This is a genomic window from Pseudomonas sp. R84 (assembly GCF_009834515.1).
Taxonomy (GTDB): Bacteria; Pseudomonadota; Gammaproteobacteria; order Pseudomonadales; family Pseudomonadaceae; genus Aquipseudomonas.
In genome coordinates this window covers 5,019,246-5,134,588 of record NZ_CP019426.1, presented here as the reverse complement: position 1 = coordinate 5,134,588, position 115,343 = coordinate 5,019,246, and the positions used below count along the sequence as shown (strand labels likewise).

General features: G+C 58.9%; 86 protein-coding genes and 1 tRNA gene (2 of these 87 cut by a window edge). 42 read left to right on the top strand and 45 right to left on the bottom strand.

Annotated features, from left to right (window positions below; all coding sequences use genetic code 11):
* The 7 genes from PspR84_RS22685 to PspR84_RS22655 form a co-directional block, all read right to left on the bottom strand.
* Nucleotides 1-1,185, bottom strand: the 5' portion of a protein-coding gene (locus PspR84_RS22685; protein WP_093430526.1) for an MFS transporter. 135 nt of this gene lie to the left of the window's left edge; the window shows 1,185 of its 1,320 coding nt (coding positions 1-1,185); its start codon is at nt 1,183-1,185; its stop codon lies beyond the left edge, outside the window.
* A gap of 386 nt (nt 1,186-1,571) precedes the next feature.
* The gene (locus PspR84_RS22680) at nt 1,572-2,900 is read right to left on the bottom strand and encodes a sigma-54 dependent transcriptional regulator (RefSeq protein WP_160059207.1); all 1,329 of its coding nucleotides are present in this window, start codon (nt 2,898-2,900) and stop codon (nt 1,572-1,574) included.
* A complete protein-coding gene (locus tag PspR84_RS22675) occupies nt 2,900-4,660 on the bottom strand; it encodes an ATP-binding protein (RefSeq protein WP_160060133.1) in 1,761 nt (586 codons plus the stop codon). The genes PspR84_RS22680 and PspR84_RS22675 overlap by 1 nt, the downstream gene beginning before the upstream one ends.
* A 109-nt stretch (nt 4,661-4,769) precedes the next feature.
* A complete protein-coding gene (locus tag PspR84_RS22670; RefSeq protein ID WP_238785161.1) occupies nt 4,770-7,472 on the bottom strand; it encodes an RHS repeat-associated core domain-containing protein in 2,703 nt (900 codons plus the stop codon).
* Between the two features lie 51 nt (nt 7,473-7,523).
* Nucleotides 7,524-10,256: an RHS repeat-associated core domain-containing protein gene (locus tag PspR84_RS22665; protein WP_160059206.1), complete on the bottom strand. Its 2,733-nt coding sequence runs from the start codon at nt 10,254-10,256 to the stop codon at nt 7,524-7,526.
* Complete coding sequence (locus tag PspR84_RS22660) at nt 10,253-14,773, bottom strand: SpvB/TcaC N-terminal domain-containing protein (RefSeq protein ID WP_160059205.1); 4,521 nt, start codon at nt 14,771-14,773, stop codon at nt 10,253-10,255. The genes PspR84_RS22665 and PspR84_RS22660 overlap by 4 nt, the downstream gene beginning before the upstream one ends.
* Nucleotides 14,774-14,977: 204 nt before the next feature.
* Complete coding sequence (locus PspR84_RS22655; protein WP_007916251.1) at nt 14,978-16,501, bottom strand: fumarate hydratase; 1,524 nt, start codon at nt 16,499-16,501, stop codon at nt 14,978-14,980.
* A gap of 634 nt (nt 16,502-17,135) precedes the next feature.
* Here PspR84_RS22655 and PspR84_RS22650 point away from each other — a divergent pair.
* The 3 genes from PspR84_RS22650 to PspR84_RS22640 are packed head-to-tail and all read left to right on the top strand — an operon-like array spanning nt 17,136 to nt 19,948.
* The gene (locus PspR84_RS22650; RefSeq protein ID WP_160059204.1) at nt 17,136-18,242 is read left to right on the top strand and encodes a GGDEF domain-containing protein; all 1,107 of its coding nucleotides are present in this window, start codon (nt 17,136-17,138) and stop codon (nt 18,240-18,242) included.
* Entirely contained in the window at nt 18,235-19,170 is a 936-nt protein-coding gene (locus tag PspR84_RS22645; RefSeq protein WP_160059203.1) for an iron-sulfur-binding ferredoxin reductase, read from the top strand. Before PspR84_RS22650 ends, PspR84_RS22645 begins: the two co-directional genes overlap by 8 nt.
* A 28-nt stretch (nt 19,171-19,198) precedes the next feature.
* Nucleotides 19,199-19,948: an enoyl-CoA hydratase-related protein gene (locus PspR84_RS22640; RefSeq protein ID WP_160059202.1), complete on the top strand. Its 750-nt coding sequence runs from the start codon at nt 19,199-19,201 to the stop codon at nt 19,946-19,948.
* A 165-nt stretch (nt 19,949-20,113) separates the two neighbouring features.
* Here PspR84_RS22640 and pyk read toward each other — a convergent pair whose 3' ends face one another.
* Nucleotides 20,114-21,565: a pyruvate kinase gene (gene pyk, locus PspR84_RS22635; RefSeq protein ID WP_122589649.1), complete on the bottom strand. Its 1,452-nt coding sequence runs from the start codon at nt 21,563-21,565 to the stop codon at nt 20,114-20,116.
* 172 nt (nt 21,566-21,737) lie between these two features.
* On the opposite strand from pyk, the gene PspR84_RS22630 reads away from it, so the two are divergent.
* The 6 genes from PspR84_RS22630 (at nt 21,738) to PspR84_RS22605 (ending at nt 39,026) form a co-directional block, all read left to right on the top strand.
* Nucleotides 21,738-22,124, top strand: coding sequence for a tetratricopeptide repeat protein (locus PspR84_RS22630; protein ID WP_160059201.1), 387 nt, complete (start codon nt 21,738-21,740; stop codon nt 22,122-22,124).
* A 231-nt stretch (nt 22,125-22,355) separates the two neighbouring features.
* Entirely contained in the window at nt 22,356-22,715 is a 360-nt protein-coding gene (locus PspR84_RS22625; protein ID WP_160060131.1) for a PilZ domain-containing protein, read from the top strand.
* A 583-nt stretch (nt 22,716-23,298) separates the two neighbouring features.
* On the top strand, nt 23,299-26,433 hold the full coding sequence (locus PspR84_RS22620; protein WP_160059200.1) for a hypothetical protein: 3,135 nt from the start codon (nt 23,299-23,301) through the stop codon (nt 26,431-26,433).
* A gap of 148 nt (nt 26,434-26,581) precedes the next feature.
* Nucleotides 26,582-30,217, top strand: a complete 3,636-nt coding sequence (locus PspR84_RS22615) for a Tc toxin subunit A (RefSeq protein WP_160059199.1) — start codon at nt 26,582-26,584, stop codon at nt 30,215-30,217.
* A gap of 30 nt (nt 30,218-30,247) precedes the next feature.
* Entirely contained in the window at nt 30,248-34,345 is a 4,098-nt protein-coding gene (locus PspR84_RS22610) for a neuraminidase-like domain-containing protein (RefSeq protein ID WP_160059198.1), read from the top strand.
* The gene (locus tag PspR84_RS22605) at nt 34,338-39,026 is read left to right on the top strand and encodes an Ig-like domain-containing protein (protein WP_160059197.1); all 4,689 of its coding nucleotides are present in this window, start codon (nt 34,338-34,340) and stop codon (nt 39,024-39,026) included. Before PspR84_RS22610 ends, PspR84_RS22605 begins: the two co-directional genes overlap by 8 nt.
* 52 nt (nt 39,027-39,078) lie before the next feature.
* On the opposite strand, the gene PspR84_RS22600 is transcribed toward PspR84_RS22605, so the two are convergent.
* From PspR84_RS22600 to PspR84_RS22575, 6 genes are read right to left on the bottom strand one after another with little or no spacing between them, the layout of a single operon-like run.
* The gene (locus tag PspR84_RS22600; RefSeq protein WP_160059196.1) at nt 39,079-40,410 is read right to left on the bottom strand and encodes a DUF58 domain-containing protein; all 1,332 of its coding nucleotides are present in this window, start codon (nt 40,408-40,410) and stop codon (nt 39,079-39,081) included.
* Nucleotides 40,411-40,468: 58 nt separating this feature from the next.
* Entirely contained in the window at nt 40,469-41,470 is a 1,002-nt protein-coding gene (locus tag PspR84_RS22595; protein WP_160059195.1) for a MoxR family ATPase, read from the bottom strand.
* The gene (locus tag PspR84_RS22590; protein WP_174244525.1) at nt 41,467-42,615 is read right to left on the bottom strand and encodes a DUF4350 domain-containing protein; all 1,149 of its coding nucleotides are present in this window, start codon (nt 42,613-42,615) and stop codon (nt 41,467-41,469) included. Before PspR84_RS22590 ends, PspR84_RS22595 begins: the two co-directional genes overlap by 4 nt.
* Before the next feature lie 11 nt (nt 42,616-42,626).
* Nucleotides 42,627-44,174: a DUF4129 domain-containing protein gene (locus PspR84_RS22585; protein WP_160059193.1), complete on the bottom strand. Its 1,548-nt coding sequence runs from the start codon at nt 44,172-44,174 to the stop codon at nt 42,627-42,629.
* Nucleotides 44,161-45,138, bottom strand: a complete 978-nt coding sequence (locus PspR84_RS22580; protein WP_160059192.1) for a stage II sporulation protein M — start codon at nt 45,136-45,138, stop codon at nt 44,161-44,163. The genes PspR84_RS22585 and PspR84_RS22580 overlap by 14 nt, the downstream gene beginning before the upstream one ends.
* Nucleotides 45,135-45,860 (bottom strand): RDD family protein, encoded by a 726-nt coding sequence (locus tag PspR84_RS22575; protein WP_160059191.1) that lies wholly within the window; start codon nt 45,858-45,860, stop codon nt 45,135-45,137. Before PspR84_RS22575 ends, PspR84_RS22580 begins: the two co-directional genes overlap by 4 nt.
* A gap of 181 nt (nt 45,861-46,041) precedes the next feature.
* Between PspR84_RS22575 and sbcB the strand changes: the two genes are divergently transcribed.
* Nucleotides 46,042-47,472 (top strand): exodeoxyribonuclease I, encoded by a 1,431-nt coding sequence (sbcB, locus tag PspR84_RS22570; RefSeq protein WP_160059190.1) that lies wholly within the window; start codon nt 46,042-46,044, stop codon nt 47,470-47,472.
* 97 nt (nt 47,473-47,569) lie between these two features.
* On the opposite strand, the gene mvaT is transcribed toward sbcB, so the two are convergent.
* A complete protein-coding gene (mvaT, locus tag PspR84_RS22565; protein WP_008058684.1) occupies nt 47,570-47,947 on the bottom strand; it encodes a histone-like nucleoid-structuring protein MvaT in 378 nt (125 codons plus the stop codon).
* Between the two features lie 335 nt (nt 47,948-48,282).
* On the opposite strand from mvaT, the gene purU reads away from it, so the two are divergent.
* Nucleotides 48,283-49,131, top strand: a complete 849-nt coding sequence (purU, locus tag PspR84_RS22560) for a formyltetrahydrofolate deformylase (protein ID WP_011335666.1) — start codon at nt 48,283-48,285, stop codon at nt 49,129-49,131.
* An 84-nt stretch (nt 49,132-49,215) separates the two neighbouring features.
* The gene (locus PspR84_RS22555; RefSeq protein ID WP_034153438.1) at nt 49,216-49,395 is read left to right on the top strand and encodes a hypothetical protein; all 180 of its coding nucleotides are present in this window, start codon (nt 49,216-49,218) and stop codon (nt 49,393-49,395) included.
* On the opposite strand, the gene PspR84_RS22550 is transcribed toward PspR84_RS22555, so the two are convergent.
* The 4 genes from PspR84_RS22550 to PspR84_RS22535 form a co-directional block, all read right to left on the bottom strand.
* Nucleotides 49,379-50,377, bottom strand: a complete 999-nt coding sequence (locus tag PspR84_RS22550) for a lysylphosphatidylglycerol synthase transmembrane domain-containing protein (protein WP_160059189.1) — start codon at nt 50,375-50,377, stop codon at nt 49,379-49,381. The genes PspR84_RS22555 and PspR84_RS22550 overlap by 17 nt on opposite strands.
* On the bottom strand, nt 50,374-51,150 hold the full coding sequence (locus PspR84_RS22545) for a DUF2334 domain-containing protein (protein ID WP_160059188.1): 777 nt from the start codon (nt 51,148-51,150) through the stop codon (nt 50,374-50,376). The genes PspR84_RS22550 and PspR84_RS22545 overlap by 4 nt, the downstream gene beginning before the upstream one ends.
* Entirely contained in the window at nt 51,143-52,264 is a 1,122-nt protein-coding gene (locus PspR84_RS22540; protein WP_238785159.1) for a glycosyltransferase family 1 protein, read from the bottom strand. Before PspR84_RS22540 ends, PspR84_RS22545 begins: the two co-directional genes overlap by 8 nt.
* 249 nt (nt 52,265-52,513) lie before the next feature.
* A complete protein-coding gene (locus tag PspR84_RS22535; RefSeq protein WP_160059186.1) occupies nt 52,514-54,403 on the bottom strand; it encodes a methyl-accepting chemotaxis protein in 1,890 nt (629 codons plus the stop codon).
* Nucleotides 54,404-54,592: 189 nt separating this feature from the next.
* Between PspR84_RS22535 and PspR84_RS22530 the strand changes: the two genes are divergently transcribed.
* Nucleotides 54,593-56,080, top strand: coding sequence for a helicase HerA-like domain-containing protein (locus PspR84_RS22530; RefSeq protein ID WP_160059185.1), 1,488 nt, complete (start codon nt 54,593-54,595; stop codon nt 56,078-56,080).
* A gap of 90 nt (nt 56,081-56,170) precedes the next feature.
* Here the strand turns inward: PspR84_RS22530 and PspR84_RS22525 are convergent, their stop codons facing one another.
* On the bottom strand, nt 56,171-56,626 hold the full coding sequence (locus tag PspR84_RS22525; RefSeq protein ID WP_160059184.1) for a DciA family protein: 456 nt from the start codon (nt 56,624-56,626) through the stop codon (nt 56,171-56,173).
* Nucleotides 56,627-56,934: 308 nt separating this feature from the next.
* Here PspR84_RS22525 and secA point away from each other — a divergent pair, with 308 nt between their 5' ends.
* The 4 genes from secA to PspR84_RS22505 all read left to right on the top strand — a co-directional run bounded on the left by secA (nt 56,935) and on the right by PspR84_RS22505 (nt 62,743).
* Nucleotides 56,935-59,670: a preprotein translocase subunit SecA gene (secA, locus tag PspR84_RS22520; protein ID WP_160059183.1), complete on the top strand. Its 2,736-nt coding sequence runs from the start codon at nt 56,935-56,937 to the stop codon at nt 59,668-59,670.
* 120 nt (nt 59,671-59,790) lie between these two features.
* Nucleotides 59,791-61,008 carry a bifunctional glutamate N-acetyltransferase/amino-acid acetyltransferase ArgJ gene (argJ, locus tag PspR84_RS22515; protein WP_160059182.1) on the top strand — a complete coding sequence of 406 codons (1,218 nt, stop codon included), beginning with the start codon at nt 59,791-59,793 and terminating at the stop codon, nt 61,006-61,008.
* 158 nt (nt 61,009-61,166) lie between these two features.
* Nucleotides 61,167-61,799, top strand: coding sequence for a glutathione S-transferase family protein (locus PspR84_RS22510; protein WP_160059181.1), 633 nt, complete (start codon nt 61,167-61,169; stop codon nt 61,797-61,799).
* Nucleotides 61,796-62,743, top strand: a complete 948-nt coding sequence (locus PspR84_RS22505; RefSeq protein ID WP_160059180.1) for a Nudix family hydrolase — start codon at nt 61,796-61,798, stop codon at nt 62,741-62,743. The genes PspR84_RS22510 and PspR84_RS22505 overlap by 4 nt, the downstream gene beginning before the upstream one ends.
* Before the next feature lie 113 nt (nt 62,744-62,856).
* On the opposite strand, the gene PspR84_RS22500 is transcribed toward PspR84_RS22505, so the two are convergent.
* The 3 genes from PspR84_RS22500 to PspR84_RS22490 are packed head-to-tail and all read right to left on the bottom strand — an operon-like array spanning nt 62,857 to nt 66,444.
* On the bottom strand, nt 62,857-63,441 hold the full coding sequence (locus PspR84_RS22500) for a cob(I)yrinic acid a,c-diamide adenosyltransferase (RefSeq protein WP_160059179.1): 585 nt from the start codon (nt 63,439-63,441) through the stop codon (nt 62,857-62,859).
* Between the two features lie 3 nt (nt 63,442-63,444).
* Entirely contained in the window at nt 63,445-65,481 is a 2,037-nt protein-coding gene (locus tag PspR84_RS22495; RefSeq protein WP_160059178.1) for a HAMP domain-containing sensor histidine kinase, read from the bottom strand.
* 45 nt (nt 65,482-65,526) lie between these two features.
* On the bottom strand, nt 65,527-66,444 hold the full coding sequence (locus PspR84_RS22490) for a putative 2-dehydropantoate 2-reductase (protein WP_160059177.1): 918 nt from the start codon (nt 66,442-66,444) through the stop codon (nt 65,527-65,529).
* A 140-nt stretch (nt 66,445-66,584) separates the two neighbouring features.
* On the opposite strand from PspR84_RS22490, the gene PspR84_RS22485 reads away from it, so the two are divergent.
* Entirely contained in the window at nt 66,585-67,070 is a 486-nt protein-coding gene (locus PspR84_RS22485; protein ID WP_007912755.1) for a YajQ family cyclic di-GMP-binding protein, read from the top strand.
* Nucleotides 67,071-67,251: 181 nt separating this feature from the next.
* Entirely contained in the window at nt 67,252-68,094 is an 843-nt protein-coding gene (locus tag PspR84_RS22480) for a mechanosensitive ion channel family protein (RefSeq protein ID WP_034153426.1), read from the top strand.
* A gap of 118 nt (nt 68,095-68,212) precedes the next feature.
* Here PspR84_RS22480 and PspR84_RS22475 read toward each other — a convergent pair whose 3' ends face one another.
* Nucleotides 68,213-69,577 carry an OprD family porin gene (locus PspR84_RS22475; RefSeq protein ID WP_160059176.1) on the bottom strand — a complete coding sequence of 455 codons (1,365 nt, stop codon included), beginning with the start codon at nt 69,575-69,577 and terminating at the stop codon, nt 68,213-68,215.
* An 894-nt stretch (nt 69,578-70,471) separates the two neighbouring features.
* Between PspR84_RS22475 and PspR84_RS22470 the strand changes: the two genes are divergently transcribed.
* Both PspR84_RS22470 and PspR84_RS22465 read left to right on the top strand, forming a co-directional pair.
* On the top strand, nt 70,472-70,897 hold the full coding sequence (locus PspR84_RS22470) for an HIT domain-containing protein (protein ID WP_160060130.1): 426 nt from the start codon (nt 70,472-70,474) through the stop codon (nt 70,895-70,897).
* Nucleotides 70,898-70,900: 3 nt separating this feature from the next.
* Nucleotides 70,901-71,107 (top strand): SlyX family protein, encoded by a 207-nt coding sequence (locus PspR84_RS22465; protein ID WP_034153424.1) that lies wholly within the window; start codon nt 70,901-70,903, stop codon nt 71,105-71,107.
* A 71-nt stretch (nt 71,108-71,178) separates the two neighbouring features.
* Here PspR84_RS22465 and PspR84_RS29810 read toward each other — a convergent pair whose 3' ends face one another.
* Nucleotides 71,179-71,781 carry a cold-shock protein gene (locus tag PspR84_RS29810; protein WP_007912746.1) on the bottom strand — a complete coding sequence of 201 codons (603 nt, stop codon included), beginning with the start codon at nt 71,779-71,781 and terminating at the stop codon, nt 71,179-71,181.
* A 312-nt stretch (nt 71,782-72,093) separates the two neighbouring features.
* Between PspR84_RS29810 and PspR84_RS22455 the strand changes: the two genes are divergently transcribed.
* The 19 genes from PspR84_RS22455 to nadA all read left to right on the top strand — a co-directional run bounded on the left by PspR84_RS22455 (nt 72,094) and on the right by nadA (nt 87,166).
* A complete protein-coding gene (locus tag PspR84_RS22455) occupies nt 72,094-72,564 on the top strand; it encodes a Dps family protein (protein WP_007912745.1) in 471 nt (156 codons plus the stop codon).
* A gap of 185 nt (nt 72,565-72,749) precedes the next feature.
* The gene (locus tag PspR84_RS22450; RefSeq protein WP_160059175.1) at nt 72,750-73,088 is read left to right on the top strand and encodes a ribbon-helix-helix domain-containing protein; all 339 of its coding nucleotides are present in this window, start codon (nt 72,750-72,752) and stop codon (nt 73,086-73,088) included.
* A gap of 131 nt (nt 73,089-73,219) precedes the next feature.
* On the top strand, nt 73,220-73,441 hold the full coding sequence (locus tag PspR84_RS22445) for a zinc ribbon domain-containing protein (protein ID WP_007912741.1): 222 nt from the start codon (nt 73,220-73,222) through the stop codon (nt 73,439-73,441).
* Nucleotides 73,442-73,543: 102 nt separating this feature from the next.
* Nucleotides 73,544-75,319: an aspartate--tRNA ligase gene (gene aspS / locus PspR84_RS22440; RefSeq protein ID WP_016983822.1), complete on the top strand. Its 1,776-nt coding sequence runs from the start codon at nt 73,544-73,546 to the stop codon at nt 75,317-75,319.
* A 128-nt stretch (nt 75,320-75,447) separates the two neighbouring features.
* Complete coding sequence (locus PspR84_RS22435; protein ID WP_160059174.1) at nt 75,448-76,194, top strand: YebC/PmpR family DNA-binding transcriptional regulator; 747 nt, start codon at nt 75,448-75,450, stop codon at nt 76,192-76,194.
* 156 nt (nt 76,195-76,350) lie between these two features.
* Entirely contained in the window at nt 76,351-76,878 is a 528-nt protein-coding gene (gene ruvC, locus PspR84_RS22430; RefSeq protein ID WP_007951206.1) for a crossover junction endodeoxyribonuclease RuvC, read from the top strand.
* 115 nt (nt 76,879-76,993) lie between these two features.
* Entirely contained in the window at nt 76,994-77,602 is a 609-nt protein-coding gene (ruvA, locus tag PspR84_RS22425; RefSeq protein WP_129395230.1) for a Holliday junction branch migration protein RuvA, read from the top strand.
* Entirely contained in the window at nt 77,603-78,664 is a 1,062-nt protein-coding gene (ruvB, locus tag PspR84_RS22420) for a Holliday junction branch migration DNA helicase RuvB (protein ID WP_007912736.1), read from the top strand. It begins immediately after the preceding gene.
* 127 nt (nt 78,665-78,791) lie between these two features.
* Nucleotides 78,792-79,259, top strand: coding sequence for a tol-pal system-associated acyl-CoA thioesterase (gene ybgC / locus PspR84_RS22415; protein WP_095048214.1), 468 nt, complete (start codon nt 78,792-78,794; stop codon nt 79,257-79,259).
* Nucleotides 79,249-79,944, top strand: coding sequence for a protein TolQ (gene tolQ, locus PspR84_RS22410; RefSeq protein WP_008080223.1), 696 nt, complete (start codon nt 79,249-79,251; stop codon nt 79,942-79,944). Before ybgC ends, tolQ begins: the two co-directional genes overlap by 11 nt.
* Nucleotides 79,945-79,967: 23 nt before the next feature.
* Nucleotides 79,968-80,420 (top strand): protein TolR, encoded by a 453-nt coding sequence (tolR, locus tag PspR84_RS22405; RefSeq protein WP_161806672.1) that lies wholly within the window; start codon nt 79,968-79,970, stop codon nt 80,418-80,420.
* A complete protein-coding gene (gene tolA / locus PspR84_RS22400; protein ID WP_016983827.1) occupies nt 80,420-81,502 on the top strand; it encodes a cell envelope integrity protein TolA in 1,083 nt (360 codons plus the stop codon). The genes tolR and tolA overlap by 1 nt, the downstream gene beginning before the upstream one ends.
* A gap of 17 nt (nt 81,503-81,519) precedes the next feature.
* Nucleotides 81,520-82,800, top strand: coding sequence for a Tol-Pal system beta propeller repeat protein TolB (gene tolB / locus PspR84_RS22395; RefSeq protein WP_174244523.1), 1,281 nt, complete (start codon nt 81,520-81,522; stop codon nt 82,798-82,800).
* 52 nt (nt 82,801-82,852) lie between these two features.
* A complete protein-coding gene (gene pal, locus PspR84_RS22390) occupies nt 82,853-83,350 on the top strand; it encodes a peptidoglycan-associated lipoprotein Pal (protein WP_003178634.1) in 498 nt (165 codons plus the stop codon).
* A gap of 6 nt (nt 83,351-83,356) precedes the next feature.
* On the top strand, nt 83,357-84,190 hold the full coding sequence (gene ybgF / locus PspR84_RS22385) for a tol-pal system protein YbgF (RefSeq protein WP_077574278.1): 834 nt from the start codon (nt 83,357-83,359) through the stop codon (nt 84,188-84,190).
* 166 nt (nt 84,191-84,356) lie between these two features.
* A complete protein-coding gene (gene queE, locus PspR84_RS22380; protein WP_007912722.1) occupies nt 84,357-85,004 on the top strand; it encodes a 7-carboxy-7-deazaguanine synthase QueE in 648 nt (215 codons plus the stop codon).
* A gap of 1 nt (nt 85,005) precedes the next feature.
* A complete protein-coding gene (gene queC / locus PspR84_RS22375) occupies nt 85,006-85,698 on the top strand; it encodes a 7-cyano-7-deazaguanine synthase QueC (RefSeq protein WP_160059173.1) in 693 nt (230 codons plus the stop codon).
* Nucleotides 85,699-85,760: 62 nt separating this feature from the next.
* Nucleotides 85,761-85,836, top strand: a tRNA-Lys gene (locus tag PspR84_RS22370).
* A 271-nt stretch (nt 85,837-86,107) separates the two neighbouring features.
* Entirely contained in the window at nt 86,108-87,166 is a 1,059-nt protein-coding gene (nadA, locus tag PspR84_RS22365) for a quinolinate synthase NadA (protein ID WP_016773509.1), read from the top strand.
* A gap of 83 nt (nt 87,167-87,249) precedes the next feature.
* Here the strand turns inward: nadA and PspR84_RS22360 are convergent, their stop codons facing one another.
* From PspR84_RS22360 to arcD (PspR84_RS22305), 12 genes are all read right to left on the bottom strand, one after another.
* Nucleotides 87,250-87,738 (bottom strand): RDD family protein, encoded by a 489-nt coding sequence (locus tag PspR84_RS22360; RefSeq protein WP_160059172.1) that lies wholly within the window; start codon nt 87,736-87,738, stop codon nt 87,250-87,252.
* A gap of 97 nt (nt 87,739-87,835) precedes the next feature.
* Nucleotides 87,836-88,048: a cold-shock protein gene (locus tag PspR84_RS22355; RefSeq protein WP_003227496.1), complete on the bottom strand. Its 213-nt coding sequence runs from the start codon at nt 88,046-88,048 to the stop codon at nt 87,836-87,838.
* A 403-nt stretch (nt 88,049-88,451) separates the two neighbouring features.
* Nucleotides 88,452-89,576, bottom strand: a complete 1,125-nt coding sequence (gene gcvT / locus PspR84_RS22350) for a glycine cleavage system aminomethyltransferase GcvT (RefSeq protein ID WP_160059171.1) — start codon at nt 89,574-89,576, stop codon at nt 88,452-88,454.
* Between the two features lie 167 nt (nt 89,577-89,743).
* On the bottom strand, nt 89,744-91,120 hold the full coding sequence (locus PspR84_RS22345; protein WP_160059170.1) for an L-serine ammonia-lyase: 1,377 nt from the start codon (nt 91,118-91,120) through the stop codon (nt 89,744-89,746).
* Between the two features lie 203 nt (nt 91,121-91,323).
* Nucleotides 91,324-94,176: an aminomethyl-transferring glycine dehydrogenase gene (gcvP, locus tag PspR84_RS22340; protein WP_160059169.1), complete on the bottom strand. Its 2,853-nt coding sequence runs from the start codon at nt 94,174-94,176 to the stop codon at nt 91,324-91,326.
* 11 nt (nt 94,177-94,187) lie between these two features.
* On the bottom strand, nt 94,188-94,571 hold the full coding sequence (gene gcvH, locus PspR84_RS22335) for a glycine cleavage system protein GcvH (protein ID WP_160059168.1): 384 nt from the start codon (nt 94,569-94,571) through the stop codon (nt 94,188-94,190).
* A 432-nt stretch (nt 94,572-95,003) separates the two neighbouring features.
* Nucleotides 95,004-96,512: a sigma-54-dependent transcriptional regulator gene (locus PspR84_RS22330; RefSeq protein WP_160059167.1), complete on the bottom strand. Its 1,509-nt coding sequence runs from the start codon at nt 96,510-96,512 to the stop codon at nt 95,004-95,006.
* 262 nt (nt 96,513-96,774) lie between these two features.
* Nucleotides 96,775-97,137: a DUF5064 family protein gene (locus tag PspR84_RS22325; RefSeq protein ID WP_007908047.1), complete on the bottom strand. Its 363-nt coding sequence runs from the start codon at nt 97,135-97,137 to the stop codon at nt 96,775-96,777.
* A 62-nt stretch (nt 97,138-97,199) separates the two neighbouring features.
* Complete coding sequence (gene arcC / locus PspR84_RS22320) at nt 97,200-98,129, bottom strand: carbamate kinase (protein WP_141126304.1); 930 nt, start codon at nt 98,127-98,129, stop codon at nt 97,200-97,202.
* Between the two features lie 191 nt (nt 98,130-98,320).
* On the bottom strand, nt 98,321-99,331 hold the full coding sequence (locus PspR84_RS22315; RefSeq protein ID WP_008086805.1) for an ornithine carbamoyltransferase: 1,011 nt from the start codon (nt 99,329-99,331) through the stop codon (nt 98,321-98,323).
* A gap of 69 nt (nt 99,332-99,400) precedes the next feature.
* Nucleotides 99,401-100,657, bottom strand: a complete 1,257-nt coding sequence (arcA, locus tag PspR84_RS22310; RefSeq protein WP_160059166.1) for an arginine deiminase — start codon at nt 100,655-100,657, stop codon at nt 99,401-99,403.
* Between the two features lie 33 nt (nt 100,658-100,690).
* A complete protein-coding gene (arcD, locus tag PspR84_RS22305; protein WP_008086807.1) occupies nt 100,691-102,118 on the bottom strand; it encodes an arginine-ornithine antiporter in 1,428 nt (475 codons plus the stop codon).
* A gap of 438 nt (nt 102,119-102,556) precedes the next feature.
* Between arcD (PspR84_RS22305) and arcD (PspR84_RS22300) the strand changes: the two genes are divergently transcribed.
* Together arcD (PspR84_RS22300) and PspR84_RS22295 are read left to right on the top strand one after the other, a co-directional pair.
* On the top strand, nt 102,557-103,984 hold the full coding sequence (gene arcD / locus PspR84_RS22300; RefSeq protein WP_160059165.1) for an arginine-ornithine antiporter: 1,428 nt from the start codon (nt 102,557-102,559) through the stop codon (nt 103,982-103,984).
* Nucleotides 103,981-104,844: a DNA-3-methyladenine glycosylase gene (locus tag PspR84_RS22295; protein WP_160059164.1), complete on the top strand. Its 864-nt coding sequence runs from the start codon at nt 103,981-103,983 to the stop codon at nt 104,842-104,844. Before arcD (PspR84_RS22300) ends, PspR84_RS22295 begins: the two co-directional genes overlap by 4 nt.
* A 210-nt stretch (nt 104,845-105,054) precedes the next feature.
* Here PspR84_RS22295 and PspR84_RS22290 read toward each other — a convergent pair whose 3' ends face one another.
* The 8 genes from PspR84_RS22290 to gap all read right to left on the bottom strand — a co-directional run.
* Nucleotides 105,055-106,404, bottom strand: coding sequence for a CoA transferase (locus PspR84_RS22290; RefSeq protein WP_160059163.1), 1,350 nt, complete (start codon nt 106,402-106,404; stop codon nt 105,055-105,057).
* 172 nt (nt 106,405-106,576) lie between these two features.
* Nucleotides 106,577-108,715, bottom strand: a complete 2,139-nt coding sequence (locus tag PspR84_RS22285; RefSeq protein ID WP_160059162.1) for a methyl-accepting chemotaxis protein — start codon at nt 108,713-108,715, stop codon at nt 106,577-106,579.
* A gap of 243 nt (nt 108,716-108,958) precedes the next feature.
* Nucleotides 108,959-109,354, bottom strand: coding sequence for a YbaN family protein (locus tag PspR84_RS22280; protein ID WP_160059161.1), 396 nt, complete (start codon nt 109,352-109,354; stop codon nt 108,959-108,961).
* A 164-nt stretch (nt 109,355-109,518) separates the two neighbouring features.
* Entirely contained in the window at nt 109,519-110,115 is a 597-nt protein-coding gene (locus PspR84_RS22275; RefSeq protein WP_160059160.1) for a biliverdin-producing heme oxygenase, read from the bottom strand.
* Nucleotides 110,116-110,226: 111 nt separating this feature from the next.
* Nucleotides 110,227-112,812: a TonB-dependent receptor gene (locus PspR84_RS22270; protein ID WP_160059159.1), complete on the bottom strand. Its 2,586-nt coding sequence runs from the start codon at nt 112,810-112,812 to the stop codon at nt 110,227-110,229.
* A 122-nt stretch (nt 112,813-112,934) separates the two neighbouring features.
* A complete protein-coding gene (locus PspR84_RS22265) occupies nt 112,935-113,900 on the bottom strand; it encodes a FecR domain-containing protein (RefSeq protein WP_160059158.1) in 966 nt (321 codons plus the stop codon).
* A gap of 125 nt (nt 113,901-114,025) precedes the next feature.
* Nucleotides 114,026-114,544 (bottom strand): sigma-70 family RNA polymerase sigma factor, encoded by a 519-nt coding sequence (locus tag PspR84_RS22260; protein WP_038366579.1) that lies wholly within the window; start codon nt 114,542-114,544, stop codon nt 114,026-114,028.
* A 190-nt stretch (nt 114,545-114,734) separates the two neighbouring features.
* Nucleotides 114,735-115,343, bottom strand: the 3' portion of a protein-coding gene (gene gap / locus PspR84_RS22255; protein WP_077574258.1) for a type I glyceraldehyde-3-phosphate dehydrogenase. The gene runs 393 nt beyond the window's last position; the window shows 609 of its 1,002 coding nt (coding positions 394-1,002); its start codon lies beyond the right edge, outside the window — the gene reads right to left on this strand; its stop codon occupies nt 114,735-114,737.

Sequence of the window (115,343 nt, the reverse complement as noted above, 5' to 3'; positions counted from 1 at the left end):
GTATTCGGCGGTGCCGCCGAAGATCGATACGGTCAGTGCGTACGGCAGGCCGACGCCCAGGGCGCGGATTTCAGTCGGGAACAATTCAGCTTTGACCACCGCGTTGATCGAGGTGTAGCCGCTGACGATGATCAGCGCCGCCATGATCAGGAAGAACGCGCCCCACCAGGTCTGGATGGTGTGCAGGGTCATCAGGATCGGCACGGTGAAGATCGTCCCCAGCACGCCGAAGGCAATCAGGATCGGACGACGACCGATCTTGTCCGACAGGCCGCCGATGATCGGCTGCAGGCACATGAACAGGAACAGCGTGGCGGCAGAAATGGTGGTCGAGTCGGAGATGCTCATGCCGACCGTGTTCACCAGGTATTTCTGCATGTAAGTGGTGTAGGTGTAGAACGCCAGGGTGCCGCCCATGGTCAGGCCGACCACGGTCAGCAGCTCTTTGGGGTGGCGCATCAAGGTGCGCATGGCGCTTTCCTTGGACTTTTCTTTCTTGGTGAACGACTCGGTTTCTTCCATGCCGCGACGCAGGTAAAGCGCCACGACTGCACACAGCGCGCCGATGGCGAACGGAATACGCCAGCCCCACGCGTACAGCTGTTCAGTGGTCAGCACGTTCTGCAGCACGATCAGTACGCCCAGCGCGATGAGCTGGCCGGAGATCAGTGTTACGTACTGGAAGCTGGAGAAGAAGCCGCGACGTTCCTTGGTCGCCATCTCCGAGAGATAGGTCGCCGAGGTGCCATATTCACCACCGACTGACAGGCCTTGCAGCAAACGCGCGAACACCAGCAGGATCGGCGCGCCGATGCCGATGGTTTCGTAGTTCGGGCTGAGGGCGATCAGCAGCGAGCCGAAGCACATCAGGTAGACCGAGGCCATCAAGGCTTTTTTACGGCCGACCTTGTCGGCGTACATGCCCATCAGCCAGCCACCGATCGGACGCATCAGAAAGCCGACGGCGAAAATCGCGGCGGTGTTCATCAGTTGGGCGGTGGTGGAACCGGCAGGGAAGAAGGTTTTCGCGAAGTACAGGGAGAAGGCGGCATACACGTACCAGTCGTACCACTCGACCATGTTGCCGACGGAACCGCTGAAGATCGATTTGATCCGGCTGGCGGTGGTTCTTTCTTTGGCGGGCGCGGCAGCCGACCCAAGTGGCAGGGCGTTGGAGTTATCCATTGAAGGATCCTTCGTTTAATTGTTTTTGTGGAGCGCGTTGGAACGCAGCCTGCGAGGGCTATAGCAGGAGGTGTGCCAACGGGGGGAGGGCCGGTTTAGAGGGGGGGGGCGGGATTGGGTGAGCGGATTTGTGCCGATGGATCTGATTGTGTGAGCGGATTTCCGCTTATTGGAGCTGAGATCAAAAGCCCCTCACCCTAGCCCTCTCCCGGGGGGAGAGGGGACTGACCGCGGTGTTCTTGAGGGTTACGCCGACCTGGAATATCGAGTCGAACTCAGGTTTGAAAAGCATGAAGATCGGCTCCCTTTCCCCCCTCTCCCCCTTGAGGGAGAGGGCTGGGGTGAGGGGGATGGATTCCAGCCACACAGAAAGTCCCAAGCCCGACTCACTCGCTCAGAAACATCTCCCGACTCAACCCATGCCGCTGCAGTTTTTCATTGAACGTGCGGCGCGGCAGTTGCAACTCTTCAAGCACCGCTTTCACATCGCCCTTGTGCCGGGTCAGCGCTGCACGCAAACACTGCGCCTCAAACGCCTCCTGTTGCGCCGCCAGCGATTGCCCCGGATCAATTCCCGGCGCAGGCTCATCCAGCCCCAACACCTGGCGTTCGGCAACGTTGGCCAGTTCGCGCACGTTGCCCGGCCAGTCGTGGCTGAGCAGATGACTCAACTGCGCGCCACTCAAGGGTGGAAAGGTCCGCCCCAAGCGTTCAGCGGCATTGTGGGCGAAGGTTTCGAACAGCAACGGGATGTCTTCGCGGCGATCGCGCAACGGCGGCAAGCGCAGTTCGGCGACGTTCAGGCGATAGGCCAGATCCTCGCGAAAACGCCCGGCCCGAGCCTCGTCGAGCAGATCCGGTTTGGTCGCCGCGACAATCCGCAGATCGACACGAATGCTCTGGTTCGATCCCAGCCGTTCAAGCTTCTGCTCCTGCAATACGCGCAGCAGTTTGACCTGTTGCGCCAGCGGCATGCTTTCGATCTCATCGAGAAACAAGGTGCCGCCATCGGCGTATTCGAGTTTGCCGATGCGCTTGCCCGAAGCTCCGGTAAACGCGCCGCTTTCATGACCGAACAACTCGGCCTCGAACAGTTGCTCAGGAATCGCCGCGCAGTTCAGCGCCACGAACGGCTTGGCCGCGCGCGGGCCGAAATCATGCAGGCAACGTGCAACCAGTTCCTTGCCGCTGCCGGTTTCACCACGGATCAATACGTTGACCGGCAACGCCGCCAGGTCCAGCACTTGCCGACGCAGGGTCTGCAAACCACGCGACACGCCGAGCAATGTCGAATCAAGTTTCGCGCGGTTGTCGGCCTGTTCGTGCAGCGCACGGTTTTCCAGAATCAGACGACGTTTGTCCAGCGCCCGGCGCAAGCTGCCAAGCAGGGTTTCCGGACTGAACGGTTTTTCCAGAAAGTCATAGGCACCGTCGCGCATCGCCTCGACGGCCATCGGTACATCGCCATGACCGGTGAGCAGAATCACCGGCAGATCAGCGTCGCGTTTTTGCACCTCGGCCAATAACGCCAGCCCGCCCATGCCGGGCATACGTACGTCGCTGAGGATCACCCCGGCAAAATGTGCGGGCAGGGCGGCGAGGCAGTCTTCGGCGCGGCTGAACAACTGCACCTCGAACCCCGACAGGCTCAGCCACTGCTCGACGGCGCTGCGAATGCTGCTTTCGTCATCGACCACCATCACCGAATTGAGCATCAGATATGCGCCTCCAGATCGATCGGCAAAGTCAGGCTGAACACCGCGCCACTGTCGCCATTCTCGGCGCTCAGACGACCGCCGGATTCATGCACGATGGCGAAGGATACCGCCAAACCGAGGCCCAGGCCGTCACCCACCGGTTTGGTGGTGAAGAACGGATCGAAGACCTGGCCCAAATGGTCTTCGGCAATGCCACCGCCATTGTCGCTGACGCTCAGGCGCCACAGTTGTTCATCGGCTTCCAGACGGATCTGCAGACGCTTGCAGGGTTTGCCCTGCATCGCATCGAGGGCGTTGCGCAGCAGGTTGATCAGCACCTGTTCGAGACGAATCGCATCACCGCGCACCCACGCCGGACGCGTCAGGTGCAACACCAGACTGACCTGTTCGTCGCGCAGCCGCGCATCGAGCAACTGCAATGATTGATCGACCACCGTCGCCAGATCCAGCCGTTCGCGCAAGCCGCTGGGACTTTTGCGTGCGAAGGTTTTCAGGTGGCCGGTGAGGGCGGCCATGCGCGTGAGCATCTCGTCCACCGGTTTCAGCGCCTTATAGGCATCGTCGACCCGGCCATGGTCGAGCAGCAGGCGCAAGGTCGCCAGTTGCATGCGCTGAGCGGTCAGCGGCTGATTGATTTCATGGGCCAGCGCGGCGGACATTTGGCCGAGCGCGGCGAGTTTGGCCGATTGCACCAGACCGTCCTGCGCGGTACGCAAGTCGCGGGTGCGTTCTTCCACCAATTGTTCAAGCTCTTCGCGGTTACGCTGGCGAATCTTCGACAGGCGCCAGCGCTGGTTGAGAAACAGCAACAGAAACACCAGCGCCAGCCACACCCCGGCGGCGGCCAGTCCGGCGTTGCGCAGATCTTCGAACGCTACTTGCGGATGACGCAGCAGATGCAGGGTCCAGCCTTCGGCGCTCAGGGGCAGTGATTCCCATAGATAATCCGCTGTGCCCTCGGGGCCTTCGACACGGCGCAGATCACTGTTGTCATCGAAGCGACGCAGCGATAAATGAGTCAAGGGCTGCAGCGATTGCTTGTCGTACTGCCGGGTGGCTTTGATCTCATCCATGTCGCGGGCGCTCAACGGCCGTAACGCGCGATAACGCCAGCCGGGCTGATTGGCGATGAAGATGATCCCGCGCGCATCGCTGACCAGCAGCGTGTCATTGCCCTGACTCCACTCGCGTTCCAGCTCGGGGAATTCCAGCTTGACCACCATCGCGCCGAGGAACTCGTCGTTATCGCCAAGTACCGCGCTGGAGAGGAAGTAGCCGGGAATCCCGCTGGTCACGCCCACCGCATAAAAACGCCCGGTGCCTTGGGTGCGGGTCTGACTGAAGTAGGGGCGGAAACCGTAATTGTGGCCGACGTAACTGCTCGGCAAGCGCCAGTTGCTCGCCGCCACGGCCAGACCGGTGTGATCGAGCAGTTCAAGAGTCGAGGATTGCGCCGCGCCGTTGATCTTTTCCAGCTTGAGATTCAGCGCCGCCTGTTCGTCGGCATCGACCGGCCCAGCCAGCGCCGAACGCAATTGCGGGTCCAGCGCCAGTACGGCGGGCAGGGCGCGGTAGCGGTCGATCAGGGTGTGCAGGGAGTTGGCGTACAACGCCAGTTGCTGGTTGGCGCGTGCGGCGTCTTCTTCCAGCGCCTGACGTTCGGCGTGGCGGATAGCAAGCGTGGCGGCAAGCGCCGCGCCGGCGATGATCAGCAGGGTATACAACGACAGACGCAGGGTACGGGAAGTCGGCAGCATGCTGGGCGAAGGGTCGGCAGGACGGGCGGGCACGATAGCATGGGCCGGGATTGTCTCCCATGAATGCGTGCCACCCTGAAAAAACCGGCGACGGGCGCTCGAGCTGACGTTACGCGTACGTCTCATTTTTGGCTTGTGTAAACGACTCGCTCCTGCTGCGCCGATATGAGCTGGATCTGCGCGCACTTGTCGCTCCTGTGGCACCAGGAGGCACGAAGGTACCCTCCGAATCGAGAACAAGCACCACTGGGGATCCCGCGCTGGCGACCGGATTGCCCCCCGTATCTTCCGCTACTTTCCTTACCTCAGTGATTGACTCAAACGGATCCATCCCTTCTCTCATCAGTTTCAATACACGGCGTTGTAGCTCGGGGGAGAGTGAATCAAACTGACTATAGAATGTTGTCTGAATACGGTCCGGATAGGCTTCGAGGGTGTCGGCGAAGTTTTTGATGCTGTCGATCAGGGCTTTGCCACCTTTGATAAAATCCTCTGCGCCTTCCGCCAGGTTTGAAACCGTCTGGCCTAGTGTATTCAAGCCATCTTTGAGTTCCTGCGTGTGCAGCGTCTCCGCCAGCTTCAAACCCTTCTTGAAAAAGTGGTAGCGAAGTACCGGGAAAACGATTGCACCCGCAATCGTTCCTGCGACTGAACCTATGACGTTGCCAATGCCCGGTACTGCGGTGCCAATAAAGCCGCCAATGACCATACCTTTCCCGGCGCCATAAAAGACTGATTTGATGCCGTGCCTGGATTTGATGAATTCGCCAAACGTCATACGTTCGCGAAGTTCTTCGATGTTCGCGCCCTCCGGGACCAAACCATCGAATTCGGTGGTTAAATTGTGCAACTGTTCTGTCGCTGTTTTTGCGCTATTGAATATACCGACGGCTTGTTTGATCAAGTCGAAAACAACTTTTGAAGTCCCCGTCTGGTCGACATGGAGCACTGGGTTGTTGCCGACAAAACCATAGAGATTCAACCCGTCCACATCTCCCGCCGGATCCGCACTGATCCAGCGCTGTAGCCACGGTGCGTAATATCTGGCGCCGTAGTAATACAGCCCACTGATATCCATCTCCTTGCCCGAATAACGGATGAATCTGTAACTCACCTCTACTTCGTTGCGACAAGCCATCCACGCCGTTTCGCCGAAGGGGTAATAGCCTTCCTGGCTGATCACTTGTGCCTGTTGATCGAGTTCCATGACACAGGAACCAAGGTGGTCTTCGAGGCTGTAACGCAGTTGATCGTTGTCGATGCCTTCGGGTTTTTTCGCCACCCAATGCAGGCAGTGCGCGTTGCCGATATTGATAACGTGCAGTTCTTCGCCGTTATCCCGCGTACGGATTTCCAGACCTGGCAGGTAGCGCACCTGCTGGAAATGTTCGGTGCTGGCGGTGAAGGTTTCGTAGTGTTTGAGGACACGCGTGCCTTGACTGTAGTCGTAGTGCTCGGCATCACTGCGCTCGTTTGCGCGCGCTATCAGGGTCACTTTTTGCACTTCGTTGCGGGCGTTCCAGGTGATCGGTTGTCCCGGTTGCACCGCTTGCTGATTGCCGTGTCGATCAAACAGGTCATCGAACACCGGTTCTGCATCACCCGGTTTCCAGCGCACTCCGCGATTGCTGTTCGGGTCGATGCGCATCTGCCGAGTGCAATTGTTGCCAGCGCGCACGTGGCGAAGTTCGATCAGGTTGCCACCACGGTCGTACTTATACGTCCGGGTGTAGTTGAGGCGATTGTTCGGGTCGCCCGGTTGCGGCAGGCCGGGTATGTCGGAGGGCGGGGCGTCGTCGTAACCCGTGGCACTGGTCACGCGGGAAAGCGAGTCGTAAATGAAATCGCGATGGCCGTCGATGAACTGGTTGGCGAAATATCGTGGCTGGAAGACGTGGTCTTCGATGCGGGTGATATTGCCGACGCGGTCGTAAAAGTATTCGAAGTCTTGCAGTACATCGCCGCCGCTCTTGCGGCTGGACTGGGTGTGCAGGCGACCGTCCGCCGGGTCATAGCTCCATTGGCTGAGGACCTTGTTGCCGGCCAGTTGCTCGGTGATCTGCTCGGCCGCGTTGTACTGCGCGTCCAGTATCACCGGTTGCCAATCGGTCTTGCCGTTGATCAGCAACTGCGTGTGTTTGAGTTGCCCGGCGAGACCATAGCGCGACTGTTGCCGATGGCCGCCGGCATCGGTCTGCTCCAGCAGCGCGCCCAATGGGCTGAAAACCTGATGACGGGTGAACGCTGCGTCATCGTGGAAGGTGCGCGTCTCTTGCCGCGGCTGGCCGGTGAGGGCGAAGCTGTCGGCGCGCAGCGAACCCGAGCGGTCCTGCTGTTCCAGCAACTGGCCGCGCTGGTTGTGCCCGGCATCGGCCGAGGCATCGGCGTAGGTGAACACATCGACATCGGCCTCGGCGTTTTCCTCGACGGCCACGATGTGCAATTGCTCATCGAAGCGCGTACGCCAATGGCTGCCACGTTCATCCCAGCGCTGTAAAGGTTCACCGGCCAGGCCTGGCAGAGTGAGGCGCCAGCCAGCGTCGACGCTGTCGATTTTCAGTGCCTCGCCGGCGAAGTTGTAGATCCTGCTCAGATTGGGGCAGGACGTAATATCGAACAGCCGTGGATCGCATTGTTCTACCAAGTGTCCGGCAGGGTTGTGGCGGTGGCGGGTGATTAGTGGCTCAACTTCTCCATCCCACGTTGCACGTAGATATGCGATATGTCTGACCGCGACTAACCGAGGATCCTTGGCCTGCACGGTAGGTGTACGGAAATGCGTTGATCTATTCATGGAGAGGGCGCTCGCCATTCATCCAGCCGCGAAACCACAAATTAAAAAGTGTCGAACAGAAAAAACTCACTAGGCCGCTTTTTGGTTGTATTGGCTATATTTGCCAATCAGTTCGATACCCCGCCTTGCTTCTGCCAGCCGCACCGAAATGCCATTCATGATCCGGTCGCGACTGATTGACATAGCGTCCTGGGTTCCGACGTTACCCGTCGCAAGGTCGACGATAAAACCGACTGAGCCCATGACTCCCTCGTCATAAAACTCGTTGACCCCTAGATTGCTGAAAGCAGCATTAACATCGCTTCGATCCTGTTCCAGCATCTCGGTAATTAAAACCAGCGCTGTTCTGAGATCATTGATTTCGATATCCCTGAGACCAACCAGCGCTTTCGTTGAGTCTATGCTTGAGTGGGCAATAGCCATCATCTCACTCGCAGCAGGTATCTCCGCGACTTTGGTAAGGACTTTCTCAGTGATTGTTTCTGCCAGTTTTTGTTGTCCCGCGGAGGTTTTCGGATTAAATGACTTCACCCATTTGTTTGCATATTTCAGGGGCGTGAAAAAGCCGACAGTCGCGTTACTGTGAATGCTCTTCGGATCCAGTTTTTCGGTGCTGGGCAAGATCGGTGTCGAAGTGGTTGTATATTCGCCCAGCTTGTCTATTGCCGCGCCGGCAGCTTTGGATGCGAGTATCCCCCCGACCATCGTCCCGACTACAGGTACTACAGTTCCGAGTGCTGCACCCGCTGCCCCTGCTGCAGAGGTGACCGCACCTTTTACGATGTTGAAGCCTGTATTTATGGCAAAGCGTTTGCCAATGTCGGCAGAGTTGAACATTCCATTCAACTGACGATTGACCATTTGGAGTTCACTGCCCAGGTTTTCCAGGACTTTTGTGTAGTCAACGATGTCCCTCTTGTCATCCGAGGGGAGGTCTTTTTTGGTGCCGCCGTTATCGATGAACAGGATCGGGTTGTTCGACACCATCGCGTACAGATTCAACCCGTCCACATCCCCCGCCGGATCCGCACTGATCCAGCGCTGCAACCACGGTGCGTAATAGCGCGCACCGTAGTAATACAGCCCACTGATATCCATCTCCTTGCCCGAATAACGGATGAATCTGTAACTCACCTCTACTTCGTTGCGACAAGCCATCCACGCTGTTTCGCCGAAGGGGTAATAGCCTTCCTGGCTGATCACTTGTGCCTGTTGATCGAGTTCCATGACACAGGAGCCAAGGTGGTCTTCGAGGCTGTAACGCAGTTGCTCGTTGTCGATGCCTTCGGGTTTTTTCGCCACCCAATGCAGGCAGCGCGCGTTACCGAGATTGATAACGTGCAGTTCTTCGCCGTTATCCCGCGTACGGATTTCCAGACCTGGCAGGTAGCGCACCTGCTGGAAATGTTCGGTGCTGGCGGTGAAGGTTTCGTAGTGTTTGAGGACACGCGTGCCTTGACTGTAGTCGTAGTGCTCGGCATCACTGCGCTCGTTTGCGCGCACTATCAGGGTCACCTTTTGCACTTCGTTGCGGGCGTTCCAGGTGATCGGTTGTCCGGGTTGCACCGCTTGCTGATTGCCGTGTCGATCAAACAGGACATCGAACACCGGTTCTGCATCACCCGGTTTCCAGCGCACTCCGCGATTGCTGTTCGGGTCGATGCGCATCTGCCGAGTAGAATTGTTGCCGGCGCGCACGTGGCGAAGTTCGATCAGGTTGCCGCCACGATCGTACTTATACGTCCGGGTGTAGTTGAGGCGATTGTTCGGGTCGCCCGGTTGCGGCAGGCCGGGTATGTCGGAGGGCGGGGCGTCGTCGTAACCCGTGGCACTGGTCACGCGGGAAAGCGAGTCGTAAATGAAATCGCGATGGCCGTCGATGAACTGATTGGCGAAATATCGTGGCTGGAAGACGTGGTCTTCGATGCGGGTGATATTGCCGACGCGGTCGTAAAAGTATTCGAAGTCTTGCAGTACATCGCCGCCGCTCTTGCGGCTGGACTGGGTGTGCAGGCGACCGTCCGCCGGGTCATAGCTCCATTGGCTGAGGACCTTGTTGCCGGCCAGTTGCTCGGTGATCTGCTCGGCCGCGTTGTACTGCGCGTCCAGTATCACCGGTTGCCAATCGGTCTTGCCGTTGATCAGCAACTGCGTGTGTTTGAGTTGCCCGGCGAGACCATAGCGCGACTGTTGCCGATGGCCGCCGGCATCGGTCTGCTCCAGCAGCGCGCCCAATGGGCTGAAAACCTGATGACGGGTGAACGCTGCGTCATCGTGGAAGGTGCGCGTCTCTTGCCGCGGCTGGCCGGTAAGGGCGAAGCTGTCGGCGCGCAGCGAACCCGAGCGGTCCTGCTGTTCCAGCAACTGGCCGCGCTGGTTGTGCGCGGCATCTGCCGAGGCATCGGCGTAGGTGAACACATCGACATCGGCCTCGGCGTTTTCCTCGACGGCCACGACGCGCAATTGCTCATCGAAGCGCGTGCGCCAATGGCTGCCACGTTCATCCCAGCGCTGTAAAGGTTCACCGGCCAGGCCCGGCAAGTTCAGGCGCCAGCCGGCGTCGACACTGGCGGATTTCAACACGGCACTGTTCAGGCTGTAGACCGTGACCAGACACGGGGCCGGCAGGCGTGGGTCATATTGCGCGACCGGATGTCCAGCGTGGTCGTGTGTCTGACGGGTTAGCAGGGTTTCGGCCACGTCACCGACGGCGCTGCGCAGGTAGGCAATTTGGCGCACCGGCAGGCCCCGAGCGTCGCTCACGGCCAGTGCCGGGGTACGTCGATGCACGTTGGCGGTCACGGCCGTGAAGTCCTGGCGGACGCAGGCGACTCTGCGGTGTCATTGAAGTCTTCGCTGGCGTGATACCAGGGATGGTACATCTCGCGGGAGAAGTCGCCTTTGGCGTTGACCACTTTGATCTGGCGCCCCAGAGCGTCATAGAACAACTGATCGAAAAAGCCCGATTGGCGCAGGGATCCATCGTTGACGTAACGGTGGGTGTCGGCGAAAAACGCTCGGAACTGCCGCACCGGCAAGCCCTTGTTGTTGTATTCGACCCGCGCGCTGATGCGCCAGCGCGGGTCTGCCTGAACCGTTACCAACTGGCCGTTTTCTACGATCAACCAGCCTTTGGCGTCCACGGCATAGGCGATCCCCGGATCGACCAATTGTTGGGTCTGCAGTTCTCGGCCAAATCCGTCGACACAGGCTTTGATGATCTGGATCAGCGCTGACACTGGATCGTAGGGATAACGGTCGGCAGTGAGCATGACGCTGTGCACCGGTTCGCGCCAGGCGGCAACGATCGCCTCGTACAGTGCCTGCTCGGCAGCCGTCAGGTTGCCGTGACGCTGGGCCAGTCGACGGCGCGCGCTGGCCCTGATGTGGCCGCTGGGCAGCAAATAACCGCTGGCAATCCATTCGTTGGCAGCGCTGGTGTCATTCGCAATCTGGCCCATCCAGCTGAACAGGTCCTTGCGCAGAGTGCTCGCTGCTTTCTGTACGGCAGCGGCCGGGTCGGCAATGGCCGTCTCCGGGCGCCGGTCTTCTGGAATGCTGTACTTGTCCAGCGGGCAGAAGCCGGCAGGCTGGCCGTTTTCTGTGCCGAAAAAGCTGCTGGCGATCGGCTGGCCGGATGGCTCGTAGATCGCTTCCTGAACGTTGTCATTGGCATCGAAGATCTTCAGCGGTTGCAGCGCGTGGTAATCGTACTCAATGCGGGTGGTGCAGCCGTCCGGCAGCACCACCCGCGTCACGGCCAGTGCGTGCGCGTCGTATTCGGCGCGGGTGTAGCCATGGCTGAGGGTTTCGCGATAACGCTGTACTTTGTAGAAACCGTCGAGGCCAGCGTATTCGGCATAGCCGAAACTGGCCGACCACAGGTCGTGCTCCGTACCGCCCAATGGACTCACCCAGAACAGGAAAGGCATCGGCAGATAACCGATCTTTTGCAGTTCGTCCCGCACGTTGAATGGCGGGGGCAGTACGCTGTAAGCGTCCAGTGCAGTTTTGTCCAGTTGCGCCAGCTCCAGCGGGCCGACCAGAGCTTCGAATCCGGCCACGCCGTCGTCCAGCAGCGTTCCGTCGGTATCCAGATAGCGTTGCACCGACTGCGTGGTCAATACCCGCTCGGTATTCCAGCTCGGCGAATCTTCATGCGCCATCAGGCTTTCATAGCAAACTTGCGCTGGTGTAAGCCCGCCGGGCAGGGTGCCCTTGGGCAAGACCAGCGCATTGCTGCGCTGCAGATAGGGCAAGTTCAGTCGCCAATGCTGCAAGTCAGTGAGCAGATCAATGAACGCTGATCGGATCTCACTCAGGTAAAACGATTGCTGGGCTTCGTCGTGAGCGTCGTACCACCATTGCCGCTCATCGAGATCGACAAACGGCGGTTGGTCCATTTCGGTGAGGCGCCGGGCGAAGCTGATGACCAGTGAATGCGTTGACTGACCATGGATATTCCAGCGCAGATTTACCTCTTGGCGGCATTGCGGGTCGTCGACGAACCGGTCGTACTGATAGCTGATTTTCTCCAGCAGCAGCGGTAACACGATCAAGCCGGCATAGCGGCCTTGGGCGGTCACTTCGCGCACCAGATAACGTGACTCTTGGACCGCGTAGGGTGTGGCGATTTCGGGGGCATCCACCTCGGTATCGGCCCAGGTTTCAGTGCGAATGACTGAGCCGACCAGCGCCCGGGCGATCTGATAGCGGGTGTCCTCGTCCGGCGCAGCTATCAGTTCTTCGCAGTCATCCTCGGCGTGATAACGACTGAACAGCGTGTTGCCCAGCGGCACAGCCTCGGGGTCGTGATTGAAATAGCCATCGCGCGACCGGTCCATCGACTGTCCGGTATGAAACCAGGTGCACACCCGCACCGGTTCGCTGAAGCCGACGTCGTCGTCACCGCTGGCACTCTCGCTGTCGGTTTGTTGCAGCAGGCCGAAACCGCGGAATTCGCGCTCACGACTGTCGTAGACGCCTTCGCGCCAAGTGAAGGTCTGGGTCAGGCAATTGCCGGTGATTTCATCCAGCTGTTGCTGTTTTTTGACCACCGCCACGGGGAACGGCAAGTGTGAAACCGGCAGGCGCTTGAGACTGAGCAAGCGCTGTTTTTCATCCAGCCATTCCTGCGCTGAACTGCGGTAGACCACCTCGGCGCTGCAACCCATGTTGTTATTGCTGCCGGTCAGCAGGTAGGGCTTCGCGTCGACGAAATCGTAGCGCCAATGCTGCGGTTTCAAGTACGGCACGGTCAGAATCAGGCTGGCGCACCCCAAGCCCTGCAGGTCGGCAAAACTGACCTGGCTGAGGCGGTCGTAGCGCACGCCCTCGGGCCACGGCACCAGAACAGGAATCTGCTCCACACCGTTGCCGCCGCGATTCAGGTAGATCTCGAAAAAGTCGGCTTTCAGATAAATCAATGCCGCCGTGCCGGAGCCGTCAAGGTCAGCCAGACGTACGCGAGACGCATCGAATTGCTCGTAGGTGAACGGCAACTCGCAGATCTTGCGACCTTTGCCAAAACGTCCATGACCGAGGTTCGGCCAGCAGCGGATTTCATCGTGACGAATGCGGCATAGCTCAGGCATGTCGCTGCCCAGCAGATTGCCCAGCAGCACCAGTTCGGTGGGGGAGTCGCTGAACACTGGCAAGCGATCGTCGGTTGGCTGGTGCGCGACCTCTTCGGCGGCAGCGAAACCGTGTTCGCGTCGGTTGGCGTAGACCTTGACCGAGTGAGGGCTGATCAAGCCAATGGAGAGCAGGCCGTCGCCGCTGAAATCACCCCGCACCGAGCGTGCGTTGAAAAACTCCAGCGGGAATTTTTCAAAGGGAACGAAATCGGCGAATACGTGCTGTGCGGTCAGCGTGCGGAAACCGCTGCTGCCCGGTTGCGCACTGATCCAGTCGAGGCGGCCGTCGCCGGTCATGTCGGTGAGCAGTTGGAGCACGGCGCGGATGCGATCGGCCACCGGAATCTTGTCCAGTGCGGTCCATGGCCCGTAGGTGATTTCATCCGTTGCGGGCTTGCCTCGCAGCGGTTCGCGGTAGTACCAGCATTGGTCATGGCGGCAGAGAAACCCCGGCAGACTTTCGCCGAAAAGATCGACGCAAAGGAAAGAGTCAGCGTCTTCGATTCCGGGTTGCACACTCGCTTCCAACAAACGAGACGGCGTTTTCCGGAGGTCGAAAGGGGCGCACTCAAACTCGATCGGTGGTGTGTTTTCGACAACACCGCTGGCATCGAAGGCCTGATAATGCGCCGCGCTGATCTGGCTGTAAGCCCACTGCGTAACGTTCTGCGGCGTGTGGTATTCCAGCAGCAGCCGGCGCACCAGTTTCGGTCGGTCAGTTGGGGACTTTGGAAAGTGATGGAACATCAACGTTTGCCGGCAAAGCCTGCGTGTGCCCAGTTCAAAACCCTGGCCGTGGGTCAAGAAACGGTCCGGCCTGACATTCCAGGGTTTCAATGGGGCCCCGTCATACGCCGGGATTTCGGTCAGTGACGGGCTGCGCTCGCCGTAATCGAACAGCAGATGAAAGTGCCAGTCCAGGTCGGCGGGATTGTCTATTGTCCAGCTGTAAAGGTCGCTGCTGGCGGTGAAGTTGCCGTAGCACACGCGGCGCAGATAGCGCTGAGCTCGATAGTCATGCAGGGGGGCGGGATCCTCGTCATCGGCCTTGTACTCGTAGCAGATATGTTCGCCGCGAGCGTTCAGACTTTCGCAGAGCAACCAGGTGGCGACTCGCTGCGGTGCATCGGGATCGGCAATGCGCGACGCGGCCGTTTTTCCGTAGAGGTGCAGCGAGCCGTCGGCACCGTGGATCAGCCAGAACACGCCGGCGTCTGCTTTTTCCGTTTGCGGCTGCCAGCGCTCGCGCAGGGCAAAATCGCTTTCGATCTTCGGCGAGTAACGCACCACGTCGTGCGGGCCGGTCTCGACACCGTTGTAGTGCGATTCCACGCGCGATTTGATCGAGCCATCGGCCTCAAGCTCCGGCATCCACACTTCGCCATCGGTGCCGATGATCTCGTCGTGGTCGGTGTAACGCGGTACACCTTTGTTGGTGCGGCGGCTGATCTGTCCTACGCCGCTGAGGTTCCACGAGAGGCCGAAAGGACCGTTGCCGCTCTGGCTGCTGTAGACCAGTGCAAATTGCGGATCCCAGCCGCGCCCGGCTGAAACGGGAATCGGCAGATCGAACGACGCCGCGCCGGTCGGCCCCACGGCGCCCCAGCTTTTGCCGATGGTGGCGATCGATGCGCTTTTGGCGATGGAAGGCGTGGTGATGCTCAGCTCTTGTTGCTCGGCCATGGTCGAATCCATTGCGCACAGGTTGGGCGTGAATGGGTTGACGCTAACAAGAATGGCGCTGAAATGAACCTGTCAGATCTGACAGGTGCGCAAGATCATTTTGTGTGCTTCGGCAGGTTTTTTATCGCGAGAGTGTTACACATACAAAAAACGGCCGGCTCATCCCTGCGGATGAACCGGCCGTTTTTTATTGGAGCGAAGGGCTTACTGCACTTCTACCGCCAGGCTTTCGCTGATCTTCTGTTGCCAGATCGCCGGGCCGGTGATGTGTACCGATTCACCTTTGCTGTCCACCGCGACGGTGACCGGCATGTCCTTGACCTCGAACTCGTAGATCGCTTCCATGCCCAGTTCGGCGAATGCCAGCACCTTCGACTTCTTGATCGCCTGAGCAACCAGATAAGCCGCGCCGCCAACGGCCATCAGGTACACGGCTTTGTTGTCCTTGATCGCTTCGATCGCGGTAGGGCCGCGCTCGGATTTGCCGATCATGCCCAGCAAGCCGGTTTGCTCAAGGATCTGCCGGGTGAACTTGTCCATCCGCGTTGCGGTGGTCGGGCCCGCCGGGCCAACCACTTCGTCACCGACCGGATCAACCGGACCGACGTAGTAGATGAAGCGACCTTTGAGGTCGACCGGCAGGGTTTCACCCTTGTTGAGCATCTCGACCATGCGCTTGTGCGCGGCGTCGCGACCGGTGAGCATTTTGCCGTTGAGCAGGACGGTTTCGCCCGGCTTCCAGCTCTGCACGTCTTCCGGAGTCAAGGTGTCGAGGTTGACACGACGGGCCGACGGGCCGGCTTCCCAGACGATTTCCGGGTAGGCGTCCAGCGGAGGCGCTTCCAGCGAGGCCGGGCCGGAACCGTCGAGCACAAAGTGCGCGTGACGGGTGGCGGCGCAGTTCGGGATCATGCACACCGGCAGCGAGGCGGCGTGGGTCGGGTAGTCCATGATTTTCACGTCGAGCACGGTGGTCAGGCCACCGAGGCCCTGGGCGCCGATGCCCAACTGGTTGACCTTCTCGAACAGCTCCAGACGCATTTCTTCGATGCGGTTCTGTGGGCCACGGGCCTTCAGCTCGTGAATGTCGATGGATTCCATCAACACTTCTTTGGCCATGACTGCGGCTTTCTCGGCGGTGCCGCCGATGCCGATGCCGAGCATGCCCGGTGGGCACCAGCCGGCGCCCATGGTCGGAACGGTCTTCAGCACCCAGTCAACGATCGAGTCGGACGGGTTGAGCATGGCCATTTTCGACTTGTTCTCGGAACCGCCGCCTTTGGCCGCCACGTCCACTTCCACGGTGTTGCCCGGGACGATGGAGTAGTGAATCACGGCAGGGGTGTTGTCCTTGGTGTTTTTGCGAGCGCCCGCCGGGTCGGCGAGGATCGAGGCGCGCAGGACGTTTTCCGGCAGGTTATAGGCGCGACGCACGCCTTCGTTGATCATGTCGTCCAGGCCCATGGTGGCGCCATCCCAACGCACGTCCATGCCGACGCGCACGAACACGGTAACGATACCGGTGTCCTGGCAAATCGGGCGATGGCCGGTGGCGCACATGCGCGAGTTGATCAGGATCTGCGCCATCGAGTCACGGGCCGCTGGCGATTCTTCGCGCAGGTAGGCTTCGTGCATCGCCTGGATGAAATCCACGGGGTGGTAATAGGAAATGAACTGCAGGGCGTCGGCAACGCTCTGAATCAGGTCGTCTTGCTTGATCACGGTCATGAGTCGCGCTCCTCTAAAAGACGGGAACATTCTATGGGGCAGCTACAAGCTTCAAGCTTTCAGCGGCAAGTTGGAGCAGTACGCGGACTGCTTGAGCTAGCGGCTTGAAGCTTGCAACTTGAAGCTGGCCCTTGGGGCCGGGCACGCCGGGGCTGCTGGCGCGACGCTAAAAAGGCGCGGCAGTATACCGCGCCTCGGTGGGGCATACACGCGCCGGCAGTCATTCGTTGGTCGCATGGGTGGGCGAATATCGGACATCGGGTTTGCACTTCAGCATCTACCCCCTCACCCCAGCCCTCTCCCCCAAGGGGGCGAGGGGGAAAGGGAGCCGATCTTCATGTAGTTCAGACCTGAGTTCGACTCGGGAAAGGAAGCTGATCTTCATGTTGTTCAAGCCTGAGTTCGGCTTGGTATTTCAGGTCGGTGTAACTCGGAAAAACAACTCGGTCAGTCCCCTCTCCCTCTGGGAGAGGGCTAGGGTGAGGGGCTTTTGACGGTAGACGCAGGCCACACTTTTGACGTCAAATTTCGAGCCCGAAAATCGGTGGTCATTTATCGACTACGCCTCTAAAGTGGCAGCCGGTCTGTAGAGTAGGACACTCGGTCAGCCTCTTTTCGCACGGTGAGTCAACGATTGACCCATAACGCCATTCAACGTCTTTTGCTCAAACGCTTTGCCCTCGCTGCAGCCACCTATGGATTGGCTTTGCTGCTGCTGTGGCTGGCGTTTTTTACCGGACATTACGCCCAGTCCCTGAGCTCCGTGACCATTGGCAGTGCGCTGGTGGTGATCAGCCAGTCGGTGCTGTTCGCGCTGTTCTGGAGCGGGCGCAACCTGCGCTTTGCCGATCCCAGCCTGACCGAAGCGCAGGTGTTGGTCGGTCTCGGCTGGCAGACCTGGCTGATCGCCCATCTGGATGAAGCCCGTGGCGCCTTTCTGGTGTTCTACGTGCTGATCCTGCTGTTCGGCCTGTTCCATCTCAGTCGACGGGCGTTCATCCGCTGCGCACTGCTGGTGTTCTTCAGTTTCTGCGCGATCACGCTGTGGGACGGCTACCACTTCCGCTTGCGCGAACCGGCGCTTGCTGCCCTGCAGGTGTGCATTCTGGCGATGGTGCTGGCGTGGCTGGTGCTTTACGCACGCTTCGTCCAGGTTTCGCGGCAACGCCAGCGCCAGCGCCGGTTTGCCTTGCAGGCGCATCAGGACACCCTGCGCGGGATGATGCGTCAGCTCGAAGATCTGGTTGCCACCGACGAATTGACCGGCCTGTTCAATCGTCGGCACTTTCTGCGTCTGGCCACACGTGAACTCAATGCAATGGACGATGATGTCGTGCACGGTCTGGCACTGATCGACCTCGACCACTTCAAACGCATCAATGACCTGCACGGCCATGCCGCCGGCGATCAGGTGTTGCAGGCCTTCGCCGGCGTTGCCCAAGCCTGTCTGCGCGACGGCGATGTGCTGGCGCGCTATGGTGGTGAGGAATTCGTCCTGTTGCTGCCCGATTGCGATGCCGAACGGCTGACCGCGTGTTGCGAGCGTCTGCGCATCGCCTTCACCGACGTCGAATTGGTCGGACTGAATGTGCGCAACCTCAGCCTGTCGGCCGGCATGACCCTGCTGGCGTTGGGCGATGATCTGGACGACGCCTTGCAGCGTGCCGATCAGGCGTTGTATCGGGCCAAGCGTGACGGGCGCAATCGTTGTGCGGCCGCGTGGGAGAGCGTCGATGCCTGAACTTCGCGTCGGTGAACGACAATGGTCAGTGGCGGCGGGCAGCAATCTGCTCGATGCCCTCAATCAGAACGGCGTCGCTGTGCCTTACAGCTGCCGCGCCGGCAGTTGTCATGCCTGTCTGGTGCAATGCGTGCAAGGCCTGCCCACCGACAATCGCCCGGACGCCTTGAGCGCCGAACAGCGTCAGCAAGGCTGGCGTCTGGCGTGCCAGTGTCAGGTCGTCGAAGACTTGCAGGTGCACACCTTCGACCCGGTCACCGACGGTCGCCCGGCGGTGGTCGAGGCGCTGGACTGGCTCAGCGACAGCGTCCTGCGCTTGCGTCTGACCCCGCAACGGCCGTTGCGCTACAGCGCCGGGCAACATCTGGTGTTGTGGATCGATCACATCGCTCGGCCATATTCGCTGGCGAGCCTGCCGGAAGAAGACCGTTTTCTCGAATTCCACCTTGATTGCCGTCAGCCAGGCGAATTCAGTGATGCGGCGCGACGTTTGCAGATCGGCGACGCGATTCGCCTTGGCGAATTGCGCGGCGGCGCCTTGCATTACGACCCCGACTGGCACAGCCGGCCGCTATGGCTGCTCGCCGCCGGCACCGGTCTTGGCCCGTTGTTCGGCGTGCTGCGCGAAGCCTTGCGTCAGGATCACCAAGGCGCGATCCGCGTCATTCATGTGGCTCATGACGCTGATGAACACTATCTGGCCAAACCCCTTGCCGCACTGGCCGCACAGCGCGAAAACCTCACTGTCGAACTGTGGGCGGCGGCCGACTCAGCCGCCGCTTTGGCGCAACTGCGCCTTGTTTCCCGGCAAACCCTGGCCTTAGTCTGCGGCTCGACGACCAGTGTCGACGCTTTCGCAAGGCGTCTGTACCTGGCCGGATTGCCGCGCAACCAACTGCTGGCCGACGTATTTTTGAGCCGTGGTTGAGCGCTGAATTTCAGACGCGAGACACGCCATGACTGATGCCATCCTGCTGGAGCGCGAACGCGGTTTGCTGACCCTGTGGCTCAATCGCCCGGACAAGAAAAACGCCCTGACCCGCGCCATGTACAGCCGTCTCGCCGAAGCGCTGAAGCAGGCCGATGGCGATCCTGAGATCAACGCCGTGCTGATCACCGGCAGCGCCGCGTGCTTCACCGCCGGCAACGACATCGCCGACTTTATCCAGCAACCGCCGAGCGACCTCGACAGCCCGGTGTTTCATTTCATGCTCAATCTGCTCGAATGCCGCAAGCCGGTGATTGCCGCTGTAGCCGGCGCGGCGGTGGGCATCGGCACCACGCTGTTGTTGCATTGCGATCTGGTTTACGTCAGCGGCGATGCGCGGTTGCGCATGCCGTTCGTCAATCTTGGGTTGTGCCCGGAATTCGGCTCGAGCCTGATCCTGCCGCGTTTGCTTGGGCAGGCCAAAGCGGCGGAGTTGTTGTTGCTCGGCGAAGGATTTAGCGGTGAACAGGCTGCGCAGTGGGGGATTGCCACTGAGGCGTTGGGCAGTGGTGAAGCGGCGTTGCGCAAGGCACGGGAAGTGGCATTGCGTTTTGAAGAATTGCCGGCGGAAGCGGTGCGCATCAGCAAACAATTGATGAAAGCCCCGGATCGCGAGTTGATTCGCAAGGTGATCGAGGAGGAGGGCGTGTTGTTCACCCAGCGCCTTCGTTCGCCGGAAGCAATGGCGGCGTTGACCGGGTTTATCAAACGGCATTGAAAAGCCAACCCTCATCGGAACGCCGCCCGCCCAGCCCTCTCCCAGAGGGAGCCGACCGAGGTGTAATGCGTTATACATCGACTTGAAAGAACCGGTCGGATTCAACGCAGACAACAAAAAGCCCCGCCATTCACATGGCGGGGCTTTGGTTTTTCAGCGCATCACTCAGACCTGCGGGTCGCCCACGTGCAGGATCTTCATGCCGTTGGTGCCGCCGGTGGTGTGGTAGCTGTCGCCCTTGGTCAGGATGACCCAGTCGCCTTTTTCCACAACGCCGCGCTTGACCAGTTCGTCGATCGCCTTCTGGCTGACTTCGTGCGGTTCCAGCGAGGCCGGATCGAACGGTACGGTGTACACGCCACGGAACATGGCTGCGCGCGCCTGAGTCTCGCGGTGCGGCGAGAACGCATAGATCGGCACCGAAGAACGGATACGCGACATGATCAGCGGGGTGTAGCCACTTTCGGTCAGCGCGATGATCGCTTTGACGCCCGGGAAGTGGTTGGCGGTGTACATGGTCGCCAGTGCGATGCTTTCGTCGCAGCGGGTGAATTCCTTGCCGATGCGGTGGCTGGACGTTTTACCGGTCGGGTGCTTTTCAGCGCCAACGCAGATGCGCGCCATCGCTTGCACAGCTTCCAGTGGGTACAGACCGGCAGCGGATTCAGCAGACAACATCACGGCGTCGGTGTAGTCGAGCACGGCGTTGGCCACGTCGGACACTTCGGCGCGGGTCGGCATCGGGTTCTGGATCATCGACTCCATCATCTGGGTCGCGACGATCACAGCCTTGTTGTGGCGGCGTGCGTGCAGAATGATTTTCTTCTGAATGCCCACCAGTTCGGCGTCGCCGATTTCCACACCGAGGTCACCACGGGCAACCATCACTGCGTCGGACGCCTTGATCAGGCCGTCGAGGGTTTCGTCATCGGCCACGGCTTCAGCACGTTCGATCTTCGCCACCAGCCAGGCAGTGCCGCCGGCTTCGTCGCGCAGTTGACGGGCGTATTCCATGTCGGCAGCGTCACGCGGGAAGGACACTGCGAGGTAGTCGACTTCCATTTCAGCGGCGAGCTTGATGTCGGCCTTGTCTTTTTCAGTCAGGGCCGGCGCGGTCAGGCCGCCACCGCGACGGTTGATGCCTTTGTGGTCGGACAGCGGGCCGCCGATGGTCACGGTGCAATGCAATGCGTCGTCAGTTTGGGTATCAACGCGCATCACCACACGGCCGTCGTCGAGCAGCAGCTCGTCGCCCACGCCGCAGTCCTTGACCAGATCCGGGTAGTCGATGCCGACCACTTGCTGGTTGCCTTCGGTCAACGGATGGCTGGTGGAGAAGGTGAACTTGTCACCGATCTTCAGCTCGATCTTCTTGTTGGCGAATTTGGCGATACGGATTTTCGGGCCTTGCAGGTCACCGAGCAGGGCGACGAAGCGGCCGTGCTTGGCAGCGAGGTCACGCACCAGCTTCGCGCGAGCCTTGTGCTCGTCGGGGGTGCCGTGGGAGAAGTTCAGACGGGCAACGTCCAGACCAGCCAGAATCAGCTGTTCGAGAACTTCCGGCGAGTTACTGGCCGGGCCAAGGGTAGCGACGATTTTGGTACGACGGACGGACATGCAAAGACTCCTGAGTTCAAGCGCTAGCGAAGGCTACTATGCTCGAAGGGTGTAGTCATTGTTCGTTTGCACTACTTAATGGTTTCTTTATTGAACAAGGCAACTTTGGGACAAACGCGCCTGAAGATTTCCGACCGTGGGTCGATACAGAGCACAAGACAGGAGAACCCCCATGCGATTGTTGCCCATTGCCGCCCTTGCCCTCAGCGTCCTCGCCGTGACGGGCTGCACCCGTTGGTCGATGAACCATCATTTGAACAACGCTTACAGCGCCTATGACCGCGGCAATTGCGAGCAGGTCATGCTCGAACTGTCCAAGGTCGAACGCGCCAGCCGTGCCCGCCCGTACGTGTGGCCGGAAGTGTCGATGATGCGCGGCCAGTGTCTGGAACGGCAGAAGATGTTTGTCGACGCGGCGCAGACCTACCAGTTCATCATTGCGTCTTACCCGAACAGCGAATACGCCTTCCGCGCCCGCGCGCGTCTGGAAACCTTGCAGAGCCTGGGCCATTACCCGACGCGCAGTGCCGCTGCCGTGGTGCGCCCGACCCGCTTCTGATGACAGTTGTCATACAAAATCTGGCCGTGTGTACAAGCTGAGCTATAGTCGAATAACCCGGGTTTAGAGCCGAATCTGTAAACCCGGAGCAACACCTGCGACTGGCAAGTGGTCAAGTGACGGCGACGTAGCGACCGTCACACCGGAAGCGGGGAGAGCGGGCCTGCAATGCAGGAACGTTCCGAAGCAAAGGTGCGGCTCTGTGACGGAGCCTTGCATGGCGAACTGCGCATGTTTACCGACCGCCGGATCGAACGGCATCAATTGCCGTATTTCCTCAGAGTGTTCAATACCGTTACCGACAAACAGATCGGTTTTCTCGGCAATGTCTCCGCAGACGGGCTGATGCTGATCAGCCAGTTGCCGATGATGGTGGGCGTGGACTTCCAGCTACGCCTGAAAATCCCCGCCAGCGATGGCTGCCAACAGGTCATGGACTTCACCGCGTGTTGCGTCTGGTGCCATGAAGACGCCACACCACTGCATTACGACGCCGGGTTCATTCTCCTGCAACCGCCGGTGGAGTTTGGCCAGTTGGTGCAGGCGTTGCGGCAGTATTTCAGTTTTCAGCCGTTGCCGGCTTCGGCTTGATTTCGGCGGCGCTCGCTGTTGCCATTGCTGGTAAGCCGCCGCCTGTAAGTTTGGCACTGTGCATGAGAGCTGCTGTCGACGCAGACCCTGTCGGAGCGGGCTTGCGAACGATGGAGTCTTCACAGGTTCCCCTGATCCAAAACCAGACCACAGCGATCACTCGCTCCTGATCCAGCGCCTTCTCCACCTGTAATAACTCCCATCTCTCTCAATTGATAGATCGCCATCGTCAGATGCCTTGGCTTGTCTTCGGGGCTGTCACGGGGTCGAGCAGCAGAATGCTGACCGAAGAAAAGGTTTAGTAGGTTTGAATGGCCATCGCTTCGGGGTTAACGTCAGGCGCGACCATGAGTATCTGCATGCCACGATTCACGTAATTGCGCGACGGCGCAGTAGCGGCTTTTTTGAGTAGTGATCGATGTAGCCCGCTGTCACTCCCCTTGCAGGACGCAGTCAGAGTAGGTTGTGGGAAGTGTTGCCGTTGGTCGGGACTGTCAGAAGTATCAGGTGCGCAAGTGCACGAGTTCGCCCTAGGATTTTTTGCACTCAGCATCGCCATTCTTGAACAGTCCAGGAGACAGTTATGTCCATATCTAATGACGGTACAAATGAGGACACGCCTGGCGAGTCCCTGGAAGTCCCACAAGGGGGTGGCGAAGTTGAAAGTGGATCCGAACAGGTTGACTTCCCTGTCGAGAGTTCTGACGTCTCTCTTGATTCCATACCTCCTCCCCCCCCGACCATCAATCTGATCAAAAACATTTCCGGTTCACCTTATCCCGGCGCAGGCACAGGTATTTCCGGAGCGTATGTCTTTATTTATGTCGCGGGTACGCCGACTGGAGTAATTGGGGGGGCGCCTGTTACATCCGGAAAATGGAGTGGGGCGATCACTTTCCCCGTTAACGTAAACAAAAGCAGAATCGAAGTACTTCAGAGACTCGACGGACAGTATTCTGAACGTACAGCGCCAATGGAGATCTATCGAGCAATCTTGACTTTTCCGAGACCCAACACTCCTGAACTCGCTAACGGCCTGATTTTCCGTGGCATCGGTGCTCCGAACTCGAAGGTGCTCATCGTCAAGTCTCCTCCCCATCATGGTGAAGTTCTGAGCGCTGAAACTACCATTGATGGCCAAGGAAACTGGCAAGCGCCTCTTACAGCGAATACGCTCAATGGTCCCGTGTCGGTCAGTGCTTTGGTTTCTCATGTCGGTACGACCAGCATATATACATTACCTGTGCTCTTCACGGTGCTGGCCCCACCTGTGGTCCTCAAACCACTACCGTCTTCCTTGAACGATCAGTCTTTCCTGTTGGAAGGTAACAACGGTACGCCCGGCGCCCGGCTGGAGGTGCTGCCCCCTGTGGGTGACACTCCGCTTTATGGCTCGGGCACCGTGCCAGCGGGCGATGGTGCCTGGAGTATTCCGCTCACTGGAGTACCGTCGGGTAAGCTCAATCTCGTCGTCGAACAGATTTCGAATAACGTCCGCTCAGGCCGTAGCCAAACGTTGTCACTGCAAATCCGGCCTCCCGTGCTTCTGATCGCCGGTCCTCCTGCAGCAAGCATACAAAACACATCGTTCACCCTCACTGGGAAAGGCGCGGTGGCAAATGCGACCATCAAGATCTTCAAGGATCTGTCCGGCAATCCGCCGTTGATCAGTATTCCCGGTGCGACGGCCGGAGATTGGACCGCATCACTTTCAGGCCTCGCCCCAGGAGTGCTGTCCCTTGTAGCAGTGCAGGAAGTGGATGGCGTTCCATCGACGCCCAGCGCTGCCCGCGCCTTCAAAATCCGCCCTCCAAAGTTGGCCGACCCTGTCGTCACCTATCCCACTGACACCACAGTGAAATTCTCTGGAGCGGGCCATGACCGCGCCACAGTGCAGTTCACTATCGACAGTGACCCGAGTGCAACACCTCCGCCCCCTGTTGTCGTGGCGAATGGCAAATGGGAAACCATCGCAACGAACTGGCCGGTTGGTACATACAAGCTGACAATTGTTCAGAAACTTACCGACGGTGCTGGCGGCTGGATCGAATCGCTGCCCCTGGAATTCACTCTGAACAAAGCGCTGCCTGATGTCAGCGATTTGAAGCACACCGTGGAATACCGGCCAACCTTCAGTGGCAAAGGTTTCAATGGCGCCACGGTGCACGTTCGTCATCCCAACAGTGCCAACCTGGCCGCGCCAGCGAAAGATGTTGTCGGTAATGAATGGTCAACCACAGCTTCGGCAGAGTGGGGACCCACAAACAATCGGGAAGTCCACATCAAACAAGTTTTGAATGGTCAATGGTCACCCACCTGGTGCGTCCTCAACGTCACTATTCCGCCATTGGCGCCCGAACTCAACGTACCTTCCGAAGAGGGCCTTTCCCCGGTATTCAGCGGCAGCGGTTGGTCGGGAGCGGAGGTGTACATCAACTTCAGCGATGATCCACAGACGTATAAAGTGAACGTCGTTGCAAAGGTCTGGACGTTCCAGCGACCCACCCCCTTTAGCGTGAATACCCCTCACAAGATCGAAGTGCATCAGGTTGCCCAAGGGCTTGATTCACCGAAAGTGGACAGGACTTTCACGGTTTATCCTGTGATAGCCCAACCGGTCATCACTTATCCGCTGCAAGGCAGTGAAGTACCCCGTGACATATCCGTCACCGGCTCGGGCGGCATGGAGGGCGCCACGATGCGATTGTGGGATGACCGATTCGGGAAGTATCTGACTTTGCCGCAGAGGCTCACCAACAATGATAAATGGTCAATCGACCTCACCGGTCTGGCTTTTGACGAGCATGTCATTCGGGCGGAGCAAACGATCTACGAGCGACCTTTCAAGCGAAGTGAGCAATGCAAATTCAAGGCAGTTGTACTCCCTCCGGAGATTACTTGTCCGAACGGCGGAGAAAAGTTGTCACGCACCTCGACGCTCTCCGGGAAGGGGATGCCGTACGCACAGGTCGAAGTGTGGATGCTCGGCGATACTTCTGCGCCACTCACCGAAGCGGAGGTAAATAGCGAAGGCGAATGGAGTGTTGTGGTGACCTTGCCGGTGGGTCATAAAACCATCTGGGCCCTGCAAATTTACGACAATGACGGTGACCCGCAAACTTCGAGGGATAGTGATCGGGTGACCTATCAGGTCGTCCCGAAAGCACCTGATATCGAATCCCCGACGACAGATGATCATGCCGGGCGGGTATTGGTTGTGTCCGGTTTCGGCGTGTCGGGCGACACAGTCACGGTCAAGGTGGGCAGTGCACATCAAAGTGCCCCTGTGAGGGCCGATCGCACTTGGTGGGTGAGGCTGGAACTCGACCAGCCTGGTGGCGATTCTTTGCTGGAGGTGGTCTCGGCGCTCGGTGAATTCGAATCGGCGCCGGCAACGCGGCCGATTGTGTTGAACACTTACGAGCCCACCATTGAGGTGCCGGCACCAGGTAGTTGGGTGGCTAACCCGGTGTCCCTGGCAGGCAACGGTCGCCAAGGCGTCGGAGCAGTCGTGAGCTGGTTCAACCCGGATCTGGTATTGACCGCGAACATTCCCGTCGATCCCTTGAACGGCTGGCAAGCGCAGTCCGGACCGTTGCTGATGGCGGGAGGGCAATGGTTTCGATTCAGGCAGAGCCTCACCGATGCTGAAAAAGGCTCTGACTGGATTGATAGCGAGCGCTTTGAGGTCGAACCGGGTTCTTCGAAATTTTCATAAGTCAATTTTCCGATGAGTGGTCATAAATACTGTCAGATCTGACAGTAGGCGAATGTCACTCAAAAGCGCTAAATCCTTATGCACCCACCGGCAATCTGATGGTGAAGCCAGGTTGCCGGCACCCGCTATCGTCTCAAGGATATTGATCATGACTGTTGCGTCCCGCCCCGTTGTGCAGATGTTCGAGCAAATATTTGGTGAAGCACAAATCACAGAAAACGCCGGGCTGGAGAAGCTGAGGTCTTATCTCGAGCAGGGCGGTTCGATTTTTCCGCTGGTGGAAAAAGGCGCTCAGGCCTTGGTCAGTGAGCACCAACTCAGTGTGGGCGACGCCCGCCAGCTCATCCGGCGGGCCAACAGTTACGTCACGTATATCCGGCGTGAGTTTATCGAACACACTTTAAAGGGCGATAAAACCATACAGACCGGTCCGTCGAGCGGGCTGCTGTCGATGGTTGATGGCCCGAAATACGAGATTATCTTCCCTACCCGATTCGATAGCATGTGCCCCCCCGAGGCGTTGGAATCATGCATCTCGCCCGTGGCATACCTGATCGATCTGTTGCGCTGGGTTCTACTGCGTATCGAACCTAATGGTGACGCGAAAGAAAAGCTCCTGCTGCATGACCGCCGTACCGACTTGAAGTTGCTGTCTGTCGACGGGCCAGCGGTGCATCAGGCGGTGTCGTCGGTCGACATTATCATCGCGGTGCTGGAGAAATTCATCACGGCAGAGCAACCAGGGTCAATCGAAGATGCCTTGATCACCGCGCGCTATCCCAACGGCCTGCCTTACTATCAGCATTGGGTCACGATTGACGGTGTGGCGCGCTCCAAAGGGCTTTCGGTGGGCGATTTCGACCGCACCATTGATCTGTCCTATCCCTATTTTCTAACGTCGGTTGTCGGTGCTGCCCGTAACACTCGGGCGTTGGCGCATGCCTCGCGGCTGGGCCCATATCAGCGAAATCTGCTGACTGAACCTATGTACGATTTATCGCATGCCGAGACGTTTTACCGAGACAACTTCGATACTGACAAGTCTGATTGGAAGACCTTCAACCAGGTCAAGTATTTCGGTGAAGCAACCAAACTCGGAGCGGTGGAGATCGAACGATTGTTATCGGTGGGTGATTTTGCACCGGTGCGCTCGAGGAACATCGACTATGTCGACAATACGGACTCATTTGCGGAAAGTGCGCGTTCTGGCTCCGTTTATATCAATGCCAATGTGCACCCCGGTATCCATATCGACTACGCAGAATTCAACACGCTGACGGTTAAACCCGAGACCTTGGCAGGTCTGACTGCAATCGACCGGATGAACCGCAAACTGCGCCTGGACATCTGGCTTGATTTGCCGAGCGACCAGGTGGATGCCCTGTTGACGGCGGCAATCAGAGCTGAAGCTCGTAGCACTACAAGTGAGCCGACATGGGTGATATCGGACAGCGTCGTGCATGCGTTGGGGTTGTTCCAGCATTTGCGCGAACGCTATCGCTGCACGGCGGCGGATTTCGCTGTCATTGTTGACCAATTATCGATCTATGGTCGTGGCGAAACCCTTTCGCAATTCGATCAGATCTTCAATGGTCAGGGGGCATATCGCGAACCCTTGAAACTCGGTGATGGATTGTTCCCGGTGACGCCGGTACCCGGTGTAGCCGATCTGACGATCAGCCAGCTGTGCAATGGCTTGGGTATCGATCTGCAGACCTATCATTATCTGGCTCTGGCGGTCGCCGGCGCACACAAGTGTGAAGAAACCTTGCGTCTCACCCCCGCGATCGTTTCCAGTTTTTGTCGCCTGGTCATACTGCCGCGGCTGTTTAACATGACACCGGTCGAAGGTGTATTGATGCTGACGTTGTTGGGCGGGCAGCAATGGGTCGATGGCCTGGCAGGCGTGCCGGTGATCAACGCCTCGGCGAGCACCAAACCGGATGTGCTGAGTCTGGTCGAAGCCATGGACACCTGTGTGCAATGGTGCGAGCAAAGTAATCTGTCGGTGCTCTGGATGTTGCGACACATTGCCGTACCGCAGCGGGTCAGCATGGCGAGCGAGTCGGACCTGCAATTCTTCGATCAAATCACCAACCTCCTGCCAGCTGCGCGGCTGTCCAATAATGCCTTTTTGACGGCAGGCGTTACTTCTGTTGGCGTGGTCGACTGGATGGACTTCCTGTCGACCAGTAGGGGGGGGGGAGCTCTCGTCGATCATTACGGACTGGTGTTGCCCTTCGCTGGAACGCCAGAGGCATACGAGGCTGTCGTGCGCACGAAACTCCTGTGGGTTGTGGAAAATGCTTTTGGTGGGTTCGACAAGTTTGTGCATGACACCCTCGTCAACACAATGCTCACAGTGCTTTTGCAGGCCCGGGATGCTCAATTATCACTGTTGAAGGAGACGTTGGCCGTCTATGCCGGGATCCCGGCCGGGCACGCCATACCGATATTGAGTTGGGCGAATTCAACCGCTCACTCTTTTCTGGATCAGGTGGTTGCGCATATTGAGCAGGGACGTCGTGACGCTGGCGGTCCATTGTTCGATTTATTGGCCGAAGTGCGGCGGCGCAGTGAAGTGGCCATGACACTGAACCTCAGTGCTGAATTATTGCAGGACTACGTGGATTACGGCCACAAGGTCTGGTTTGGCAAGAACCCGAACGCTGAGCCTGAACTCTCGGTGCGCACTCTGTACTACTTGAGCACGCTGACGCGCGCCTTCGATCTTGGCCAGCAACCGCCACAAAAGCTGCTGGATTACCTGCGCGAGGTCAATGCCCTGCCTGAGATCTCAGGGAATGCATTGTGGCTGGCGCAACAGGCCTCGGCAATCAGACTGGCTGAGTTTTTCGGCTGGAGCGCGCAGGAAGCGCGCGACTGTCTGAAACACATCGACCAGTCTGGAAATCTGGTGCTCGGAGGTCTCATCGAACTCGATCTGTTGATGCGTGTACGCGTGCTGTCAAGCAAAACCGGCATGGACGCATCGACGATTTTCCAGATCGGCAATCTGCCTGAGACGGTGGACAAGGTGGCCTACGCCAAGGCCGCTGAGCTTGCCTTGCTGAACGAGTCCCGACGCCAGGTACCACTGGTGCATGCACCGGGAGACCTCAAGGCATTGGTCAAAACCAGGTCTGAAATCATTGACAGCAACTATTTGATTGCAAAAAAAGCTGATGAAAAAGCTACCTATAAAGTGACTGTCACAGATGCTGCAGACACCCCCCTTTCGGGTGTCAACGTTAACTGGCAAACCACATTAGGGACCATGCGAAACATAGCAACCGATATAAACGGTGAGGTCGAGGTTGAATACAGGCCTGGCGAGGTCATGGGAGTAGACCAGATCCTTTACTGGCTGGACTTGTTCGCGCCCGAGCCTGTCGCCCCCGTCTATATCAACTTTGATGGCAGCACCATGGGGTTTCCCAGTGAGTTCAAATCCCCGATACCGCTGGGGATAGTTCCCCGAGGGCAGGAAATCGAGCTTTACGCAACGGCGGAAGACAGATACGGCAACCTCGGGAAAGACGTGCTTGTGAAATGGTTCGTGGAAAGCGTGCCGCCATCGAAAATCAATGAAGCGATCATCCGACCGGCTGATGGATTCACCAATCAGGAAGGGGTGACGCGCGTGGTCGTCTCCAGCCCCACCGGCGGGACATTCGTATTCAGTGTGCGTACCGATGGTGGCGAAATAGAAGCCTATTTCGAGCCCATCACCTTTGCCGGCATGAAGCCGAGCAATGAGCAGCGTGGCCTCACGGCCATTTGACCCAGGATTTTGTCTCAGGGAGCACGGATCATGGATTTGAACAGCACTGGTGATTTGCTGGAAAAACGTCGTTCGGCGTTGCTCGATTACTGCATTGGAAAGGTCAACAGGCAAAAGTACCCGTTCCTGAAAACGCCGGAAGATCTGTTTGAATTGCTGCGCATGGATCCACTGGACACTTATGCCAGGCAAAGCTCATGGGTCGCTGAAGCGATCAGTTGCGTGCAGCAGTACATAAATGCGGTGCATCGCAAACTGGAACCGGGCTTCACCAATTACCAAGTGCCCGCAGAGCATCTGGCGCAGTGGGACCTCTACAGCAACTATCCGGACTGGGCAGCAGTACAACTGATCAGCCTCTACCCGGAAAACTACATCACCCCGTTTGTCCGCCAGCGCAAGACCAGCCTGTTCAAAAACCTTGAAAACGACCTCAATCAAACGCGCTTGAGTGTGGATTCGGTTCAGGCAGCGATGCGCGGATATTTGCAAACGTTCGAGCAAACCTGCGATCTGGATGTTCTCAGTTGCTACATGGACGGAGATACGCCTGAACGTGCCGATTATTACTTCATCGGGCGCCAGCGTGTGCAACCGTGCCAGTACTTCTGGCGCAGGGCACAGATTGAGCTGACGCCGACCTGTACGGCGGTCAACCCGGCGGCGTGGAGCGAATGGCAAGCCATTGAGGTTCAGCCAGCCAATCGGGTTGTGGATATACGCCCGGTGTTCTGGAATGGCCGATTGTGTCTGGTCTGGGCGGAGTGGCGCGAGCCGGTCGCCGGTAAAGACAAGGAAGAGTCCATAGACGGCAAGCTGGATATCAATCTGGCTTTCATGACGCAGAACGGGCAATGGTCGGCACCCTTGATTGTGCACAGTTCCGCGTATTCAAGGAGTACTGATGAAGGGGACAGGTTTTCCTTTACTGCCATGGTGGCGACGGTGCGCACCGATTCTGTGGAACCCAAAGGGACGCTGGGCATCCTGTTCGAAGGGGTATATGGCCCTCATGAAGTGTCGGCGCGTACGGTTCACGACGTACTGATGCGCCCCGTGACATATGACGATGGCGCGTGGCTGGACAAGGCGAGGGAGACGCGCTTCAAGACTCCCGAGACCGTTCAGCATCGACTGCCCAGCCAAGTAGAAATTGTCAGCCGGGTAGAAGCAGGCGGTACGATGGCCGCGTTTCTGGGGTTGCACGTCACGGCACGACGTGAAGGTGAAGGTGCGGCGGGTCAAGATGTACTGGTGGTGCGGGGATTTTGTATGCCCACGGGCCAATCGGGTGACGCTAAGACGACCGTTAAATTGCAGTTGTTGAATAGAACAGATGATGATCCGCTGGACGTCGAGGCGTCTCTTGCTATTGCTGGTAACTGGTGCGTGGACGCCTCGAAGGAGTTCACTCGAGCGAAAGGAACCTGGTCGAAGGAAACCACGTTCGCTCTTGACGCCGGAGCGTACGGCATCAAGAAATTCACACTGAATGTTGCCAATCTGCTGGATTTCATCCCGCCCACTCTGGTGAAGAACACCGTCGATGCCGCCCAGTTTCTCTCATTCAACCAATCGTCGCTAAAGCTGCAATACACCCGCTTGAATTCGCAGATTGGTCCGGAACTGGTCTGGCGCGCCAATATCTCGGTGGAGGCGGTGTTGCACTGGGACACCCAGTTCATGCATGAACCGCCGCCGACAGGCAGTGATTTCATCGAGCCAAACGGTGCTTTTGATGGTGCCAACGGGCTGTTTTTCTGGGAATTGTTTGTTCATTTGCCGCACCTTGTGGCGACACGCCTGCGTGATGAGGAACGTTATCTTGAGGCGCAACAGTGGCTGCATTACATTTTTGACCCGCAGGCGATCAAAGAGGACGCCTCGCTGCCGGCTAAACCGCGCTATTGGCGCAGCCGACCCTTGGGGATGGATGAAGGCAATGCCGGCTGCGAAGCGCTGGCTCCGGCCGACCCGGATGCCATCGGCTATTCGAAGCCAGTGCACTTCAGAATACTGATGTTTACCGAGTACGTTAAAAATCTGATGGCGTGGGGGGATTGGTATTACCGCCAACTGACACGAGACAGCCTGGTGGCGGCCAAACTGTGTTACGTGCAGGCTGGCTTTCTGATGGGCAAGGCGCCCAATGCTCGGGCGGTGAGTCATTGGCAAACCGATACGGTCGGCAACCTGCTGTTGCAGTGTGGCACGCGTCCGGCTCTGGAAACATTCGAACAGACATTCAACTTCAGTCTGGCCGATGTTCCGTCCGGCTCAGATACTGCGCCGATGCTTGGGCTATTGGCCTGCAAGCCATTCAAAATTCCCATCAATCAATCGTTGCTCGACCTGTTTGCCGCGCCGCAGCAGCGCATTTTCAACATGCGTAACAACCTCTCGCTGGACGGCAAGCCTCTGGACATTCCCTTGTTCAGCCCTGCGACTGATCCGAATCAATTGCTGCGCGATCTCGCGGCGGCCGGTGCCGCCGGCCCGAGGCCTTTGGGAGGGCGGTTGGTGGTCAACGCATTCCGTTGGCGCGTGACATTCGAGGTTGCATTGCGAGCCGTGCAAGCACTGCAGGATTACGGTAGTCAGGTACTCAATCTGCTTGAGCGTCGCGACCGCGCCGAGCAGGAAGAACTGCAGCAAAACCATCTGGTGGAACTGGGCAGCTACGCACAGACAGTACAAGAGCAATCCATCGCCCAGTTGGAGGCGAGCGTAACGGCTCTCGAGCAGAGTCGTACGGTGGCACAGGAGCGTGCTGATGTGTATGCACAGCGCTTTGTCGAACACGTGTCGCCAGTTGAATATGAGGTCATGGCCAGCCTGAATCAGTCGAAGGTATTGGCGTTGACCGCAAAGGTCATCAAGCCTGTAGGGGCAGTTCTGGCGTCGTTTCCAAACGTTTTTGGCCTGGCCAACGGCGGCCATCGTGTTGAAAAAATCACCGATGCCGTGTGTTTCGGGCTGGAAATCGCCTCGTCGCTGTTGCAAATCGATGCCGATAAACAGTCAACCACTGAAGGCTATCGCCGTCGCCGAGATGAATGGAGGTTGCAACGCGATCAGGCGCTGGCGGAGGTCAGTGCGATCAACGCACAAATCGAGGCGCAACGGCATGCGGTGGCGGCTGCCCTCGCCAACCTGGCGCAAACGCTGCGGGCCAACGGCCAGGCATTGGAGGTGTACAACTTTCTGCAAAAACGTGCGACCAATGCTGAGCTGTACGGCTGGATGATCGGTCAGCTCAAGGCGTTGCATTACCAGGCCTACGATGCGGTGCTCAGTTTGTGCTTCAGTGCCCAGGCGTCTTTGAGTGCCGAAACCGGCGATTACGAAACACAGTTGCCGTTGCAGCAGTTCTGGCTGGATCAGCGTCATGGGTTGACGGCTGGCGAGCATTTGCGTGCGTACCTCCTGCGTATGGAAAGAGAGTACCTGCAACGCAATGAGCGACGGTTGGAACTTGTCAAGACCGTTTCGTTGCGCCAATTGTTCGATGATGAAATTGACCCTCAGCCGGGTATTGGTAGCTGGACGGATGCGTTGACGGATCTGCAAACCAATGGCTCGCTGGAATTCAAACTCACACAGTTGCTGTTCGACCGCGATCACCCTGGACATTACTGCCGACAGATCAGCGCGGTGGAGATTGATCTGCCGGTTCTTACCGGGCCTCACGAGGATGTGCACGCCTCTGTGGTTCAGCTCGGTAGCATGACGGCCACCAAGGCAACGTCGCAGTCGGTCAAGTACTTGCATAACGTTGAGGGGGGTGGGGCTCCTGTCGAGGTGCAATTCAACCTGCGCAGCGGTCAACAGATCGTCCTTTCCAAGGGCATTGCCGACAATGGTCTGACGGCGATGAAGCCTGATGAGGGCTTGCTCAATCCGTTCGAAAATACTGGTGCGGTTTCCAACTGGAGATTGAGTTTCCCTTGGGCCGCGCAAGATTCCCAGGCGGCAATGCTGCGCTCTCTGTCGGACGTCGTGGTGCGCGTCTACTACACGGCCAAGGCGGGTGACCCGGCCTTCGGGCGGCACGTGGAAGACTTGGTCACCACGGCTAAAAAAGCGCGTGCAAAGCGTCAACGTCAAGGAGCGAGCCGCCATGAGTAAACCAGGGATTTACGCCAACGAAAGTCTGATTCGAAACGGTGAGTTTCTTCAAGGACTGACTCATTGGAATACGTCGGGGGCAGCTGCCAAAGAGGCAGAGTTGTGGCAAGGGTTCCTGACCCCCTTTTTGTCGATCAAGAATGGTGGCCGGGCAAGTCAGCAATTGCGGATACCGCAGAATCCCGGTGAAGACGCGCGTTATACGTTGAGTTTCATGTGCGAAACGAGACACGAAAAATCGGGCTGGGTGCGCATCTGCAAGGGTGAGGAGGAATTGCACCGGGTCGAACTCAAACCACACAGCCCGCTTGGTCACGCACAAGGTCAGACCCATTGCGAAGCCGGGCAACCATTGGCGCTGGACCTGAAACCATACAATTTGCCTCTGGGGGGGGCGTTCGCTCGTGATGACACGCTGCGTATCGAGATTCACAGCCCGCTAAATGACGCGAATGATCGTTACTCAAAAATCTGCATCACCCAACTGGACATCCAACTGCAACTGGATGATTTGAAGCTGCAAGCGGTGCAACTGGATCAAGAACGCCTGACGTCAGAGCAAAAGGTGTATCTGTGTGTGGGGGCATCGTCGGCAATGGATCAAAACCAATTGCCGATGCTCATGCCTCACCAGTTGTCGTTTGAGCCCGAGCCAGGCAATGCATGGCTAGGTACCAAGGCTGCCTTGATCAGCACAGGCAATCCGCAGGAGGCGGTCGTCGTGAAGCCCGATTGGGGCGTCGATCAACTTTTGACATCAGCGTGGTCGATTGATGTTCCGATGATCAATGTTCCACTGCCCTACGAGTTTTCGCTGAGCTTGCAGAACCAGTACCGCGCAGAAGCCTTTCCGATCTGCCTATCACTGGGGCATCACCGTTTGGTCTTCAGGGAGAAACTCGAAGCGGCGTATTACCCGGTGCTGGAATTTGAACAACGTGTGCGACTGGGCGTGCAGGTTATTTCTTACTACACCTCCCAGTCCATCGAGGGCTGCACGGTGAACTGGTCGCTGGCGGGGGGCAGAGTGACAGCTGCGTCCAATACCGATGAACAGGGCTGGGCTTACTACGACTTCGAGCCGAAGGAGGCGGGGGAGGCGGTTATCGAAGCGTCGGTCGAAAGCCTTTATTACGCCAGTGGAGTATGGACTGAAAATTTCAATGTGCCGGTATTGGCCCACGACCCATGGAAAGATCTGCGCGCCGTGGTCGAAGGTAAAGAGACGGCCTGGGATGCGCAAGGTTATCCGAATCGTGGAAGCTCTCATGAGCTGCGGGTGCGCCTGCCGCTACCGTCTGACAGTCCATTGTCGGAAAGCGGGTTTTCTTTGCGCTGGATTGGCGAAAGCCCTGAGCAACTGGGTGTCGATGTCACGCCTGCGCTTGAGGTTCCGGTAGAACGCACTGGCGCTGATATGGTCTGGACCCTGAGCAGTGAAGATAAGCGCGACGGTTCCTTCAAGCTGTTTCTGGTCTGTTCGAAACTGTTGTTGCCGTCACCCGCCAAACCGATGTCGCTGGCGCGTAATCGGGTCAGGGTGGGCGAGGTGCGCGAAGCCAACAAGTTCCCGGTCGTGGACGAAGCCGAAAGTGTGTTGCTACGGCTGCAGGCCGTGCATGAGACGGTCAGTGGTGACGGTGATCCGGTCAGCAACGCCTTGGTCGAATGGAGCATTCCGGATGGTGAACCGGTACGCGATGTAACCGGATCCGGTGGTTGGGCGAGTTTGCTGTATACGCCAAAGACCGCTGGCGAACTGACTGTCAAAGCTGTTCTCAGGGCCCATGATGATGATGCGGCATCGATTGAGCACTACTTCAGCGTCTCGGCCATCGCCACGAGCCCTTGGAAAAGCCAGGTCAGCATCTGGATCGACGACACCGATGTTCAAGGCAATCCACTTGGTGTGCTTTGTCTGCGTGGAAAGACCCACACGCTGAAGGTCGTGCCCATTGCCGGCAGTGAGTGGCTTGACCAAAAAATAAGCCTGCACTGGCGGGGTGACAAGGATCCCGGTATCGGATTGAAACCCGCAGAGCTGACAGTGCCCAAACCGTTGATAGAGAGCGGAGTGCAGTGGGAGCTTGTTTCAGACAAAACCGATAGTCACAGCAGTTTGTTTGAGCTTGAACTGCGACTTGAAAATCTGTCGAGCGTACGCGAGTTGTCAGGACGCCTGCTCGCCGAGGACCTGAAGGAGGAAATAGCGCTGATGCTCGATCAGGTGCAGTCCTCGTTGGACGAGCGCAGTCTGTATCCCTGTCTCAAGGCTGTTCACCGCTTCAGGGTTTTACCCCATGCGCTGAGTCCTTTGGTCGGGCTCAAGGCATCGTTGATCTGGACGGGCGCATCCGCTGACTCATTGAATGCGAAGGTTGATCCGCGCTGGGATTATCCACAGACATTGAGCGACGGCGGTGCGACCTGGAAGCTGGACTTTGAAGGGAGCGAGAGGCCGGACGAATTTGCCCTCGCGCTGGTCTTGCCGCAGCTCCAATTCGAAGCGGTCGCCAAGCCGATGGTGCTGGACCACAACAAACTCAGGATTGAGGCGTGGCGTGAATCGGCGGTGGATCCGGTCATGAACCAGGATGCGGCGTGGATGTGGGTGCAGGTCTACTCGCATCACACTGAAAAGCCCGTTGATCAAGCGCCCGTAAGCTGGACAATCGATGCCGAACCGCGAGAAATCCACACCACGGTGGATGGCTGGAGCGGTTTCGAATTCAAGCCGCAAAAAGCCGGCGAACAGTTGGTGATCGCGACCGTACTCAGTCGCTTTGACGGCTTTGAAGAGCGTCGTCCGATGACGGTCAACGCGCTGGCAAGCGATCCCTGGGATGGGCTGATGGTGAGTTTCGACCTTCAGGACGAACAGCCAGTGGGTACGCAAACGTTCTTCCCCCGGCACAATCTCCAGCATGTATTGAACGTCACCGCGCCGAGCAACAGTGCCTTGGTGGACAAGTATCTGACGTTGGCAATGACGGGCCCCGGGCCGGCAGCACTGGGCTTGCAGTTTGAGGAACCAAGGCTGGGTGATCCCCGACTTTTTTCAGAGCTTGGACAGACCTATGCGTTCAAGGCGAACGGCTCCACGGACGGAAGTTTTGGCTTGCGCTTTGCGTCCACTCGGCTGGCCCGCCTGTCCCCCATCATTGCAATGTCGCTGGGGCCGGGTGAACGCGTGCTGAAAATCGCTGAGCGCCAGCGCGTCAACCAGACATTGCTCTGGGGGGATGAGGTGTCGGAGCAAGTCGAAGTGGTATCGGTGATCAGCGGCAGGCCGATGGCCGGGGTGCCCGTGACGTGGCGCAGCCTGGATCTTGGCGAAGTGACAACCACCACCAATCGCTACGGTAGGGCGCGCGTGCGGTTTGTACCGACGACACCTGGTGCAGTGCAGTTGACGGCCACAGTGGGCGACAGCCTGTATTCAGAGTCAATTGCGTTGCCTTATTTCCTGCATCAACCACGGGAAATACAGTCACTGCAAAGTGCGGAACCCAGTGGGCATCCGGGACAGGAAGTTTCAGCATATGTGGTTGTGGTTTCCACGCAGACGGGTGAAGCGTTGCTTGGTGTCGAGGTGGAATATGAGTATCCGGGCATCAAGATTGCCTCGACGAAAACGGACGCTACCGGCAAAGCCGAAGTCAAGTTCAGGCTTCCTCCGGTCAGGGAGGGGTGGTTGCTCGCCACTGTCAAAGGTGGTTATGCCGGATGGGAGGTCAAATCGATAATGTTTACCGCGATTCCAAACTCGGATACCTGGCAGCAGGAGTTCACGCTTTGGCTTAATGACGAAGAGGTGGATCTTGTTGATGGAAAGTTGGTTCTGTCACGCGCCTTGGCCTATGACCTGGAATTAAGGGTCAGGAAGCATAGCTGGTTGATTGGTTGGGCGAGTGTGGCTCTGGAAGACTTCACCGGAGCAGAGGCGCTGGGGTTGAGGTTTGATCCTGAACTGGAAACCCTATATCCGGTGGATGGCAAACCTGTTCATTGGTCCGTATCTGCTGCCACTAGCGGGCCGAATGGCGAATTTACGTTGAAATTGTGCAGCCCCGATATACCTGATCGATTGTTGCCCGGTAAGTTGTTTGATGAATTCGACGTACAGTTCGACAGCTTCCCGAAATTTTTTGGTCACGGCACTTCGTACCCCTGCCTTGGAGCGTTACACGTCTTCAAACTGCGGGCCAAACCTGACAGTTCTTTGTTGGGTGGCTTTGTCAAGTTGGAGTGGGAAGGAGAAAGTCTTGGTGTTCAAGTAATGCCCGCGCTTGATGAGGAGCAACAAGTTGATCTCGAATGGTTGTCTTGGACGCTGATCTGTCGTGGTATCACGGAGAGCGGAACAATTTCATTGAAGCTTAAAACCACACGCGGCGGCGATTGGGAATCTTTGCCATTCGCTATGTCACTGGGACATAACCTGGTAACTGCTGAGCGGTGGATGACGAGGCACAGTGAGACAAGGTTTGAGTGGGGAATTCGCGCGACCTCTCCGTTCTCGAGTAACCCCGCTCCAAACGTTGTGGTTATGGTGAGCGGAGTGGGGGTAACGCCTTACCCTGTTAAAACGAATGAAGCGGGGGAGTTCGTTATTTTTAACTCCGGCGCGTCGCTCGGTCTGACAATCCAGAATCCTTATGATGGGAGCGTTGTTCCATAGCACCTTCTCTTACAGGCATTTACGCCCTTTTTAAAAAAAGGGCGTTTTTCCATCAATAGCAGCCAGCCTTCTTCCAGCTCAAATATTGCGTCACCAGTTCGGCCCCCAACTCCGCCGGCCGAACATCCACCACCGGAACCCCATGAACACTCAAGCGCTCATGGAGTTCTGCCCGTACGTTCAGGTAATTCACCGTCCCGCAATAAGCTAGCGCTTCGGGCAAGTTTTGCACCGCTCTTTGGCGTATCGAATCCAGCGCCTCTTCGCGCAGGCTCGCCACCAGCACCCGGTGTTGCGCGCTCAGGCGTTTGACCGCATTCAGCAGCTCATCGTCGTCTTCATCACGTAGATTGGTCACCAGCACCACCAGCGCCCGGCGCTTTTGTCTGGCCAGCAGTTGATTGACGGCCGCCTGGTAATCGGCGGGGCGCTGGGTACTGCCCAGGTCATAAACGGCGTTGAGCAATACGTTCAGTTGCCCGCTTCCTTTGACCGGCGCCAGATAACGCGGCTGATCACCTGCAAATGTACTCAAACCCACCGCATCACCTTGGCGCAGAGCCACGTAACTGAGCAGCAGACAGGCATTGAGTGCGTGGTCGAAGTGCGACAGTTCATCATCCTGGCTGCGCATGCGGCGGCCGCAGTCGAGCATGAAAATGATCTGCTGATCGCGCTCGTCCTGATACTCGCGGGCAATCGGTGTGCGCTGGCGCGCGGTGGCTTTCCAGTCGATCTGGCGCAGGCTGTCGCCTTCACGGAATTCGCGCAGTTGATGGAATTCCAGACCCTGACCGCGACGTTGCCGTTGGCGTACGCCGAGTTGACTGAGCCAGTTGTCCACTGCCAAGAGTTCACCGCCGTAGAGACGGGCGAAGTCGGGATAAACGCGGGTCTGGTCGCTGACATTGAGCCGGCGTCTGCCAGACCATAATCCCAAAGGGCTAGGCAGGCTGACTTCGCAATATTCGAAGCTGAAATGACCGCGCTTGAGCGGGCGCAGCCGATAACCGAGCAGGCTGCGCTGGCCCGGTTGCAATTCAGTCGACAGCGGCAGGTTTTCGAAGCTCAACCCTTCTGGCGGGTGGTCGAACAGTTCAATGTGCATCGGCTCGCTCAAGTCATGTTCGACTTCCAGACGCACTTCACCCCAACGGCCGAGTGCCAGACTGCCGGGCATCTGTCGAGTGACGCGTGGCGTCGGCAGACGTTTGAGGCGCAGCGCATCCAGTATCGCCAGGGCCAACAGTGCCAGCAGCAAACCCCAGTTGATCGAGATCAGGCTCGCCGGGATCTCGATCTCCAGTGCGCGCAACGTGCCCAGCACAATGCCGATGGCCAGCAACAAGGCCAGCCAGATCAACAGCAGTTTCGACGGCTTCATGCCTTCACTCCGTGTAGGAGCTGCCGAAGGCTGCGATCTTTTTGGCTCATCCCGAATTTCACAGACGCGGCGCCGGAATCTGCTCAAGCAGTTGCTGGAGCACTTGATCGACCTGCAGGCCTTCGATATCCAGCTCCGGGGCAATGCGCACCCGATGACGCAGCACCGCCAGTGCGCAACCCTTGATGTCGTCGGGAATCACGAACTCACCGCCACGCAGCAAGGCGCGTGCACGGGCACAGCGTACCAACGCAATCGAGGCGCGTGGCCCGGCGCCAAGGATCAGGCCTGGCCAGGTGCGCGTGCTGCGCGCCAGGCGCACGGCGTAATCGAGCACCTGGTCGTCCAGTGGCAAATCACTGGCGATGCGTTGCAAGGCTTGCACATCCTTGGCTTGCAATACGGTGCGCAGCGGTTGCACATCGAGCATGTCGGCACGGGTCGAGCGACACACCTGACGCACCATGTGCAGCTCTTGTTCGGCATCGGGATAGTCCATGCGCACCTTGAGCATGAAGCGATCGAGCTCGGCTTCCGGCAGGGGATAGGTGCCTTCCTGTTCGATCGGGTTCTGTGTGGCCAAAACCATGAACGGTTGCGCGATCGGCAGGGCGCGACCTTCGAGCGTGACCTGACGCTCCTGCATCGCTTCGAGCAGGGCGGCCTGGGTTTTCGCCGGGGCGCGGTTGATCTCGTCGGCCAGCAACAGGTTGGTGAACAGCGGGCCTTTGCGCAGCTTGAACTGCTCGGTTTGCAGGTCGTAAACCGCGTGACCGGTGACGTCGCTGGGCATCAGGTCCGGGGTGAATTGAATCCGCGCGAATTCGCCACCGAAGCAACGGGCCAGTGCCCGCACCAGCAGGGTTTTGCCCAGCCCTGGCACGCCTTCGAGCAGCACGTGGCCACCGGCGATGAGCGCTGTCAGCACATCATCAATCACCTGATTCTGGCCGATCAGGGCCTTCTGCAATTCTCCGCGCACCGCTTGCGCCAACTGGCTGGCACGCTGGCGTTGCTGGGCGGCGTGGCTGGCGCTGCCGGGCTCGATCTGTTCAGTCATAGCGTGTTCCTCAGGGTTTGCAGGTGGGCGACCTGGCGGCAGAATTCGGCGCTGGATAGCTGCCGGTTCGGCACCGGGCTCAGGGCCTGGCTGATTGAGCGGGTGGGTTGCCGGGTCAGGCGCGACAATGCCAGCCATTGTTCGGCAACGTTCAATCGATCAAAGCCAGGGTGCCGGCGACGGGCGCGGCGCAGCACATCTTGTTGCAGGGCTTGCAGCAGGGCTTGCTGGCCGTTGTGGCGCAACAGGAAATCGGCGCTGGCGCGCAGGTGTTCCTGCAACTGTCGCCGCCCGCTCGGGGCCGGCGTCTGAAGCGGACCGTGACGCAGACTGATATGCCACAGCCACAGGCCGATCAATGCGAGCAGGGCGACGATGGCTTGCGGGAAGTAGCGCCAGAGCAAGGTCAGCAGGCCGTCGTGCTCGGTGTTGTAGATCAACGTGACGTCGGTGTCGGCGCTCAGGTACCAGAGCAGCCAGGCGTTGTCGTATTGGCTGATGGTCTTGTTTTTCCACAACTCGGCGTCGGTGACCACGGTGATCGTGCCCGGGCTGTAGGGCAGCTGCATCATGTGCGTGGCCTTGGCACTGTTGGCCCAGGCTTGCGCCAGATTTTTCGGGTCTTCGAGGTGGAAGTCGGTGTCGAAGCCGGCGTAGGCCGGTGCGTCTTCGTCTTCCAGATAAAGTTTGGTCAGTTTCGGGAAGCGCTCTGGTTCAGCGTCTGCGGGTAAGTCTTTCAGATCCTTGCTCAGGGATTGATGCAGTTGCACCCGGTCGAGCAAAAGGTCATTGCTCTGTTTCGTCTGCTCATCCCACAGCGATTCGGCGACGAACACCAGTCGCCCGCCGGCGCGTGCCCAGTTCAACACCTGATCGACCTGACGCGGGGTCATGCGTGAGCGGTCGTTGAACAGCAGAAGTGTGTGGCGGCGCGGGTCGATATCGGGGAGCACCGCGAGGCTTTCGGCATGGCTGACGTTGAGACCGCGCTCACGTAAAAACAGCTCGGCCGCCAGATAAGGATTGGCTTGCGCGGCGGGCGAGGGGCCGTGATCGATTTCCTCCTGATAAGGCTTGGCTTTGACGTAGAGGAAAACGCTCAACGTGCCTAGCAACAGGGCGATCAACGCCGCGACCCAGCACATTGTGCGGCGACTCAACGGGCAGCTCCCTGGCCGAACAAGCCGCGCCAGCCATCGCACAACTCTTGTTGCACAACCGCCGCCGGTACGTGATGCCCGTAGGCCATGTTTTGCCAGTGTGCGGTCAGACTGCGGCTGAAGGCGAGCAGTTCGGGACGCTGTAATTTCTCGATGTGCGCCAGCACCTGAAGTTCGGTGTCGGCGGGTTTCAGGGGTAGATCGAAATCGTGGAGCAGATGGCTGAGCAATCCTCGATACAGCAAGCCCAGCGCTGCACGGGGCTGGCTTTGCCAGAGTTGTTCGGCGCTGCTGGCGATGTCTTCAGGCAAGGTGTCGCGGTTCAAATCCAGACCGAAGGCCTGCTGCGGCAACGCGCCTTTCGCCTTGGCAGGGAGTTTCGGACGGCGGCTGACGATGGTTTGCAGAAACTCGCGATAGCGCCAGATCACCCAGCCGAGCGTAGCGACAAGCGCGCCCCACAACAGGACTTCAATGATCTTCGCCAGTACGTTCAAGTGTTGTCCGTCGAGCCAGCCCAAAAGGGTTTTCAGCCACTGCGGAGCTTCGCCGGGCTGCTGCGCTTTGGCGGCTGCTGCGGGGTCTTCACCAAAGCGATAGCGGGTGACGGATTCCTTGTTCTTGAACGGCGGCTGTTCGAGTAACGCCTTGATGCTGTCTCGGGATGCCTGACTGGTGAGCGGCTGATTCAACAATCGCGGTGCCTGTGGACTGTCATCAGGCTCGGCTGCCCACGCCGAAGGTACATGCGGCAGCAGCAGACAGACCGCCAGCAGCAATCCCAATACACCGTTGTTCAGGCGCTGTCGCAAGCGGCGGAACACCAACTCGATGTCCCACGCTTCCAGTTGTGTGCGGCGGTTCAGATAAAGGCTGAAACCGCAGGCGACATAGATCGGCTCCCACACCACCAGCACCAGCGCATAGAAAACATTGGTCAGGTGTTCGAGCCAGCGCCAATCGTGATCCGCCGCGAAAATCAGCGACTGCCAGTCCCAGTCCGTCTCGATCTGTTGTGGCAGCAACATATAGAACAGCACCATCAGACCGATCCACAACGCGGTCTCCAGATGCACGCCGATGAGGGTCAGCCATTGCGCGGCGCCGGCGTTGCGCTGCAGTAGCACTTGCAGGCGTTGTTGCCGGGCATTGCCGTCGAGGCCTTCGAGTTGCACCACCGGCAATAGAAAGCTGCGGCTCAAACTCAGGCGGCGCCAGGTCAGGCTGGCCAGCAGTTGCGGTTTGAGCAGGCGCGGCCATTGGCGCAAGGCTTGTTTAAGGGTCGGCGTTTCGCCAAACAGCGCTTTCGACAGGATGTACAACGGCAGGCGTTCGTACGCCGGTTTCAGCCACCAGAAGATAAACACCGCCAGTGACGGTGAATCCCAGAACAACAGGCTGAGCAAGGCGAACAGCGGCAGCGTGACGATCGCCCAACTGGTCATCAGCAGGCGCCGATGTTGCTGGCTCATCAGCACGCCGAGGTCCATGGCTTCCCAGGTCGTGCGCGGACGGATCACCACGGTGGCGTCACTCAGGCGCATGGCGGGTCCTTCCGGCGAACAACAGATAGAGCGCGACCAATGCCCATAGCCCGGCGCCGACCAGGTATTTGGTCAGTGGCGTGACACTGGTTTTCGATGACCAATAGGCTTCGATGAACGCGGCAATCAACAGGAACAACATCACGCCGCACACCAGCAACACGCTTTTGCGCGCCGCCCGTTGTAGTGCTTCGCTGCGGGTCAGCCGTCCGGGGGCAACCAGGGCCCAGCCGAGCTCCAGGCCGGCCGCCCCGGCGAGGGCGATGGCGGTGAGTTCAAAGGCGCCGTGGGCGATGACGAATGACCAGAAGGTCTGGCCGAAACCGATCTCGCTCAGGTGCCCGGCGACCGCGCCGATGACCATGCCGTTGTAGAACAGAAAGAACGCACTGCCCACGCCCATCAGCAATCCGCTGGCAAAGGTCTGAAAGGCAATGCCTATGTTGTGCATCACGTAGTAACCGAACATCACCCAGTCTTCGCTGGCCGCGCGATCGGCGGGGCGCCCGAGGTGGCCGGCGACCGGGTCGTACATGCCTTGCATCTCACGCACCTGATCGGCGGGGATCAGGTTGTAGACCAGTTCGGGAAACACAAACACCAACACGCCGACGCTGATCAGGCTGCCGAAGAACAGCAAACTTGCCACCAGCACAAACGGCCACTCTGCGCGTACCAGACGCGGAAAGTCGGCAAGGATGAAACTCAACAGGTTGGCGCCGAGGCGGCTGCGATGGCGATACAACTGCTGATGCCCGCGCAGCACGTGTTGTTGCAACGAATCAATGAGGAAACTGCTGTAGCCGCGCTCCTGGGCCAGTGCCAGATGTTGACAAAGACGTCGATAGGCCTTTGGGAAACCGGCGACCTGCGAGGTGTCCTTGCCGCGTTCAAGCCGTTCGAGGGCCAGCGCAAAACGCTCCCATTCGGCCTTGTGGCGACTTTCGAAAAGGCTTTGCTTCATGTCGGGCCCAACAAACCGCGAGCGATGCCATTGAGTTCAGCGACAGCCTTTGGCGCAGAAATATGCAGCGGCTGGGCGAGCAGCGCCGCCAGTTCATTGACCCGCGCTGGCGATAAATCACCTTGGCGCTCGGCAAAACCCAGCACGGCGCGTTGTTCTGCGAGCGTCAGGGCGACGGGCGAACGCCGCGGTTCGGCATCAGGCAGTTGCGGGCGAGTCAGCGGGCGTTCGCTGTAGACCACCAGCGTACCGGCAGCGATGTCACCGAGGCGTTTGAATGTCGGGTGTTGCAGACAACTGAGGGTACCGAGAAAGTAGCCGAACGGCAGCAGATCGACAAAGCGCAGCAAGTTGCGCAACAGCGAGGCCGACCAGCCGATAGGTGTGCCGTCGTCGTGCACCACCCGCAGCCCCATCCATTGTTTGCCCGGCGAGCGGCCCTGACGCAGCACTTCGAACAGCACCATGTACCACCAACTGATGACAAACAGCAGCAGCGAACCAAGGCCCATGCCGAGCTTGCCGAGAAACGCCAGCGCGATGAACAGTACGCCCATGATCACGCCGCGAATGCTCAGATCAATCGCAAACGCAACGGCCCTGACCATCAGCCCGGCCGGCCGCAAGGGCAGGTCAATGCCTTCCGGCGTTTCGACCTGATGCCGCGTATCCAGCGGCGGGGCCAGCGGTGCTTTCCTTGGCGGTGCTGTGGGCTCGAGCATGGGCTACCTGGTGTTCGCCTGTTCGGGGTGCAAGTGAGACCGATGCTAGCAGCCTCTCGGGGGAAAACGACATAACTATGTATTGCACAGCGATTGCCGCAAGGTGTTTGAATGTTTCCAGGCTGGCCGCGACGGCGGTCGAGCGCCTAGACTTTGCCGATCTTCAGTTCAGGAACCGCCCGTGACTTCAATCTTCTGGTACGACTACGAAACCACTGGGATCAATCCGCGCAACGACCGCCCGTTGCAGGTGGCCGGAATTCGCACCGACCATGCGCTCAACGAAATCGACGAGCCGGTCAATCTCTACTGCCAGCCCAGCGAAGACATCCTGCCGCACCCGGCGGCCTGCGCGATCACCGGCATTACTCCAAGCCAGCTCGCCGAAAAGGGTTTGAGCGAGGCGGATTTCATGACCCGGGTTCACGCTCAGTTGGCCGCCCCCGGCACCTGCGGCGCCGGTTACAACACCCTGCGTTTCGACGACGAGATGACCCGTTACAGCCTGTATCGCAACTTCTTCGACCCCTACGCCCGGGAGTGGCAGGGTGGCAACAGTCGCTGGGATCTGATCGATGTGGTACGCGCCGCCTATGCGTTGCGTCCTGACGGCCTGATCTGGCCGACCGATGACGAAGGCCGCGTGACGCTCAAGCTCGAACGCCTGACGGCGGCGAACAATATCGATCACGGGCATGCCCACGAAGCGCTGTCGGATGTGCGCGCGACCATCGCCCTGGCTCGGCTGATCCGCGAAAAACAGCCCAAACTGTATGACTGGCTGTTCCAGTTGCGCAGCAAGCAAAAGGTCATGGATCAGATTCGTCTGCTGCAGCCACTGGTGCATATTTCCGGACGTTTCTCGGCCGCGCGCAGTTATGTCGGTGTGGTGCTGCCATTAGCCTGGCATCCAAAAAACCGTAACGCCTTGATCGTCTGCGATCTGCACCTCGACCCGCAGGGGTTGCTGGATCTGGACGCGCAGACCCTGCGCCAGCGGTTGTACACGCGTCGTGATGATTTACTGGAAGGCGAGTTGCCGGTGCCGCTCAAGCTGATTCACATCAACCGTTGCCCGGTGGTGGCGCCGCTTGCGGTTTTGCGCACGCAAGATCAGCAACGGCTGGGGCTGGACATGTCGCTGTATCAACAGCGCGCACTGCGGCTAACTGACGCACAGCAAGTTTGGAAAGATAAAGTTGCAGAGATTTATGTCAGCGAAGATTTCATTCCGAGCGAGGATCCGGAACAACAGTTGTACGACGGATTTATCGGTGACCGCGACCGGCGTCTATGTGAGCAAGTGAGGAGCGCTGACCCGGCACAACTAGCGCAAGAGCAATGGCCTTTCGATGACGAACGTTTGCCAGAATTACTCTTTCGATATCGCGCACGTAACTTTCCCGAGACGTTGAATTTCGAAGAGCAAGAGCGCTGGAGAATATTTTGTCAGCAGCGCTTGTCCGCCCCTGAATACGGCGCACCGAATACCTTGAAATCTTTTAGCGAGGCGGCCGAGCAATGGTCGCTTAATGCCACGCCGATGCAGAGTGAAGTGCTCAATGAATGGAAGAATTATGTCCAGGCATTGCGCAAACGTTTGAATCTTTGAAATCGAACATGACCGGGCTTAAATGCCGGGCATAAAAAAACGCCAGCATTCGCTGGCGTTTGTTTTTTCGCGGATCGCTCTGCGAAGGCGTTGCGGCTTAGCCCAGCAGGGTAGCCCAGCCTTCAACCACGTCACCGCCCCACTTGGCTTTCCACTCTTTCAGAGTTTTGTGGTTGCCACCTTTGGTTTCGATGACTTCGCCGTTGTGCGGGTTTTTGTATTGTTTAACTTTGCGAGCACGCTTGGTGCCGGTAGTTTTTACAGCGCCGCCACGTGGAGCTTTGGTTTTTGCTTCCGGGTCCAGCAGCGCGATGATGTCACGCAGCGACTTGGAGTATTCGCCCATCAGGGTGCGCAGTTTGCCTTCGAATTCCAGCTCGGTTTGCAGTTTGTCGTCTTGGGACAGGTTCTTCAAACGGGCTTGCAGCTCTTTGATAGCTTCTTCGGTGGCGCGGTATTCGTTGATCAAGGACATGATTACTACCTTAGTAAAGTGCGGGATGGCAGGGGGACAGTGCCGCAATAATAGTCAGGCTGTTTCATCAAGTAAACATTTAACCGGGGTTTTTATTTAAATTAGTTTCGAGAAACTGCCCTCTATTGAATATTCAGTTAAATAGTGTGATCCAGTCATCACAGATATTCACAGTTGTCTGATCAAGCGCTGCCGCAGGATCACCATCACGTTGACGGTTACTCCATCGAAAGCCGTAGCGCCGGGCCTGGCGCGGGCCGTGCTGATCGATACTGCAGTTTTCCCGCGCAGCCGCTAGAATGGCGGCCTTTGCGAAGTTCTGGAGTTTCCCCCTCATGCGCACTTTTCGGCTGGTGATATCTTGCCCGGACCGCGTTGGCATTGTTGCCAAAGTCAGTAATTTTCTGGCAGCCCACAACGGCTGGATCACCGAAGCGAGCCACCACTCGGACAATCAGGTGGGCTGGTTCTTCATGCGTCACGAAATTCGTGCCGATTCGCTGCCTTTCGGTATTGAAGTGCTGCGCGAGAAGTTTGCGCCGATCGCCGAAGAGTTCTCGATGGACTGGCGCATCACCGACACCGAGCAGAAAAAGCGCGTTGTGCTGATGGCCAGCCGCGAATCCCACTGTCTCGCGGACTTGCTGCACCGCTGGCACAGCGATGAACTGGACTGCGAAATTTCCTGCGTGATTTCCAACCACGACGACCTGCGCAGCATGGTCGAATGGCATGGCATTCCTTACTACCATGTCCCGGTCAATCCGCAGGACAAGCAACCGGCCTTCGACGAAGTGTCGCGTCTGGTCAAGCAGCACGACGCTGAAGTGGTGGTGCTGGCGCGCTACATGCAAATTCTGCCGCCGGACATGTGCCGCGAATACGCACACAAGGTCATCAATATTCACCACAGCTTCCTGCCGTCGTTCGTCGGCGCCAAACCGTATCACCAGGCGTCGATGCGTGGCGTGAAGCTGATCGGCGCGACTTGCCACTATGTGACCGAAGAGCTCGACGCCGGTCCGATCATCGAGCAGGACGTGGTGCGCGTCAGCCACAGTGACAGCATCGAAGACATGGTGCGTTTCGGCCGTGACGTCGAGAAAATGGTGTTGGCTCGTGGCCTGCGCTATCACCTCGAAGATCGCGTGCTGGTGCACGGCAACAAGACTGTGGTGTTTTGATCTAAACCACACCGGCTTGAAAAACCAAGGGTCTGGGCGTTCAATCGCCCAGACCCTTGTTCATTTATGCCCCGAGGAACCTTCATGAGTGATCCACTGGACAAAGCCACCTCCAAAGCACCGGCGACTTTGGGTGAGGGTTGTTTGAGTCGATATGATCCCGAGGACATGAGCCCGGAGGATGGTACCGAGTTTCCCGGCGCTGCCGAGTTGTGGGAACAACTCAAAGAGCAGGAGCAGGACGACGTCAAGAAGCCTGTCTGACGTTCATCAGCTTCTTCAACAGCGGCCGCCCCAACATCAACAGAAACACCGGGCCCCCCACCACCAGATAGAAGTAATACGTCACCACCCGCCAAATCAGAATCGCCGCCGCTGCGGTGGATTTCCCTACCATCGGCGCCAGCAGCGCTGCCGACGTCAATTCCGCCGCCCCGGCACCGCCCGGCAGCAGACTGAATTGCCCGGCTCCGAGCGAAAGCATCTGCACCAGAAAACTCCACGCCCACTGCAAGTCGGCGCCCAACCCGCGCAGCGCCAGATACAGCACGCTGTAACGCAGCAACCAATGCACGCACGTCAGCGCGAAGACCTTGATCAGTGTCTGCCAGGGCAACTTCAGCGTGTCGGAAAATGCGGCGAGAAAGTGCAACAACTTGCGCGCCCAGCGACGGCGGGTGCTGGCCTTGACGTTCATCCTTGCCAGCAGACGACCGCTCAGGCGAATCAAGGCGCGGTGATAACGCGCAACCAGCACGCAACTGAGCAAACCGCCGAACAATGACACCGCACTGACGCTCAGCAACCACTCCAGTCGATCACTGAGGTGCTGAAACAGTGCATAAATCAGAATCCCGCTGAGGGCGCAGAGAAAGAACAGCAAATCACTCAGTTGATCCATGGCAAACACCGCGCTACCCCGCGCCGGCCGCACACCCGATCGGGCCAGCAGGGCCATGATCGTCAGCGGTCCGCCACTGCCACCGGGCGTTGCGCAGTAGGCGAACTCGGCGGCCATCACCACGCCAAGGCTCTTCAGTGGGCTGACGCGGTCGCGTTGATCACCGAGCAACAAACGCAAACGCAGGGTATTGATGCCCCAGCAGAGCAGGATCATGCCGAACATGATCAGCAGCCAGTGCAAAGGGAAACTTTGCAGACGCGCCCAGGTTTCGCCGCCGCCCAGCACAACCGGAATCAGCACCGCGGCGAGCAGGCCGATGAGCAACAGAACGCCGCGACTCATGCGGCGCGCTCCAATTGACTTCGCTGTTGCGCCAGCCAGTCGATTTTAGTCATCGGTACGCGTCCTTCCGCCAGCAGTCGTTCAAGGGTTTTCAACCAGTAATCACGGGAGAAACGGTGGCGCATGTCCACCGGGTGCAAGCCTAGCCGAATCACCGGCGCCTGGCACCAGCGCTGTTCCCGCTGCTCGCAGACCAACTTTGACAGGCCCCGGCGCCAGGCACTGCGGGCGCTCCAGACCAGACCGGGGGCGTCGATAGCGCTGAAATCCGGCAACCGATAAAGATGCTGCGGATCGCTGGTGTAGCTAAACGGCAATTCACGCAGGGCCTGGCGCGTCCCATCGCTCATCAACCACGCCGGGGCGACGAAACCGTGCAGCGGCCAGCCATGGCGCTGGAAAACATCGATGCCATCGCGCAGGCGGGCGAGGGCGGTTTCGCGGGACAAACGATAGAACTCGCCTTCATGGGTGTAGACCCGGCGCATGAACCAGTCGCGCGGTGTTGTCGGGCGGGGCTCCTGGTCATCGTGAAAATAACCGTGCAGCGCCAACTCATCGCCGCGGGCGACGCGCCTGTCGAGCATTCGACAGAATGCCGGGTGATCGTCGAGGGTGTTGTGCCGGTGGAAGTTCGGTACGATCAGCCACGTCATTGGCACGTTGCCCAAGGCGTCGACCGCCTCGACAAACGGTTGGTAATCCGCCCACGTCGACGGTGCCACGTCGTGCAGTACCAGCAACACGGCGGGATCGTTCATCGATTCAACCATTGGCCACCCGTGGCAGCGTATGGCCGAGAACCGCGTGATAGTGGCCCAGCAAACTGTCGACCACCGTGTCCCAAGCGTAGTGGGTTTCGACATGCTGGCGGGCCTGGGCGCCAAGTTTGCCGCAGCCGCGACTGAACAGTTCGCGCACGGCATTGGCCATCGCCTGCGGGTTGTTTGGCGCGCACAGCAGGCCGCAGGACTCCGTGACAATCTCTTCGAACGCGCCGGCAGCCACCGCCACCACGGGAATGCCGCAAGCCATGGCTTCAAGGATCACCAGGCCAAAGGTTTCCTGATCGCCGGCATGAATTAGCGCATCGGCACTGGCCATCAACTGCGCGACGCGTGGTGCGGGGCAGAATTCGTCGATCACACTGACGTTGTCCGGCACTGCCGCCGGCATCGAAGAACCGACCAGCAACAAGTGATAACGCGGGCCGAGGCGTTGCAGGCATTTGAGCAGCACTGGCAGGTTTTTCTCTTTCGAGCCGCGCCCGGCAAAAATCAGCAACCGGGTGTCTTCGGCGATGCCCAGTTCTGCGCGCAGTTGCGGGTCGCGGGCACTGGGGTGAAAGGTCTGCAGATCGACGCCCAACGGTTGCACGAAGACATTGCGTACGCCGAGGCCGCAGAGCTTGTCAGCCATGACCTGACTGGGCGCCAGGACCCGGTCGAAATTGCCATAAAGCCGGGTGACATACGCCTCGATATTCGGCGTGACCCAATGGCCCATGCGATTGCTGATCAGCAGCGGCAGGTCCGAATGATAAAAACCGATCACTGGCACATCCAGTTGCCGTCGGGCATCCAGAGCTGCCCACGCAGTCAGGTAAGGGTCACCGACTTCGATCAAATCCGGCTGCAAATCCTGCAGGACATTTCGCCAAGGCGCGAGGCGTAGAGGGAAACGATAACCCTTGCCGAAGGGCAGGGCGGGGGCTGGAACCGTGTAAATACCGTCGTGCTCGCCGAAATGCGCACCTGGAATCAACAGGCTGTGGCGAATGCCGGGTTTGACGCCCAGCCGGCGGTGTTTGGCATCCAGATAAGTGCGCACGCCCCCGCTGGCCGGGGCGTAGAACATGGTGATGTCGGCGATATGCACGGTGATCAACCCTCCGCTACGTAGTTCTCCCTTGGTTGACCTTTATCAAGAATAGATGTTCGGTCGGGATTGCGCGGTAGAGCTGAAGAGCACCCTCTCCCAGAGGGAGAGGGGACTGACCGTGGTGGATGTTGGAGGTACGCCGACTTGAGAGACTTGAGCCGAACTCAGGTTCTGAAAAGCATGAAGATCTGCTCCCTTTCCCCCTCGCCCCCCTTGGGGGAGAGGGCTGGGGTGAGGGGGTAAGGCTCTTGATCTTCAGATACGGAAACTGCCAACCAGTTGCTTCAACCGCGAAGCCTGCTGCTCCAGATCCGAGCAAGCCCGCAACGTTGCCTGCAAGTTCTCCACGCCTTCCTGGTTCAGCGTATTGATCTCGGTGATATCGACGTTGATCGACTCGACAACAGCAGTCTGTTCCTCGGTCGCCGTGGCCACCGACTGGTTCATCCCGTCGATCTCACCGATACGCTGCGTCACGCTGTTCAGGCGCTCCCCGGCAAGGTTGGCAATCTCGACGCTGTCCTGACTGTGGCGCTGGCTGTCGCTCATGGTGCTCACCGATTCACGGGCGCCGACCTGCAGCTCCTCGATCATGGTCTGCACTTGCTGCGCCGATTCCTGGGTGCGATGCGCCAGATTGCGCACTTCATCGGCCACCACGGCAAAACCACGACCGGCCTCCCCAGCACGCGCCGCTTCAATCGCGGCGTTGAGCGCTAGCAGGTTGGTCTGCTGGGAAATGCTGGTGATCACTTCGAGAATCTGGCCGATGTTCACGGTTTTGCTGTTCAGCGACTCGATGTTGCTGCTCGACGCGCTGAGCATGCTCGACAGCTGGTTCATCGCCTTGATGCTGCGATCTACCACTTGCTGGCCGTCTTCAGCCAGACCGCGCGCGTCGCTGGCCTGATTCGAGGCCTGTGCAGCATTGCGGGCGATTTCCTGCGCGGCGGCGCCGAGTTGGTTGATCGCGGCGGCAACGCTGCTGGTGCGCGAAGCTTGCTGATCGGAGTTGTACATCGACGAGTTCGACGCGGCGACCACGCGCAGGGCGACTTCGTTGACTTGCCCGGTCGCCGACGACACTTCGCGGATCGAACCGTGAATGCGCTCGACGAAACGGTTGAATGCGGTACCGAGCACACCGAATTCATCGTTATTGACGATGGTCAGGCGTTTGGTCAGGTCGCCTTCGCCGTCAGCGATGTCTTCCATGGCGCGGGTCATCACGTGCAGCGGCTGGATCAGCAGGCGGATCAGCATGCCAAGCAGGGCAATGATGATCGCCACGGCAATCACGGTCGCGATCACTGCGGAGGTGCGGAATTCGCTGAGCATGGCGAAGGCCTGATCCTTGTCCACCGACAGGCCGATGTACCAGTTCACCGACGGCAGACCTTTGATCGGGGCGAAGGTGACAATGCGCGTCTTGCCATCGACGGTGACTTCGCTGAAGTCGCTGCTGATGCGCGGGGTGTCCTGCGGATAGGCTTCTTTCAGAGACTTCATCACCAGAGCCTTGTCCGGGTGGACGAGGATCTTGCCGTCGGCGCTGACCAGGAACACATAACCCATGCCGTCGAAATCCCGCGCTGCGAGGGTGTCGACCAGCGATTGCAGGCTCAGGTCACCGCCAACCACACCGACGCTCTGGCCGGCCTTTTTCGAGGCTGTGGCGATGGAGATGATCAGTTGGCCGGTAGCAGCGTCGATGTAGGGTTCGGTCAGGGTCGAGGTGCTGCTGCTCTCGGCACCTTTATACCAAGGGCGCACGCGCGGATCGAAACCGTCCGGCATCTTCGTGTCCGGGCGGATGGTGAAGTGCCCGGTGGCATCGCCCAGATAGGAAGCCATGAACGTCGAGGTCAGGGTTTTCTGTTCCAGCAGGCTGGCGACGTTGGCAGGTTCGGGGTTGATGGCAATGTTCTGGGCGGCGTTTTCGACCAGCAGAATGCGACCGCCGAGCCAGGTCTGAATATTGCCGGCGGTGACCTCGCCCATCTCGTTGAGATAGTTGTTCAGGTCATCGCGGATCGCATTGCGCTGCAACCAGTCGTTGTACGCCGTAAACGAGGCGAAGGCGGCGATGACGATGAGGGCGGCGGCAAGCAAGATTTTATGGCTGAAGCGCAGATTTTTGTTCATGGCTTGGGGTTCCGCTAAGGTCTTAATGTCCAGGGCGTGCTTTTATAGAAGCGCGCAAAATGGGCAAGGGTGAAAGCAAGCTGATATTTCCGTCTCTCCTTAGGGAAATGTCCGGCCTGACTTGTGGTCGGGTCTCTCACTCTTCTGTATCGGCCATGCGTAATCAAAGATTAACCATTGGGTGACAAAATGCCTGACTCCTCGCAACTCGTAATCGGCGCCGATCTCGCAGGCCAGCAGATTGCTCAGGCCATGCGCCTGGCGAACCGCCACGGACTGGTCGCCGGCGCCACCGGTACCGGTAAAACCGTCACTTTGCAGCGTTTGGCCGAGGCGTTCAGTGACGCCGGCGTCGCAGTATTTGCCGCTGACATCAAGGGCGATCTGTGCGGCCTGGGTGCCGCCGGCAACCCGCAGGGCAAGGTTGCCGAGCGTATCGCCGGGATGCCGTGGCTCAATTACAAGGCGCAGGCTTATCCGGTGACGCTTTGGGATATCCACGGTGAGTCCGGTCATCCGCTGCGCACCACGCTGAGCGAAATGGGCCCGTTGCTGATTGGCAGCCTGCTGGAGCTGACCGACAGTCAACAGTCGGCGCTCTACGCAGCCTTTAAGGTCGCCGACCGTGAAGGCCTGTTGCTGCTGGATCTAAAAGATCTGAAAGCACTGCTCAATCACCTCAAGGACAATCCGCAACTTCTGGGCGAAGACGCGGCGCTGATGACCACCGGCTCCAGTCAGGCGCTGCTGCGTCGCCTGGCGATCCTCGAGCAGCAGGGCGCCGAAGCCTTGTTCGGCGAACCGGCACTGCAACTCGAAGACATTCTGCAACCGACCGCCGATGGTCGCGGGCGCATTCATTTGCTCGATGCCAGCCGTCTGGTACACGAGGCGCCGAAGGTCTACGCGACCTTCCTGTTATGGTTGCTGGCTGAGCTGTTCGAGCAGTTGCCGGAGCGCGGCGATGCCGACAAACCGCTGCTGGCGCTGTTTTTCGATGAGGCGCATTTGCTCTTTGGCGACACACCCAAGGCATTGCAGGAGCGGCTGGAACAAGTGGTGCGCTTGATCCGTTCCAAAGGGGTTGGCGTGTATTTCGTCACGCAGTCGCCGACGGACTTGCCGGATGACGTGCTGGCGCAACTCGGCCTGCGCATCCAGCATGGCTTGCGCGCCTTCACTGCCAAAGAGCAGAAATCCTTGCGCGCAGTGGCGGACGGCTTCCGGCCGAATCCGGCGTTCGACAGTTTGTCGGTGCTGACCGAGTTGGGGATTGGCGAGGCGTTGGTCGGCACGCTGACCGAGAAAGGCACGCCGGAAATGGTGCAGCGCGTGCTGGTGGCGCCACCGCAATCGCGAATAGGGCCGTTGACCGAAACCGAGCGCACGGTGTTGATCGCGGGTTCGCCATTCAAGGGGCGCTATGACAAACCGATTGATCGGGAGTCGGCGTATGAAATTCTGATGGGGCGCAAAGGCCTGGCGCCTGAAGCCGAGGCACCCGCCGGCAAGCCTGCGCCTGAAGAGCCTAGCCTGGCCGACAGAGCAGGAGAGTTCCTCGGCACCGCCGCCGGCCAAGCGCTGAAATCGGCGATGCGCCAGGCTGCCAATAACCTTGGCAAACAACTGGTGCGCGGTTTGATGGGCTCTTTACTCGGTGGCAGCAAACGCCGCTAAAAGCAAAGATCGCAGCCTGCGGCAGCTCCTACAGGAAAATTGCGTTTCATCTGTAGGAGCTGCCGCAGGCTGCGATCCTTTGATTTTTCTTCAGGTTTTGGCCTTGGCGTGCGCCGCCAGGCGCTCCAGCGCCGCGCGCAAACCCGGATCACTGATCCCGTCCGCCGTCGCCTGAATCGTCGCCGCCGCATCCGTGGACAAATCCATGGTGTGCCCGGCTGCCCCGCGTTGAACCGTCGGCGGCTGCACCTTGAACAGAATCCGCGTCAGACTGGCGAACTCATCAAACATCTGCAATTGCCGCTGCAGGCGTTTTTGCTGGTAGCGCAGTCGCGTGGCCCAGTGGCCGTCGGTGACGATCAGCAACAAACTGCCCTCGCGCCACGACGCCACATGGCAATGTTCGCGGGCGGCGGGCTGCAACTGGCTTTCGAGCAGGCGTTGTAAATGGCCCAGGCGCTGGGCATGGCCGAGGATGGCTTTGAGCGGCTTGGCTTCGCGCAAGAGAACGGCGGGTGCTTTGGCCGTAAGAGGGCGAAATGCCATGATCGAACACCTGAAGTAACAGAGTCGCCATGGTAGCAGAAAGGCCAAACTCACTCGCCCATTGCTTTTGCCCCCCCTTTACCCATTAAATCAACGACTAACTTCTGCCTCGTATGACTTGAAGTTGAGCAAAACGCCCCTATTTTAAGTGAGCCCCGTCAAAGCGCAGTGCCAGCATCGTGGAACATCGCCACTTTCCTCACTTCCGTTTCCGGGTAGAATGCTCGTTCGCATGCGGCCATGAGGGCTGCACGGGCGACGCTCACGGGGCCGCCCTCCATCCCTTTAGTGTGGAAGATCCTGCCGATATGTTTGCGCCTTTGTTAAAGAAACTTTTTGGAAGCAAGAACGAGCGTGAAGTCAAACGCATGCTCAAGACGGTGCAGCTCGTCAATGCCTTCGAAGAGCAAATGGTGGCCCTTTCGGACGATCAGTTGCGCGCCAAGACCGAAGAGTTCAAGGCCCGCATCGCCAAAGGGGAAACCCTCGACAAGCTGCTGCCAGAAGCCTTTGCGGTCGCCCGCGAAGCCGGCAAGCGCATCATGGGTATGCGCCACTTCGACGTGCAGCTCGTCGGTGGCATGACCTTGCACGAAGGCAAGATCGCCGAAATGCGCACCGGTGAGGGTAAAACCCTCGTAGCGACCCTGGGTGTTTACCTCAACGCGCTGTCCGGCAAGGGCGTGCACGTTGTGACGGTGAACGACTACCTGGCGCGTCGTGACGCCAACTGGATGCGCCCGCTGTATGAATTCCTCGGCCTGACCGTCGGCGTCGTGACGCCGTTCCAGCCGCCGGAAGAGAAACGTCTGGCCTACGCCGCCGACATCACCTACGGCACCAACAACGAATTCGGTTTCGACTACCTGCGCGACAACATGGCGTTCAGCATGGAAGAAAAATTCCAGCGCGAACTCAACTTTGCCGTGATCGACGAAGTCGACTCCATTCTCATCGACGAAGCGCGTACCCCGCTGATCATTTCCGGTCAGGCCGAGGACAGCTCCAAGCTGTACATGGAGATCAATAAACTGATCCCGCAGCTGGAACTGCACGTCGAAGAAGTCGAAGGCGAAGTCACCAAGGCTGGCCATTACACCGTTGACGAGAAGACCCGTCAGGTCGAACTCAACGAAGCCGGTCACCAGTTCATCGAAGACATGCTCACCCGCGTCGGCCTGCTGGCTGAAGGCGAGAGCCTGTACTCGGCGCATAACCTGGGCCTGCTGACCCACGTATATGCCGGTCTGCGTGCGCACAAGCTGTTCAATCGCAACATCGAATACATCGTGCAAGACGGTCAGGTCGTACTGGTCGACGAACACACCGGCCGTACCATGCCGGGCCGCCGTCTGTCCGAAGGCCTGCACCAGGCCATCGAAGCCAAGGAAGGCCTGAACATTCAGGCTGAGAGCCAGACCCTGGCCTCGACCACGTTCCAGAACTACTTCCGTCTGTATACCAAGCTGTCCGGCATGACCGGTACCGCTGACACCGAAGCGTTCGAATTCCACCAGATCTATGGTCTGGAAGTGATGGTCATCCCGCCGAACAAACCGTTGGCGCGTAAAGACTTCAACGACCTGGTATTCCTGACCGCCGAAGAGAAATACGCGGCGATCGTTGCGGACATCAAGGAAAGCATGGCTGCCGGTCGTCCGGTGCTGGTGGGTACGGCCACCATCGAAACCTCCGAGCACATGTCCGCATTGCTCGTGAAGGAAGGCATCGAACACAAGGTTCTCAACGCCAAGTTCCACGAAAAAGAAGCTGAGATCATCGCACAGGCCGGTCGTCCGGGCGCCCTGACCATCGCCACCAACATGGCCGGTCGTGGTACCGACATCCTGTTGGGCGGTAATTGGGAGGTTGAAGTCGCGTCGCTGGAAAATCCGACCCCTGAGCAGATTGCCCAGATCAAGGCCGACTGGCAGAAGCGTCACCAGCAAGTGCTCGAATCGGGCGGTTTGCAGGTGATCGCTTCCGAGCGTCACGAATCGCGCCGTATCGACAACCAGCTGCGTGGCCGTGCCGGTCGTCAGGGCGATGCCGGTTCCAGCCGCTTCTACCTGTCGCTGGAAGACAGCCTGATGCGCATCTTCGCTTCTGATCGAGTGAAGAACTTCATGAAAGCCCTGGGCATGCAGCCGGGCGAAGCGATCGAGCACCGCATGGTGACCAACGCGATCGAGAAGGCGCAGCGCAAGGTTGAAGGCCGCAACTTCGACATTCGTAAGCAACTGCTCGAGTTTGACGACGTCAACAACGAACAGCGTAAAGTGATCTATCACATGCGTAACACGTTGCTGGCCGCTGACAACATCGGTGAAACCATCGCTGATTTCCGTCAGGACGTGCTCAACGCCACCGTCAGCGCGCACATTCCGCCGCAGTCGTTGCCAGAGCAGTGGGACGTGGCCGGTCTGGAAGCTTCGATTGCCAGCGACTTCGGCGTGACACTGCCGATCCAGCAGTGGCTCGACGAAGACGATCACCTGTACGAAGAAACCCTGCGCGAGAAGCTCATGACCGAGCTGATGGCGGCGTACAACGAGAAAGAAGACCAGGCCGGTGCCGACGCACTGCGCTCGTTCGAGAAACAAATCGTACTGCGTGTGCTGGATGACCTGTGGAAAGACCACCTGTCGACCATGGATCACCTGCGTCACGGTATCCACCTGCGTGGCTACGCCCAGAAGAACCCGAAGCAGGAATACAAGCGCGAGTCGTTCACGCTGTTCTCCGAGCTGCTCGATTCGATCAAGCGCGACTCGATCCGTGTGCTGTCGCACGTTCAGGTGCGCCGCGAAGATCCGGAAGCCGAAGAGCAACGTCTGCGTCAGGAAGCCGAAGCACTGGCCGCCCGCATGCAGTTCGAACACGCCGAAGCGCCAGGCCTGGAGCAACCGGAAGTACTGGGTGAGGAGGTCGATGTGGCCCTCGCTACCGCGCCGGTGCGCAACGAGCAGAAGCTGGGCCGCAACGAACTGTGCTACTGCGGTTCGGGCAAGAAATTCAAGCATTGCCACGGGCAGATCCAGTAAAACCCGTTTCAATCGCTGAAATACCCGCGCCGCGACCGGCATAAGCCGTCGCGGCGTTTTGCCATTTAAACCACCGCTTTCAAATGGCGGTGCTGACTTCATTGAGTAAGGAGCGCATTCATGGCTGTTGGTCTTGGTCCTTTGCCAACGTTGCACCCGGTTGCCGGTTTTGAACTCGGTATCGCCTCGGCCGGCATCAAGCGCCCCGGGCGCAAGGATGTCGTGGTGATGCGTTGCGCCGAAGGTTCGACCGTGGCGGGCGTATTCACGTTGAACGCCTTTTGTGCCGCACCGGTGATTCTGGCGAAGAAGCGCGTCCAGAACGCCGTGCGTTATTTGCTGACCAACACTGGCAATGCCAACGCCGGTACCGGCGAGCCGGGCCTGGCCGCTGCTGAACGCACCACCGCCAAGTTGGCCGAGCTGACCGGCGTTGCTGCCGAGCAGATCCTGCCGTACTCCACCGGCGTGATTGGCGAGCCACTGCCGGTCGAGAAGATCGAAGGCGCACTACAAGCCGCGCTGGACGACCTCTCGGAAAACAACTGGGAAGCCGCCGCCACCGGCATCATGACCACCGACACCCTGCCGAAGGGCGCCAGCCGCCAGTTCGAGCATGACGGCGTGACCATCACCGTCACCGGTATCAGCAAAGGCGCGGGCATGATCCGCCCGAACATGGCGACCATGCTTGGTTACATTGCTACTGACGCCAAAGTCTCCCGTGACGTTCTGCACAACTTGATGCTCGATGGCGCGAACAAGTCGTTCAACCGCATCACCATCGACGGCGATACCTCGACCAACGATTGCTGCATGCTGATTGCCACCGGCAAAGCTGCACTGCCGGAAATCAACCGTGCCGAAGGCGAGCTGTTCGCCAAACTGAAGCAAGCGGTGTTCGAAGTGTGCATGGACGTGGCCCAAGCCATCGTGCGCGACGGCGAAGGCGCGACCAAGTTCGTGACGGTTGAAGTGAATGGTGGTGGCAATCATCAGGAATGCCTCGACGTCGGCTATACCGTGGCGCACTCGCCGCTGATCAAGACCGCGCTGTTCGCCTCCGACCCGAACTGGGGCCGTATCCTCGCCGCTGTCGGCCGTGCCGGCGTGCCGGATCTGGACGTGAGCAAGATCGACGTGTTCCTCGGTGAAGTGTGCATCGCCAGCCGTGGCGCCCGTGCGGCGACCTACACTGAAGCCCAAGGCTCGGCGGTGATGCAGCAGGAAGAGATCACCATCCGCATCGAGCTGGGTCGCGGCGATTGCAGCGAAACCATCTGGACCACCGACCTGTCGCATGAATACGTGAAGATCAACGCCGAATACCGCACTTGATCTAACCTGAGACCGAGTCGCCTGCATCGCCAGCAGGCTGGCTCCCACAGAGATCTGTGTCATGCACAAATTCCCTGTAGGAGTGAGCCTGCTCGCGATGGCGACCTGTCAGGTACCAAAGATTCTGGCCTGTCCCTCCTGATGAAAGGCACCCAACCATGTCCCTGCACCTGATCATCGGCGACAAACTGCTTTCCTCCTGGTCCCTGCGCGCCGCCCTGGCACTTGAGCTGACCGGCGCCCCCTACAGCGAAGAACTGATCAAGCTCGGCAAGCCCGACACCCGCGAGCTGCTGCTCAAGCATTCGCCGACCGCCAAAGTCCCGCTGCTGCAAACGGCGCGCGGCACCATTGCCGACTCACTGGCGATTGCTGAATACCTCGCCGAACAGTTCCCGTCCGAGCAACTCTGGCCGAGCGATATTTTCGCCCGCGCCCAAGCCCGATCCGCCTGCGCACAAATGCACAGCGGCTTCTTCGCCATGCGCAATCACATGCCGTTCAACCTCAACCATGACGCGCCGCTGAACCCGGTGCCGCCAGAAGTGAAGGTCGACATCGAGCGCATGCTCGCGTTGTGGGCCGAATGCCGTGCCGCCGCGACCGAGAGCGGGCCGTACCTGTTCGGTCGGGTGAGTCTGGCCGACGCCTTCTTCGCACCGATTGCCGTGCGTCTGCGCACTTACCAAGTGCAGCTGCCGGCCGCCGACCAAGCCTATGTTGAAACCGTCTACCAATGGCCCGCCTTCAAAGCGTGGCAAAAGGCTGGACTGGAGGAGTTGATTCCGTGAAACGCGTACACGTCGCCGCTGCTGTCATTCGTGACGACAGTGGCAAAATCCTCATCGCCCGCCGTGCCGACACCCAGCATCAAGGCGGCTTGTGGGAGTTTCCCGGCGGCAAGGTCGAGGCCGACGAGTCGGTCGAAAGTGCACTGGCCCGCGAGCTGCACGAAGAGTTGGGCATCGTCGTTGGCGCCGCCCGACCGCTGATCAAAGTGCGTCACGATTACCCCGACAAACAGGTATTGCTGGATGTCTGGGAAGTCTCGGCCTTCACCGGCGAGCCGCACGGCGCAGAGGGGCAGCCTTTGGCCTGGGTGACCGCGAAGGAGCTGGCGAACTACGAGTTCCCGGCGGCCAACCAGCCGATCGTTGCTGCCGCGCGTTTGCCGGCGGAGTACCTGATTACCCCTGAAGACCTGGAAACCCCGGCTCTACTGCGCGGTATCCAGAAGGCGATTGCTGGTGGGATCAAATTGATCCAGCTGCGCGCGCCGAACGGCTATGACCCCAAGTACCGCGATCTGGCGGTCGATGCCGCCGGTCTGTGTGCCGGTAAAGCGCAGTTGATGATCAAAGGGCCGTTCGAGTGGCTTGGCGATTTCCCGTCTGCCGGTTGGCACATCACTTCTGCGCAGCTGCGCAAATACGCCGCGGCGGGGCGTCCATTGCCGGCGGAGCGCTGGTTGGCGGCGTCGTGCCACAACGCTGAGGAATTGGCGTTGGCGGAACAGATAGGCGTGGATTTTGTGACCCTGTCGCCGGTGCAGCCGACGCTGACTCACCCGGATGCGCAGCCGCTGGGCTGGCAGCAGGCTGGGGCGTTGATTGAAAGCTTCAGCAAACCGGTGTTTCTGTTGGGCGGGGTTGGTCCGGCGGAGCGGGAGAAAGCCTGGGGCGTTGGTGCGCAAGGCGTGGCAGGGATTCGCGCGTTCTGGCCTGATTCTGTTTAACGGCTACTGACCTCATCGCGAGCAGGCTCACTCCTACAGTTGACCGCGTTCTACCTGAAGTAGCGCGGTCAATTGTGGGAGCGAGCTTGCTCGCGAAGGCGATCTGTCAGGCGCTAGATTTCTGCAGGTTTTGCCGCTGGCTGCCAGAGAATCTCCGCAATCCCCTGCCTCCGCGCAATCAACCGCGCCGCCACAAACAGCAAATCCGACAACCGATTGATATACGCCAGCCCGACCCCGGCCAACGGCTCTATCGCATTCAAATGCTGACAGCGGCGCTCGGCACTCCTTGCCAGACTCCGGCAGACATGGGCTTGGGCAATCAACATCGAGCCACCCGGCAGAATGAAATTCTCCAGCGGGCCCAACTCCTCATTCCACACATCGATCGCCGCTTCCAGGCGCTCGATTTCCGCCGTATTCAACGCCTGATACGCCGGCATCGCCAACTCGCCCCCCAGATCAAACAAGCGATGCTGACAAGGCGCTAACACTTCAATCAGTTCATCCAGCCCTGGACAAGCCTCGCGCTCGGCAACCAACCCGGCCAGCAACACGCCGACCTGACTGTTCAGCGTATCGACCTCACCAATCGCCTCGATGCGCGGGTGATCCTTGGGCACGCGGCGGCCGTCACCCAGGCCGGTTTCACCGTTGTCGCCGGTGCGGGTGTAGATTTTCGACAGGCGAAAGCCCATGGGTTACCTCGATAATTGATTGGTTTCGGCAGCGATGGGCAGCGGTTGCGTCAGCGGCAGGCGCAAGGTGAAACAGGTGCCTTGGCCCGGTGCTGACTGCACCTCCATCTGCCCTTTGTGATTGTTGGTAATAATGAAATACGACACCGATAAGCCAAGCCCGGTGCCCTGACCGATTTCCTTGGTGGTGAAGAACGGCTCGAAGGTGCGTTTGCGCACGTTCTCGCTCATGCCGATGCCATTGTCTTCAACCTGAATCTCGGCCCACGGCGGATTGAGTTTGGTGCGCAGGATGATCCGCCCCGGCTCACTGTCGTCTTCGCGCTGGTGAATCGCCTGCGCGGCGTTTTTCAGCAGATTGAGCAGCACCTGTTCCAGTTCGTTGGCAGTGCCCGGCACCGGGCCGAGCGCCGGGTCGAACTGGCGGATGATCGCCTGGCCCTTGAAGTCGAAACCGATGGCCAGATCGAAGTCGTTGCCGGCAATTTCCACGGCTTGATCGATCAGCGCCGGCAGATCGCATGGCGCCATCTGCCGGGTACTGCGACGGCTGAAGCTGAGCATGTGCGTGACGATTTTCGCCGCGCGAGCGCCGGCCTGTTGAATGCCATCGAGCAATTGCGGCACTTCGCGGCCCTGCAGGTAGCGGTTCACGGTGTCCAGCTCGATGTCCAGTTGCTCGGCGGTTTCGAGGTTTTTTGGCAGATCGGCGGACAGGCGCCGCCGGATGTTCTGCACGTTGTGCAGGATTGCGCCCAGAGGGTTGTTGATCTCGTGGGCCATGCCGGCGGCGAGACCACCGACGGAGAGCATTTTTTCCGACTGCACCATCATTTCTTCCAGCGACAGACGCTGGGTGATGTCATCGATGCGGATCACCACGCCACGCCCGGCACCGCCCATCAATGGATAGAACGTCAACGCGTAATGCTTGGGCTCGTCGTCCTTGAACCAGGTTACCCGCTCGATTTTCGCCACGGTGTGCTGCTCGACCGTCTGTTTGAGCTGCGGCAGAAACGGCTTGAGCGGTTCGAAGGCAAGGAAAATTGGCTGGTTCAGTGCCTCGTCCAGTCGTGTGCCGGAGAGGGCACTGGCTTCCTGGTTCCACTGGGTGACGTAGAGCTGCTCGTCGAGGGCGATCAGTGCCGAGGGCATCGAGTCGATGATGCTGTTGAGGTAATTCTGGAAACCGGTGAGCTTCTTTTCGATCTTGCTGCGTACCTGGACTTCCAGCTCCAGCTTGCGGTTGGTGTGGCGGGTTTCCTCGGCCAGCCCTTGGGCCTGATCGTAGGCGGCTTGCGAGTCATCGCGGGCACGCTTGAGTTGCTGCTCGCGGGCTTCGATGCGCGACAGCATGGTGTTGAACGCTTCGGCGAGGCTGCCGATTTCGTCATGATTGCCGCGTGAAGCGCGCAGGGCATAGTTCTCTTCGCGGGTGACCTGACGCGACAACTCTTCGAGCTGGTGAATCGGTCGGGTGATCAGGCGTTTGATCTGCCGGGCAATCACCAGCCACAACAACACGCTGAAAATCAGAATGCCAAGGCTGGCGGTCAGGGTGCCGGTGTAGAAGGCCATCGGCAGTTCGCTGCTGGCCACCAGCAACAGATGGCCCGGCGCAGTGCCGGGGCGGGGCAGGGTGATCAACTGGTTACTGCGAAACTCGGTCAGTTGCCACGCTTCGATGTGTCGATAGCGTTCCGGCAGGCTGAGTTTGTCGCCGCGCTGGACTTGCGCCAGCCGTTCGCCCTTGCCGTCATACAGGGCAGCGGCGCGCAGCGGCGAATAGCTGTCGAGTTCTTTGAGCAGGCGCTCGGCGCTTTGCGGGGATTGCAGGGCTTCACTGACCAGACTCGGGTTGGCAATCAGCCGGCCGATGGTCTGCAAGGCCTGCGGTGCCATGCTTTCCTGAGAGATGTAATAGGCGGCGCTGATAAAGGTCAGGTTGGCGACCAGCAGGACCGTGGTCAACAGTACCAGCAGGGCGGCCAGCAGTTTCTGGCCGACCGGCAGGTTTTCGAGGCGCTGGCGCAATGGCATCAGGTTTTTCGCAGCAAAGGAACAAGTGGCCAGCGTAGCCGCTGCTCAGTCGCTGGGCAATCCAAGGCTGAGCAGATGAGCGACCAGGCGCTGCTGCAATTGATTGAGGTGCGGCAGGTTCAACTGGTGGCGCGCGGCGACTTTGCAGGCATGGCCCAACAGATAGCTGATTTCGGTGCGGCGCTGGTTGGCGACGTCCTGATACATCGACGAGTAATTGGCCGCCGTGGCGTGGATGACTCGCTCGACTTCCTGTTGCAGGTTGTCGGCGGCAGCCGGCTGGCCGCAACGCTCCAGCAGCTCGGCCAGTTCGCCGCACAGCGTGGCGACTTCGCAGTGATGTTCCTGCAATCCGCCGTTACGGCAATGGTGCAGCACGGTCAACGGATTGATCGCGCAGTTGAGCGCCAGTTTGCGCCACAACCGCGTGAGGATATCGGTGCTCCATTCATGGGGAATTTTCGCCGCCTCCAGATCGTCCAGCCAGATTGGCGCGACCGGATGGCCAGCGTCGCCCAGCCAGGTGAAGCCGTGGCCGGCAAACACGACACGCCAGGCGCCATCGCGAAAAGCACCTTCGGTGCTTGAAGCGCTGATGCAGCGGGCCAGTGGCACACGGTTGGCGACAGCGTCCTGGCTGCCGAGGCCGTTTTGCAGAAGGATCAGTTCGGCGTCCGCTGTCAGTCGTGGGGCGAGGCGGGCGACGGCGTTTTCTGCGTCGTAGGCTTTGCAGGCGACAAGCAAACGGCTGATCGGCTCAGGGCTGTCGGGTGTTTCGCCGGGAACCGTATAGGTGCTCGCCACACCGCGCTCCACCAGCGTCAAGCCGCCCGCAGCCTGATAGCTTTGCAAGCGTTCGGTGTCACGCACGATCAGTCTGACCGGCAAACCGGCCCGGGCCAGACGTGTGGCCCAAAGCGTGCCGAGGCTGCCGGCGCCCAATACATGCCAGGGGGTGGACATCAGTTTTTTGCTCGATTGCGTACAGGCATGTGCGGCTCGCCGTGTCGGTGGGAAAAGACCCGTTATAATGAGCCCGATTTTAACCGCAAGCCAAGCGCGCTCCATCCACATCGAGCGCGCCTTTTTATTGGAGAGATTACATGCCGTCGTTCGACGTGGTATCCGAACTGGACAAACACGAACTCACCAACGCGGTCGAGAACGCCGTGAAGGAACTCGATCGTCGTTATGACCTGAAAGGCAAAGGCAGCTTCGAGTTCAAGGAAAAAGACCTGACCGTCAGCCTCACCGCTGAAGCCGGGTTCCAGCTGGAAGCGATGATCGAAATCCTCAAGCTGGCACTGGTCAAGCGCAAGATCGACGTACAGTGCCTTGAAGTCAAAGACGCGTACGCTTCGGGCAAGCTGATGAAGCAGGATGCCGTGCTCAAGGAAGGCATCGACAAGGAGCTGGCGAAGAAGATCGTCGGCCACATCAAGGACGCCAAGCTTAAAGTGCAGGCCGCCATTCAGGGCGAGCAAGTGCGTGTGACCGGCAAGAAGCGTGATGACCTGCAAGAGGCCATCGCTGCACTGCGGGCCAAAGAGTTCGGCATGCCACTGCAGTTCAACAACTTCCGCGACTAAGCTCGGTCAGATGATCTGTGGGAGCGAGCCTGCTCGCGAAGGCTGTATGTCATTCAATAGTGAGTTGACTGACACACCGTCTTCGCGAGCAGGCTCGCTCCCACATTGTTTTGTGTACACCCGGCGGTTTTCTGCCGCTTATTTTTCGCGTGCCGAATGGCCGGAAATCAGGAGATAGAACATGGATTTGAATGCTGAGGTGGACAACCTGGTCAAGGCATCCCAGGCGTGGATCCCGATGATCATGGAATACGGCAGTCGTGTGCTGCTGGCGGTCATTACCCTGGCGATCGGCTGGTGGCTGATCAACAAGGTCACGCAGAAACTCGGTGGCCTTCTGGCCCTGCGCAATGCCGATCTGGCGCTGCAAGGTTTTATCAGCAGCCTGGCGAACATCATTCTCAAGGTCTTGCTGATTGTCAGCGTCGCTTCGATGATCGGTGTGGAAACCACCTCGTTCGTTGCTGCGATCGGTGCTGCCGGTCTGGCGATCGGTCTGGCCTTGCAGGGCAGCCTGGCGAACTTCGCTGGTGGCGTACTGATTCTGCTGTTCCGTCCGTTCCGTATCGGTGACTGGATTGAAGCGCAAGGCGTGTCGGGTACGGTCGACAGCATCCAGATTTTCCACACCGTGCTGCGTACCGGTGACAACAAGACCATCATCGTGCCAAACGGCAACCTGTCGAACGGCATCATTACTAACACCAACCGTCAGCCGACTCGCAAAGTCGTATTTGATGTCGGCGTTGATTACGAAGCCGATCTGCAGAAGGCCCGTCAGGTGCTGCTGGATCTGGCCAAGGATGAGCGCGTGTTGCAGGATCCTGCCCCGCAGGCAGTGATTTCGACCTTGGGCGACAGTTCGATCACTGTTTCCTTGCGTGTGTGGGTTAAAACTGCAGACTACTGGGACGTGATGTTCATGTTTAACGAACAGTCGCGTGACCGTTTAAAGACTGCCGGCATTGATATTCCTTTTCCGCAGCGCGTGATTCGCGTGGTGCAGGAATCGGCAACACAATGATAGGTTGCTAATTAATTGCCTGACTTATCGGTCAGGCAACTATTGCAAGTGACAGGCAATAAAAAAGGCCCATCGCAAGATGGGCCTTTTTTTATGCTTCCAAACTAACCACTGACGATTACAAGATGTTCAGTGGGTATTCGGTGATCAGACGGAACTCTTTGACATCGCCTTCGCCTTGGTCAGCGTTGGCAACGTGCCAGGCTTGACGAATGCGGAAGGACAGGTCTTTAGCCGGGCCAGACTGAACAACATACTTGGCTTCGAAGTTGGTTTCGTGGTGTTCGCCGTCTTCACCGTACAGCGGAGCGCCAGTGCTGGTGCGGTATTGGCTGTTTGCAGACAGACCGGTACCGTCGATATCCCAACCTTTAACGTAACGAACCATAAAGCTCAGGCCTGGAACGCCGTACTCGGCCATTTTCAGGTCGTAACGGGCTTGCACGGATTTCTCGCCTGGACCGTTGAAGTCAGAGTACTGGATGGAGTTGGCGAGGAAGATCGAGTCGCCACCACGGTTGTTTTTACCCACGCCGATGTAGTCGAACGGGGTATCGCCGTTGACCTTCTGGAAGGCCAGAGTGAAGGTATGAGCCTTCAGGAACGACAGTGCAGTTGCCAGGGAGAAGGTCGTGTTGCTGATGTCACCTGCCTGTTTGTCACCGGTGTCGGTAGTGCGGTAGATGTTGAAGTCAGTGTTCAGCGAAGTGTCACCGCCGAACGGGGTGGTCAGGTTCACGTTCGCGTAGTACTGGTTCCAGATATCTTCCAGCTTGGCACCGTAGAGCGAAGCGCTCAGGTTGTCGGTGATGCCGTACTTGCCGCCGAAGTAGTCGATCTTGTTGGCTTCTACACCCGAATAGTTGGAGTACAGACCGCCGTCACGGGCGTTCTTGTCCTGACTGGAAGACGAGTAGAAGTGACCGGCTTCAAGGTCAAGGTCTTTGATTTCGCTGCTCTGCAACTGGAAACCAGTGGCAGTTTGCGGAAGGATGCGGGAACCGCCAACAGCGAACACTGGAGAAGTGCTTGGCTGCATGTCACCGAATTTCAGCTCGGTTTTGGAAACGCGGAACTTGATGGAAGCGCCAGCCTTGCCTTGACTGTCGTTGACGTCGTGTGCATAGCCGTTGGCCTTGAGGGTATCGCTACGGCTCATGTTGCCAGTACCGGAAGTACCGTCACCACCATCCAGTTTCAAGGCCAGATAGCCGTAAGCATCAATACCTACACCAACGGTACCTTGGGTATAACCGGAGGTGAAGTTACCAAGGAAACCCTGGGTCCAGTCTTTCTGGTCGCGGCCGCCGTTCTTGTTGTCGCGGTTGAAGTAGTAGTTCTTCAACGTCTCGGTGAGTTTCGCGTCTTCAACAAAACCTTTGGCTTCAGCCTGGTCACTTACAAACGGGGCGGCCGTAGCCACTTGAGTACTGGCGGCTGCAGCAACTGCCAGTGCGATCATGCTCCACTTCATCACGCGCATCGTGATTTGCTCCTTTGGTTTTAGAAGAGTACTGCCGTCCCACCTGTTTTATTATCTGGGCGGCTCTTTCTTTTTGTGTCGGCGCAAACTTATATCACGCCGACAATGTTGGCGATACTTGCTGATCCAACCTTTCAGCATCTTTACGACGTTGTCGCAAATGGCGTGGTGGATGTCGCAAATTCACAGTACCGACGCAGCCGGACTGACAACTTTCTCGCTGTTTATGGGCCTTTTTGCATCGGTAAAAAAGAGTCCCTGGCAAAACACTTGAATCTCCATCGGGCAACCCTGCCACTGTTCTTATGGGGCTTAAGGCATCCACTTCCAGTGGTGCGCTTATAGTCCATATGAGTACGAATGCAACAAGCGTGCACAAACCGCAATTTGGTTGCGGTTATTTTTCTGAACACCCGCCTGTGCTTGTGAAAACCTTGTGAAAACGGGGCTTCAAGCCTGATTTTTTCAATGCTTGACGCCATTTCTCCTTTGGTGTTGCCACGCCGAAAAGCGCGCGTGACAACCAAAAACGTTACCGGTTCACCCCTCAGTGAGTATTTGGCGGATGCCCGACGCAGTGAGCGTAGACGCACTGTGCGGTTTTGGTGCAAAAAAATTTACAGCTGTTCTGAATTCATACAGCGTGCGCGGGCGATGACACTGAGCGTCTCTGCGGTTTTCGGTCATTTTTTCGGGTTGAGCGTCGATGCTGGTTTCATGCTGGTGCGTTGTGCTCGCAAATGTCACATGTCGGGGCGTTGGCAGAGCGGCGCAGTACACCGTCGTCGTGAAGGCTGGCGCATTCGCAGGTATGCTGCCGTCCTGTCGCTTGGTGCGCTGTCCGTATGGATCGCCGCTAAGCTGAATAATGAAGATCAGCCGGGAGTGCGCGCAGTGTTTGCTTTAGATTCACGACTTCAACAGGACACGCTGACCATCGGTGATTTCCCTCTCTGCCGACTGCTGCTGTCCAATGACGCCAATTACCCTTGGTTCATCCTGGTGCCTCGTCGCGACGATATCAGTGAGTTGTTTCAGTTGGATGTCGCCGATCAACAGCAGTTGTGGCAGGAAACCACCGCGCTGGCTGAGCTGCTCAAGGATTTGTTTGACGCCGACAAGCTGAACGTTGCAACGCTGGGCAACGTTGTCGCTCAATTGCACATGCATGTGATTGTGCGCAAACGCGATGATGCAGCCTGGCCCGCGCCGGTCTGGGGCAAACACCCGGCCAAGCCATACAGTGCCGAGCAGGTCGCCGCCATTCGCGAACGGTTGCGTCTGGTCCTGACCGAGCATTTCACCTTTGTGGAGGGCTGAGTCATGAGCCTGGAAGATCGCGTTACCGATCTGGAAAGCCGACTGGCGTTTCAGGATGACACCATTCAGGCGTTGAACGACGTGCTGGTGGCTCAGCAGCGCGTGGTCGAGCGCCTGCAATTGCAGATGGCGGCCCTGCTCAAGCGCCAGGAAGAGATGGTCGGCCAGTTCGAGTCCTTCGAGGATGAGGCGCCACCACCGCACTACTGATTCAGATACTTTTCATCAGGCGTAAAAAAACCGCGAACAGCACGCTGCTCGCGGTTTTTTAATGCCTTGGATCAGCGTCGCGGCAGAGCGGCGATCACGTCCTCGGCTTGCAGGCCCTTGTCCCGGTTCATTACCGAGAACTCCACACGCTGGCCTTCGACCAGGACGCGGTGACCTTCGCCACGGATCGCGCGAAAATGCACGAAAATATCATCGCCGGAATCCCGGGAGATAAAACCGAAGCCTTTGGAGGTGTTGAACCACTTGACGGTACCGGTATCACGATTGGTCATGTCATAGCTGGTCGGAGCGGCAGCCGGTGAAGAACGATAGAAGCTGACGGCCAGGTGCAGGACCACCGCAACCAGTGCAATCACCAAGGTGAACAGCACGGCTGGCTGACCGGCGATGACGGGCATCGGGGCGATCAGGGTCAGGGTTTGCAGGACAACGGTCAGTACCAGAAGAGCGCTGACCAGGTTTTGCAGATGCTGACGAGGGCCTTTGTTCCAAAAAGGAATCACTGGGGCAATCACCAGGTTCAGCAGGCCGAAAAAGGCCAGGTAAAGTGCATCGGGTTGTTGCAGGTAGGGAACGGCTTCGGATTTCAAGCTGGGTATGAACGACAGCAGCAATGCCGCTGCGCCCATTAGCAGGTGGACGATTTTCAACATTTTGATTGGCTCACGTTTATGACGGCTCACAAGGAAGAGCTGAAGGCGCACGGTTCGCTTCGGAACAAAATAAGAGGCGGTGGACACGTTCACGGCATCAGCCTATGCGCAACGCCCCGAAAAATGGGGCATGGCGACACACTGCCTATTTAACAGCAAAGCCTGCGGCTACTCAAATCAGCCCGGCCAGCGGCATCGCCTCGGTCGATTTGTCGCAGTGTGTGCACCTGATCGGGGCTGCGGGGTATCGACAGCCTTGCTAGAGTGGGTCTGCACCTGTTGGATGAATTCAATCGCCGTTAGGGGGTAAACATGGCAATCGATATCGGTATCAGTGAAGAAGACCGCAAGTCCATCGTCGAAGGCTTATCGCGTCTGCTGTCGGACACCTACGTGCTGTATCTGAAAACCCACAACTTCCACTGGAACGTCACCGGTCCGATGTTTCGGACGCTGCACTTGATGTTCGAAGAGCAATACAACGAACTCGCGCTAGCTGTTGATTTGATTGCCGAGCGTATTCGCGCCTTGGGCTTTCCGGCGCCAGGCGCCTACGCCACCTACGCACGCCTTTCTTCTATCAAGGAAGAGGTGGGCGTGCCGAGTGCCGAAGACATGATCAAGCAACTGGTCGATGGCCAGGAAGCCGTGACCCGCACGGCGCGTGGCATCTTCCCGTTGCTCGACAAGGTCAGCGATGAGCCGACAGCAGACCTGTTGACCCAGCGCATGCAGGTTCACGAGAAAACTGCGTGGATGCTGCGCGCGTTGCTGGAAGCATAATCCTGCGGACGCGCAGGCCAGCATTCGAAGGACTGCGCGCTGTCCGGAATCTTACCTGTATCGTTGGCTTATCCTACGGAGATGGTCAATAAGTCGTCTGGCTATAACTTTGTGTCTGCGCTTTTATGAAAGCCACAGGATGTGACTTTTCAAACAAGCAGAGATGGCAAAGGAGTGTCACCGATATGGTAGAGGGAGACAGGCGAGGCGACAGGATTGTCGGCTTGCCACATGAATTGAAAGTCGATCCGTTCGTCAACGAATTCGACATGGCACTGGTTCAGCCATCGTCACGATCCGTGCGTCTGAACGGTTATGCGACCTGCCTGCGGCTGGAGCGGGTCTACTGGGACATCCTCGGCGATATGGCCGCAGACAACTGCTGTTCGATCAGCTCGCTGTTGTCCCATGTCGACCGTGAAGTGCATTTGCGTCACGGCGGGGTGAGAAATTTCAGCGCGCTGGTGCGGGTGGTGTGTGTCATGAACGGCGTCAAGCAAGCTACACCTGCCGAATCGCGCTGAAGCGGCGGTTGCAAACGAGGTCGCGGCCTGTGCAGTCTTACGGCTGCACAGGCCGCATTTAATCGATATAATCCCGCTCTTTCGCCGCAAAGCCCTGCGCGCGGTGGCAATCTGATCGCCGAGACACCCCCATGCCGATGTACGATTATCAATGTGCTTCCTGTGGTCATCAGTTGGAAGCCATTCAAAAGATCAGCGAGGCCCCGCTGGTCGACTGCCCTGCCTGTCAGGCGCCAGAGCTCAAGAAGCAACTGTCGATGCCAGGCTTTCGCCTCAGTGGCGGCGGTTGGTACGAAACCGATTTCAAGACCGGAGCCAAGAAGAACCTGGCCGGTGGCGACAAATCTGACTAGGGTTCAACCCCAGGTTGAACGACACGCGTGAGTTTCCGCATTGCTTGAAAAGCAACGGGAGCTCCACCGAATTTTTCGAATTACGAGAAGCGAACCACGACCATGATGCGCAGCCACTATTGCGGCCAACTGAACGAAAGCCTGGAAGGCCAGGAAATTACCCTTTGCGGATGGGTTCACCGTCGTCGCGACCACGGCGGGGTGATTTTCCTCGATATCCGTGATCGTGATGGTCTGGCCCAAGTGGTATTCGATCCGGATCGCGCCGAGAGCTTCGCCGCTGCCGATCGCGTGCGCAGCGAATACGTCGTGAAGATCACCGGTAAGGTGCGTCTGCGTCCGGCCGGTGCCACCAACGCCAACATGGCGTCGGGCATGATCGAAGTGCTGGGTTACGAACTGGAAGTGCTGAACGAGTCGGAAACCCCGCCGTTCCCGCTGAACGAGTTCTCCGACGTTGGCGAAGAAACCCGTCTGCGTTATCGCTTCCTCGACCTGCGTCGTCCGGAAATGGCCGAGAAGCTGCGTCTGCGTTCGCGCATGACCACCAGCATCCGTCGCTTCCTCGACGAGAACGGCTTCCTCGACGTTGAAACGCCGATCCTGACCCGTGCCACCCCTGAAGGTGCGCGTGACTATCTGGTGCCAAGCCGCACTCACGCCGGTTCGTTCTTCGCGTTGCCGCAATCGCCGCAGCTGTTCAAGCAACTGCTGATGGTTGCCGGTTTCGACCGTTACTACCAGATCGCCAAGTGCTTCCGCGACGAAGACCTGCGCGCTGACCGTCAGCCAGAATTCACCCAGATCGACATCGAGACCAGCTTCCTCGATGAAAAAGAGATCATGGGCCTGACCGAAGAAATGATCCGCAACCTGTTCAAGGAAGTGCTGGGTCTGGAATTCGGCGACTTCCCGCACATGACTTTCGAAGAAGCCATGCGCCGCTACGGTTCCGACAAGCCAGACCTGCGTAACCCGCTGGAACTGGTCGACGTTGCCGACCAGCTCAAAGAAGTCGACTTCAAAGTGTTCAGCGGCCCGGCCAATGATCCGAAGTGCCGTATCGCCGCACTGCGCGTTCCAGGCGGGGCGAGCATGCCACGCAAGCAGATCGACGATTACACCAAGTTCGTCGGCATCTACGGTGCCAAGGGCCTGGCGTACATCAAGGTCAACGAGCGCGCTGCCGGTGTTGACGGTCTGCAATCGCCGATCGTGAAAAACATCCCGCTGGAAAACCTCAACGCCATCCTCGATCGCGTTGGCGCAGTTGACGGCGACATCGTGTTCTTCGGCGCCGACAAAGCCAAGATCGTCAGCGAAGCCCTGGGCGCGCTGCGTATCAAGCTCGGTCACGACCTCAAGCTGCTGACCTGCGAGTGGGCGCCAATGTGGGTCGTCGACTTCCCGATGTTCGAAGAAAACGACGACGGCAGCTTCTCCGCGCTGCACCATCCGTTCACCGCACCGAAGTGCACGCCGCAAGAGCTCGAAGCCAACCCGGCTGGCGCTCTGTCCCGCGCGTACGACATGGTGCTGAACGGTACCGAACTGGGTGGCGGTTCGATTCGTATCCACCGTAAAGAGATGCAACAGTCGGTATTCCGCCTGCTGGGTATCAATGAAGCGGAACAGGAAGAGAAGTTCGGCTTCCTGCTCGACGCCCTGAAGTACGGTGCACCGCCACACGGTGGTCTGGCTTTCGGTCTCGACCGTCTGGTGATGCTGATGACCGGCGCCCAGTCGATCCGTGAAGTGATCGCTTTCCCGAAAACCCAGAGTGCTGCCGACGTGATGACGCAAGCGCCGGGTGTGGTGGATGCCAAGGCACTGCGCGAATTGCACATTCGTTTGCGCGAAACGCCAAAGGCTGAGTAAGACGGGCCTGAAGGCGCATCTTCGGATGCGCCTTTTTTCTATCTATAGAGAGCAGGTCGAGATTTTTTGTGTGCTGGCCGCTGCATGAGCAGGGCGGGCAACGTTTCAAAGAGAATTCGGAGCGAGTTATGGCAGGTCATTCCAAGTGGGCGAACATCAAGCACCGCAAAGAACGTCAGGATGCCAAGAGAGGCAAGATTTTTACCAAGTGGATCCGCGAACTGACCGTTGCGGCCCGTCAGGGCGGCGGTGATCCCGGCTCCAACCCGCGTCTGCGTCTGGCGCTGGACAAGGCGCTGAGCGCCAACATGAGCCGCGACATCATTGACCGTGCCGTCGCGCGCGGCGCCGGTGCCACCGAAGCGGACAACGTTGAAGAGCTGACTTACGAAGGTTATGGCCCCGGCGGCGTGGCGGTGATGGTCGAGTGCATGACCGACAACCGCAACCGTACTGCGGCAGCCGTTCGTCATGCGTTCAGCAAGTGCGGTGGCAACCTCGGTACCGACGGTTCGGTTGCGTATCTGTTCGAACGCAAAGGCCATATCAGCTTCGCGCCGGGCGTCGATGAAGACGCACTGACCGAAGCGGCGCTGGAAGCCGATGCCGATGACGTGGTCAGCCACGAAGACGGCTCGATCGATGTGTTCACCTCGTTCACCAGTTTCTATGCCGTGCGTAACGCGCTGGAAGCCGCTGGATTCAAGGGCGATGACGCGGAAATCGTCATGCAGCCGACCACTAGCGCCGAACTGGATCTGGAAGGCGCGGAAAAGGTGCTCAAGCTGATTGACATGCTTGAGGATCTGGATGATGTGCAGAACGTCTACTCCAACGCGGACATTCCGGAAGACGTGGCCGCTCAGCTCGGTTGATGCAAATAGAAAGGTCGCAGTTTTTGCTGGCTCTACACTTCACCTGTAGGAGCTGCCGAAGGCTGCGATCTTTCTGTTTTTGAAAGATCAAAAGATCGCAGCCTTCGGCAGCTCCTACATGTACCCTCAGCTTTCGCATCAATTTCTGCAGGCGTTATGACTTTAATTCTTGGTATCGACCCCGGTTCGCGCATTACCGGTTACGGCATTGTTCGAGATACCGGGCGTGGTGGCTGTATCTATGTGGCCTCGGGCTGTATCCGCACCGGCGCTGGCGAACTGCACGAGCGCCTGCAAATCGTCTATCGCGGCGTGCGCGAAATCATCCAGACGTACGGCCCGGTCACCATGGGTATCGAAAAAGTCTTCATGGCGAAAAACGCCGATTCGGCGCTGAAACTCGGTCAGGCTCGCGGCGCTGCAATCGTGGCTGGCGCTGAAGAGAGCCTGGAGATCGCCGAGTACACGGCCACTCAGGTCAAGCAGGCTGTAGTCGGCACTGGCGCCGCCAATAAAGAACAGGTGCAGATGATGGTCATGCACATGCTCAAGCTCACCAGCAAACCGCAAATCGACGCCTCGGACGCTCTGGCCATTGCCATTTGCCATGCGCACACCCGTTCCAGTCTGCTGCCGCACGGCCTGGGAACGGCACGCAGTCGTGGCGGGCGCCTGCGTCTCTGATAGCATCAGCATCAATTTTCCTGAAAGCGGATTTCTTGCGCCTGGGTCGTCGGCCCGAAATCCGCCTTTCGACAGTCGCCAGCCCACGGCTGGCCAACGCTCAAGGATCTGAAACGTGATTGGACGCTTGCGCGGCACCCTGGCTGAGAAACAGCCGCCGCACCTGATTCTGGATGTAAACGGCCTCGGGTATGAGCTGGAAGTGCCCATGACTACCCTTTATCGCCTGCCGTCGGTCGGTGAACCGCTGACCCTGCACACGCATTTGGTCGTACGCGAAGACGCGCAACTGCTCTATGGTTTTTCCGGTAAGCGTGAGCGAGACTTTTTTCGCGAGTTGATCCGTCTCAATGGTGTCGGGCCGAAATTAGCCCTGGCGTTGATGTCGAGTCTGGAAGTCGACGAGCTGGTTCGCTGTGTGCAGTCGCAGGACACCTCGGCGCTGACCAAGGTGCCGGGCGTCGGCAAGAAAACCGCAGAACGTCTCCTGGTCGAACTGAAAGACCGCTTCAAGGCCTGGGAAACGTCGCCGGCCATGTTCGCGCTGGTACCGAATCAACCGGACGGCCCGGCGCCGGTCAATACCGCCGAAAACGATGCGGTCAGCGCGCTGATTTCCCTGGGGTACAAGCCGCAGGAAGCGAGCAAGGCGATTACCGCCATCAAGGACAAGAATTTGAGCAGCGAAGACCTGATCCGCCGTGCCCTGAAGGGAATGATTTAAGTGATTGAAGCTGATCGTCTGATCACCGCCGCGCACAGCCCGCGCGAGCGCGAAGAAGTCCAGGACCGCGCGATTCGTCCGGTCAGTCTGGCCGACTATATTGGCCAGCCGACCGTGCGCGAGCAGATGGAGCTGTTCATCCAGGCCGCCCGTGGCCGTAGCGAATCCCTCGATCACACGCTGATCTTCGGCCCGCCGGGTCTGGGCAAGACCACGCTGGCCAATATCATCGCCCAGGAAATGGGCGTGTCGATCAAGAGCACTTCCGGTCCGGTACTGGAGCGTCCGGGCGATCTGGCGGCGTTGCTGACCAATCTTGAGCCGCACGACGTACTGTTTATCGACGAAATCCATCGTCTGTCGCCGATCGTTGAAGAAGTGCTGTACCCGGCGATGGAAGATTTCCAGCTCGACATCATGATTGGCGAAGGGCCTGCAGCGCGTTCGATCAAACTCGATCTGCCGCCGTTTACCCTGGTTGGCGCAACCACTCGCGCCGGCATGCTGACCAACCCGTTGCGTGACCGCTTCGGTATCGTCCAGCGTCTGGAGTTCTACAGCACGGCTGATCTGGCGACGATTGTCAGCCGTTCCGCAGCCATCCTCGGTCTGCCGCTGGATCCGGAAGGCTCGTTCGAAATCGCGCGTCGGGCCCGTGGTACGCCGCGAATTGCCAACCGTTTGCTGCGCCGGGTGCGCGATTTCGCCGAAGTCCGTGCTAAAGGTCATATCACCAAAGCGGTGGCAGACCTGGCGTTGAACCTGCTGGATGTCGACGAACATGGTTTCGATCATCAGGATCGGCGTCTGCTGCTGACCATGATCGAGAAGTTCGATGGTGGCCCGGTCGGCATCGACAGTCTCGCCGCTGCGATCAGCGAAGAGCGCCACACGATTGAAGATGTGCTGGAGCCGTATCTGATCCAGCAGGGTTACATCATGCGCACGCCACGGGGCAGGGTGGTGACGCGGCATGCGTACCTGCACTTTGGTTTAAACATTCCGTCACGAATGGGTGAAATGCCCGTGGCAGACGAGTTTCTCGATGCCGTGGACGATTGATACACATTTTTTGTCGATTTATTCAGGGTTTGTACGGTCATAGGACGGTACTTTTGCGGTAAAGCCGTGAAACCATGAAAAACAGTTGCCTGGCCGGATTGGCAACCTGAGGAGTAAGCACTAGAGTATGCGCGCGCAAAACGGGCTTGAGTCGTTCGCACATCGTTGTCGCGTTTATTACGAGGACACCGATGCGGGCGGCATCGTGTATTACGTTAATTACCTCAAGTTTATGGAACGGGCTCGAACCGAGCGGCTTCGCGAGCTGGGCTTTGCCCAATCGCAGCTGGCAGGGGAGGACCTGTTGTTTGTCGTGCACTCCAGCGAAGCGCGCTACCACGCGCCGGCGCGACTGGATGACGAACTGCTGGTAAGCGCTGATGTAATCGAATTGAACCGGGTCAGCCTGCGCTTCAAACAGCAGGTCAGGCGGGCAACGGATAATGTGCTGCTCTGTGAGGGGCAGTTTTTGGTGGCCTGTGTGCGCACTAACAGTTTGAAACCCCGGGCCCTTCCCGAAGACTTGCGTGCGGCCTTTGCCGACGCGGTCGGCCCGGGTACACACTCAAAGCAGGAGATAAAGCGTGGAAGCTAACGTCGTCGACCATTCCTCCATGTGGAGCCTGGTCAGCAATGCCAGCATCGTGGTGCAGTTGGTAATGTTGACCCTGGTGGCCGCATCGGTGACCTCATGGATCATGATCTTTCAGCGCAGCAATCTGCTGCGCGCCGGTCGACGTGCCCTGGAGAGCTTCGAAGAGCGCTTCTGGTCGGGTATCGACCTGTCCAAGCTGTACCGTCAGGCGGGCAGCAACCCTGACCCTGATTCGGGTGTGGAGCAGATCTTCCGCGCCGGTTTCAAGGAATTCTCCCGTCTGCGTCAGCAGCCAGGTGTCGATCCTGAAGCAGTGATGGAAGGCGTGGCCCGTGCCATGCGCGTCGCCATCTCCCGTGAAGAAGAGAAACTGGAGCAGAGCCTGCCGTTCCTCGCCACCGTCGGTTCGGTCAGCCCGTACATCGGTCTGTTCGGTACCGTGTGGGGCATCATGAACTCCTTCCGCGGTCTGGCCAGCGCCCAGCAAGCAACCCTGGCCACTGTGGCCCCGGGTATCGCCGAAGCTCTGATCGCTACTGCGATCGGTCTGTTCGCGGCGATCCCTGCGGTTATCGCTTACAACCGTTTCGCCGCTCGCAGCGAAACCTTGTTGGGCCGCTACTACACCTTCGCCGATGAATTCCAGGCGATCCTGCACCGCAAAGTGCACACTAGCGAAGAATAAGCAGGTAATTTCCAATGGCTTTAATCGCTCGAGCTCGCAAAAAGCGCAAGCCGGTTGCCGAGATGAACGTGGTGCCTTACATCGACGTGATGTTGGTACTGCTGGTCATCTTCATGGTGACCGCGCCGATGCTCAATCAGGGCGTGAAAGTTGATCTGCCCAAGGTTTCCAGCGAAGCCTTGCCGCAGGACAACAACACTCAGGTCCTGACCATTTCGATCAAGGCTGACAAGACCTACTACTGGAACCTTGGCAGCGAAGTCGATACCGAGAAGCAACAGGACAGGGCCATGACCCTGCCGCAAATGACCGACGCGGTGACCAAGATCATTCGTGCCGGCACTGAAGGCGGCAAGCGTACCCAAGTCTTCATCCGCGGTGACAAGACCGTCGATTATGGTTCCGTCATGGGCGCCATGGGCGGGTTGCAGAAAGCCGGGGTCGGTAATGTTGGTTTGATTACCGAGGCCCCCTGATGCAGCAACAGCGAGAGCCGTCCGCCTCGGAAAGCTACTTCTGGCCTAGTGTTCTGGCGATTGTCCTGCACGTGCTGGTGTTCGGCATGCTGTTCGTCAGTTTTGCCTTTACACCGGAACTGCCGCCGGCCAAACCGATCGTCCAGGCGACCCTGTACCAACTGAAATCGAAAAGTCAGGCAACCACCCAGACCAATCAGAAGATTGCGGGTGAGGCGAAGAAATCCGCCGCGCGCCAGACCGAAGTCGAGCAGATGGAGCAGAAGAAGGTCGAGCAGGAAGAGATCAAGGCCGCTGCGGAACAAAAGAAAGAAGAAGCGGCTCAAAAAGCCGAGGAAGCCAAGAAGGCCGACGAGTCGAAGAAAGCAGACGAGGCGAAAAAGGCTGACGAAGCCAAAAAAGCCGACGAAGCCAAGAAGACCGCCGAAGCCAAGAAGGCTGAAGAGAAACAATTGGCTGATATAGCCAAGAAGAAATCTGAAGAAGAAGCGAAAAAGGCTGCTGAAGAAGAGGCCAAGAAAGCCGCTGCTGAAGAAGCCAAGAAGAAGATTGTCGAAGACGCGAAGAAGAAAGCCGCCGAAGACGCCAAGAAGAAAGCTGAAGCTGAAGAGGCGAAGAAGAAAATCGCCGACGAAGCGAAGAAGAAAGCTGCTGCCGATGCTGCGAAGAAGAAAGCGCAGGATGCGGCACGTAAATCGACCGAAGACAAAAAGGCTCAGGCCTTGGCCGATTTGCTTTCCGACACGCCGCAGCGCCAGCAGGCCTTGGCCGATGAGCAGGGCGACGAAGTCGCGGGCAGTTTCGATGACCTGATTCGTGCGCGAGCTGCGGAAGGCTGGGCTCGTCCACCTTCGGCACGCAAAGGCATGACGGTGGTGTTGCAGATCGGCATGTTGCCGGACGGTACGGTGACTTCGGTCAGCGTGGCCAAGTCCAGTGGCGATGGTCCGTTCGATGCTTCGGCAGTGGCAGCGGTCAAAAATATTGGACGTTTGACAGAAATGCAGGGAATGAAGCCGAGCGATTTCGCTCCGTATCGTTCATTCAAGATGACATTCACACCTGAGGATCTAGCCTTGTGAGAAACCTTCTTCGAGGAATGCTGGTCGTGATCTGCTGCATGGCAGGGATCGCGATGGCGGATGAAAAGAACATTCTGGTCACCAGCGGCAGCGATCGGGCAACCCCGATCGCCGTTGTACCGTTCGGTATGCAAGGCGGTGCCGTGCTGCCTGATGATATGGCTGAAATCATTGGTAACGATTTGCGCAACTCGGGCTACTACTCGCCGATTCCAAAGCAAAACATGATCAGCCAGCCAAGCCAGCCGAGCGAAATCATCTTCCGTGACTGGAAGGCGGTAGGTGCTCAATACATGATGGTCGGCAGCATTGCTCCAGCCGGCGGTCGCCTGCAGGTGCAGTGGGCACTGTTCAACGTGGCCACCGAACAGAAAGTGGCTGACGGCAGTGTTTCCGGCACCACCGAGCAACTGCGCGACATGGCGCACTTCATCTCTGATCAGTCGTTCCAGAAGCTGACCGGTATTGAAGGTGCGTTTTCGACTCGCCTGCTGTACGTGACGGCTGAGCGCTTCTCCGAGAAGAACACCCGTTACACCCTGCAACGTTCTGACTATGACGGTGCCCGTGCCGTGACTCTGCTGCAATCGCGCGAGCCGATCCTGTCGCCGCGCTTCGCACCGGATGGCAAACGCATCGCCTACGTGTCGTTCGAGCAGAAGCGTCCGCGCATCTTCATGCAGAACATCGACACCGGTCGCCGTGAGCAGATCACCAACTTCGAAGGTCTGAACGGCGCGCCAGCCTGGTCGCCGAACGGTGATCGCCTGGCGTTCGTGCTGTCGAAGGACGGTAACCCGGATATCTACGTGATGAATCTGGCTTCGCGCCAGATCAGTCGCGTAACGAATGGCCAGGGCATCAATACCGAACCGTTCTGGGGCAAGGATGGCTCGACTATCTACTTCACCTCCGACCGTGGCGGCAAGCCGCAGATCTATAAAACCAGCGTCGGTGGCGGTGGTGCCGAGCGTGTTACGTTCATTGGCAACTACAACGCCAACCCGAAACTGTCGGCAGATGAAAAGACTTTGGTGATGATTCATCGTCAGGATGGCTTCACCAATTTCAAGGTGGCAGCTCAGGATCTGCAGCGAGGTAGTGTAAAGATCCTCACTGATAGCACTCTGGACGAGTCACCTACTGTTGCGCCCAACGGCACCATGGTAATCTACGCCACCCGCCAACAGGGCCGGGGAGTCTTGATGCTCGTGTCCATTAATGGACGCGTTAGGCTCCCGCTTCCTACCGCTCAAGGCGAAGTCAGAGAACCGTCCTGGTCCCCTTACCTGAAGTGAGCGGGCGCTACACGTTTTACTTAACACACTGGGGTTCATTAGGAGTTTCACGATGGAAATGCTGAAGTTTGGTAAATTTGCTGCGCTGGCTCTGGCCATGGCTGTAGCTGTAGGTTGCTCGTCCAAAGGCGGCGACAACGCCGGTGAAGGCGCTGTTGATCCAAACGCTGGTTACGGCGCAAACACTGGTGCCGTTGACGGTTCCCTGAGCGAAGAAGCTGCTCTGCGCGCAATCACCACCTTCTACTTCGAATACGACAGCTCGGACCTGAAGCCAGAAGCCATGCGCGCTCTGGACGTTCACGCCAAAGACCTGAAAGCAAACGGCGCTCGCGTTGTTCTGGAAGGCAACACCGACGAACGTGGTACTCGTGAGTACAACATGGCACTGGGCGAGCGTCGTGCGAAAGCCGTTCAACGCTACCTGGTACTGCAAGGTGTTTCCCCAGCTCAGCTGGAACTGGTTTCCTACGGCGAAGAGCGTCCAGTTGCTACCGGCAACGACGAGCAGTCCTGGGCTCAAAACCGTCGCGTCGAACTGCGTAAGTAATTCGATATGCGAACGTGCCGTCGTGCTGTAACTGTTCTGGCTCTCAGCCTCGCGCCGCTTGCGGCGTGGGCTGCGGTTCCTGTGGTCGATGACAACTCCGGTTATAACAATAGCGGGAGCAGTTATCCGCCTGCAGGTTACGGTACGAACGGCGCCTATGCCGGGGGAGCGGCTTCGGCCCCTACCTCGGCACAAGGCATGCTGTTCAACCAATTGCAACAGATGCAGGATCAGATATCGCGCCAGCAAGGTGTGATTGAAGAACTGCAGAATCAGGTTGCGCGCATGAAGCAGGAATCCCTGGAGCGATACCAGGATCTTGATCGGCGCATAGGATCCGGTGCTGCACCTGCCGCGACTCCTGAGAATTCTTCTGCCGGTGGCGATGCAAGTGCTGCTGCCGGTGCTGCCGCTGGCGCCGGGGCTGCTGCCCAGGCACCTGCTGCAAGCAGTGAACCGGGTGATCCGGCCAAGGAAAAGCTGTATTACGATGCCGCTTTCGACCTGATCAAAGCCAAGGATTTCGACAAGGCCAGCCAGGCTTTTGCCGCTTTCCTGCGCAAATACCCGAACAGCCAATACGCGGGCAACGCCCAGTACTGGTTGGGTGAAGTGAATCTGGCCAAAGGCGATCTGCAAGGTGCAGGTCAGGCTTTCGCCAAGGTTTCGCAGCTCTATCCCAAGCACGCCAAAGTGCCGGATTCGCTGTACAAGCTGGCTGATGTAGAGCGTCGCCTCGGTCATACCGACAAGGTCAAAGGCATTCTGCAGCAGGTGGTCGCCCAATATCCGGGTACCTCGGCTGCGCAGTTGGCCCAGCGCGATCTGCAACGCATGTAAGCAGGCTTGACCCGTTTGGAAGAAACCCGCGCTTGTCGCGGGTTTTTTCGTTAGAATTCACGCCCTTTTTCTGAAACACGCTTCTTGCGGTCTACGCGTTGGCGGGATTGCCTGAAGTGCCTGACGGAGGCGGACAGCCTGTTTAGCTGTTACGCCCGTGGCGACTATGCAAGACACATTGAGAATCACCGAAGTTTTCTACTCTTTGCAGGGGGAAACGCGGACTGCCGGGCTGCCCACTGTTTTTGTGCGCCTGACCGGTTGCCCTTTGCGTTGCCAATACTGCGACAGCGCCTATGCCTTCAGTGGCGGTACCGTGCGCACCCTCGACGACATCCTTGAGCAGGTGGCCGGATTTCGCCCGCGCTACGTTTGCGTCACCGGCGGTGAGCCGCTGGCACAGCCGAACGCCATTCCTTTGCTCAAACAGTTGTGTGATGCCGGTTATGAGGTTTCGCTGGAAACCAGCGGCGCCCTCGACGTCTCGGCGGTCGATCCGCGCGTCAGTCGCGTTGTCGACCTGAAGACGCCGGATTCGAAAGAAGCCCATCGCAACCGTTACGAGAACATCGAACTGCTGACGCCCAACGATCAGGTGAAGTTTGTCATCTGCTCGCGGGACGACTATGACTGGGCCGTCTCCAAACTGATTCAGTACGGTCTCGATCGGCGTGCCGGTGAAGTGCTGTTTTCCCCAAGCCACCATGACCTCAATGCTAGGGATCTGGCGGACTGGGTGGTGGCGGACAACCTGCCGGTGCGGTTGCAATTGCAGTTGCATAAATATCTATGGAATGACGAGCCGGGGCGCTGATATGACCGAACAACTGAACACCACTGAAAAACGTGCGGTCATCCTGCTGTCCGGTGGCCTGGATTCGGCGACTGTTGTAGCCATGGCTCGCGCGCAAGGCTACAGCTGCTACACCATGAGCTTCGATTACGGCCAGCGTTCCCATGCCGAATTGCACGCCGCCGCACGCGTCGCCCGCGACTTGGGTGTGGTCGAGCACAAGGTGATTGGCCTGAACCTCAATGGCATGGGCGGCTCAGCCCTGACCGACAGCAGCATCGACATCCCCGAAGAGCTGGGTGAAGGCATTCCAGTGACGTACGTGCCGGCGCGTAACACGGTGTTCCTGTCGCTGGCATTGGGTTGGGCGGAAGTACTCGGTGCCCGCGAGATCTTCATTGGTGTCAACGCGGTGGACTATTCCGGTTACCCGGATTGCCGTCCCGAGTTCATTGAGTCGTTCGAGCGCATGGCCAATCTGGCGACCAAGGCCGGTGTTGAAGGCAATGGCTTCCGCATCCAGGCGCCGTTGCAGAACCTGAGCAAGGCACAGATTGTCGAGGCGGGCGTTAAGCTCGGCGTTGACTATGGCCTCACCGTGTCCTGCTATCAGGCCGACGATGACGGCCGCGCGTGCGGTAAATGCGACAGCTGCCGCCTGCGCGCAGAGGGCTTTGCAGCGGCTGGTGTGAGTGACCCAACACCTTATTTTTGATTATTTTCAAAAAGGTGTTGAATAGTCCTTAAAAATCAGTATTATACGCGCCACCACACAGCGGGTCGTTAGCTCAGTTGGTAGAGCAGTTGGCTTTTAACCAATTGGTCGTAGGTTCGAATCCCACACGACCCACCATATTTGGCGGTTTAGAAAATCCGGAAGGCCCACGAAAGTGAGGATTTCCGGGTTTTTTTTTGCCTGCAATTTCGCTCCGCGTTATTTCAATACCCGCAGCGCTGACGCAGGTCAGAATCATCTTTTGTATCAACGGGATATTCTGTAGCCTTGCGCAGCTTCAATGCTGTCCGTGCCTGATAATACTCACTCTCCCGGCGGTACCCTCAAGCGGTCCGGAGCCGGGTGTATACTCGACTTTCGCGCGAACGCGCCTGCAGGTCTTGCGAACATGACGCAGATTTCCGAACGCCTTCTGGTTCAAGCCCATCTCGATGCCAAACAGCCCAAACCGCTGACGGCCGAGGAAGAGGCTTATTACCGTTCTGCCATCGCCGCCGAGCTCAAGGCTCAGGACGCGGTGCTGGTGGCCCACTTTTATTGCGACCCGGTGATTCAGGCTTTGGCCGAAGAAACCGGTGGCTGTGTCTCTGACTCCCTGGAAATGGCTCGCTTCGGTAACGCTCACCCGGCGAAGACCGTGGTGGTCGCCGGCGTGAAGTTCATGGGCGAGACCGCGAAGATTCTCAACCCGGAAAAACGCGTGCTGATGCCAACCCTGGAGGCGACTTGCTCGCTGGATCTGGGTTGCCCGGTCGACGAGTTCTCGGCGTTCTGTGATCAGCACCCGGAGCGCACGGTGGTGGTCTATGCCAACACTTCTGCGGCGGTCAAAGCCCGGGCTGACTGGGTAGTGACGTCGAGTTGCGCGCTGGAAATCGTCGAAAGTCTGATGGACAACGGCGAGACCATCATCTGGGGGCCGGACAAGCACCTCGGCACCTATATTCAGCGCAAGACCGGCGCCGACATGCTGCTGTGGGACGGTGCCTGCATCGTTCACGAGGAGTTCAAGTCCAAGCAGCTCGAAGACATGAAAGCGTTGTACCCGGATGCTGCGATCCTCGTGCACCCGGAATCGCCAACGTCGGTGATCGAGTTGGCGGACGCCGTCGGTTCTACGAGTCAGTTGATCGCTGCCGCGCAGAGCCTGCCGAACAAGACGCTGATCGTCGCGACCGACCGTGGCATCTTCTACAAGATGCAGCAGTTGTGCCCGGACAAGGTCTTTATCGAGGCGCCAACTGCCGGTAACGGCGCAGCCTGCCGCAGTTGCGCGCATTGCCCGTGGATGGCCATGAACACCCTTGAGCGCACGCTCAAGAGCTTGAAGGAAGGCACGAATGAGATCTTTGTTGATCCGGCGTTGATTCCGCAGGCGATTCGGCCGTTGAAGCGCATGCTCGACTTTACCCAGGCAGCGCGGATGAAGCTGGCCGGTAACGCCTGAAAGCAAAAGATCGCAGCCTCCGGCAGCTCCTAAATAGTTCGGTGTAGGAGCTGCCGCAGGCTACGATCTTTTTTTATGGGCGCTTACTTTTGTTTCTTCGGGACTCGCACCACGCGAGTATCGGAATAGATGTCATGCCACGTGCGCTTCTGCTTGTCATACAGCGACCAGAAGAACCCCAGCCCCACGCACAACCACGACGCAATCGACACCATGAAGCGCAGCAGCGCCTGCCACAGGCTGATTGCCGTGCCGTTGGCGTTCTGCACGCGGATCCCCCACACCTGCATGCCCAATGTCTGCCCGCCATGGGTCCAGAACTTGGCGAAAAATCCAAACAGCACCAGCAGCAGCACTGTCGAATACAGAGGATCGCCATCGAGCTTGCCGGCGTCGGTCATGATCCGCAGTCGCTCTTCGCCGATGATTGCCGCCTGGATCATCTTGTAGATGCCACCGGTCACGATCAACAGGGCAGTGCACAACAGGAAGTCATAGAACATCGCTGCCAGACGACGACCAAGGCCAACGGGAGGAAAGTTCCCTTGGGGCGTGAGCAGGTTTTTCGACATGGCAGCCTCTGGACGCAAAATGAAGCGCCATTTTACGGATTCGCGCGCACAAAAAAGCCCCTGATATCAATAACAGGGGCTTTTTCGTAACAGAAAATCAGGCTTCTGCTTGTACTTCGTCAGCCTGCATGCCTTTCTGGCCCTGCACAGCAACGAAGGTCACTTTCTGGCCTTCTTTCAGGCTTTTGAAGCCGTTGCCCTGAATGGCGCGGAAATGCACGAACAGATCCGGACCGCTTTCTGGAGTGATAAAACCAAAACCTTTCTCGTCGTTAAACCACTTGACGGTACCGCTCTGACGTGTGGACATTTCTTATTTCCTTTGACGCAAAAATTAATGACAGTCTCCTTCACATGAAAGAGTACTGGGGCTGGTTGCAGGAGAGTAAGAAGACGTCGAACGGGATGTAGCTAACTTATAGGCTACTGCCCAGGTCACGATTCCAAGCTGACCCATGCAAACACAGTGGAGAAACTCTACGCCAACTACGGGAGAAAAAACAAGCCCCGTGAAGGCCCCGGATTTGCTGTGCTTGCTGGCAGTTAGTCATTCCACTAGTGCGGCTTAGACGATTCGTTTGTTCAATTGTTTTCGAACGTTATAAGCAAAGTTCATATTCGAATCGGATGTTAGAAAATGCACTTTTTTGTGGCGATTGCGTTACACATTAGTGCATGCATTACGCAATCGCGTTACTTATAGAAACAGTCAATCAACCGCGATAGTAGCGTTGTGGAACAAATGGCATTTTGCTTACAAGCATTTGCACCTTTTTCCCACGTACGATTGCCCAGACCGCTGTATCGAGCGTGACATAAGCACTGTCGAGGTAACCCATTGCCAACGGCCCGCCCAGTGTCGGACCGAAACCGCCGCTGCACACGCTGCCGATGATCTCGCCGGCTTCGTTGACGATTTCTGCGCCTTCACGCACGGGTGTACGTTCTTGTGGCAGCAGGCCGACGCGTTTGCGCGCTACGCCATTCTGTTGCTGGGCGAAAACGTTCTCCGCGCCCGGGAAACCGCCTGCCCGCGCGCCATCAGCGCGGCGTGGCTTGGAGATCGCCCATAACAGGCTGGCTTCGATCGGCGTGGTCTCGGTGTTCATGTCGTGGCCATACAGGCACAGGCCGGCTTCCAGGCGCAGCGAATCGCGGGCACCGAGGCCGATGGCCTGGACTTCCGGTTCAGCGAGCAGGGCGCGGGCGAGTTTTTCCGCGTCGGCGGCCGGAACGGAGATTTCGAAACCGTCTTCACCGGTGTAGCCCGAACGGCTGACGAAGCAGTCGACACCCAGCAGACTCACACGGGTGAACTGCATAAAAGTCATTTTTTCAACCGAAGGTGCCAGTCGCGCCAGCACGGTGACCGCCGCCGGACCTTGCAATGCCAGCAGTGCACGCTCTTCGAACAGCTCCGTAATGGTGCACTGATCCCCGATGTGTTTTTGCAAATGTGCAAGATCCTGATCCTTGCACGCGGCGTTAACCACCAGGAACAGTTCGTCGTTGCCGAGATTGGCGACCATCAGGTCGTCGAGAATGCCACCGGTCTCGTTGGTGAACATCGCGTAACGCTGCATACCCACCGGCAGGTCGATGATGTCCACCGGCACCAGGGTTTCCAGGGCTTTGGCGGCGTTGGCGCCGGTCAGGCGAATCTGGCCCATGTGCGAGACATCGAACAGCCCGGCCTGCTCACGGGTGTGTTGGTGTTCTTTCATCACGCCAAGCGGGTACTGCACCGGCATGTCGTAGCCGGCGAACGGCACCATGCGGGCGCCGAGTTCGAGGTGCAGAGCGTGCAGCGGGGTTTTCGACAGTTGTTCGGTGGACATGCGTGGCTCCTTGAAAATGTGGTTCGAGGGTCGGGGCTAGATCAAGATCAAAGGCCCCTCACCCCAGCCCTCTCCCGGAGGGAGAGGGAGCTAGTTACGTTTCTCTCCCGGGGGGAGAGGGGGCTAAGTACGATCGTCTCCCTGAGGGAGGCCGAGTTGAATAAGGCTCAGCATTCGATAATGTTGACCGCCAGACCGCCGCGGGCGGTCTCTTTGTATTTGCTTTTCATGTCGGCGCCGGTCTGGCGCATGGTGCGGATGACTTTGTCGAGGGAGACGAAATGCTGACCGTCGCCTCTCATGGCCATGCGTACCGCGTTGATGGCTTTCACCGAACCCATGGCATTGCGCTCGATGCACGGCACCTGCACCAGTCCGCCAATCGGGTCGCAGGTCAGGCCGAGGTTGTGCTCCATGCCGATTTCCGCCGCGTTCTCGACTTGCTGCACGCTGCCACCAAGCACTTCGCACAACGCCCCGGCCGCCATCGAACAGGCCACGCCGACTTCACCTTGGCAGCCGACTTCGGCGCCGGAGATCGAGGCGTTTTCCTTGTAGAGAATGCCGATGGCCGCAGCGGTCAGCAGAAAGCGCACGACGCCGTCGTCGTTCGCGCCGGGGATAAAACGCATGTAGTAATGCAGCACCGCTGGAATGATCCCGGCCGCGCCGTTGGTGGGTGCGGTAACCACACGCCCGCCGTTGGCGTTTTCTTCGTTGACCGCCAAGGCGTAGAGGTTGACCCAGTCGAGCACCGACAACGGATCGCGCAACGCTGATTCCGGGTTTTTGCACAGTTGCCGATGCAGCGCTGCCGCACGACGTTTGACCTTCAAGCCGCCGGGCAAAATACCTTCGTTACGGCAGCCCGCAGCGACGCAGTCCTGCATCACCTGCCAGATTTTCAACAGGCCGGCGCGGGTTTCCGCCTCCGAGCGCCAGGCACTTTCGTTGGTCAGCATCACCTGGCTGATCGACAGACCGTAGGTGGCGCAATGACCGAGCAGGTCCTTGGCACTTTTGAACGGGAAAGTCAGTGGTGTGGCGTCTTCGACGATGCGGTCGGCACCGGCCGCGTCTTCATCGACGACAAAACCACCACCGACCGAGTAGTACTCGCGGCTGCGAATCTGCAGGCCCGCCGCATCGAAGGCGCGGAAGATCATACCGTTGGGGTGATAGGCCAGCGGCTTGCGGATCATTGCCAGGTGTTCTTTCTCGTTGAACGCAATGCTCTGTTCACCGAGCAGGTTGAGTCGGGCGTTACCGCGAATCTCTTGCAGGCGCGCGGCGACGGTTTCGGTATCGACGGTATCGGGGTGCTCGCCTTCGAGGCCGAGCAGCACGGCTTTGTCGCTGCCGTGACCTTTACCAGTGGCGCCTAGGGAACCGTAGAGTTCAACGCGAACGCTGGCGGTGGTGGTCAGCAGGTTTTCACGTTGCAGGCCTTCGGCGAAACGTGCGGCTGCGCGCATCGGGCCGACGGTGTGGGAACTGGAGGGGCCGATGCCAATCTTGAACAGGTCGAACACGCTTAACGACATGAGTGGTTCTCCGGTTTCTTGTTATAGGAATTGGCGGAAATATCAGGCTTGATGCGTTCCTTGTGGGAGCTGGCTTGCCAGCGATGGCGGTGGGTCAGGCAACAAAGATGTAGGCTGATCCACCCTCATCGCTGGCAAGCCAGCTCCCACAGGGATTTGTGGTGTTCTGGAGAAAGAGGCAGGTATTCCTGCCCCTCATTCCATTAAGCGTAGCTTTCGATCGACGGGCAGGCGCACACCAGGTTGCGATCACCGAAGACGTTGTCGACGCGACCGACCGGTGGCCAGTATTTGCCTTCAATCAGCGATGCTACCGGATAAACGGCCTGCTCGCGGCTGTACGGGTGAGTCCACTCGCCAACCAGCTCAGCCGCTGTGTGCGGGGCGTTTTTCAGCGGGTTGTCGTCCTTGTCCAGCGTACCGTTTTCCACCGCGCGGATTTCTTCGCGGATGCGGATCATGGCGTCGCAGAAGCGGTCCAGTTCTTCCTTGGATTCGCTTTCGGTCGGCTCGATCATCAGCGTGCCAGCAACCGGGAATGACATGGTCGGGGCGTGGAAGCCGAAGTCGATCAGGCGCTTGGCGACGTCATCGACGCTGATGCCGCTGCTGTCTTTCAACGGACGCAGATCGAGGATGCATTCGTGCGCCACCAGACCGTTGCTGCCGGTGTACAGCACTGGATAGTGCTCTTCGAGGCGACGGGAAATGTAGTTGGCGTTGAGGATCGCCAGTTGCGAAGCGCGTTTCAGGCCTGCGCCGCCCATCATGCGAATGTACATCCAAGTGATCGGCAGAATGCTTGCGCTGCCGAACGGTGCCGCGCAGACCGCGCCTTCCTTGCGTTCCATCTGGCCGTGGCCGGGCAGGAACGGGGTCAAGTGCGATTTGACGCCAATCGGGCCGACGCCCGGGCCGCCACCGCCGTGGGGGATGCAGAAAGTTTTGTGCAGGTTCAGGTGCGAGACGTCGCCGCCGAACTTACCCGGTGCGCAGAGGCCGACCATCGCGTTCATGTTGGCGCCGTCGATGTACACCTGGCCGCCGTTGTCATGAATGATCCCGCAGATTTCGCGGATGCCTTCTTCGAACACGCCGTGGGTCGACGGGTACGTGATCATCAGCGCGGCGAGGTGTTCGCGGTGCTCGATGGCTTTGGCGCGCAGGTCTTCGATGTCGACGTTGCCGCGGGCATCGCACGCGGTCACGACCACGCGCATGCCCGCCATGTTGGCGGTGGCCGGGTTGGTGCCGTGGGCGGACGAGGGGATCAGGCAGATGTCGCGGCGCTCATCGCCGCGGCTCTGGTGATAGGCGCGGATCGCCAGCAGGCCAGCGTATTCACCTTGCGAACCGGCGTTCGGTTGCAGCGAGATCGCGTCGTAACCGGTGGCGGCGCAAAGCATCGCTTCCAGCTCATCGGTCAGTTGCTGGTAACCGGCACTTTGTGCGGCCGGGGCGAACGGGTGCAGCGCACCGAATTCAGCCCAGGTCACCGGGATCATTTCGCTGGCGGCGTTGAGTTTCATGGTGCACGAGCCCAGCGGGATCATGGTGCGATCCAGCGCCAGATCCTTGTCCGCCAGTTTGCGCAGGTAGCGCATCAGCTCGGTTTCCGAGTGATAACGATTGAACACCGGGTGGCTGAGGATTGGCGACTGACGTACCAGCGCAGCAGGAATAGTGCTTTGAACCGAGGCGGCGAGAGCAGCGAAGTCCGGCAGGGTCTTGCCGTCGGCGAACAGGCCCCACAGGGTTTCGATGTCAGCCTGCGTGGTGGTTTCGTCGACCGACAGGCCCAGACGCTGAGCGTCGATCACGCGCAGGTTGATCTGCGCCGTGTGCGCCTTGTCGTGCAGTGCGGCGGTTTGCGCACCGGTGGCCACGGTCAGGGTGTCGAAGAAGCTGGCTTGTTCGACGTTTGCGCCCAGCACGGTCAAGCCCTTGGCCAGAATCGCGGTCAGGTGATGCACGCGATTGGCGATCTGCGTCAGGCCTTTCGGGCCGTGGTAGACGGCGTACATGCTGGCGATGTTGGCCAGCAGCACTTGTGCGGTGCAGATGTTCGACGTGGCCTTCTCGCGGCGGATGTGTTGCTCGCGGGTCTGCATCGCCAGGCGCAGCGCCGGCTTGCCGAAACGGTCAACGGAGACACCGACCAGACGGCCCGGCATGTCGCGTTTGAACGCATCTTTGGTGGAGAAGTAAGCGGCGTGCGGGCCACCGAAGCCCAGCGGCACGCCGAAGCGTTGCGCGGAACCGATGGCAACGTCAGCGCCGAACTCGCCCGGGGCGGTCAGCAAGGTCAGGGCCAGCAGGTCAGCGGCCACGGCTACCAGCGCGTTGGCGGCGTGGAAGCGTTCGGTCAGTTCGCGGTAGTCGAAGACATCACCGTTGCTCGCCGGGTATTGCAGCAGTGCGCCGAAGAACGGCGTCACGTCGGTCAGTTCACGCTCATCGCCGACCACAACTTCAATGCCCAGTGGCTCGGCACGGGTGCGCAGCACGTCGAGGGTTTGCGGGTGGCTGTGGATCGAGGCGAAGAATTGGTGGCTGCCCTTGTTCTTGCTCAGGCGTTTGCAGAAGGTCATGGCTTCGGCAGCGGCGGTGGCTTCGTCGAGCAGGGAGGCGTTGGCGATCGGCAGGCCGGTGAGGTCGCTGATCATGGTCTGGAAGTTCAGCAGCGCTTCGAGACGGCCCTGGGAAATTTCTGGTTGGTACGGGGTGTAAGCGGTATACCAGGCCGGATTTTCCAGGAGGTTGCGCAGGATTGGCGACGGCGTGTGGCAGTTGTAGTAGCCCTGGCCGATGTAGGTCTTGAACAGCTGGTTTTTGTCGGCGATGGATTTGATCATCGCCAGGGCATCGGCTTCGCTGAGGCCGTCGTCCATGCCGAGCACGCTGGTGCCCTTGATGCTTTCCGGGATGACGCTGGCGCTCAGGGCTTCGAGCGAGTCGAAGCCGAGGCTGTTGAGCATGGCTTGCTCGTCACCGGCGCGCGGGCCGATGTGACGGGCGATGAATTCGTTGGCAGTGCCGAGGTTGATTTGGCTCATGTCGGTATTCCTCAGGCTTCGGCTTGGGCTTTGATCAGACGGTCGTACGCGTCCTGGTCGAGCAGTTCGGCCACGGCCGATGCATCGCTTGGCTTGAAGCGGAAGAACCAGCCTTGCCCCAGCGGATCTTCGTTGACCAGTTCCGGGCTGTCTTCCAGTGCCGGGTTGGTCGCCAGTACTTCACCGTCGAGAGGCATGTACACGCCGCTGGCGGCTTTCACCGATTCCACGGTGGCGGCTTCGGCGCCTTTTTCGTAAGCCTGCAGCTCAGGCAGTTGCACGAACACCACGTCGCCGAGGGCGTTCTGCGCGAAAGCGGTGATGCCGACAGTAACGCTGCCGTCAGCTTCGGTGCGCAGCCATTCGTGATCTTCAGTAAAACGCAACTCGCTCATGGAAACTCCTCAGGGGCCAGACTCGTCTGGTGGACGCGGTGGAATAGTCGGGCGCGAAGGCCCTTATTTATGAGGGGTTGATTAGCAAGAATGCGGCCAAATTTAATTTGTTGTTATAAATCAAGTGGTTGTGTGTTTTTGTAAGCTCACTTGATTAGATGCGTGTAGCGAAATCGCTACAGGCGGGCGCGAGGAAAAAAGCTGAACGGGATCAAAGCCTTGCACAGCCGTGATTGAAGGACGATGTATCGATATCGTTCCGCTGTAGCGCTTTCAGTACAGGTCGAGGTCGTTTTCGAGCAGATTTTGAATCCGCCACAATCATTGTAGGAGTGAGCCTGCTCGCGATAGCGGTGTGTCAGACGTCGCAAATGTTGAATATCAGACCGCTATCGCGAGCAGGCTCACTCCTACAGGGGATTCGTGGTGGGTTCAGGGCTTGTTGGGGATGCCGTATTTGCGCAGGCGATGGGCGATGGCGGTGTGCGAAGTTTGCAGGCGGCTGGCCAATTGGCGGGTCGAGGGATAGCTGACGTAGAGTTTTTCCAGCAGCGCTCGCTCGAACGACTCGACCGCTTGCTCGAGGCTGTCGACGTCGCTGTCAGCCTGACGCGCGACCGAGGTGCCCGCAATATCGAGATCGCCAATATCCACCAGGCTGCTCTCGCAAATCGCCGCCGCGCGGAAGATCACGTTCTGCAATTGCCGTACGTTGCCCGGCCAGCGATTGCCGAGCAGCGCCGGGTAAGTCCCGGGGGCGAGGCGGCAGACCGGGCGCTGGATCTGCGCGCAGGCCTGCTGCATGAAATACCGCGCCAACAGCAGAATGTCCTGGCCGCGCTCACGCAGCGGCGGCACTTCAACGTTGAGTACGTTGAGCCGATAGAACAGGTCTTCGCGAAACAGCCCTTCGCTGACCATTTTCTCCAGATCACGGTGAGTGGCGCTAAGGATGCGCACGTTGACCTTCACTTCGCGATCACCGCCCACCCGGCGGAAGCTGCCGTCGTTCAAGAAGCGCAGCAGCTTGGCCTGCAAGTACGGCGACATTTCGCCGATCTCATCGAGAAACACCGTGCCTTGGTTGGCCAGTTCCATCAGCCCCGGTTTGCCGCCACGCGCCGCGCCGGTGAAGGCGCCGGGGGCGTAGCCGAACAGTTCGCTTTCGGCGAGGTTCTCCGGTAGCGCTGCGCAGTTCAACGCCAGAAACGGCGCGCTGTGCCGCGCACTGATCGCGTGGCAGGCACGGGCGACCAGTTCTTTGCCGGTGCCGGTTTCGCCTTGAATCAAAAGCGGCGCGTCGAGGGCGGCGACTCTTTGCGCGCGGGCCTTGAGCGTGCGGATTGCCGGGGATTCGCCAAGCAGTGCATCGAAACCTTCGGCGTGGTCGTGGTGCAGTGCCGAGAGTTGTTCGCCGATGCGGTTCGGTTGGTACAGCGTCAGCAGGGCGCCGGCGTCGGTGATCGGCGTGGCGTCGAGCAGCAAGGTCTGACCGTTGACGGTGATTTCGCGCAGCGGCAGGCGGAAGCCGTGTTCGAGCAAGGTGTCGAGCAGGGCCGGATCGTTGAACAGTTCAGAGACGCTTTCACCCGCCGGCTCACGACCGTACAACGCGATCAACGCCGGGTTGGCCAGCAGCACCTTGCCGGCGCTGTCGAGCGCGAGTACCGGGTCGGTCATCGCCGCCAGCAACGCATCGAGCTGCAAGTGCCGACGCTGGCCAGGGAGGATGTCGACCACGGTTACCGCCTCGACGCCGAGCACGCGAAACAAAGCATCTTTCAGCTCTTCGAGCACTTGCGGGCTCAACGTTGGCGCGTCGATGTAGACGTTTGGCGGGATCATCTCCACCGCATCCAGATTGAGATTGCGCCCACCGAGGATAGCCAGGACTTCCTGGGTGATGCCGACGCGGTCGATGAAACTGACGTGGATACGCATGGGGCGGTTCAGTGATCTGCAGAGCGGAGGGTGGCAAGTATGCCTTGGGCTTGGAGAGAGGTGAAAGCAAAAGCACCCTCACCCCAGCCCTCTCCCAGGGGGAGAGGGGGCCGATAGTGGAATGCTCACGAGGTACGCCGACCTGAAAATACGGCTGTGAATCCATAATCGACTCGGTCTTTCAGGTCGATGTCTGCCATCAGACACTTCGGTCAGTCCCCTCTCCCTTTGGGAGAGGGCTAGGGTGAGGGGCTTTTGAAGTTTATTCGAAGTGCTCAAGATTGACCGGATCCCCGGATTTCATATCAAGTTGCTTGCGGATGTCTTCAAACATCATGTCGTAATGCTTGTGAACCGAGCCGATCTGGCTGTGCGTCTTGGGAATGCCGTACTTCTCGGCGATTTTCGTCACATTGTTGGCAAAGTTGTAGGCCTCCTCTTTGGGCAGGAAGAAGGTCTCTTTCATGTCCTTGCCCTGAAGGTTGCCATGCATCGTGAACTGGATGCCTTTGCCTTTCTGCGGATCGGTGAACACTTCATAGTCGAGGTGCACGTTGTAACTGACGTCATCCGGCGTCAACGCATGCCGCTCAATATGCAGATGACCGGGTTCAAACTGGGCCATGGGTTTCTCCTTTCAAGGCATGGGAGAAGGGCAGACCTCGGGCCTGCCCCCGGAGTTTCTAATTATCGGTAAGTGATGCCCGGCTTCGCCGTGGTCACGCGAGTACCGGCAGTACCCTGGACAATCGCTTCGATATCCGCCAGCGAACCGATCACCGCGACCTTGCCAGTATGGCGTGCGAATTCGCAGGCTGCCTGCACCTTCGGCCCCATGGAACCGGCAGCGAAGCCGAGGCGTTCGAGTTCGTCCGGGTGCGCTTCGGCAATGGCTTTCTGCGTCGGTTTGCCGTAATCGATGAACGCCGCGTTGACGTCCGTGGCGATCACCAGCAGGTCGGCTTCCAGTTGCTCGGCGAGCAATGACGAGCAAAGATCCTTGTCGATTACTGCCTCGATGCCTTTGAGGTTGCGGTTCTCGTCGTACATGGTCGGGATGCCGCCGCCCCCGGCGCAAATAACGATGCTGCCCTTGTCCAGCAGCCACTTGATCGGGCGGATTTCGAAGATGCGTTTTGGCCGTGGACTGGCGACGACACGACGGTACTTATCGCCATCCGGGGCAATCGCCCAGCCTTTTTCGGCGGCGAGTTTTTCCGCTTCGGCCTTGTCATAGACCGGGCCGATCGGTTTGGTCGGGTTCTTGAACGCGGGGTCGTTGGCGTCGACTTCAACCTGGGTCAGCAGGGTGGCAAACGGCACTTCGAAGTCGAGCAGATTGCCCAGTTCCTGTTCGATGATGTAGCCGATCATGCCTTCGGTTTCGGCACCGAGCACGTCCAGCGGGTAAGGGGTGACGGAGGTGTAGGCCGCCGCTTGCAGCGACAGCAGGCCGACTTGCGGGCCATTGCCGTGGGCGATGACCAGTTGGTTGCCGGGATGGATCTTGGCGATTTGCTCGGTGGCGATGCGGATGTTGGCGCGCTGATTGTCAGCGGTCATCGGTTCACCACGGCGGAGCAGGGCGTTACCGCCCAGCGCTACGACGATACGCATGGTGCATGTCCTTCTAATCAGAGGAGAGGCGAACAACTCGATCTTCCTGCCGGAACCGGGATCCCCTGTGGGAGCGAGCCTGCTCGCGAAGGCGTCAGATCAGTCGACATCTCTGTTGAATGACCCACCGCTTTCGCGAGCAGGCTCGCTCCCACCTTTGGAACCGGTTCCTTCAGTGGGAGCTATTTCAGTTACAGATCAGCCAGGGTCGAGACCAGAATCGCCTTGATCGTGTGCATGCGGTTTTCCGCTTGCTCGAAGGCGATGCAGGCTGGGGACTCGAACACGTCGTCGGTCACTTCGATGCCGTTTTTCAGGTGCGGATACTGCTCGGCAATCTGTTTGCCGACCTTGGTATCACTGTTGTGGAACGCCGGCAGGCAGTGCATGAACTTGGTGCGCGGGTTGCCGCTGGCTTTCATCAATTCAGCGTTGACCTGATACGGCAGCAGTTGCTGGATGCGCTCGGCCCAGGCTTCCACCGGCTCGCCCATCGACACCCAAACGTCGGTGTGGATGAAGTCGACGCCTTTGACCGCCGCTTTCGGGTCTTCAGTCAGGGTGATACGTGCGCCACTTTCTTCTGCATATTTGTGGCAACGCTCGACCAGATCATCCAGTGGCCACAGGGCTTTCGGTGCACAGATACGCACGTCCATGCCGAGCTTGGCGCCGACCAGCAGCAGCGAGTTGCCCATGTTGTTGCGCGCATCGCCGAGGTAGGCGTAGCTGATTTCATGGATCGGCTTGTCGGCGTGTTCACGCATGGTCAGTACGTCGGCGATCATTTGCGTCGGGTGATATTCGTCGGTCAGGCCGTTGAACACCGGCACACCGGCGAACTTGGCCAGCTCTTCGACGATTTCCTGTTTGAAGCCACGGTACTCGATAGCGTCGTACATGCGCCCCAGCACGCGGGCGGTGTCCTTCATACTTTCTTTGTGACCGATCTGCGACGAGTTCGGGTCGATGTAGGTGACGTTGGCGCCTTGGTCGTAGGCCGCGACTTCAAAAGCGCAACGGGTACGGGTCGAGGTTTTTTCGAAGATCAGGGCGATGTTGTTGCCCTTCAGGTGTTGTTGCTCGGTGCCGGTGTATTTCGCGCGTTTGAGGTCGCGGGACAGGTCGAGCAGGTAACGCAGCTCACGTGGGGTGTGGTGTTCCAGGCTGAGCAGGTTACGGTTGTGAATGTTAAAAGCCATGATGGATCTCCTTCGGTGTCGGTTATCCCCCCGGCCGCGCTGGGTAAGCTGCGGCCAGGGCTCAGAGGTTTAGTAATCGATCGGATCGCGGATGATCGGGCAGGTCATGCAGTGGCCACCGCCACGGCCGCGGCCCAGTTCACCGGCGCTGATGGTGATGACTTCCACGCCGGCCTTGCGCAGCAGGGTGTTGGTGTAGGTGTTGCGGTCGTAGCCGATGACCACGCCCGGCTCCACGGCCACCACGTTGTTGCCGTCGTCCCATTGCTCGCGCTCGGCGGCGAAGCTGTTGCCGCCGGTTTCCACCACGCGCAGTTTCGGCAGGTTGAGGGCTGCGGCGACGGTGTCGAGGAAGTTGGTTTCTTCGCGGCGAATGTCGATGCCGCCCTGTTTGCTTTCGTCAGGGCGCAGGGTGAACGCGACAATCTGGTTCACCACTTCCGGGAAAATCGTCACCAGGTCGCGATCGCAGAAGCTGAACACGGTGTCGAGGTGCATCGCCGCGCGGGACTTCGGCAGACCGGCGACGATGACTTTTTCCACGGCTTTGTTCTTGAACAGGTTCAGCGCCAGTTGGCCGATGGCCTGACGCGATGAGCGTTCGCCCATACCGATCAGCACCACGCCGTTGCCGATTGGCATGACGTCGCCGCCCTCGAGGGTGGAGCTGCCGTGTTCCTTGTCCGGGTCGCCGTACCAGATCTCGAATTCGGCGTTGGTGAACTGTGGGTGGAATTTGTAGATAGCGGCGGCCAGCAGGGTTTCCTGACGGCGCGCTGGCCAGTACATCGGGTTCAGTGTCACGCCACCGTAGATCCAGCAGGTGGTGTCGCGGGTGAACTGGGTGTTCGGCAGCGGCGGCAGAATGAAGCTCGAATGGCCGAGGAAGTCGCGGAACATCTGGATGGTCTTGCCACCAAAGCTGTCCGGCAGATCATCGGCAGACACGCCACCAATCAGGAATTCGGCAATGTGCCGTGGTTCCAGGCTTTTCAGCCAGGATTTGACTTCGTTGATCAGGCCCAGGCCCACCGAATCGGCGGTGACCTTGCGCTCGAGAATCCAGTCCAGTGCCTCAGGGTTAGCGACGATGTCGGTCAGCAGGTTGTGCATTTCCAGCACGTCGATACCGCGCTCACGCATTTTGGTGACGAAGTCGAAGTGGTCGCGCTTGGCCTGAGCCACCCAGAGCACGTCATCGAACAGCAGTTCATCGCAGTTGTTCGGGGTCAGCCGCTGATGGGCCAGACCTGGGGAGCACACCATGACTTTGCGCAGTTTGCCGGCTTCGGAATGGACGCCGTACTTAACTTTTTCCGTGGTCATTTCAGATCCTCCAGATAACAAATCAATCAGGGATTACAGAGTCAGGAAGCCGTCGTAGAGACCGTAGGCAGCCACCAGGGCACCCACGACCACAGCGGCGAAAATCAGCTTCTCGACGTTAGTGAAAATCGGTTGTTTGAGTTCCAGCTTGGCCTTGGCGAACAGGATCGCGCCGGGTGCGTAGAGCAGGGCCGAGAGCAGCAGATACTTGACCCCGCCGGCATACAGCAGCCACACCGCGTAGATCAGCGCGATGCCGCCGATAATCAGATCCTTGCGCCGTTCGGCCGCGAAGCCTTCGTAGCTTTCGCCGCGTACCGCCAGCAGCAGGGCATAGGCTGCCGACCACAGGTACGGCACCAGAATCATCGAAGTGGCGAGGTAGATCAGCGACAGGTAGGTACTGGCCGAGAACAGCGTGATGATCAGGAAAATCTGCACCATCGCGTTGGTCAGCCACAGCGCGTTGACCGGTACGTGGTTGGCGTTTTCCTTGCGCAGGAACTCCGGCATGGTGTGGTCTTTGGCAGCGGCGAACATGATCTCCGCACACAGCAGCACCCACGACAGCAACGCCCCCAGCAAGGAGATGATCAGACCGACGCTGATCAGCACCGCACCCCAGTGACCGACCACATGCTCAAGCACGGCCGCCATCGACGGGTTCTGCAGTTTCGCCAGTTCCGGTTGGGTCATGATGCCCAGCGACAGCACGTTCACCAGCACCAGGAACAACAGCACGGTGATGAAACCGATCACGGTGGCTTTACCAACGTCCGAGCGTTTTTCGGCGCGGGCCGAGAAGATGCTCGCGCCCTCGATACCGATGAACACCCAGACGGTGACCAGCATCATGTTGCGCACCTGGTTCATCACACTGCCCAGATCCGGATTTTTGATGCCCCAGATGTCGGCGGTGAAGATGTCCAGTTTGAAAGCGAACACCGCGATCAACACGAACAGCAGCAGCGGTACGACTTTGGCGACCGTGGTCACCAGGTTGATGAACGCCGCTTCCTTGATCCCGCGCAGCACCAGAAAGTGCACCGCCCACAACAGCACCGAGGCGCCAATCACCGCAGCAACGGTGTTGCCCTCACCGAAAACCGGAAAGAAATAGCCGAGAGTGCTGAACAGCAGAACGAAGTAACCGACGTTACCCAGCCAGGCACTGATCCAGTAACCCCACGCGGACGAGAAACCCATGTAATCGCCAAATCCGGCCTTGGCGTAGGCGTAGACGCCGCCGTCCAGGTCAGGCTTGCGATTGGCGAGGGTTTGGAAGACAAAAGCGAGGGTGAGCATGCCGACAGCGGTGATGGCCCAACCGATAAGTACCGCACCGACGTCGGCGCTGGCGGCCATGTTTTGCGGCAAGGAGAATATCCCGCCACCGATCATTGAGCCGACTACCAATGCAACCAGTGCACCTAGTCGTAGTTTTCCGGGAGCTTCAGACATTTGCATGACTCCATTGCAGGAGAGAAGAGATCACAGCGTAGTTCTGTTGTCTGTTCAAACAGCTGACTTAGATCAGTGCATGGTCACATTCCATTGTTAATGAATGACTTAGGCTTCGACTGAAGGCATAAATATCCTGCCCGCAAGGCCCGTCCTAGAGGCGTTGTGGCTACATTGTTGGGAATGGCTATTATTACTTTCGAATTATGACGCTAGTTCTTTTTCAGCTTTTGGCAAATTTTCAGCCTCTGTTTTCAGTACAGAATTGATTTATCAGGATCAGCGCACAAAACTGTCTTAACGTGCTAGGCGTTAGCGTCATCCGCTATATATAAACAGGCGTTAACTGGCGTTACCTGATAAACGTCATCTACCTTTATCCGTTTAGTTAATAGTTGTTACAAATGCACGCTCACCACACTTCAAAGGGAAACTGAAATGTCGCAACCGACGCAAAAGCTGCGATTAGGCGCGTTGATCGCCCTGGTGGTGGGTTCGATGATTGGCGGGGGGATTTTCTCGCTGCCGCAGAACATGGCGGCACGCGCCGATGCCGGGGCGATCCTGATCGGTTGGGGGATTACCGCGATCGGCATGCTGACTCTGGCGTTCGTCTTTCAGACCCTGGCCAATCGCAAACCCGAACTGGATTCCGGCGTGTATGCCTACGCCAAGGCCGGGTTTGGCGACTACATGGGCTTCTCGTCGGCGTGGGGTTACTGGATCAGTGCGTGGCTGGGCAACGTCGGTTATTTCGTCTTGCTGTTCAGCACCCTCGGTTACTTTTTTCCGGTGTTTGGCCAGGGCAATACGCCAATCGCCATCGGCTGCGCCTCGGTGCTGCTGTGGGCCGTGCATTTTCTGGTGATGCGCGGGATCAAGGAAGCGGCGCTGATCAATCAACTGACCACGGTGGCCAAAGTCGTACCGCTGATCATGTTCATCGTCATCGCGGCGGTGGCATTCAAGGCTGACATTTTCACTCGTGACATCTGGGGCACCAGCAACCCGAATTTCGGCGGGGTGATGGATCAGGTGCGCAACATGATGCTGGTCACGGTGTTCGTGTTCATCGGCATCGAAGGCGCCAGCGTGTACTCGGCGCGGGCGGAAAAACGCAGCGACGTCGGTCGCGCCACGGTCATCGGTTTTGTCGGCGTGCTGGCGCTGCTGGTGCTGGTCAACGTGCTGTCGCTGGGGATCATGAGCCAGCCGGAGCTGGCGAATCTGCAGAACCCGTCACTGGCGGCGGTGCTCGAGCACATCGTCGGGCCGTGGGGCGCGTTGTTGATCAGCATCGGGCTGGCGATTTCACTGCTCGGTGCGTTGCTGTCCTGGGCCTTGCTGTGTGCGGAAATCCTCTTCGCCACGGCCAAGGACAAGACCATGCCGGCGTTCCTGAAAAAGGAAAACAAGAACCATGTGCCGGTCAACGCGTTGTGGCTGACCAACGTGATGATCCAGATTTTCCTGTTGATTACGCTGTTTTCGGCGGGCACTTACACCAGTCTGATTTATCTGGCGTCGTCGATGATTCTGGTGCCGTATCTGTGGTCGGCGGCGTACGCGGTGCTGCTCAGCGGACGTGGCGAAACCTATGAGCATGCCTCGGCCGAACGCACCAAGGACCTGCTGATCGGCGGCATCGCGCTGGGGTATGCGGTGTGGTTGTTGTATGCCGGCGGGGTGAAGTATTTGCTGCTGTCGGCGTTGCTGTATGCGCCGGGGGTGATCTTGTTTGCCAAGGCTAAGCATGAACAGGGCGAGCCGTTGTTCACCCATATCGAGAAGGGCATTTTCACCTGCGTGGTTATCGGTGCGGGACTGGCGGCGTATGGGTTGTACAGCGGTGTGCTGTCGTTGTGAGGTTGTCGCTTGGGTATGCGCCGCCGTATGACTGGGAGGCGATGTTGGGGTTTCTGGCGGCGCGGGCTGTGGTCGGGATGGAGGTTGTGGTCGACGGAGTGTACTCGCGCAGCATCGGGTTGAACGGGCTTCATGGCACGGTTTCAATTTGGCCTGAGGCAGGGAATGCCTTGGTCGTTGAGCTGGATTTTCCTGATCCGTTGATGGTGCCCGAGATCGTTGTCAGGTTGCGGCGGATGTTTGATCTGGATTCGGATCTGACGCTGATGCAAGGGCATCTGGCAAATGATCCGCTGCTGGCACGGTTGAGCGCCGAGCGTCCGGGGTTGCGGATTCCCGGAGCGTGGGATGGCCTGGAACTGGCGTTTCGCGCGGTGCTCGGGCAGCAGATTACCGTGGTCGCGGCGATTCGTCTGGCGGGGAAACTGGTTGCGCAATATGGCGCGCCGCTGGATTCGAGTGTGCCTGGATTGACCCATGTGTTTCCCGAGGCGCAGGTGCTGGTAGCGGCAGATCTGGCGGCGTTGGGCATGCCGAAAAGTCGCGGGCGGACGTTATCTGGGGTGGCGCAGGCGTTGCTGGATGAGCCTTCATTGTTCAAGCCGAATCGTGAATGTGGCGTGGCGCGGTTGTTGGCGTTGCACGGGATTGGCGAGTGGACGGCGCAGTACATTGCGCTGCGCCAGTTGCGGGATATGGATGGGTTTCCGACCGGAGATGTCGGGTTGTTGCGAGCGCTGGAGGTGCTGGAAGGCGAGCGGCCGACAGCGCGGGAATTGGCTTTGCGCGCTGAGACCTGGCGGCCTTATCGAGGGTATGCGGCGCAGCTTTTGTGGACATCTTTGAGCCGGGCAGATTGAAACATCATCGCTCGGCCTGAAATTGCAGCCCTCACCCCAGCCCTCTCCCGGAGGGAGAGGGGGCCGACCGAGGTGTCTTGCGCGATCCACCGACCTGAAAGCCCGAGTCGATTATGGATTCAGCGCCAATCGTACAAGTCGGTGAATCTCTCGAATATCCCCCAATCAGTCCCCTCTCCCTCTGGGAGAGGGTTAGGGTGAGGGGCTTTTTTAAGCCCACCGTGGTTGGTGAGAACCCAATTCCGTAGCCGGCAAAGCCCATTGAATAGATGTGCCGCTGATCTTCACCGGCACCTGCAAGCGATGCGCCGGGCCCCACGGGGTCTGTTCCAGAAATGAACCCTGATCCTGCTCATCTTCCGCCCGCATTGCCTCATTCGTCCCCGGCCCATGCTCGACCAATAACTTCGCCGTCCGCGCCAGTGACAATCGCGCCGAGCCACCGCGACCCGTCTTAAAACGCTCGGCCAACAGTCGGAGCACGCTTGCCGCCATCAAATATCCGGTCGCATGATCCAGCGCCTGTACCGGCAACGGCGTAGGTTTGTCGGCCTGCATCCATTGCTGCCCGGCATCGGCGATGCCGCTGCTCATCTGCACCAGGCTGTCGAAACCTCGACGGTTCTGCCACGGGCCGCTCCAGCCGTAGGCGTTGAGGCCGGCGTCGATCAGGCCCGGCGCGAGCTGGCGACGGCGCTCAACGCCGAAACCAAGATTCTCCAGCGCATCGGCGCGGTAACCGTGCAGCAGAATGTCAGCGTCTTTCAACAATCCTTCGAACACCGCGCGATCAACCGGATCATGCAGGTTCAACCGCGCGCAACGTTTGCCGAGGGTCATTTCCGGAATGACACCAGGCTCGTTCCAGGTCGGTGAATCGATGCGCAATACGCCGGCGCCAAGGCCCGCGAGAAAACGGCTGGCGGTGGGGCCGGCGAGCACGCGGGTCAGGTCCAGAACCTTGATCCCGGCCAACGGTTGCGCCACCGAGCCTCGCCAGGTTTGGCTGCTTTCATCTTGCGAATCGATGAAATGCACCAACGGCTCGGCATTCACCGCCAGCCCCTGCGGATGCGTCTGCCACTGTGCCCAGCTGCGCATTTCGGCGGCGCAGCCCTTGGCGTCTACCGCCGCTTGCTCCAGATCCGTGCTCGTCCATTGCGCGACTTTCGCCGCCATCGCGGCACGATCGGCGCAGGCACCCAGCACGCGTTCAGCGGCGGCGCGGTGATGCGGGGCGTTGGTGTGCAGGCGGATCCAGCCATCCTGTGTGGCGTAGTCGCCTGCGATCGGGTCCCACAGTGGTGGCACTTGCCAGCCGAGGGGGCGGATCGAGGTCGAGAACCAGAACGAGGCCAGGCGTCGGTCGACTTCTACAGCGGGCAAATGACCGGTCTGTTGCTCGATCAATTGGCTGACAGCCTGACCGGCCGCGGCCATGCTGGCGCAGGCAAGGTCAGTGACGGCGAACGCCGAGGGCAGGGCGCCGCGCTCGGTGAACGGAACCGGCGTGTGTAGCAAGCCGAGCGCGGCTTGAATGGACGTGAGTAAATCAGTCATCGAAGGCCCTCCGGAGCGAGAGGGCGATGATAGTGCAAAACATCATCGGATTAGATGAAAGCTCCTGTAGGAGTGAGCCTGCTCGCGATCGCGGTGGGTCAGTCGACACATGCTCCACTGATCCACCGCGATCGCGAGCAGGCTCACTCCTACAAGGGAAATGCAGTGTGGCTTAGACGCGGAACTGATCCATCAATTTCATCTGCTGGCTGGCCAGGGCATTGAGCTGGCTGCTGATCGCCGCCGATTCGGTGGCTTGCTCAGTCAGCGTTTCGGTGACGGTACGAATCGCCGAGACGTTGCGGTTCACTTCTTCCGCCACCGCACTCTGCTGCTCAGCCGCACTGGCAATCTGCAGGTTCATATCGCTGATCACCGTCACCGCATCGCTGATCTTGCCCAGCGCATCCACGGCCTGACGAATCTGTCCGGCGTTGTTATGCGCCTGAGTCTGGCTCGAATGCATGGTCGCGACCACACCCCGCGTACCGGTCTGAATCCGCTCGATCACAATGCGGATTTCCTCCACCGAATCCTGCGTGCGCTTGGCGAGGTTGCGCACTTCGTCGGCAACCACCGCAAAACCACGGCCGCTCTCACCGGCGCGGGCCGCTTCAATCGCCGCGTTGAGGGCGAGCAGGTTGGTCTGTTCGGCGATGCTGCGGATCACCTCCAGTACCGAGCCGATCTGCTCGCTGTTGACCGCCAGTGCTTCAACCTCGGTCACTGCCTTGCTGACTTCATCGGCCAGTTGATTGATGTCGCGGGTGCTGCGCTCGATGATCGACATGCCGTCCTTCGCCGACTGATCGGCACCTTTGGCGGCATTGGCTGCGTTGGATGCGCTGTTGGCGACGTCGTGGGCGGTGGCGCTCATTTCGTTGGAGGCGGTGGCGACCTGGTCGATCTCGCGGAACTGCACCTGCATGCCTTCGCTGGTCTGGCGGGCGATTTCCGAGGACTGGTCGGCGGTGCCGCGTGCTTCGGTGATGCTCTGTTTGATCTGCGCGATGGTCGGTTGCAGCTTGTCGAGGAAGCGATTGAACCAGTTCACCAGTTCGCCCAGTTCATCCTGCTTGCTGTAGTTCAGACGTTGGGTCAGATCGCCTTCGCCGCTGGCGATGTTCTTCAGCATTTCGGCGACGCTGTTGATCGGTCGGGTGACGCCGGACGCGGTCAGCCAGATCAGCAACAGGCCAACCAGACCGGCAACCACGGCGACCAGCAGTGCAGTGATTACGCCGGTTTCCTGAGCATCGTCGAGTACCGCTTGCAGTTTTACCGAATCGGCTAGCAGCACTTGTTTCGGCAGGTCGATGACCACGCCCCAAGCGCGCGAGTTGCCGATTGGGTCGACCGGGTAAACGGCGCGAATCAAATCACCTTGTTCGAGAATCTTCGGTGTGCCGGAGCTCAGCAGTTGCAGCACATCTTTGCCATCGGCGCCGAGGGTGTCGCTGATCTTTTTGCCGACCTTGCTCGCGTCGGAACTGTCGGCCGCGAGCACGCCGCTGCCGGAGACAATCAGCATATGCCCGGCGTTGTTGAACAGGCTGCGCTGGGAATCCACGGCCGCCGCTTGCAGGGCGTCGAGAGCAATGTCGACACCGACCACGCCGATGGCTTTACCGTCGACGATCAACGGCACAGAAATGGTCGTCATGAGCATTTCCTTGCCCCCGACAGTGTCGGCATACGGGTCGAGCAGGCAGGTGCGTTTGTTGTCGCGAGGGCAGGTGTACCAGCTGTTGTAGGGCGTGCCGCTGACGCTGAGGGTGGTTTTGGTCAGGTCTTCTTCGACCATGATGGTGTTCAGCGAGGCACCGGCGGCGCGGCTCCAGTACGTGGCAAAACGCCCGGCTTCGTTGGACTGACGCGCGGCGTCGTTGGCGAACTCGCTGTCCTTGCCGTCGAGAGCGTTCGGTTCGAAGGCGAGCCAGATGCCCAGCACTTTGTCGTTGCGCTCAAAAGCGCTTTTCAGGCTCAGGTTCAACTCTTCGCGCAAGGCGCCGGCGTCCAGCGAACGCTTGGCGGCCATTACCCGCATGTCCTTGATCTGATCCGCTACGGCAGTGATCACCGTCAGGCTTTCGCCGAAGGTTTTCTGCACCCGCACGGCTTGCTCGGCGGCTTTGGCTTGCAACAGGTTCTGCACGCTGGCGGTGAGCAACTGGTTGCTGGAGTTACTGACCAGTTCGTCGTTCTGGTTGGTCTGGTAGATGTTCATGCCGACGATCAGCGCAACCACACCGAGCAGGCACAGACCGGAGAGCAGAACGATTTTCAGGCGAATGGACAGAGCGTCGAACATGGGGCGATCTCGCGAATGAATATACGGGTGGCAGGCGGATATGAACTATCCGGTTCGCCAAATCCATTCAGCGCCATTCAATGCTCATCGGCGTGGAAGCAGAGGTCATGAGGCGTGTGCCGACGGACGGTCAGCGCTAAACGTTTGCGCAGGGGAAAGTGCTGAAAAAGCGATTAATTACAGGGATGTTTCAGGACGGTGACGGCGCTTGTCACGGGCGGGAGAGACTTTTCGCGAGCGTGATCAGACAGTTTTAGCCAGAGATTCCGGGCGCGACCAGATCCACAGATTGCCCACGCTCATCCCGGCAATCGCCAGATAAACCGGCCAGCCGTGATCGAGCATCACCAGCATCAACGTGGCGCACAGCAACATGCTTACCGTGGCGCTGACCTTGGCCTTGCGCGCGATGATCTTGCCGTTGCGCCAGTTACTGAGGATCGGCCCGAACAGCCGATGGTTTTCCAGCCAGGCACTCAGGCGCGGCGAGCTGCGGGTCGCGGCCCAGGCGGCAAGAAGGATGAACTCGGTAGTCGGCAGGCCGGGCACGACAATGGCGATCAGGCCGATGCCAAGGCTAACGTAGGCCAGCAGGCCGAACAGCACACGGGCGAGTTTCGAGGAGGCGGGTTGCGGCATGGGCTCAGCGGTGGCTTCTGAAGCGGAGTGGAGATCTTACAGGCTTACGCAGTTCCCCTGTAGGAGTGAGCCTGCTCGCGATAGCGGTGTATCAGTCGACATTCATATTGAATGACAGGACGCCATCGCGAGCAGGCTCACTCCTACAGGGGATGTGTGTTGTGTCAGGCCGGTTCGGCTTCTGTGGCGTAAGCCTGTTCCAGCAGCACGGTAAAGCGGTTGAACGCATCGATCGCGCCTTGCTCGACTTCAGCTTCTTCTTCAGCGCTGAACTGCAGCGAATCGAGGGTACGCACGAAGCTTTTCCAGCCTTCGGCACGGCCACCTTCAGGCTCACCGAGGTGACGGGCACCAAAGGTTTCGCTCAGCTCCAGCGCCACCGCGCGTTTGATCAGGAACGCAGCACCGAGCTTCGAACCTTCGGAGACAAAGATCCAGCCCAGCGCGCGAGCCTTGCTCGGGTTCTTCACCGCGCCGGCTACGGGTGCCGGCACTTCGGTGTCGAGGTCGGCGAGGTCAGCCTTGGCCGCTTCGGCGCGGCAACGGGCCGGCAGATCCGGGACCATGGCGGTCAGTTCGGCGTCGTTATACAGATCGACCAGTTCCGACTGGAACAGGTACTGCGCGACGACAAAACGGGCGAAATTGGCGCGGGTCTCGAACGGCGCGTGGGCTTTGACCAGGGCGTCGAGCTTGCTGTGCGGCTCGTGGGTGATCTGGTTCAGGCGTTGTGAACGCAGGGCTTTTTCCGAAGTGGTCATGACATGTCCTTGATAAAAGAGGCGCTTGATAACGAGACGAACAAGAAGACGTGCAAGCGTAAAAAAACCTCACGGCGCGGTGTGTGAACAAGCGCCGTGAGGTTGGTTGGATCAAATGTCCCAGATCAGATTGATCGCAAAGTTGCGGCCCGGTTGGGTCAGGCGATCGAGGTTGGCCGGTTGCGTCACCGAAGCTTCGCCGACGCTGTCGTAACCGCGCACGTCATCCCACAGCCAGTATTTCTTGTCGGTCAGGTTGTAGATGCCGCCGCTGACGGTGACGTCGTCGGTGACTTTGTAATAACCGGCCAGATCCAGAATGCCGAAGCCCGGCGTCTTGAACTGACTGCTGACGCCATCCGGCGACTTGAAGTTGCTGTCGTCGACGCGATCCTTTTTCTTCACCACGGTCCAGCTCAGCAGGCCGCCGTAGTTGTCCTGGTCGTAACCCAGTCCGAACACGCCGGTCAGCGGGTTGACGCTGTTGATCGGTTCGCCGTTGTCGTTGTTGCGACCGTAGGCGTAGGCGATCGAGCCCTGGGTATAGAGGCCTTGCGGCGCGCCAAACGCATCCAGGTTCAGGCGACCTTTGACTTCCGCACCCTTGATGGTGGCGTGCTTGATGTTGGCCGACTGGAAGGTCAGCTCGTTGCGGCCCGGGGTCACAGCATCTTCGTTAATGAAATCGCGGTACTTGTTGTAGAACACCGCGACGTCGAACGAACCTTGTTCGAAATTGCCGCGCAGACCGGTTTCATAGCTTTTGCTTTTCTCCGGTTCGAGGTCCGGGTTCGGCGCCACGCTGTAACCGGTGGTGGTGTTTTCGAAGCGGCCGTACAGGGCTTTCGCGGTCGGGGTGCGGAAACCTTCGGCGTACTGACCGTACCAGGTGTAATTCTCGGTCAGGGCGTAGGTCAGGCCGAACTTGGGCGAAATTTTGTGCCAGGTCTTGTTCTTGTCGCTGACCGTGCCTTGGCCGTCGGCGGCCACGGTGTTGAGGAATTCCTGAGTGATGTGCGGCTTGAGCTGGGTGTAGTCGTAGCGCAGGCCCGGCAGGAAGGTCCAGTTGTTCCAGCTGATCTGATCCTGAGCGAACACGCTGTAGGTGTTGATGGTCGGGTCCGGGAAGTCGGTGGCTTTGGCCAATACGTCAGCGGTACTGGTTGCGCCGATGGCGGTGCAGCCTCGACCGACGGCCAGGCAGGTGCCGTCGCCGCTGCGCGAGCCGGTGACTTTCTGTTGCTTGAGGGTGGTGCCGTAAGTCAGCACGTGATCGGTGTCGCCGATGGCGAAGGCTTTGTCCAGTTGCGCATCGAAGACCCACTGCTTTTCTTCGTAAATGGTGTCACGGGTGCGCAGCACTTTACGGGTGATCGGATAGTAGAACTCGGTGGTGCTCTGGTCGGTCTTGGCGATCTGGTGGTTGAGGCTCCACTTCACGTTGTCGACCAGCAGGCTGTCGAGGGCGAACGAGTGCTCGATGCCGAAACGCTCACGGGTGATCGTATCGTTACCGGTGCGCCACTGGTACATGCCGCCGGGCAGCACGCTGTTCGGAATGGTCGGGGCGCCGTTGAAGTACGGGCCGCCGTAAGCACTTTTCTGATCGGTGTCGCGATCATCCTTGTACTTTTCGTAGGTCAGGCCCAGGCGCGAATCTTCGTTGTAGTTCCAGCCGATCTTGGCCAGCACGTTGTAGGCGCTGACGTCTTCCGGGTTGGCGGCGGTGCGCTCAAGGCCAGTGCCATTGTTGCTGCCATAGGAATCGGTTTCGTGACCGTCACGCTGGCTGTAATGCAGCAAACCGTCGAACTGCTCGGCGCGGCCGGCCACGGTGGCGGACTTCAACCAGCTGTCATCGGCCGAGCTGTAACCGGTTTTCAGACGCGCACCGACGTCTTTGCCCGGCTTGATGATGTCGTCGGCATCGAGGGTGTAGTAGCTGACCGCGCCGCCAATGGCGTTGCTGCCGTACAGCACCGAGGCCGGACCACGGAGGATTTCCACGCGTTTGACGATTTCCGGATCGACGTAATTGCGCTGAGTCTTGGCGTACGGGCCGTTGAAGAAACCGTCCGGGACTTCCACACCGTCGACTTGCGTCAGGATGCGGTCGCCGTCGATACCGCGGATGTTGTAGCCGCTGATGCCGCCACGGGTGCCGGCGCCGCCGACGGATACGCCCGGCTCATAACGCACCAGATCCTTGATGGTGTTGACGTTGTTGCGGTCCAGGTCCTGGCGGGTCTGCACGGTGACGGTGGCCGGCACGCTGTTGACCGACTGCTCCTGACGGGTGGCGCTGATGGTCACCTGATCGAGATTGAGCGTGCCGCTGGCGTTGCGCTTTTCCAGCACAACGTTGTTGTTGCTGATTTTGCGGAAGCTCAGGTTGGTCCCCACCAACAGGCGCTCCAGGGCTTTTTCCGGGGGTAGCGAGCCACGCACGCCCGGCGAAGCCACGCCCTGACCCAGTTCTGCCGGCAAACCGACCTGCCAACCGGTCACGGCGGTGAAGGCATTGAGTGCCGACACCAGCGGCTGCTGACCGATGGCGAACGAGTAATCGCCCATGTTGCGCGAAGGTTGCTCGGTGGCAGCCATCAGCGGTGCAGCACCGGCCATCAGGATGGCAGCGGTCAGCAGCGACAATACGCGAGAAGGGGAGGAAGTCTGGCGGGTAAGGCGTGAGGACATCGATAGCGCTCCGTGTCGCACGAATCTTTATAGGGGCTGATTGGCTTCGCGTGTTGCGAATCAATTGCATTGGCTATAACGAGACGTACTGACGTTGGCTATCGAGTAAAAATAATTCTCATTTAGTTCAAGATCACCAGCGCGGGGAATTCCTGCAGGCGCGCCGAGGTGATGTGTGCGAGGGAGCGAACCACGTCGAGCGGCTGGTCGAGACGGTAATTGCCGGTCACGGCGACGTCCGCCAACTGTTCGTTATTGTTGATGATCCAGCCCGGGTAGTAGCGGCGCAATTCGGCCAGCACCTGATTCAGCGGGCAGTTCTCGAACACCAGTCGGCCCTGCACCCACGCCAGATCCGTGTTGGCGTCGAGTTTGGCCGGGCGGTCGAAGCCGTTGGGACCGATACGGATGCTCTCACCGGCAGTCAGGCGCACACGAGCATCGTTATGCGTGGCGCGCAGATCGACGTCGCCACGCTGCACATTGACCTGCGCCACACCGTCGAGATAACGCACGGCGAACGCGGTATCGCGCACGCTGGCGGTGACCGGGCCGGCATCGATTTCCAGCGGTTGACTGCGGCCGCTGGCGATCTCGAAAAACGCCTCGCCCTGAAACAACCGGGCAACGCGCTGCTGATCGTTGATGGTGCTGGAGAATGCCGAGTTGGTATTGAGCAGGACTTTCGAGCCGTCCTCCAATTGCAGACGCTGGCGCTCGCCCACCACGGTCAGATGATCGGCCTGAATGCGCATCGGCAGATTACTGAAACTGAACAATCCGAGGATCAGCACCGCAGCAGTCGCCAGCGGTTTCCAGTGTGGGCGCAGACGCTTGAGGAAGGTGACTTTCGCAGGTTTGGCCGCCAGGCTTTGCGCGCACTGGGCGACTTGCGGGCCGTCCCAGATAGCCTGAGCCTTGGCGAACGCCTCGGCATTCAACGGATCGGCCGCGAGCCAGGCGTGAAATTGCCGGGTCTGTTCCTCGTCCGGGCTGCCGAGCACGATGAGCCAGTCCAGTGCCTGGTCCATTGCGTTTGCAGCGTCCTGCACCGAATCCGGCGAAGGCGAGCGGTGGGTGTCCGTCACGGTGTTTCCTCGGCAGTGTCTGCGCACGGCTGTTTTTTCAAGTGAAGCGTAAAAGTCGGGCAAGGGTAACAAAGCCCGATGATCCGTGCAGGCGATCCGAGCACTTACAGAAAAGCCCTACAGCCTCAGTCGCCATTCAGACGTTCGGCGACGCCGATGCAGATGGTCATGATCAGCTTCAGTTCTTTTTGCACGGTGCTGAGGGAAACATTCAGCTCATCAGCGATTTCCTGATAACTGTTCCCGTGCAAACGGCTGAGGATGAAAATCTGCTGCTGGCGGGGGCTGAGTTGACTGAGGCTCACGTTCAAGCGCTCCAGCATCTGTTCGGCGTGGGCGGCATCTTCGGCGCTGCTGGCCGGGGCGGCGATGCTGTGCACGACATCCTGCGGCACGTCATCGACCATGGTTCGCGAATGGATCTTGCGCGCACGCAGATGATCCAGCGCCAGATTGCGCGCGGTCTGGAAGACAAAAGGTTCGAGGTGATCGATGGCCCGCTCGCTCAACGCCCGCGTCACGCGCAGGTAGGTCTCCTGCAACAGGTCTTCAGCGGTGCTGTGATTGTTGACCATCCGTTCCAGCGTGCGCAGCAAGGACGTGCGCTGGGTGAGGAAGACGTGGTTGAAGCGCGATTGACTCACGGGAGGACCTGATCGATTTCAAGCGAATGATAATGCTTATCATCTGTTTGAATGGTCAAGCCCTGATTTCAAATACAGCACAAAACCCCTGTAGGAGTGAGCCTGCTCGCGATAGCGGTCGATCAGCCACATCATCTGTGACTGACAGATAGCAATCGCGAGCAGGCTCACTCCTACAAAAAGCAGGGAGTTATTCGGCGTTACACAACGCCAGGCAGTTATCCAGCATGCGGTTCGAGAAGCCCCACTCGTTGTCATACCAGGCCAGCACCTTCAGCAGTTTGCCGCTGGATTTGGTGTGGTTGGCGTCGAAGATCGACGACAACGGATTGTGGTTGAAGTCGCTGGAAACCAGCGGCAACGTGTTGTAACCCAATATCTTCGAATGCTGGCTCGCAGCCTTGAGCAGCGCGTTGACTTCCTCGGCGCTGGCTTCTTTTTTCAGTTGCACGGTCAGGTCCACCAGCGACACATTGATCACCGGCACCCGCACGGCCATGCCGGTCAGTTTGCCGGCCAGTTCCGGGAGCACCAGGCCTACCGCTTCAGCGGCGCCGGTCTTGCTTGGGATCATGTTCTGCGTGGCCGAACGCGCGCGGTACGGGTCGGTGTGATAGACGTCAGTCAGGTTCTGATCGTTGGTGTAGGCATGAATTGTAGTCATCAGACCACTTTCGATCCCCAGCTCACGGTGCAGCACTTGTGCCACCGGTGCCAGGCAGTTGGTGGTGCACGAAGCGTTGGAGATGATCTGGTGCGACTGGCGCAGAATGTCGTGGTTCACACCATAAACCACGGT

What these genes read in the sequence shown, in the direction of transcription:
- PspR84_RS22360 (WP_160059172.1), bottom strand. Translation starts at nt 87,738, where the DNA reads ATGTCGAAAAACCTGCTCACGCCCCAAGGGAACTTTCCTCCCGTTGGC.
- arcC (WP_141126304.1), bottom strand. Translation starts at nt 98,129, where the DNA reads ATGCGTATCGTCGTAGCGCTGGGCGGTAACGCCCTGCTCCGCCGTGGT.
- PspR84_RS29810 (WP_007912746.1), bottom strand. Translation starts at nt 71,781, where the DNA reads ATGTTGAAAATCGTCCACCTGCTAATGGGCGCAGCGGCATTGCTGCTG.
- PspR84_RS22330 (WP_160059167.1), bottom strand. Translation starts at nt 96,512, where the DNA reads ATGCGTATCCACGTCAGTTTCATCGACCGCGTCGGCATCACCCAGGAA.
- PspR84_RS22670 (WP_238785161.1), bottom strand. Translation starts at nt 7,472, where the DNA reads ATGGCGAGCGCCCTCTCCATGAATAGATCAACGCATTTCCGTACACCT.
- PspR84_RS22615 (WP_160059199.1), top strand. Translation starts at nt 26,582, where the DNA reads ATGACTGTTGCGTCCCGCCCCGTTGTGCAGATGTTCGAGCAAATATTT.
- gcvP (WP_160059169.1), bottom strand. Translation starts at nt 94,176, where the DNA reads ATGAGCCAAATCAACCTCGGCACTGCCAACGAATTCATCGCCCGTCAC.
- PspR84_RS22345 (WP_160059170.1), bottom strand. Translation starts at nt 91,120, where the DNA reads ATGTCGTTAAGCGTGTTCGACCTGTTCAAGATTGGCATCGGCCCCTCC.
- PspR84_RS22655 (WP_007916251.1), bottom strand. Translation starts at nt 16,501, where the DNA reads ATGACCGTGATCAAGCAAGACGACCTGATTCAGAGCGTTGCCGACGCC.
- PspR84_RS22680 (WP_160059207.1), bottom strand. Translation starts at nt 2,900, where the DNA reads ATGCTCAATTCGGTGATGGTGGTCGATGACGAAAGCAGCATTCGCAGC.
- ruvC (WP_007951206.1), top strand. Translation starts at nt 76,351, where the DNA reads ATGACTTTAATTCTTGGTATCGACCCCGGTTCGCGCATTACCGGTTAC.
- PspR84_RS22530 (WP_160059185.1), top strand. Translation starts at nt 54,593, where the DNA reads ATGCCTGACTCCTCGCAACTCGTAATCGGCGCCGATCTCGCAGGCCAG.
- pyk (WP_122589649.1), bottom strand. Translation starts at nt 21,565, where the DNA reads ATGTCCGTCCGTCGTACCAAAATCGTCGCTACCCTTGGCCCGGCCAGT.
- arcA (WP_160059166.1), bottom strand. Translation starts at nt 100,657, where the DNA reads ATGACCACGGAAAAAGTTAAGTACGGCGTCCATTCCGAAGCCGGCAAA.
- PspR84_RS22290 (WP_160059163.1), bottom strand. Translation starts at nt 106,404, where the DNA reads ATGACTGATTTACTCACGTCCATTCAAGCCGCGCTCGGCTTGCTACAC.
- PspR84_RS22600 (WP_160059196.1), bottom strand. Translation starts at nt 40,410, where the DNA reads ATGAAGCCGTCGAAACTGCTGTTGATCTGGCTGGCCTTGTTGCTGGCC.
- PspR84_RS22465 (WP_034153424.1), top strand. Translation starts at nt 70,901, where the DNA reads ATGAGCCTGGAAGATCGCGTTACCGATCTGGAAAGCCGACTGGCGTTT.
- PspR84_RS22675 (WP_160060133.1), bottom strand. Translation starts at nt 4,660, where the DNA reads ATGCTGCCGACTTCCCGTACCCTGCGTCTGTCGTTGTATACCCTGCTG.
- ybgC (WP_095048214.1), top strand. Translation starts at nt 78,792, where the DNA reads ATGCGCGCGCAAAACGGGCTTGAGTCGTTCGCACATCGTTGTCGCGTT.
- purU (WP_011335666.1), top strand. Translation starts at nt 48,283, where the DNA reads ATGCGCACTTTTCGGCTGGTGATATCTTGCCCGGACCGCGTTGGCATT.
- PspR84_RS22455 (WP_007912745.1), top strand. Translation starts at nt 72,094, where the DNA reads ATGGCAATCGATATCGGTATCAGTGAAGAAGACCGCAAGTCCATCGTC.
- PspR84_RS22355 (WP_003227496.1), bottom strand. Translation starts at nt 88,048, where the DNA reads ATGTCCACACGTCAGAGCGGTACCGTCAAGTGGTTTAACGACGAGAAA.
- PspR84_RS22485 (WP_007912755.1), top strand. Translation starts at nt 66,585, where the DNA reads ATGCCGTCGTTCGACGTGGTATCCGAACTGGACAAACACGAACTCACC.
- PspR84_RS22270 (WP_160059159.1), bottom strand. Translation starts at nt 112,812, where the DNA reads ATGTCCTCACGCCTTACCCGCCAGACTTCCTCCCCTTCTCGCGTATTG.
- PspR84_RS22645 (WP_160059203.1), top strand. Translation starts at nt 18,235, where the DNA reads ATGCCTGAACTTCGCGTCGGTGAACGACAATGGTCAGTGGCGGCGGGC.
- PspR84_RS22325 (WP_007908047.1), bottom strand. Translation starts at nt 97,137, where the DNA reads ATGGCCCAGTTTGAACCCGGTCATCTGCATATTGAGCGGCATGCGTTG.
- PspR84_RS22480 (WP_034153426.1), top strand. Translation starts at nt 67,252, where the DNA reads ATGGATTTGAATGCTGAGGTGGACAACCTGGTCAAGGCATCCCAGGCG.
- argJ (WP_160059182.1), top strand. Translation starts at nt 59,791, where the DNA reads ATGGCTGTTGGTCTTGGTCCTTTGCCAACGTTGCACCCGGTTGCCGGT.
- PspR84_RS22500 (WP_160059179.1), bottom strand. Translation starts at nt 63,441, where the DNA reads ATGGGCTTTCGCCTGTCGAAAATCTACACCCGCACCGGCGACAACGGT.
- PspR84_RS22435 (WP_160059174.1), top strand. Translation starts at nt 75,448, where the DNA reads ATGGCAGGTCATTCCAAGTGGGCGAACATCAAGCACCGCAAAGAACGT.
- PspR84_RS22610 (WP_160059198.1), top strand. Translation starts at nt 30,248, where the DNA reads ATGGATTTGAACAGCACTGGTGATTTGCTGGAAAAACGTCGTTCGGCG.
- PspR84_RS22280 (WP_160059161.1), bottom strand. Translation starts at nt 109,354, where the DNA reads ATGCCGCAACCCGCCTCCTCGAAACTCGCCCGTGTGCTGTTCGGCCTG.
- mvaT (WP_008058684.1), bottom strand. Translation starts at nt 47,947, where the DNA reads ATGTCCTTGATCAACGAATACCGCGCCACCGAAGAAGCTATCAAAGAG.
- PspR84_RS22660 (WP_160059205.1), bottom strand. Translation starts at nt 14,773, where the DNA reads ATGGCCGAGCAACAAGAGCTGAGCATCACCACGCCTTCCATCGCCAAA.
- PspR84_RS22555 (WP_034153438.1), top strand. Translation starts at nt 49,216, where the DNA reads ATGAGTGATCCACTGGACAAAGCCACCTCCAAAGCACCGGCGACTTTG.
- aspS (WP_016983822.1), top strand. Translation starts at nt 73,544, where the DNA reads ATGATGCGCAGCCACTATTGCGGCCAACTGAACGAAAGCCTGGAAGGC.
- PspR84_RS22315 (WP_008086805.1), bottom strand. Translation starts at nt 99,331, where the DNA reads ATGGCTTTTAACATTCACAACCGTAACCTGCTCAGCCTGGAACACCAC.
- tolA (WP_016983827.1), top strand. Translation starts at nt 80,420, where the DNA reads ATGCAGCAACAGCGAGAGCCGTCCGCCTCGGAAAGCTACTTCTGGCCT.
- pal (WP_003178634.1), top strand. Translation starts at nt 82,853, where the DNA reads ATGGAAATGCTGAAGTTTGGTAAATTTGCTGCGCTGGCTCTGGCCATG.
- PspR84_RS22495 (WP_160059178.1), bottom strand. Translation starts at nt 65,481, where the DNA reads ATGCCATTGCGCCAGCGCCTCGAAAACCTGCCGGTCGGCCAGAAACTG.
- queE (WP_007912722.1), top strand. Translation starts at nt 84,357, where the DNA reads ATGCAAGACACATTGAGAATCACCGAAGTTTTCTACTCTTTGCAGGGG.
- ybgF (WP_077574278.1), top strand. Translation starts at nt 83,357, where the DNA reads ATGCGAACGTGCCGTCGTGCTGTAACTGTTCTGGCTCTCAGCCTCGCG.
- PspR84_RS22450 (WP_160059175.1), top strand. Translation starts at nt 72,750, where the DNA reads ATGGTAGAGGGAGACAGGCGAGGCGACAGGATTGTCGGCTTGCCACAT.
- PspR84_RS22285 (WP_160059162.1), bottom strand. Translation starts at nt 108,715, where the DNA reads ATGTTCGACGCTCTGTCCATTCGCCTGAAAATCGTTCTGCTCTCCGGT.
- PspR84_RS22620 (WP_160059200.1), top strand. Translation starts at nt 23,299, where the DNA reads ATGTCCATATCTAATGACGGTACAAATGAGGACACGCCTGGCGAGTCC.
- PspR84_RS22625 (WP_160060131.1), top strand. Translation starts at nt 22,356, where the DNA reads ATGTTTACCGACCGCCGGATCGAACGGCATCAATTGCCGTATTTCCTC.
- PspR84_RS22580 (WP_160059192.1), bottom strand. Translation starts at nt 45,138, where the DNA reads ATGAAGCAAAGCCTTTTCGAAAGTCGCCACAAGGCCGAATGGGAGCGT.
- PspR84_RS22510 (WP_160059181.1), top strand. Translation starts at nt 61,167, where the DNA reads ATGTCCCTGCACCTGATCATCGGCGACAAACTGCTTTCCTCCTGGTCC.
- PspR84_RS22630 (WP_160059201.1), top strand. Translation starts at nt 21,738, where the DNA reads ATGCGATTGTTGCCCATTGCCGCCCTTGCCCTCAGCGTCCTCGCCGTG.
- PspR84_RS22585 (WP_160059193.1), bottom strand. Translation starts at nt 44,174, where the DNA reads ATGCGCCTGAGTGACGCCACCGTGGTGATCCGTCCGCGCACGACCTGG.
- secA (WP_160059183.1), top strand. Translation starts at nt 56,935, where the DNA reads ATGTTTGCGCCTTTGTTAAAGAAACTTTTTGGAAGCAAGAACGAGCGT.
- PspR84_RS22590 (WP_174244525.1), bottom strand. Translation starts at nt 42,615, where the DNA reads ATGTGCTGGGTCGCGGCGTTGATCGCCCTGTTGCTAGGCACGTTGAGC.
- arcD (WP_008086807.1), bottom strand. Translation starts at nt 102,118, where the DNA reads ATGTCTGAAGCTCCCGGAAAACTACGACTAGGTGCACTGGTTGCATTG.
- PspR84_RS22595 (WP_160059195.1), bottom strand. Translation starts at nt 41,470, where the DNA reads ATGACTGAACAGATCGAGCCCGGCAGCGCCAGCCACGCCGCCCAGCAA.
- nadA (WP_016773509.1), top strand. Translation starts at nt 86,108, where the DNA reads ATGACGCAGATTTCCGAACGCCTTCTGGTTCAAGCCCATCTCGATGCC.
- PspR84_RS22475 (WP_160059176.1), bottom strand. Translation starts at nt 69,577, where the DNA reads ATGCGCGTGATGAAGTGGAGCATGATCGCACTGGCAGTTGCTGCAGCC.
- PspR84_RS22575 (WP_160059191.1), bottom strand. Translation starts at nt 45,860, where the DNA reads ATGCTCGAGCCCACAGCACCGCCAAGGAAAGCACCGCTGGCCCCGCCG.
- gcvT (WP_160059171.1), bottom strand. Translation starts at nt 89,576, where the DNA reads ATGTCCACCGAACAACTGTCGAAAACCCCGCTGCACGCTCTGCACCTC.
- tolB (WP_174244523.1), top strand. Translation starts at nt 81,520, where the DNA reads ATGCTGGTCGTGATCTGCTGCATGGCAGGGATCGCGATGGCGGATGAA.
- PspR84_RS22605 (WP_160059197.1), top strand. Translation starts at nt 34,338, where the DNA reads ATGAGTAAACCAGGGATTTACGCCAACGAAAGTCTGATTCGAAACGGT.
- gcvH (WP_160059168.1), bottom strand. Translation starts at nt 94,571, where the DNA reads ATGAGCGAGTTGCGTTTTACTGAAGATCACGAATGGCTGCGCACCGAA.
- PspR84_RS22545 (WP_160059188.1), bottom strand. Translation starts at nt 51,150, where the DNA reads ATGGTTGAATCGATGAACGATCCCGCCGTGTTGCTGGTACTGCACGAC.
- PspR84_RS22550 (WP_160059189.1), bottom strand. Translation starts at nt 50,377, where the DNA reads ATGAGTCGCGGCGTTCTGTTGCTCATCGGCCTGCTCGCCGCGGTGCTG.
- PspR84_RS22275 (WP_160059160.1), bottom strand. Translation starts at nt 110,115, where the DNA reads ATGACCACTTCGGAAAAAGCCCTGCGTTCACAACGCCTGAACCAGATC.
- PspR84_RS22490 (WP_160059177.1), bottom strand. Translation starts at nt 66,444, where the DNA reads ATGTCCACCCCCTGGCATGTATTGGGCGCCGGCAGCCTCGGCACGCTT.
- queC (WP_160059173.1), top strand. Translation starts at nt 85,006, where the DNA reads ATGACCGAACAACTGAACACCACTGAAAAACGTGCGGTCATCCTGCTG.
- PspR84_RS22535 (WP_160059186.1), bottom strand. Translation starts at nt 54,403, where the DNA reads ATGAACAAAAATCTGCGCTTCAGCCATAAAATCTTGCTTGCCGCCGCC.
- arcD (WP_160059165.1), top strand. Translation starts at nt 102,557, where the DNA reads ATGTCGCAACCGACGCAAAAGCTGCGATTAGGCGCGTTGATCGCCCTG.
- PspR84_RS22525 (WP_160059184.1), bottom strand. Translation starts at nt 56,626, where the DNA reads ATGGCATTTCGCCCTCTTACGGCCAAAGCACCCGCCGTTCTCTTGCGC.
- PspR84_RS22640 (WP_160059202.1), top strand. Translation starts at nt 19,199, where the DNA reads ATGACTGATGCCATCCTGCTGGAGCGCGAACGCGGTTTGCTGACCCTG.
- PspR84_RS22445 (WP_007912741.1), top strand. Translation starts at nt 73,220, where the DNA reads ATGCCGATGTACGATTATCAATGTGCTTCCTGTGGTCATCAGTTGGAA.